The organism is Niabella digestorum (genome assembly GCF_036409055.1).
Taxonomy (GTDB): Bacteria; Bacteroidota; Bacteroidia; order Chitinophagales; family Chitinophagaceae; genus Niabella; species Niabella composti.
This window is the reverse complement of sequence record NZ_JAZGLY010000006.1, coordinates 1-115,343: the sequence shown is the minus strand read 5'-3', so window position 1 is coordinate 115,343 and position 115,343 is coordinate 1. Positions and strand designations below refer to the sequence as shown.

The following is a 115,343-nucleotide window of genomic DNA, read 5'->3' as shown; positions in this document are numbered from 1 at the left end:
TACAATGGTATGAATATACTGGCACATCAGGTGGGAGCTTGTGGGTATTGATAAGTAATGTATTGGTATATCATATCATTAAATTATACCAATCCGAAGGGAGAACCACTAAATACTTTAAATATGCAATCATTTGGATTGCCCTTTTATTTATCCCAATTCTATTTTCCTTCTTCATAAAAAACAAGTTGACCTTACAACACAACAAGTACAACGTCGTAGTAGTACAACCCAATATTGACCCTTATCAGAAGTTTGACATCAGTACCCAGCATGATCAACTAAAAAAACTGATTACCCTTTCTGAAAAAGCCATAGACAACAACACCGCACTCATCGTATGGCCCGAAACAGCTATCCCTTTTCAAACCGATGAACGTCAGATACGTGAAAGTGCTTTCTTGGAGCCGCTCTGGGAATTTCTCAAAAAATATCCAAGCATCAACCTCTTAACCGGATTAGAAGGAGTACAAACTTTCAATACAAAAGTAAGTAGGTACACACGCGCTACATTCGACAATCAAATATATTATGAAATGTACAACAGCGCTGTATTATTGAACAGCCAGAACATTCAGATATACCACAAGTCAAAGCTGGTGCCGGGTGTGGAAGTACTCCCCTCGTTTTTAAGCTTCATGGCACCGCTATTTGAGAAATTCGGCGGAACTGCAGGCGGGTATGCGCGCGATAGCGCTACTCATGTTTTTAGTACCCTTCATCATTTATTTCAAATTACTCCAGCTATTTGTTATGAGAGCATTTATGGAGATTATCTAGCCGAATTCAACCGCAAAAATGCCAATCTAATTTGTGTGATTACAAATGACGGTTGGTGGGGGGATACACCGGGATACAAACAACACATGAATTATGCCCGACTTCGTGCTATTGAGAGTAGAAAATGGATTGCACGTAGCGCTAATACCGGCATTAGTTGCTTTATTGACCCCTTCGGAAATATAATTCAACAGCTAAACTGGGATACTGAAGGCACATTAAAACAAACAGTAGCCGCATACACTACAGAAACCTTTTATACAAAATATGGAGACATACTTTCCCAAATAGCAAGCTTTGCAGCTGCGGCATTATTGTTGTACACTATCATTTGGAAGTTTAAAAAAAGGAACTAAAACAATATGGCTGCGAAGTATCGTTTTAATAATAGAAATTTAGCCTAACGAAATCTATCGCTAAAAAAGCATTACTATGGAAAGAAAATCGATAAGTATTGATAGCAAAATCATCAGTTATTATACAGCCGGGGACGGGAAAGCGCTGGTATTACTGCATGGATTCGGTGCAGACAGTACCATATGGGAAGAACAAATTAGTTATCTGAGTAAAAATTATCAGGTAATCGCTCCCGACCTACCGGGCATCAGTAATTCCGAACTTATCAGTGATGTGAGTATGGAAGGACTGGCCAGCATGGTCAAAACAATTATCGAAGAGGAAGAAATCGAAAACATTGTTCTTATCGGACACAGCATGGGCGGTTATACCACCCTGGCCTTTGCAGAAAAATATCCCGAGTTACTACAAGCCTTCGGACTATTTCATTCCACGGCTACAGCCGACAATGAAGAAAAAATTGCGGGGCGAAGGAAAGGTATCGAGTTTACCCGAAAACACGGAGCCAAAGCGTTCTTAGAATCCACTGCCCCTAAAATGTTTGGTGCTGCAACAAAACAAGAACAACCCCAATTGTACGAAAGCTTCATTAAGAATCTGCCCGAAATGAGCAATGAATCGGTAATCAATTATTATGAAGCTATGATGCAAAGACCCGACCGTACCGAAGTATTAAAGAATACTAAAGTTCCGGTATTGTTCATTTATGGTGAGCAAGACGAAATTATTGATGTGCACAAAACTATCGGGCAAGCTTCCCTACCGTCAACAGCATCGGTACACATATTGAAAAAGTCAGGACATTTGGGTATGATTGAAGAGCCGCAAGAAAGCAATAAGATTTTGGAAGCCTTCTTATCAGATTTGAATATTTATTAAAACCATAAACTGAGATATGAAAAAAATCGTCTTAATAACAGGAGCCACTTCAGGTTTTGGAGAAGCCTGTGCATATAAATTTGCTTCAGAAGGTTATGATGTAATCATAACCGGCCGCAGGAAAGAAAGACTGGATAAATTGGAAGAGCTTTTATCCGCTCAATATGGCATACGCGTGTTGCCATTAGTATTGGATGTACGCGACAGAAAAGCCGTGGAAACAAGCATCAACACCATCCCCAAAGACTGGCAACAAATCAGCATTCTCATTAACAATGCCGGACTCGCTGTCGGTCGTGATAATTTCGATGAAGCTTCTTTGGACGATTGGGATATAATGGTAGATACCAATCTCAAAGGACTGGCCTACGTAACCAAAAGCGTACTACCCTATCTTCTGAAAACAGAAAATGCACATATCTTCAATATCGGCTCCATCTCAGGCAAAGAAGTGTACGCCCAGGGCAATATGTATTGCGCTACTAAACATGCTGTAGTTGCTTTGAGCGAAGCTATGCGTATCGATTTATTAAAATATGGTATAAAAGTTACGGCTATTAATCCGGGAGCAGCACAAACAGAATTTTCCAACGTCAGATTTAAGGGCGATGCGGATAAAGCCGCTCAGGTATACGAAGGCATCAAACCACTAGTTGCAGCAGATATTGCCGACATTATCTTTTATTGCACTACTTTACCGGCACATGTATGTATTAATGATTTGGTGGTCACCTGTACACAACAAGCGAACAGCTTCTATTCATTTAAGACAAATCAATAATTAGTAAAACACTAGCTGGTAAAGTTTTTTGTCGGAATTAATAAATACTTTTGGCATTTCTACTTTACATGGCAAGCAATATATATCCATGAGCGTAAAATTTGGGGTAATAGGAAGTGGCAGTTGGGGCACTGCGTTGGTAAAGATTCTTACAGATAATGGCAACCCAATTAGTTGGTGGGTAAGAAATCCGGCGAATGTTCAATATATCCTTCAAAGAGGGCACAATCCTCATTACCTCACATCTGCAAATTTAAAAACGGATTTATTAGCGATCAGCACCGATGTGAGGCAAGTTATAACCACATCCAATATTATTGTCATTGCAGCTCCATCAGCTTATATCACCGATATTCTATCGTCGCTTAGTCCGGAGGACTTGAAAAACAAAAAAATTCTTTCCGCCGTAAAAGGCATGATACCTCAAGAAAACATTTTACTCAATACTTATCTGGAAAAATATTTCAACGTACCATTAAGTGATTATTTTGCAGTACTGGGACCTTGTCACGCCGAAGAAGTAGCCTCAGAAAAATTATCCTATCTCACCTTCTCGGGTATTGACACAGCGTACACACAAAGCATCGCCAATTATTTCGCATCAAGCGCTATTAATACAGTTGTGAATAACGATATTTTCGGCGTACAATATGCAGCTATTCTTAAAAACATTTATGCACTGGGCGCCGGTATTGCACACGGCCTAGATTACGGTGATAACTTCCTAAGTGTATACATTGCCAACAGCGCGGATGAAATGGCCAGCTTTCTCAAAAAATTCGGAGCACAGCATATTGTTGTAGGCGAACATGAATCCGATAATGAAGGGCATAAGTCCGCAAACTATGCGGCCTCTGTATACCTTGGAGATTTATTGGTGACGTGTTATTCGCTCCACAGTCGCAACCGTATGTTTGGTAATATGATTGGGAAAGGCTACTCTGTACAGGCTGCCAAGCTGGAGCTCAACATGGTTGCAGAGGGTTACAATGCAGCCAAATGCATTTACAACCTTAACCAACAAGTCAACGCCGAAATGCCTATTGCCGAAAGCATTTATAAAATTCTATGGGAACAGGTACCGCCCGCTCATGGCTTTGCAGCAATAGAAAAAGTATTGATTTAATTTTTTATGATGTGGCCGACTGTAGTGCGTGACCCAGCGTATTTGTGTCACTCACTGCATCGTCCCGTTTATAGCTCATCCAAAAACAAATCAGCGGCGATACCGTCTGCATACAACTTTCCCTCACGGGTAAGCACTAGGATGTTTTCATTAAAAGACAACAAATGTTGCTGCAAATATTTCTGAGCGTTTTTAAGTATGGTTGCTTTTTCATACTCCTGCAAACGACTTAAATCAAGCCCATCACAGGTTCTTAAAGCAATCATGATGTACTCATTGAGTTTTTGTATAGGAGAAAGCTCTTCTTTTTCAAAAGGCAACTCTCCTCTTTGGATGGCGTCAATGTATTTTTGATTATTAGCAACATTCCATCTTCTTTCCTTACCATCGAAAGAATGCGCAGACGGACCTATGCCTATATAGGGTTTACCTTGCCAGTACGAAGAGTTGTGCCGACTTCTACAACCCGGCTTGGCAAAGTTGGATATTTCATAATGCTCATAACCCGCAGCATCCAGCCAATCCATCAGTAATAAAAACTGGTCAGCCTGCATATCCGGATTCACATCATCTTTTTTATGCTGCCGTATGAGTTTTTCTAAAGGCGTTTTAGGTTCTACTGTGAGTGCATAACAAGATAAATGCGGTATACCGTAACCAATAGCAGCTTCTACATTATACTTCCACTTCGCATCGGTAAGTCCCGGCGTTCCATATATCAAATCAATGGTAATATTATCAAAATATTGCAAAGCCAGCTCTAGTGCTTTTTTGGCCTGTTCCGCATTATGAGTGCGATTCATCCACTGCAAATCTTCTTCAAAGAAAGACTGTATGCCTATGCTCAGACGGTTGATGCCTATCTCCTTCCAGCCGGCTAACTTTTCGATAGTAATATCATCCGGATTGGCTTCTAGTGTAATTTCGGCATCTGAATCTATCGTATAAATGGTGGTGATCGTTTTCAAAATAGCGGCAATATCTTCTATAGGTAATATACTAGGCGTGCCGCCTCCAAAATAAACCGTATGCAGCACACGAGACGCAGTGGTAGCAGAAAGAATTATTTCCTGCTGCAGTGCTCCTACCAATGCATCTTTCTTAAGCAATGATGTTGCAAAATGGAAATTGCAATAATGGCAGGCCTGTTTACAAAACGGAATATGTATATAAATACCACTCATACAGGCACTAAACCTCTTTCGAGTTTAACATTAATAATCTATTTTTACTCTTGTTGAAACCTGCAAATATACGATACCTGCTCACAGTAATACTGTATTTCTGCATAACACAAGTATATGCACAGGGCAACTTCAGCCTTCGCATTATAGCCGTAGACAAGGATAGTATTTTTATACACAAGGTTCTGCAACCTCAAAAGCAGTTTATTGGCAAAGAAGATTGCTATGCGTATATTGAACAGATTGTACCCACCTTACAGGCAAAAGGATATATCAGTGCCTCTATTGATACTTTATATGAAGACACTACTGCCGCCACCATAGAGCTTTATACTGGTGAAATTTACAAATGGGTAGCTGTTACTGCAGACAGTGCTTCGCAGCGTTGGCTATCTCACATCGGATGGCATGCCGATAAATTTGCTCAACAAATCTATAACCCCGATCAACTAGCCGAAATTCAGCACCGCATGCTGCAATATTTTGAAAACAACGGCTATCCTTTTTCAAAAATTTACATGGACAGCCTGCATATTAGCGGCAATGAAGTATCGGGTCGCATCAATGTACACTCAGGGCCCATTTATTATATCGATAGTATTAGGGTCTCAGGCAATGCCAAAATCAGCAACGATTATCTGCATCAGTTTCTGGATATCAAAAGAGGTTCGATATACAGCAAGCGAAAACTTCAGGCAATAAGCAATCAATTAAAAAAACTCAACTATATCGAAGAAAAATTTCCTCCCCAGATAATTTGGGGCAGTACAGGCTGTACGATAGAAGTCTTTATTGATCAGAAAAAAAGCAGTCAGGTCAACCTCATCATCGGTTTCATACCTAACAGCAATCCGAATACGCCCAACAAATTATTAATCACAGGTGAAGGGTTGTTGAACCTTAAAAATGCATTTGGTGGCGGAGAAATTATCGGTCTATTGTGGCAAAGATTGCAGGTAGCATCGCAACAACTGCGATTCAATTATCAACAGCCGTATTTATTTAAGTCTCCATTTGGAGTGGATATAGGTTTCAATATGCAGAAGCGCGACTCCACATTTTTAAATCTTGATGGGAAACTAGGTGTACAACTGGCGCTGAACACACAACAACAAGCACAGTTGTATGTACAACGGTTTAGTAGTTTTCTGAGTATAGTAGACACGGCTCGGGTTATTGCGTTGAAAAGACTTCCCGACGAAGGCGATGTGCGTCTCACCAATATTGGAATCGAATACCGACTGAACAACACCAATTACATATTCAATCCGGTTAGAGGTTTTGACATTATATTTAACACTTCGGTGGGTAATAAGGTACTCAAACGCAACGATGAAATCCTTTCGTTGAAAGATCCTGCTAACCCTGATTTTGATTTTGCCAGCTTATACGACACCGTAAAAACTAAATCTTATCAACTACGCTCTACATTGAGTGTTGCCAAATATTTTCCGTTAGGCAAAGGCAGAAGCACTATTAAAACTGCTATCAATGGAGGATATATTGCCGGCAGTCAAATATTCCGAAATGAACTCTTTCAAATTGGAGGCTATCATCTGCTCCGCGGTTTTGACGAACAAAGCCAGTTCTTATCGCAATATGGCATTGGAACCTTAGAGTACCGGTATCTCGTAGGCGAAAACTCGTACTTTAATGTATTTACAGAAGGAGGTTGGGGCAAAGATGATAGTAGAGGCAAAGCCAAAAGCCTCAGTTATTCCTATATTGCTGGAGGGATGGGATTATTATTTGAAACCAAAGTAGGATTATTTACGCTCACATGGGCTACAGGTAAACGTAACGATACCTCCTTCAATCTGCGGCAATCCAAAATTCACTTCGGGTTTATCAACTACTTTTAGGCTTTATAAGGCTAAATTGTATTTTTGCCAACAAAAATCATTATCCAGTTGAGGAGGCTCGTATTCATCATTTTCTTTTGTTTTATCTCTGGCATCATCTGGGGACAAAATACCGATAGCGCAAGAAAGCCGTCTTCCCTTGCAAAAGACGATTCTGTAAATCCTCGTAGAGAAAGCCGCGATACTGTGCCACAAAGCATTACAACCCCTCAACGCACGCAGCAAAATGCACAGCGTTCGGCACAGGACAGTACGGCTGCAACTTCTCGCAAACCCTCCAATGCCCCACTTCAAACCACTTCTCAAAAAGATAGTTCCGTAAAGGAGCCTTCTATTGCAACAACAACGACAGCATCGAAACAACAAACAATACCTGACAGTATTCAGCCTACTGTATCAGTAGTGCACCCCATTTCGCCGTTGACCCCAAAAGAACATTTGGAACTTACGCAAAGGATATTAGGCAAGCATCCCTTTTTTAATTTTGCTGCAAAGGCTGCGCCCCCTCCTTATACTCCAAAAGTCAATCCGCCCGGTAAAGAATACTATTTCTACACTCTTGCAGCATTGCTCCTCATCTTTGCTATATTGAAAACAGGTTTCGACAAATATTACTCCAACCTGATACAGCTTTTCTTCAAAAGAAGTTTAAAACAAAGGCAAATTAAACAGCAGCTTATTCAAAATTCTCTTCCCTCCCTGCTTTTTAATTTATTTTTTATCATTGCTGCAGGGTTTTATCTCACATTGATTGTTCACACGTTTGCGCCCTCCATCACGTATCCTTTCTGGAAAATACTTGCCGGAAGTTGCATTATACTGGGAGGTGTTTATCTGGCTAAATTTCTCTTCCTAAAGTTTATGGGCTGGGTATTCCAGATAACCTCGCTTACTGATAATTATATTTTTCTTATTTTTCTTATTAATAAAATTCTTATACTTGTAATACTCCCATTAACGCTTATTATAGCACTAAGCGATAAAGGTTTAGCAACCATCGGCTGGACATTGAGTTGGGTATTGATTGGAGGACTGATTTTATACCGATATATATCAGCACTGAATCTTATCAGAAAAGAAAAAGCTATCAGTTTCTTCCATTTCCTGATATATGTAGCAGCATTGGAAATTGTTCCAACGATGGTGCTCTACAAAGGAATATTATCAATTTTAAAATAATACTGTAAATTTGCAGCCAATTCAGAAGTACGCGAATGAATAATGAAGTGAAAAAAACGGGTATGAGGTCTTCAGTAAGCAAGATCAAAAACATTTTAATTACACAACCAAAACCGTCAAGCGAAAAATCTCCTTTTTTCGAACTCGAAAGAAAATATGGCGTAAAGCTTGACTTTGAACCCCTGATAAGTATCGTACCAATATCCGGAAAAGACTTCAGAAAACAGAAAATCAATATATCCCGTTTTAACGGCGTTATTTTCACTAGTCGCAATGCTATCGATCACTTTTTTCGCACATGTGAAGAAAATAAAGTCACCGTTTCCCAAGACACCAAGTATTTCTGCATCACCGAAGCGGTAGCATTATATCTGCAAAAATTTATTCTGTACAGAAAACGCAAAGTATTTTACGGTACCGACGGTACTAATAAAAGCCTGTTCGATGTCATGAGCAAGCATAAGGACAATATCAGCTTCCTGTATGTATGCTCAGAAAACCAACAAGATAACAATATTGTAAACTGGCTGAAAAGCAATAATTGTGATTTCGAGTTGGCATTCATGTACCGCTCAGAAACCAACGATATCAAAAAAACAGTGGGAGACAAACACTACGACGTGGTTTGCTTCTTCACCCCATCTGGTATCAGAAGCTGGTTTGATAATTTCCCAAAATTCAAACAAAACGGAATGGTAGTAGGTACGTTTGGGGAAAATACTAGGGCTGAAGCCATAAAATCCGGTTTAAATCCGGAAATCATCGCTCCCCAGCCTAAATCACCCAGTATGATTACCGCCTTGGATCATTATTTGGCAGAGCATAATAAGAACCAGAAATAAGGAACTGAAAATCAACATTTTACTAACAATTTTATTGAAACCAATTCTTTATCAAAAAGTTAACGCTTTCAGTGGTAGAGAGCTCATATTTTTTAGCAATTTTTGCCATAATATGGTTAACTTTGCGAACTTTATGAGATTTCTATTAGCGTTTCTTTTTATTTGTGGCTTAGTGTCCTGCAAACCAGGAATGAATAAAATATTAAAGAGCAAGGACGCTGCTTATAAACTGAAAATGGCCGAAGCTTTCTATGAGCAGAAAAAATGGGGGAAAGCAATGACCATTTATGAGGATGTTTTACCCTATTACAAAACCACTCCTCAGTTTCAGGATATCTATTACAAATATGCTTACACAGCCTATAATCAGAAAGACTACACTAACGCTGAAAATCTCTTTAAAACTTTCCTAGAAAGTTTTCCCAATAGCCCCCGCAGTGAGGAGATGGAATATATGCGTGCATATACCTTCTACAAGCAATCTCCCAAGGCAGAGCTAGATCAAACCAATACCTATAAAGCTATCAGTTATTTCCAAACATTCATCAATACCCATCCTCAATCTGTAAGAGTAAATGAGGCAATGCGCTTGGTGGATGAACTGCGAAAAAAACTGGAAGTAAAAGAATATAAATCAGCCATGCTCTATTACAATTTGGGCGAGTTTAGAGCAGCCGGTGTAAGCTTCAGCACATTACTGGACAATTACCCGGAGTCCAACTCGGCCGATCAGTACAAATTCATGGCTATAAAATCGTTCTACCGCTTTGCAGAGCTTAGTATCGCTAGCAAAAAGGCGGAGCGCTTTAGAGAAGTTATCGAACACGCAAATAACTTCATTGAGCGTTTTCCCGAGAGTAAATACCGCAAAGAGGTAGAGGATTATATCACTTCATCGAATTCAGAAATTCAAAAATTCAGCAATAATGAGCAAGTTAAGACGACAACTTAGCGCCGGAATTTCCAATAGTATTGAAACCCGCGACGTAAATGCTATCAGAGAAAAAACCGGTAATATCTACGAATCTATCACCATTATCGCTAAAAGAGCGAATCAGGTGAATATTGCTATAAAAGAGGAGCTGCACAGCAAACTAGAAGAGTTTGCCAGCCACACCGATACGTTGGAAGAAATACATGAAAACAAAGAGCAGATAGAAATCTCTAGAGCTTACGAAAGAATGCCTAACCCTGCTCTGTTAGCCACTCATGAATTTCTGGAAGACAAACTTTATTTCAGAAAAGCAGAAGACGAGCTTTTCCGTTAATCAAAGCTCTTAAAAAGACATTCAGAACCACAGCCTGTTTAAAACAGGTTGTGGTTTTTGTGTTTTAAATATTTTTGTAAAAACTGTTCAGGTGCTTTTTATTATTGTACCAGCCATGAACACTGGTAGTTTTAATAATGAATCTACAAGGCAGAAAAATATTATTAGGCATTACGGGAAGTATCGCTGCATATAAATGTGTGCATCTGGTACGATTGCTTACAAAGCAAGGAGCATCCGTAAAAGTAGTACTTACGCCTGCTGCAAAAGACTTTGTATCCCCTCTAGCACTCTCTACTCTTTCCAAAAACGAAGTGCTCATAGACCTATTTGAAGAAAATACATGGGCCAATCACGTACAACTCGGACGCTGGGCCGATGTGATGCTCATTGCCCCGTTGAGCTGCAATACACTGGTAAAGATGGCGCATGGGCATTGCGATAATCTGCTACTATCGGTATACCTTTCTGCTACATGCCCTGTTGTAGTGGCTCCTGCAATGGATGAAGACATGTGGCATCATCCCACCACGCAGCGGAATATAGCCACGCTCCACCAAGATGGAGTAACCATTATCCCTCCCACAAGAGGAGAACTAGCCAGCGGATTGTTTGGCGATGGGCGTATGGCCGAGCCGGAAGATATCGTAAACTTCCTCAATGAATTCTTTACAAAACATAAAGACCTTTCGGGGAAAAAGGTTCTGATAACAGCAGGCCCTACTCATGAAGCCCTCGACCCTGTACGCTTTATTGGCAATCATTCTTCGGGTAAGATGGGAATTGCACTTGCCAAAGAGTGTCATGAAAGAGGTGCTGCTGTAACACTAGTATTGGGCCCAGTACCATTGCCTCAAGTTTACGATGGTATTACAGTAATAAAAGTAACTTCGGCCGATGAGATGTATCAGGCATGTCATGAACATTTTTCTAACGCAGCAATAGCTATCATGGCCGCCGCTGTAGCCGACTATAAACCGGAAATCGTAAGCCCGAAGAAGATAAAGAAAACGGATGACGACGTTCCTGAGATCAAACTTGTGAAAACTAAAGATATTCTGAAGAGCTTAGGAGCGATAAAACAGGAAAACCAAATCCTTGTAGGATTCGCGCTGGAAACAGACAATGAAAAAAATAATGCATTAGAAAAATTAAAAACCAAGAATGCGGATTTCATTGTATTAAACTCTATGAACGATGCTACACCATTCGGAAGTGATTATAATAAAATCACCATCTATGCAAAAGATGGCCGAGAAATTGCTTTTTCACCCAAGCCTAAAACTGAAGTAGCCAAGGATATTATCAATACCATTCTCAATAACCACCAAACAGAAACTGTGTAGTATGATGCAACGAGGATTGATTATATTGCTTTTGACCGGGATAATATTAGCCTGTGGTAAAGGTACCCCATCAGGAGTGCTACCAAGAGAAAAGATGGAAAAAATTTTATGGGATGTAACTCGAGGCAGTGAGTTTCTGAATGGTTATGTATATTCTCGCCACCCTTATTTAAATCGAGCAGCCGTCAATAACGAGATGCTGGAGCGCATATTGAAAATTCACAAAGTATCTAAAAAGGAATTTGATAAAAGCTTGGCCTACTATCGAGATCATCCTAAACAATTGGCACAGGTACTCGACTCCATTATTGCCCAACAAAAACGATTGGCAGGGGACACAACAACAGAAAACAGTACGGAAGACCCTCTGAGACCACAATATATGATTAGATAAACTATCAACCCATTATCTCACACGATGCCTCATATATGCTATAACGGAAACTTTGTCGATGCACAACACCCCGTACTGCTGGCCGATAATCGAAGTTACCGCTATGGCGATGGTTTTTTTGAAACCATAAGAATCTTTCGAGGCAATATTGTACTGGAAGCTTATCATCGGAAACGTATTGAAACAACTCTAAAACTTTTACAATACAAGCTATCTCCTCTCACCACCATAGATACCATTTTTAAAAACATACTTGAACTTTGCCGATATAATCACTGCGAAGATTCAGCACGAGTTCGGCTCTCCTTTTCCAATGGCAACGGCGCAATTTTCGACACGCATCAACATTTAGATTATATCATAGAAGCTTGGCCATTAAACACCTCCAATGCACTTAATAAAGAAGGATTAAAAGTGGGGATATTTACAGATATGAAAAAAAGCTGTGATACCTATGCACAGCTGAAAACAGCCTCCGCACTTATATATAGTGTAGCAGCTCGTACTGCTACGATAAATAGTTGGGACGACAGTTTAATCTTAAATCAGCATGATCGCATTTGCGAGAGTAGTATTGCCAATATTTTCTGGATAAAAGACAAAAAAATTTACACAACTCCATTAACGGAAGGTTGTATCAATGGAGTAATGCGCACCCATCTTATGCAGTCAGTATCCATAACAGAAAGCATTTGCACGCAAGAACAATTGAAACAAGCTGATGAAGTTTTTCTTACCAATGCTATCAAAGGAATGGTGTGGGTACAATCTATCGAATCAATTACTCAGTACTCCAACTTTATAATCCAAGAGTTGTACTGCGATTGTATCCAACCCCTATTTGCTTAGAACAATACATTTATTTTTTAGATACACGCCAAGGTATGATAGCCCCTATCATAATTAAAATTGCAATAACTAGCACTAAACCTTTGGAATGAGGTGTAATTAAAGACAATACTAAAAGCAGCAGCCCGGTAAATAAAAGAGAAAATGCAATCATGCGCAATCCAAACTTGTTTTGAGTACGTATTATTGCCATTTCCTTTGCATCCATTTGCATAGCTACTACTTTCTTTTCCGACTTATAGTTGAGATATAACTGATAATCCTCACTAGTCGACTGTTTTCTGGCAAAAATGAAATCATAAATCAATAGTAATATCAGTGGTAACAATACCCCTAGCAGCATTTCAATTTCACTGCCTCTGGATAACTTATATCCATTAATGGCAGGCAATATCAACTTAAAAAATATATTTACTGCCAATGACACTAAAGTAATATTGATAGTGGCTTTACCAGTCAGACGTTTGGAAAATAAAGCCCAGATGGGGGGCAGTAGTAGAGGTCCGTCCGTAATAGCACCTAAGCTTATCGTAAATTCTACTACTCCTCCAAGATAAGGCACTGCAAGTGCTATGAGTATCATAAAAATTCCAAAACACCAGGGGGAGGCTCGCGCCACCGACATTAACTTTTTCTCACTGGCATTGGGATTAATAGCGCCTTTATAAATATCATTTGTAAACACTGCAGATACCACATTTAGAGTTGTATTTGCAGATGCAGAAGTTGAAAAATACATTCCAGTCAACATCAATCCTAGTAACCCTACCGGTAAGATCTGTCTGCAAGCCATTATATAAGCATTTTCTGTATCCAATTTTACATTAAAAGAAATCTTCGCAACGTTTTTACCTACTTTTTTACTCATAATATGATTCATCCAATTCTATTTTAGTCCCCATTGTATACAAAATTTCTTTACTATAAATTCGATTTATAAAAATTTTCTATTTAAAATTTGTTTGTATATTAAAGTGCATTATCTTAGCGCAATAAATATCTAATGTGATGCGATCATTAGATGTGGTGGGAGTTTGAAAACTTTAAAACTAACTCAATAAAGTCCTAATCAACTAAAACGACACAAATAGGTCCGTCATTGGGTTTCATGAAGACACATTATAATTAAATGCAATATACTTTTATCATAGGTATATTGACAGGAAACTTATTGTCAAATCATGAAAGAAAACATATTTCAATTATTAAATATATCTGCTCATGATGAATGTTACCTCGGGAAAGTTTGCTTATAAAGCATTGACTTTCTTTTTATTTCTATTTTTTATTTTGGTTAACCCCAAGACACCCTTCGCACAAAATGAAGAGAAAAAAATTCAAGGTGTAGTAGTTGATGAAGAAAGAAACCCTTTGATCGGAGCTACCATTATTAATCTTAGAACTAGTAGTGGTGTTAATAGCGATTCAAAAGGTAACTTTTCTATTCAAAAGGTAACTTTTCTATTAGTGTTAAAGAAGGTGATAAGCTGGAAGCCTCTTATGTGGGTTTAAACTCGCAGACAATCACCTATTCCGGCCAGGCAAGCTTGCAGTTTGTATTAACCGGAGAGGATAAAGGCAGATTGGAAGAAGTGCTAGTTTCCACAGGTTACAACAGCATTAAAAAGAAAAACTTCACAGGAGCTGCTACCTCCTTAAGCGCCGAAGCACTAGAAAGAGCCGGAGTTCCGGACATATCCAAAATGTTGGAGGGACAATTTGCAGGAGTTTCCTTACAGAATGTATCCGGAACATTTGGAGCTGCACCCAAATTGAGAATAAGAGGAGCCACTTCTCTATCTGGAGACAACAAACCCCTATGGGTAATAGATGGAGTAATATTGGAAGATGTAGTGAATATCTCAAATGAAGCCCTATCAACAGGAGATATGAATACACTTCTAGGCTCTTCAGTTGCGGGCCTCAACCCCGATGATATCGCTGATATCACCATTCTTAGAGATGCCGCTGCTACTGCTTTGTACGGTGCAAGGGCAATGAATGGTGTAATAGTAGTTTCTACCAAAAAAGGTCGCCCCACTGCAGGTCAAGCCAAGGTTTCCTATTCGGGTAATTTTTCAAGATATATCAAGCCCAATTATTCACAGTTTGATGTCCTCAATTCTGCTGACCACATGGCAGTTTTGGTGGAAATGATGAATAAAGGATATTTTGAAATGCCGGGCATGATCAACGGAAGCTCGGGTGGTCCCATAGCGAAAATGTACAGCCAGCTGTATAATTACGATCCTGTTACTAATACCTATGCACTAAAAAATACTCCCGAAGAACGTAATGCATTTCTGGAAAGATATGCGAATTCAAATACAGACTGGTTTGATGTTCTTTTTAAAAACTCTCTAATACAAGAACATTCTTTAAGTATAACATCAGGTACAGATCGTACACAAAATTATGCCTCGGTTTCGTATTTAAAAGACGAAGGAGTTACCATTGGTAATAGTGTAGAACGTATTACCGGTAACTACAGGTTAAACTTCAAAATGGGTAAAAAAATATCCGCTGAATTATTAACGAGTGGGTCCGTACGTAATCAACGTGCACCCGGAACAAAAGACACGGAAGCTGATGTAGTATATGGATCCAACTTCCGCAATTTTGATATCAATCCTTACAATTACGCACTAAAAACCAGTCGGATTTTAACACCTTATGACGAAAACGGTAATTTGGAATATTTCCGCTTGAATTATGCTCCATTTAATATCATTAATGAGCTCAATAGCAACTACCTAAAACTGAACGTTGTTGATTATAAAGTTCAGGGAAGAATAGACTATAAAATCATACCGGAATTAACCTATTCGGCTACCGGATCATATAGGTATACTAAATCTCATGGCCAAGTACATATACTGGAAAGCTCCAATCTTGTTAAAGCTTACAAGGCAGCACAAGACCCCACTGTTGTGGACAATAACCCTTTCCTGTATAGTGATCCTGATGCGCCATACGATTATCCAATGGTGGTATTACCAAGCGGTGGTTTTTACAACATTACAACCAATAGTTTAACTACCTACTACTTCCGTCAGGAACTGAACTATAGTCAGGACTTTGGAAGCGATCATCACTTAACCGCTTATGCCGCAATGGAAGGTCGCGATGCCAGACGTCAATATGAATATTTTGATGGAGTAGGATACCAATATGAGAATGGAGGATTGGTTAGTCCTTACTATATGTATTTCAAACAAGCTCAAGAGTCGGTAGATCCCTATTTCGGCATGAACACAGGGGTTGACAGATATTTAGCTTATTTCATGCAATTGCAATATTCTTATAAAGATAAATACACTTTAATACCTACTATCCGATACGATGGATCCAATAAAATGGGGAGAAGCAAAACAGCAAGATGGCTCCCAACTTGGAGCATCTCAGGTAACTGGAACATCCATCGTGAAGACTTCTGGACTAAAAACGAGATTCTCAACTCAGCTGTTTTAAGAGGATCGTATGGATTGGTCGCCAACGTAAACGGTGCTACTAACTCTGCCGCTACCTTTTATAACCAGATATCTCGAAGACCTTATGTAAAAGATCAGGAAACTCAAATCTTCATATCCAGCTTGGAAAACTCAGAACTCACATGGGAAAAATCTAAAGACCTTAACATAGGACTTGAGCTAGGGTTTTTAAAAGGCAACAGAATATTATTTGTCGTAGACTACTACGATCGTAAAATAAAAGATTTGATAGGTCCTTTGAATACATCAGGTATCGGTGGCCAGTTCGTTAAAAGAGGAAATTACGGAACTATGAAAGCCAACGGTATTGAATTTACATTGAATGGCAGAGTAATTCAGAGCAATAAATTTAACTGGACATCACGCGTCAATATAGCTTTCAATAAAAGTAAAATTACAAGACTGGATAATCAACCTCAGGTGTGGACAGCCATCAATGCTAACGGAGCTGCAGTTAAAGGATATCCGCAAAGAGGGTTGTTCTCCATTAAGTTTGCCGGCCTAGATCATAACTACGGATACCCTACTTTCATCAGCCCAGCCGATGCCAACATCAGAACTACTCAAATTTCATTTCAAGGTACTGTATTGGACAATCTAGTATATAATGGTCCGATAGATCCTACCACTGCTGGTGGATAGTACAACCAATTTAGATATGGCAGCTTTGTAGTATCCGGCCTCTTCAAATTTGCCTTTGGAAATGTGGTAAGAAAGAACCCTACGGTATCAGCTGTTTATGGTGATATGACTGCACTTACTAAAGACGTATTGAACAGATGGGTACTTCCGGGTGATGAGCAATACACAACAGTTCCTGCTATCCTAGATATGTTATCGCTGAGACAAGTAGTTACCAATACCGGTACAGCTGTTGATGCACGCTATCCATACAATGCCTATAACTACTCAGATGTACGTGTAGCTAAAGGAGATTATATTAAGCTATCCAATATTAGTATAGGTTATAATCTTTCAAAAAACCTATGTCAGAAACTAAGAGTAGACAATGCATCGCTGGCATTGGTAGCCAACAATATAGCAGTACTATATGCAGATAAAAACTTAAACGGACAAGATCCGGAGTTCATTAACTCGGGCGGTGTTGCGCTCCCCGTTTCAAGACAAGTAACCTTATCTCTAAAATTAGGCTTATAAAATAACTCGAAATATGAAACTTAAATTCAATAATAAAGCATCTATCATTCTCCTGACAAGCGTACTAACTATAGTATCGTGTAAAAAAGGATTTTTAGATGTAGATCCGGATATGCGCACCTATATTGACAGTCCGGAAAAACTAGGGCAACTACTTTCTACCGCTTACCCTAGAAATGAATATATCACCTTTGCAGAAACAGCATCTGATAACGTAGAGGACAAAGGGCCCGGTATAGGAGCTAATGATGCGCTATTAACTGCGTATTACAACTGGCAAGACTGGCCCGGTAGTGAGCGCAACTCAGCTACTGCTTACTGGAACAGTTGTTATGCCGCCATAGCTGCTGCTAATCAGGCTTTGGAGGCCATAGAAACTCGCAATATGGGGCCTGAGGCACTCCCTTACAAAGGTGAAGCATTGGTAGCACGAGCCTATGCCCATCATATGCTAGCTATCTTTTTTGCTACCCCTTACAAAAAAGGAGCCCCTAATGACGCGCCAGGCATACCCTATGTTACAGAACCTGAAAAGGTATTATTAGTAAAATACGATAGAGGAACCGTACAATCAGTGTACGAGAAAATCGAAAGAGATCTCGTAGAAGGCATTAATTTAATTGACGACTCTAAATATCAGGTACCTAAATATCATTTTACAAGAGCCGCAGCTCATGCCTTTGCAGCACGTTTCTATTTATTTAAAGGCGAATGGCAAAAGGTAATTGAACACGCCAATGCTGTAGTAACAGGTGGAGACTTCACATCGAGATTACGTCCTTGGAATACCACATTTGCACAAATGGGACGCGATCAATACCGTATCGAGTTTTCCAAACCGGAAAACCCGTCTACCCTACTGCTTACTTCAGCCAACTCTACTTATCAGCGTATGGCCAACACCTATCATTATGGTATGGGCTTGAAGGGGCGTCAAACATATGCTGCCTCCAATAACATTATAGGTAAAGCTCTATCTAACTATTTAACCACTTACACCGACGGGGTAAGTGCTTCTACCACCAAATGGCTAGAATACTTCTTTTACACTACCCCCGATACTGGTTACCCGTATATCCAACAGATACTGCTAAGTACCGATGAAACTCTTATGAATCGGGCTGAAGCCTATACCCAATTAGGTCTTATCGAATTAGCATTAAAAGATCTTAACACATTCTATAGTACTAGAGTTAATGGATACTCTCCTTCGACTGACCTGCTCACTGCAGAACGTGTTATGAACTATTTTGAAAAAAGTGATATTAAGGAAGCTATGATAGATGCCATACTTGCTGCTAAAAAAGCCGAATTTATGCAGGAAGGATTACGCTGGCTGGATATTGTACGTCATGATATCACTGTAGTGAAAAATCTTTACATAGGTGAAGACGAAACTATTATAAAATTAGAACCCGGCGATCCAAGACGCTTATTTCAAATACCAGAAGAAGCGAAACTCGCTGGCATAGAACTGAACCCCAGATAATAATGAAATTAATCTCATTTAAATAAAAAGATCCATGATTTCAAAATTCTTTTTTAAACCTATTGTTTACTCGGGATTGCTCATCATTCTACTAAATTCCTGTAGAAAGGATGATAAGTTTACCCCGATTAATATGAACGATCTAAATCCGGACGTTCCTTATAATGCCAATACTGAACTAGATCAGTGGCTAAAGGCTAACCTGTTAGACGTTTACAACTCGGAGGTTATATATCGCTATAGCAGATACCACCACGAGTACGATCGCAATATCACACCTATCGATGTCGATCGGGTACAACCTTTTATGGAAACTGTAATAGGAGGCTTTGCCAACCCCTATGTCTCTGTTGCAGGCATGCCCTTCATGAAGGTAAACATGCCCAAACAGTGGGTACTATACGGATCGTCGTCCTACAGCTCTACTACGGTTTACTGGGGTAGTGCCGTGGGTGGCGTAAGAGTAAACATTTTTGATTTAAATAATTTCTCTAAATCCAATACTTCTTTGGTGCGTGACAGACTAGGAACTATTCACCACGAGTTTACCCATATCCTTAATCAACGTGTAATCATTCCTGCTGAATTTAGAGAAATTAGCAAGAGCGAATATACCGGGGACTGGCAAAACATGACAGACGCTCAAGCTCAAAATTTAGGATTTATGAGAGCGTATTCGGCACAAAATCCCATGGAAGACTTTGCCGACATGGTAAAATATCCTGTGGTATGGGGCCCCTCCTGGTTCGAAAATCTTATCAGAACCAGAACATCCGCTGCAGGTGCTGCCGCATTACGTGCAAAAGAGCAAAGCGTACTGCAATACTTTAACTCAGGTCTTCAGATTGATTTTAGAGAACTTCAAAAGAAAGTACAACTATATCTGAAAGACACTATTAAGGATCCGGAAGTAACATTTCCCTATTGGATTAATCAGGGCCTATATAGAACTGTTACAATAGCACCTGATGATCAGATGTACCAAGATTATGGGAGCTCAGACGTATTTAATACGGTATATAATAATATGAAAACATATATGGCCGGATTGGGTCGCACACTATTAAATATGCAATTAAGATTTAACACACCCAATTCACTCACAGTACGTCTCAACTACCTTTCAGGTACATCTGCTTTTGCCGCTGATTATGATTTCGCATTTGCAACAAATGCCAACACCGGCATAACTACTTTTACAAAAGTGGCACAAAGTGGAACAACCGGAAGTTATTCCAATGCACAAATATTTGTAAGCGGTTTCGAAACAACCATCCAGGCCTACCTAACATCAGGAACATTTATTGCCGACTGGATACCTCTAAGCGCACCCGCATCGGTGTACGCTAAAATCGCCGGATTTACAAAATCCGGAGAACCGGGAAATTATTTTTATGGAACCTTAGGACAAACCTTATAAGAAAATGAAAACAATCAAACATATTATTGCAGTATTCACCGCCATTATATTATTGGCAAGCTGCGAAAAGAAATCATATGTACCTGTATTTGATGAGCTACCGCAAGCACGCGTCGCCAAGCAGATAGACTCCGTAAAATCTATTCTTACCGGCGCTGAATATGGCTGGATAGGCATCCTCTCTACCGGTACCGGAGGTGGCTTCGGATTCTTTATGGAATTCGATGATCAGGAAAATGTAAAGATGATGGCTGATTTAACGAACACATCGGCTGTAGAAGTAAAATCCTCTCGCTACCGTATCAGACAGGATGCCGGGGTTGCATTAACCTTTGACACATACAACTACATTTCCTTATTGAACGCTCCTAACCCCAACATGTATGGAGGCGCTATAAGGGATGGATTCAGAAGCGATATAGATTTTATTTACGATCATGCTACTGCAGACAGCATCATATTCGTGGGAAAACGCTATCGTCAACAATTTAAACTGGTAAAAGCTACCGCTGCTCAAAAAGCCGCCTACTATGAAGGAAAGTACTTAGTTAATATTAACGGCTTCAGAAACTTTTTTTCTACTAAATTCAACAACTATATAGAACTAGGTAGTGATAAAATTGCAGTAGGCGCAGTTACCGATAGCAGCCTAGCTACCGGCAAGCGTATTACTTTTACCAGAACAGAAGATGGCTCTGCTGTAGCAGTAACACAAAAATTTGGATATACTGTAGATAAAATGGTTATGACAGATGCCGGTGCCGCAGTTCTGGATAAGCGATTCACACATGCAGCGTTAAAAGACGCCAATACCATGGCCATATATGACGCAGGAGGAACGGAATATCTAGTAAAACAAAATCCTGTTCCACTTATTGACTTCTTAAGTGTATATGCTTACAATAAAGCCTATAACTCCATTTTCGTGCCTAACGGAACATCATTGCCCCCGGGAGTTACCTCTGACTTTAATACGGTGTATAATGATCTGGTAAATAGATTTGCAGCATCAGGAAGAACTATCAGAGATTTTGAAATAAAACTCAACAATAGCAATACGTTTGCGATACGTATCAACTACTATGCTAATTCGGCGCCGACAACAGTATACCTTGCAGAAGCCTTAAGCAGCTACACCTTTGAAGACGGTATTATTAAGCTTACAGGCAACCTATCTATAAACGGAAACTGGAATACACGCGCCGCCCAAATCGGAGACTTCGGAACATCTTTCTTCCAAGGCAAGTCTTTCCGCCCCGACTGGGTATCGAGTACCGTTCCGGGGCTAAACTTGGGAGGTCTGTATAGAGTAGATCAACCTACCGCATTTGTGTATGGAGTAATGAGAAGATCTTAAAGAGTAAAAGATTATCCTATTGATAGCCTGCTTTTAAAAAGCAGGCTATTTTTTTGTATCAGGAGGAAAAATTAAGCAACTGAACACCAGCACATAACCACTATTATCCCCTCCACACTGAATCGAGTCGTTATACTATTATATTCTTTAACACCTATGATTTGCATTGCATATTGCAACCGCCCCCAAATCATAAATAATATTAACAGTAATTGGCAGGCATTTTGAACTACTAGCATGAAAAGACACATCATGGCAAAATATTCTAAAAAAGCCGGAGAAAAAGTGGCGGAGGCTGTGCACGAAATGAAGCGGGACAAACTCAAAACCAGTAGTGGCAAAAAAGTTACCAGCCGTAAACAGGCCATCGCCATCGGCCTCTCTGAAGCCCGGGAAGCTGGAGCAAAGGTTCCTAAAAAGGCTCCTGCAAAAAAGAAAACCTCTAAACGATAGCCCCCTCCCTGCCGCTCACAAAATCATTACATCATTCCTTCACCAACAAAATTTTAAAATCATGGCACCATCAAGAAAGAAAACAGCTAATCTAGACGCTGATATGAAAAACAGCGAATTTCATCAATTTTTCGTCGATGAATTAAAAGACATTTATTGGGCAGAAAAGCATCTAACCAAGGCGCTTCCTAAGATGCAAAAAGCAAGCACCAGCGAAGAGCTCGCTGCAGCTTTTGAAAAACATCAGGAAGAAACCGCAGTACATGTAGAAACCCTCGAAAAAATCTTTGAATTACTGGAAGAAAAACCAGTGGCTAAAAAATGTGAGGCCATGGCCGGACTTACGGAGGAAGCCGAAGAAATTATTGCCGACACCGAAAGCGAATCCTTTACGCGTGATGCCGGCCTGATCCTTGCTGCACAAAAAGTGGAGCACTATGAAATAGCCACTTATGGTACGCTTTACGCATTTGCACAACAAATGGGCCACACCGAAGTAGCAGAACTATTGCATCAGACATTGGAAAACGAAAAAGCAACAGACGTAGCCCTCACCGAAATTGCCGAAAGTTTTATCAACGAACAGGCAATTACTGAATAAATAGCAGTACACAATCACTCCTCCAATATAAAAAAGAAGTCATGATAATAGCATGGCTTCTTTTTGTATATTTTGTATACCTGTGATACTTACTCTGCTAAATACAATACAGATTATGGAGAAAAACTTATTATGATAAATAGAAATCCTATTAACTAAAAATTACTTACCTAAATCCTCGCAGCTTAATACATGCCATAAAAAAACGTTCGGGAACTGTACAGCTCCCGAACGTTTCAAGTTTTGCGGTGAGGGCGGGATTCGAACCCGCGGTACGGCTTTGAGGCCGTACGACGGTTTAGCAAACCGTTGATTTCAGCCACTCATCCACCTCACCAAAAGGGGTGGCAAATATAGTGGAAAAGTTTGAAGATTAAAACAATCTTGCCACAAGTTTTTTAGATAATCCCAAAAAAATTCATCGGATTACATAGCTGCTAACTGAACCTTCTGGTGAAGCTCCAATACATTTTCTCTGAAAATGGCATCGGTATCCATCAGATCCTTAACAGTCTGACAAGAATGTATCACAGTAGTATGGTCGCGTCCGCCAAAATGCTCGCCAATCGTTTTCAGACTGTTCTTGGTAAACATCTTGGCCAGATACATAGTAATTTGACGCGCCTGTACGATTTCCCGCTTGCGGGTTTTTTGTAAAAGCTTGTCGTAAGCTACATTAAAGTAATCGCACACCATTCGCTGAATGGCATCGATTGTAATTTCTTTGCTTGAAGTTTTTATAAAGTTGCGTAATACTTTCTTGGCCAACTCTAGGTCAATCTCTTTACGGTTAAGCGAAGACTGCGCTAGGAGCGAGATCAAAGCCCCCTCCAGTTCACGCACATTGCTGTTGATATTATAAGCAATGTACTTCACTACCTCTTTCGGCATTTCTAGGCCATCGGCTTTCATCTTTCTTTCCAGAATTTCGATACGGGTTTCATAATCCGGTATCTGCAAGTCGGCACTTAATCCCCAACGGAACCGGCTGAGTAAACGTTCCTGTACTCCATCCAAGTCTTTTGGCGATTTGTCAGAAGTGAGGACCAATTGTTTTCCAGATTGATGCAGATGGTTAAAAATGGCGAAAAAGGCATCCTGTGATTTTTCGGCTTTGTTGAAAAATTGTACATCGTCTACAATCAGCACATCTATCAGTTGATAGAAATGAATAAAGTCGTTAATCGCTCCATTGCGACTGTGATCCATAAACTGGTTGATAAATTTTTCGGAGCTGACGTATAGTACGATTTTATTAGGATGCAGTCTTTTTACTTCGTTACCGATTGCCTGCACCAAGTGGGTTTTTCCCAATCCTACGCCGCCATAAATTACTAATGGGTTGAAGGAGTTGGCACCTGGTTTATCGGCTACGGTTTTTCCCGCACGACGTGCCACCCGGTTACAATCGCCTTCAATATAAGAATCGAATGTATAATTCGGATTCAATTGAGGATCGATCTGCATTTTCTTAATACCGGGTATAACAAAAGGATTTTTTACAGAATTATTAATCACGAGCGGGAAATCCATTTCGTTATTGGAATAAGTTTTATACCCGTGTCCTGCTACATCCATGGTAAGCGGTTTATTGCCATTATTACCGCTATCCACCATTATACGATACTCTAGTCGGGCATCTTTGCCAAGCTCACGCTTGAGTGTTTTAGCCAGTAAGTTCACATAATGCTCTTCCAAATACTCATAGAAGAACTGACTGGGCACTTGTATTACAAGTACGTTATCCTTTAAAGAAATTGCCTTTATAGGTTCGAACCAAGTTTTATAATGCTGCCATTCAACTATATCCTTTATAATCTTTAAACAATTGGACCAAACTTTTTCGGCACTTTTCTCCATTGAAACAATAAAATTTATGGGTCAAAAATTTTAATTTATCTATAAACTATCAGCGCTTTATCCCACCAGCTTATACGATAAAAAAAAATACGGCGGACAGCGAATATCCACATTTATTCAACATAAAAAAAATAATCCACGATAATTTTTTTTAGTTTGAACAAAATCAACTTTGCCTGAATACAGGTTTTGAAAAATTTCAAAATTCGATAGCAAAATTTACAAAAAGAATGCCTATAAACTTTGCTATTTTTTGATGAAAATTCCTTATACTAAAAGGGAACAGCAATCACCCACTGTTCGATCAAAACCTTACCCACAAAGGATTTCAGCCCACACAACCTCAATTATTAGTAATATCGGCAAATATTCAATCGTTGCTGTTCTACTCTTTACACTTATATCAAAAACACTGTTTATTTTTTTGTTTTTGTTAATGATTTAGAGTTCGTTTTAACCTTCGACTTAGTTTTTGGTTTAGTTGATTTTTTTGTTTCTTTCAAAGCGGCCTCAATTGCTGCTGCAAGGGAAGCATAGGTAGCTTTACCCTTTATCATTTGATCATTTACAAAAAACGTCGGCACTTCTTTTACGCCTCTGTCAATACCCTCTTTCAGATCATCCTGAACATGCCAGCCGTAAACACCGTTTACTAAATCTTCGAGAAAGTTTTTATTATTTACACCCGCATCTTTTGAGTGCAATTTTAAGCTAGTCGTACCTAAGTTACGACGATTTTGGAATAATACATTATGCATTTCCCAAAATTTACCTTCCTGCGCTGCAGCAATAGCTGCCTCTGCGGCTTTCAAACTACGCTGATGTATTCTTGTCTGGGGAAAATGACGAAAATTAAACTTCACCTTACCCTCATAATCCTGTAAAATCTGCTTGACAATCTCGTTAGCCTTGGCACATTCTTCACTCTCATATTCTCCAAACTCCATTAAAACAACAGGGGCATCTTTTTTCCCAACAAAAATTTCGCGGGGAGCCAATATTCCATCGTCGTCTCTTTTTACGCTCATAAGTATTATAATTTATTATGGCAAATGGTATTTTTCATACTACAATGTACCCCATAAATGCCACAATCTAAAAAGCGGTTGAAGATAATTTTTTTTTTGAACTCGCCAACATTTTCTTTACAACTACTCCCTAATATTAGGGAGCCTCTTTACTGAGGGGGACATCAAGTTCTTCAACATTTAGAGGGCGCTGTAAGTTTTCTCACCTTCAAATATTGCTTTTTAAAATAAACCTTAAGCTCTATAAAGCTACATAAAAAAAGAAAGCCTATTGCTAGGCTTTCTTTACTTCTTTGGATTCTTCATTTCGAAAAACTACAGTATTATCGAAAACATCCACTAATATCGGATGTCCTTTGTCAATATCACCCTGCAGTATGCGCTTGCTCAGCTGGTTTACAATTTCCTTCTGAATAAGCCTTTTCAATGGGCGCGCTCCAAACTGTGGATCAAAGCCCTGCTCAGCAAGGAATTCTACGGTATAATCTGTAAAATCGAGCGCAATGCCACTATTTTGCCATACCAGCTGCTTTAACGCCTCAAGTTGTATCCTGATAATTCCTAATATATCCTTCTTCAATAAAGGATGGAACATAATAATTTCATCTACACGGTTCAGGAACTCAGGACGCACTGTTTCCCGCAGCAACTGCATTACATCCTGTTTAGCTTTTTCGGCAGCCTCTTCAATATCCCTTTCTGATACATTCTCGAAAGCTTCCTGAATCAAATGACTACCGATATTGCTGGTCATGATAATGATGGTGTTTTTGAAGTTCACCACCCTGCCTTTATTGTCGGTAAGACGGCCATCATCCAATACCTGCAAAAGAATATTCCATACATCCGGATGTGCTTTTTCAATTTCATCCAGCAACACTACACTATAAGGCTTACGTCTTACAGCCTCGGTAAGCTGACCTCCCTCGTCATAACCCACATATCCGGGAGGAGCACCTACCAGTCTGCTAATGGAATGTTTTTCCTGGTATTCGCTCATGTCAATGCGGGTCATCATACTTTCGTCGTCAAACAAGTACTCCGCCAATGCCCGCGCCAGCTCGGTTTTACCCACACCGGTAGTTCCCAAGAAAATGAAGGAACCAATAGGCCTTTTAGGGTCGTTCAATCCGGCACGACTTCTACGAATGGCATCCGCTACAGCGGTAATGGCCTCGTCCTGCCCTACCACACGACGGTGCAAGTGCTCTTCCAGACGCAACAACTTTTCCCTATCGCTCTGTAACATCTTGCTTAAAGGGATACCGGTAGCTTTTGCAACGCTTTCGGCAATATCTTCAGCATCTACTTCTTCTTTCAACAACCGCTTTTCGGTATCGGTATCCAACTGTTTGGTAAGATGAGTAATTTTATTTTCTTCTTCTTTAATCTTACCATAGCGGATCTCTGCCACCTTACCATAATCGCCGTTACGTTCGGCCTGCTCGGCTTCTACTTTTAAATTCTCGATATTGGCTTTCGCAGTCTGAATTTGTTCCACCAGTTCTTTCTCTTCGGACCACTTCGCTTTCAAAGTATCGCGTTCCACGGAAAGATTGGCTATTTCGGTATTCAGCTGCTTCAGCTTTTCCTCATCGTTTTCGCGTTTGATCGCCTCACGTTCGATCTCTAATTGACGAATTTGACGCTCCAGTTTATCCAGCTCTTCGGGCATGGAGTTCATTTCCAAGCGTAACTTAGCCGCACTTTCATCAATCAAGTCGATGGCTTTGTCAGGTAAGAAACGATCGGTAATATAGCGGTTAGATAACTCTACCGCAGCAATGATGGCGTCGTCCTTAATCCGCACATGATGGTGGGTTTCGTATTTATCCTTCAGGCCACGGAGGATAGAAATTGCATCCTCCACCGAAGGTTCATCAATCATCACCTTCTGGAAACGACGTTCCAATGCCTTATCCTTTTCGAAATACTTTTGATATTCATTCAAAGTGGTGGCACCGATAGCTCTCAGCTCGCCACGTGCCAGAGCCGGCTTAAGAATATTGGCTGCATCCATCGCTCCCTCACCTCCACCGGCACCCACCAGGGTGTGTATTTCATCAATGAAAAGGATAATCTCCCCTTCGCTGTTCTGCACCTCTTTTACCACGCCTTTCAACCGCTCTTCAAATTCACCTTTATACTTGGCTCCGGCTATTAGCAAGCCCATATCCAATGCATAAATGGTCTTAGTCTTTAGATTCTCTGGTACATCTCCATTGATGATACGATGAGCAATGCCTTCTACAATGGCTGTTTTACCCACACCGGGCTCACCTACCAACATGGGATTGTTTTTAGTACGGCGCGACAGAATATGAAGCGTACGTCTAATTTCTTCATCTCGACCAATTACCGGATCCAACTTTCCTTCACGAGCCAGATCATTTAGGTTCTTAGCGTACTTATTCAGGGTATTAAATTCCTGTGATTCGGTTTGGGATGACACACTACCCGTTCCCTTACGCAGTTCTTTAATGGCAATGATCAGGCCTTGGGCAGTAAGTCCGGCATCTTTTAAAATATTGGCTGTATTGTCATTTCCCTGCACAATGGCCAGCAACAGCAGCTCAGGAGTAACAAACTCATCGTTGAACTGCTTCAGCTCGGCACCTGCACGTAGGACAACGTTATTCACCTCCCTACTGATTTGCTGAGCCGGATCGCCTCCGGATATTTTGGGAAGCCTACTAATAAGCTCCTCCAGCTTGTTCTCAAGCAGGTTAATGGTAACGTTGTTCTTTTTAAGAAGATATTCTACAGGAGTATCTTTCTGCTCCAGCAGCGCCTTTAACAGGTGTTCTGTTTCAATATTGGGGTTTCGCGCATTAAATGCGATTTGTTGCGCTTGCTGAAAGACCTCCGCAGCTTTTATAGTAAAGTTTCCTAAATTCATAATTAAGTTGTCCTTTTTGATTTGCAAATGCTCTGGTACTGTTTACCGGAACACCCTCTTTTAATTGGGTGACACCCATACCTATCAAATCAAAATCCAGACCAACTTTTTATGTAATGATGTCATATTCAATCAATTAAATATGACTAAACTGCAGTTTTTGCACAATTTTCATGCTATTTTTTCAGCCACAGCTCAATAAATACATTACAAGGTCTTTACGGGAGCTAATGTGATATTTCTGATATCATTCAACCGCATCAATGTTTCGTTAAGCCGATTTTTAGGTATCCCAATTTTGATATTACAAAATAATTGTAGCTCTTGTTTAATGACTTCGCAATCGAAATGTTTTACCACCGTCATTACTTCGTTCATCTGCGTATAATCAAACTGAATCTGATAGGGAATTAAGACGGGCTTGCGCACTAATGGCGTCACTTGTAATACCAACGAAGCTGCGGTCTTATAGGCATTAATTAAACCCGGCACCCCTAATAAAGTACCGCCAAAATAACGCACGACAATAATGATAATATCCGTAACGTTTTTGCTATCTATTTGCCCCAATATAGGCCTTCCGGCTGTGCCCGAAGGCTCGCCGTCATCACTTACCCTAAACTGATTATTATCCAAGCCTAAGCGATAGGCAAAGCAATAGTGCCTTGCCTTGGGATATTCTTTTTTTATATCAGCTATTCTTTGTTTACAATCTGCAACAGTCTTTACTGGATAAGCTATCGCAATAAACCGGCTTCCTCTATCTTTAAACTCTGCCGTACCAACTTTCTCAATCGTATTGTAATAATCAGGCAACTCCATGAACAAAAAGATTATTGCTGTTTTTATAATAACTGATTTCGTCGTTAGCCAAGTACACTGTCTTTAATGGCTGCTGACCTGAAAGTACAGGCGCCGCAACACCGCTTCTAATAATAGCATTTTTGTTTACAATTACTCTTGCTTCATCCCACAAGCCCGCATCAATAAATAATTGCAACAATTGTCGCCCTCCTTCTATCAATACACTTTGTATCTGCCAATCATATAGCCTTTGCAATACATCGCGTATCATCTCATTGTCATTTACCTGCAGATAGTGAATATTTCCTTCTACGGCCTCTTTTTGCCTATTAAAGACAAGCGTCTCATCCTGCTGGGCAAACAAACGCAGATCTTTAGGAACACGCAAATGCGGGTCCCACAAAATTTTCTTCGGGCTTTTACCCATCCACAGACGATTATTCAATATCGGATTGTCTTTAATCGCCGTATGAGCACCCACCATGATGGCTACAGTCTCGCTACGCCACTGATGTACCAGCCTGTTGGTGTATTCGTTACTAATCAACAATCGCTCCTCCCCTACCGAATCAATAAATCCGTCTGCAGTTTGTGCCCATTTTAAAATAATGTACGGGCGTTTATGTGTATGATATGTAAGGAAAGCTTTGTTCAGTCCAATGGCTTGCTGTTCTAGAACTCCCACTGTTACCGACACTCCTGCAGCCTGCAATTTCTGCACACCTTTACCGTTCACCTCTTGAAAGATATCGCTACAACCAATTACCACGCGGGGTATCTGATGTTTTATAATCAAATCCGCGCAGGGTGGTGTTTTGCCGTAATGTGCACAGGGCTCCAATGAAACATACAAAGTGGAAGAGATAATTTTATCTTTGTGTTGTTTCAATGCATCTTCAATGCAATGGACCTCAGCGTGAGGACCTCCATATTGCTGATGATAGCCTTCGCCGATAATCTCACCTTCGTGCACTAATACCGCCCCCACCATAGGATTAGGAGCTACATAGCCACATCCTAATCGGGCTAACTGAAAACAGCGTTGCATGTATTGCTGATGCATAACGTTTTGCATTTTGCAAATGTAAATGATTAAGTTTGCACTATGTCTCTTCGCAAGCTTCAGGATGAATTTATAGCAGCGCTAAATCCCCTATACGATCCCGGCGAGGCAGCAAACATTTGGTATCTGGTTATTGAATCGCTTACGGAAATTAATTTGCGCACCCATCCGCAAACAATTTTCACGCCTGATGGCTGTTTCATAAAAAGCATTCATGATATCATACGGCGATTACAAAACTACGAGCCTATACAATACATTCTCAACGAGGCCTGGTTTTATGATATTCCTTTCTTCGTAAACCATCATGTACTCATTCCTCGACCCGAAACAGAAGAGTTAGTAGATTGGATCATTAGAGAAAATACGAAAGCCATCATTCATGTTCTCGACATTGGCACGGGCAGTGGCTGCATTCCTGTTATATTAAAAAGAAAAATACCTCTGGCCTATATCTGGAGTTGCGATATCAGTGAACAGGCTTTAAAAGTAGCTCAGAAAAACGCTACCCAATACAAAACCCCAATAAACTTTCTGCATCTGGATTTCTTAAATGAACAAAACTGGTCGAAGCTTCCCAAGGTGGATATTATGGTAAGTAATCCTCCTTATATCCCTCAAAAAGATAAAGCCGGCATGCATCGCAATGTGGTACAATACGAACCTCATACGGCTCTATTTGTCACCGATGAAAATCCTTTAATTTTCTACGATGCGATTGCTCGTGCAGGCAGGCAACTTTTACAACCCGACGGAAAAATTTATGTAGAAATACATGAAGCCTTGGGTACCGACACCGTTGCTGTATTTACACAATATGGCTATTCGGCAACATTAAAAAAAGACATGCAGGGAAAAGACCGCTTTGTAAAAGCCGTGTATGCTTAATGCTTCGTTTTAGCCACGCTATTTTAGGATGCCGCGACTGATGACGATGCGCTGTACTTCACTGGTACCTTCATAAATCTGCGTAATCTTGGCATCACGCATCAGCCGCTCCACATGATATTCCTTTACATATCCGTATCCGCCGTGCACCTGTACCGCTTCTATAGCTGTCCACATGGCCACTTCCGATGCATACAGCTTAGCCATGGAAGAGCTAATCGTATAATCCTTATGATGGTCCTTTTCCCAGGCCGCTTTGTAACATAACAAGCGGGCGGCTTCTATTTTCGTATGCATATCGGCCAACTTAAAAGCAATAGCCTGGTGATTCATAATCTCTGTACCAAAAGCCTTGCGCGTTTTAGCATATTCCTTCGCCAGCTCATATGCGCCTGCCGCAATACCCAATGCCTGTGCAGCAATGCCTATACGACCGCCAGCCAGTGTTTTCATAGCGAATGTAAATCCGAAACCATCATCACCAATACGATTTGCTTTAGGCACTTTTACATCGTTGAACATTACCGTATGTGTATCGCTACCGCGAATACCCATTTTGTTTTCTTTTTTTGCTACCGTCACACCTTCCCAGTCTTTTTCAACAATTAATGCATTAATCCCCTTTGCCCCCTTGGTAGCATCCGTTTGGGCCATTACTAGGTATACAGATGCGCTACTGCCGTTGGTAATCCAGTTTTTCGTACCGTTCAGCAGGTAATAATCTCCCATATCTATAGCAGTAGTTCGTTGAGAAGTAGCATCACTTCCGGCTTCGGGCTCACTTAGCATAAAAGCACCGATATACAATTTGCCATCTTTCTTACCTTGCGCCAAAGGTGTAAGGTATCGCTGCTTTTGCTCTTCTGTTCCAAAGGCCTCCAATCCGTAACAAACCAGGCTATTGTTGACACTCATGCACACACTCACACTGGCATCCACTTTAGATATCTCTTCCATGGCCAGCACATAACTTAAAGTATCGAGGCCGGCCCCGCCGTATTTTTCGGGCACCATCATTCCCATAAAACCTAGGTCTGCCAATTGGGATACCTGCTCAACAGGAAACAGCTGTTGCTCATCTCTTTCGATAACTCCGGGCAAACATTCGTTCTGAGCAAAGTCCCGGGCAGCTTTCTGTATCATCAGGTGTTCTTCGGTCAGTTCAAAGTTCATATAGCACGTTTGTATAAATTTATAGAAAATTTATACACGCAGGGGCGATACATTTTAAAATTTGATACCCACAAAAAAAATCGCCTTTCGGCGATTTGATATCATACATTTTGTTTATTGATTTTAAGCAGAACGTCGTCCTTTACCTCTACCTCCACCACTATCCGCGTCGTTCATACGAATCTTGCGTCCACGATAATTTTTACCATCCAAAGCACGAATCATCTTTTTGGCAGCCTGAGGTTCTATTTCGATCCAGCTGTTCATTTCTTTCATGTCGATGCGTCCCAATACGCTTTTATCTAGCCCACTCATGTCTAAAATAAACTGTAAGAAACTGGCTTTATAAAAACCATCCTTAGTTCCTAGGTTCACAAACAGGCGCTGATAATTACCAGCCGATCTTCTGCCTATGGTTTTTTCCCTTGTACCGCGAGGTTCTCGCTCTTGTGCTCGTATGTTCAGGTCGGCGGCATTTTCGTAATATCTAAGGAATCTGTCAAACTCCAGTGCTGCTACGCGCTGAAGAATCTCCTCCTTCTCCATGTCGGCAAATTTTTCGCGCAGTGCCGGCAGGTAAGCTTCATACTCCCCGCTACTGATATCAGCACTTAGCAAACGCTCAATGAAGTAGAAGAACTGCTTGCGACATACATCTTTTCCCGAAGGGATATCCATTCTGGAAAAGCGGGTATTTACTAGTTTTTCAATCTGCCGTAATCTATAAAGCTCCTTAGGTGTTACAATGGAAATCGATACACCACTTCTGCCTGCGCGTCCGGTACGACCACTACGGTGGGTATATACTTCGGTGTCCTCAGGCAACTCGTAGTTGATAACATGAGTAATTCCCTGCACATCAATACCACGGGCAGCCACATCAGTAGCAATCAGCAGTTGCAACGATTTTTCTCTAAAACGCGCCATCACCTTATCGCGCTGCGCCTGGGTTAGATCGCCATGTAGCGCGTCGATATCGTACCCTTCGCGAATCAACTGCTCAGTAATATGCTGCGCATCGGCCTTAGTGCGGGTGAAGATAATCCCGTAAATGCCCGGGTTAAAATCGATAATCCGTTTCAGAGTTTCGTAACGATTGACATGTTGTGTCAAGAAATACTGGTGATCGATATTAACATTGGTGGAATTTACTTTTCCTACAGCAATTTCTACGGGTTTATCCATATAGCGCTTACTTACCTGCCTGATTTCAGGCGGCATAGTAGCACTGAAAAGCCACATACTGTGACGATTTATGGTTTCCTTAAGAATGAATTCTATGTCATCCTTAAAACCCATGTTTAGCATTTCATCAGCCTCATCCAGTACTACATAATGAATGTTTTCCAGATGAATGGCTTTACGCTCTATAAGATCAATCAGGCGGCCGGGTGTGGCTACTACTATATGCACCCCTTTCCTCAGCTGCTGAATTTGCTGCGTAATGGATGTGCCTCCGTATACAGCGGCTACATGTACCTTCTTCTTTGCCGGACTGAATCTTTCTAAGTCGGCCGAGATCTGTAAACACAATTCCCGTGTAGGGCATATCACCAGCGCTTGCGGCGAACGCTGTTCTTTATTAATAAGTTGTAATAATGGTATACCAAAAGCTGCAGTTTTTCCAGTCCCGGTCTGTGCCAGTCCCACAAAATCTTTTGTTCCTTGTAATAAAACTGGGATGGCTTTTTCCTGTATAGGAGTGGGAGTAACGAAACCGATGGTTTCAAGAGACTGGAGCAGATCTGCTTCAAGTCCTAACGATTCAAATGTTGTCATAAAAAGAGTGCAAAGGTACGTAAAGTTTCCGGTTTAAAGGTAATATTAGGAAAATACATACCAATTATTAATAAAAAACCATCCCGCACAAAGCGGAATGGCTCCTCTATATTGCTTGCCGAATAATAAACTAAGGGTTAATAAGTAACTGTATCTGTATTCGTACTATCAATGTTAGTAGCTGTAGAGTCTAATGCTCCTTCTGTTACCGGATCGGTTACTGTAGAATCAGGAGGCAATACGTTTGCATCCACATTTTCACTATTATTGTTATCTGCACTATTACAAGCCGCAAATACTAACATACTGATTCCCAGCACATATAATAACTTTTTCATAAAATATTCATTTTTATTGTAAAAGAATTGATACCCTTTTCAGGAAAAAGTAACCCGTTATAAATATTTTTTTCTAATTTTTTTTCTGGCTGAAAAAGGGTTACTATTTTTAAAATTGCGTATTAAAAACTACACAGGTTGAAAGATTCTATACTAGAACAGGAACTAGGTTTACTGAAAGGATTAGCAAACAACGATAAAAAGTCGATTGAAATCATCTATAGTCAAAATTACAACCTGATACAGGCATTAATTCTGAACAATAGTGGTACTACTGATGATGCCAAAGATATTTTTCAGGAGGCTATGATGGTTCTATTCGACAAAGCTCGTTCCGGCAATTTTGAACTAAGCTGTCAAATACGCACTTATCTCTACTCGGTTGCCCGGAGATTATGGCTTAAAAAACTGAATCAAACGCATAGATATACGGCAGATTTGGATGATACGCAGGAAACCCGTGTTGTTGTAGACGATGATGTGAATGAACACGAGGAGAAAGATGCAGAGTTTGAAATGATGTATACCTCTATCAATCACTTGGGAGAACCCTGTAAGAGCTTGTTAGAAGCCTTTTATTTCAAAAATAAAAGCATGCAGGAGATCGCAGAAGATTTTGGGTATACCAATGCAGAAAATGCCAAAACTCAGAAATACAAATGTCTAATGAGGTTGAAAAAAATATTCTTTTCTCAATATAAAAAACTGTGATTGGTGATGAATGACCTGAACAAAGAAAGAGATATTATCTTACTGGACGCCGTGGAAAGGTATGTTATGGGTAATATGACTCCTGACGAACGGCTGCAGTTTGAACAACTGCGGAAGGAAGATAGTGATGTAGATCAAATGGTGGTCGAGCACACACTTTTTCTGCAAAAGCTGAACCGTTTCAACCAATGGAAAAAATTTCAGACTTCATTAAATGAAATTCATAACCATCTGTCTGTTCAGGGGAAAATAAATGCTCCTTCCGGAAAAGGAAAGCTTGTATATCTATTTAATCGTTTCAAAAAAACAGCAGTTATTGCCGCTTCTATAGCCGGTATTACTACCCTTATTATAAGCGGTATTATAGGCTCCGTTACTACTAAAACTCCGAAAGATCAATTCGAAATACTGAAAAAGGATATTCACACACTGGCTAAAAAATCAGAAAGACAGGACCAAGAAATTAATAACCTGAAACAAAGCGGTATTACCGCTCAAACTCCTGAGATACCCTATACCAATAGCGGCACGGGATTTATTATCGATAGCAAAGGCTTTTTGGTAACCAATAATCATGTAGTAGAAAAAGCGCAGAATGTGGCCGTACAAAATAGAGATGGTAAAGAATTTATAGCAAAAGTGGTTTACCGCAATCCGGCTTCCGACATCGCTATTTTAAAAATTGAAGATCCCGATTTTAAACCGCTGCCTGCACCTCCTTACGGGTTTACGAAAAAATCAACCGACCTGGCAGAACCTATATTTACATTGGGCTATCCAAGAGAAGATATTGTATATGGTCAAGGTTACCTTAGCTCTAAAACAGGTTATAATGGAGATACCTTGAGCTGCCAGATCGATATCAGAGCCGAAAGAGGTAACAGCGGCAGCCCCGTATTCAATAGCAATGGTGAAGTAATCGGAATTCTCAATGCAAGACAAAGAGATGCCGGCGGTGTAGCGTTTGCGGTACAAAGCAGAAACATCTTTAATGCACTAAGCGATCTTAAGGAGAAGTCCCCCTCCGATTCTATTTTAAAAAATATTAAGCTGAATACTAAAAGTTCACTGATTGGGTTAAAACCATCCCAACAAACTAAAAAAATTCAGGATTATATCTATATGGTAAAGGTGAACTAATAAAAGATAAACCTATCCCACAAAGAGCGCCGCATGTATTATGCAGCGCTTTTTATTTTAAATAAACAGAAAGCCGCAGATAGTACACTACCTGCGGCTTTTATATTACAGCGTTTCAGGGCTTACCCCCAAAGATTGGGACTATATACTCCCTGATTAATCAGATCGTTAAGTTGCTTTTGCACAGCCGGTGCATCTTCTTTATAGGTGACACCAAACCATTGAGCAGAAGTAGTGATCACCTTTACAGCACCACCCTCCTTAATGAAGTTATCCACCACTGCAGGAATCAGAAACTCAGCCTTCGGTACTGTGATATTGTCCTTAATAAAGGTTTTGAAATCTCTTTCGTACAAATCAAAAACAGACGGATGGAAACACCAAAAGTTCATAGACACCACTGTATCTTTCGAAAGTTCAGCAGGCTGCAGTCCGTCCTCTACCAGCACTTTACCGTCTTTCACACCAATACCAATGCGCTCCACTACAGTTGCCAGATTGCCTTGAGCATCCAATCCGCATACTCCTCTATTAACAGTTCCATGCTCAGACAAAGTATTAACTAGTGGATAACCGATAACGGCATATGTTTTTTCGTTACACTCAGTAGTAAGAAATTGAGCAGCTCTTTCAAAAGCATCGTATCCGTAAAAATCATCGGCGTTAATAACAGCAAAAGGCGTTTTCACCACATCCCTTGTACAAAGAACGGCATGCCCCGTACCCCAAGGTTTGGTTCTTTCGGCAGGTACTTCGGATCCATCCAGAAACATATCCAGCTCTTGAAAGGCAAATTCATAATCTACCTTGCCATCAAGTTTGGATGCAAACAGCTTGTGAAAGTTTTCTTCAAACTGTTTACGTATCAAGAAAACAACTTTCCCGAAACCCGCTTTTATGGCGTCGGAAATGGAATAATCCATAATGGTTTCACCGTTGGGCCCGAAAGCCTCAACCTGTTTCATACTACCATAACGGGACGCCATACCGGCGGCCAATATCACTAATGTCGGTTTCATGCGCGTAAAATCTATAATAATTGATGTTAAACAAATAAACGGTATCAAAAATAAGGTAATTTAGCTAACGACTCTGTCAGGAATGAAGATAATTGACGAAGATTTGATCACAACCGATCCTATTGCGTTTCTGAGCAATGAAGATGTAGAAGTATCCGTACTTCGGCTGGATAAAATACATCCCGTTGTGAGTGGTAACAAATGGTTTAAACTCCGGTATTACATTCAGGAAGCCCTTGAGCAACAGAAACGTACTATTGTTACTTATGGTGGGGCTTACTCTAATCATATTGTGGCTACTGCAGCTGCATGTCGCATCCATGGGCTGAAAAGCAAAGGCATCATTAGAGGTGAAGCACCCAAGCAATACGGTCATACTCTACAAGAAGCTGCATCATATGGCATGGAGTTCTGTTTTCTACCTCGCAGCGATTTTAAAATGAAAAAGCTTCCCGAAAATTTTATCACCGCTGAAGATTATCTCATCAACGAAGGCGGTTACGGTGACAAAGGCGCAGCCGGGGCAGGCTCCATCGCTTACGATAAGGACAAATTTGATATTGTATGTTGTGCCGCAGGTACAGGTACTATGATGGCAGGATTAATCAACTCCAAAAGGACGCACACCAAAATTTTGGGATTTAGTGTATTAAAAAACAACTTCAGCATTGAGAACGAAATAAGATCCCTACTTCTGAATCCCTTGGAGGATATTAATATTTATCACGATTTCCACTTTGGCGGGTATGCCAAACGCTCGCCGGAGTTAATCGATTTTATGAACATGTTTTATTCCGTCACCCGCATACCTACCGATTTCGTATATACAGGTAAATTATTCTTTGGATTATACCAACTGCTTAAAAGCAGACAGTTTAAAGCCGGCTCAAGAATACTGGTTATTCATTCCGGCGGACTTCAAGGGAATTTGTCATTGCCCAAAGGAACGTTAATTTATTAATTCCTATTTATACACTCTCTTATCTTTGTCAGATATCTCGAAAGGAAGTATTTTATGAAGAAGATTATTATTTTTCTGATTGCAGGTATTACAGGGGGCTTTCATGCACAGGCGCAGGATGTATTGCCTGATTTTTCAGCATTCAAAATAGGTGGAGGTCGTGTAGTTTTGTCTTGGACGCACAATTACAATTCGTCCATAAAACAAATCAGTATTCAGCGTTCTACCGATAGTCTCTATTATTTTAAAACGATAGCCAGCATGCCGGACCCTACCCTTAAGGAGAATGGCTTTGCCGATACAAAGCCTCCGCACGACAGCATGTTCTACCGGCTTTATATCCAGTTTGATGGAGGGCAATATATCACAACAAAGTCTAAACGCCCCGTCATTGATACAATAGGCTATACCGATGCATTTTACAGTGGTACGCCTACCGAGGCCAACCTCTCTCCTAACTTTTTACCCCCGGGATTTGTTCCTTCAAAATATGTTTATACATCATCCGACAGATATGTGCGGGTAGAATTGCCTTTTGACAGAAGAAAGTACGACCTGAAGTTTTTTAATGAGGCAGGTAAGCTGCTGTTTGAAATGAATGATATCAAAGAAAGAAGGTTCAAACTAGACCGCTCCAACTTCTACACAGCAGGATATGTAAACTTTGAGTTATACGCAGACGGCAAGATACTGGAAAAATACAAAGTTTTTATTCCCAAAGAATTTTAGAGTAAAAGTCATTTTATAAATTATAAAATTTAATAGCATTAGCGCCGTAGAAAGCCTTTTTCTCTGCATCCGAGAAGGATTTGAAGTACTGATCCACTATACCCTTCATTCTTTTGTACGATGCAGCTACGAGGCATACCGGCCAGTCGCTACCATACATAATACGCTTTGTACCGAATGCTTCCACCACTACATCTAGATAAGGTATAAAATCTTTCGGCTTCCATTGTTTCCAGTCGGCCTCGGTTACCATTCCACTGATCTTACAAAAGACATTGGGCAGTTGGGCTATGGCTTGCATATCTTGCTTCCAGCCATCAATTCGGCCATCCTTGATATAAGGCTTGGCAATATGATCGATAACAAACTTTTGATTGGGGAAACGTGCGGCCAGCTTATATGCGTATTTGAGCTGATCGGGATAAATCAATATATCGTAGGTAAATCCATATTTCTCAAGATGGCTGATACCGTTTAAAAACTTTTTCTTTAGCATCAATGCCCGATCTTTTTCATCCTGTAATACATGACGAAATCCCTTGAGCTTTTTGTAATAGCGCCAGTGTGCCAGCCGCTCGTCGATGTCTTTCGCTTGCAAATCTACCCAACCTACTACACCTCTTACAAAATCATGTTGCATGGCATTAGTAAGCTGAAATAGATTTTCCACTTCGGACTGGCTGCTTTGTACTACTACACAACCATCTATGCCGTTAGCATCCAGTACGGGCCTTAAATCTTCAGGTAAAAAGTCGCGGCGTATTTTCTTCATGGCATCGTTAATCCATGAATCCCTTACCGGATCAAACTTCCAAAAGTGCTGATGGGCATCAATCGTAGTATACATAACGCAAGCGAATAAATAAAACGTTCTTCTAGTAAAATTTATTTACTCCAAGCCACACAGGTTTGGGAGGCCGTTCCTAATCCATCAATACCTAGCTCCACCACATCGCCCGGCTTTAAATAAACCTGTGGATTAAAACCCATTCCCACACCGGCCGGGGTTCCAGTAGAAATAACATCGCCAGGCAGCAAAGTCATAAACTGACTTACATAAGCTATTACATGTGGAATATTGAAGATGAAGTTGGCGGTGGTGCCATCCTGCATGATCTTTCCGTTTACCTTCAGCCATAGGCGCAAGTTGTGCGGATCTGAAATTTCATCTTTTGTAACCAAGAATGGCCCCATAGGTGCAAATGTATCACATCCTTTTCCTTTATCCCAGGTACCACCACGCTCCAATTGAAACTCACGTTCACTTACATCGTTGTGCAATACATAACCAGCTACGTAATCCATCGCTTCAGTCTCTTCTACATAACTGGCTTTCTTGCCAATCACTACAGCCAATTCCACCTCCCAGTCGGTTTTTGTAGAATTTCTGGGAATTACAATATTATCATTCGGACCACAAAGAGATGTAGTAGATTTCATGAAGATAACAGGCTCCTTGGGTATGGCGGCTCCGGTTTCCTTGGCATGATCGGCATAGTTCAATCCGATGCACACTATCTTAGAAGGACGAGCAATAGGGCTGTCAAGCCGTATATCATCGCTTATTTTAGTAAGCTGGTCTTTATTGTTTCTAACAAATTGTTCCAGACGGTTTAATCCATCTGTCTCGAAAAATGTTTCGTTATAATCTTCTCCAAATGCAGAAGTATCATATTTAACATTATCAATAATAACACCGGTCTTAATATTTCCCGGCATACCATAACGTATCAGTTTCATGTTTAATCTAATAGCTTATATTATCTGTTAAAATTAGCGTGATTAGTTATTTAGTTTGATAAAACCACCGTCAATAGGATAGTCGCAGCCGGTGATAAAAGCAGCTTCATCGCTACATAAGTACAGAATAAGTGCTGCAATCTCTTCGGGTTTGGCCATACGCCCTATGGGTTGGGTTTGCGAGAGCTTAGCAAACATTTCAGCTTCCTTGCCCGGATAGTTTTTTGCCAAAAAACCATCTACAAAAGGAGTATGCACCCGTGCAGGAGAAATACAATTACAACGAATATTATGCTTCACATAATCTTTAGCCACCGATAAAGTCATTGCCAGTACGGCCCCTTTACTCATGCTATATGCAAAACGATCTGGGATGCCCACACTGGACGCAATGGAAGCCAAATTGAGAATTACACCGCCTCCGTTTTTCTTCATCAAAGGTATGGCAGCGTACATACTGTTATACACACCTTTCACATTTACGGAATATACCCGGTCGAAATCTGCAGCATCCGTTGTTTCCAGCGTACCGATATGCGATATGCCGGCGCTGTTTACCAAAATATCAATTTTTTCAATAGCCTGATAAGCGGACACCACTTCCTCCTGATTCACTACATTTATCGCTATCGCTTCGGCCATTCCTCCTGAAGCGTTGATTTCAGCGACGGTTGTATTAGCAGCCTCCTTATTCACATCTACAACTTTCACGCTGGCTCCACGCTGGGCAAATAATAAGCATACGGCCTTACCAATACCGCTTCCTCCTCCCGTTACTACGGCTGTTTTATTCGTCAACTGGAACATTCGTTAGATTTTTGAGCGGCCAAGATACTATTAATAGCCTAGAATTTAAAACATCAACCTCAAATAAATCCCCGCAAACAAAGGCCTATAATAAAAAATCGGGCTTGATAAGCCCGATTACATAAGTATGGTATAAAAACGAAATGCTAGTTAAACAAATCCTTGATTTTTTCGAAAAAGCTTTTGTCTCCCTTTTCGGGCTGTGGTTTCATGTTAGGTGATTTGGCCAGTTTTTCCAGTATTGCTTTTTCCTCATCGTTTAGATGCTGAGGCGTCCATACACTAACATGTATAAGCTGGTCACCTTTTTCATAACTGGAGTGTACATTAGGGAAGCCTTTGCCTTTCAATCTGAAAATCTTTCCACTTTGTGTTCCTGCCGGTATTTTTATTTTGGCCCTACCATCTATAGTAGGCACTTCTACCGTGGTACCGAACACAGCATCGGTAAAGGATATATGCAGGTCATATACCACATTCAGTCCTTCTCTCTGCAATTCAGAATGAGATTCTTCTTCGATGAGTACAATAAGATCACCGGGAGGTCCACCCCGCTCACCCGCATTACCTCTGCCGCTTACATTGAGCTGCATACCTGCCTGCACACCAGCCGGCACATCAATAGTGATGGTTTCTTCGCCATATACCCGTCCACTACCTTTACATTGATTACATTTAGATGTAATGGTAGTACCCTCTCCGTGACATTCCGGACAAGTAGTAACGGTTTGCATTTGTCCTAAGAAGGTATTTTGTACCCGACGTATTTGCCCGGTACCATGACAGGTGCGACAGGTTTGCACGCTCCCCTTATCCCTAGCACCGTTACCGCCACAAGTATTACAAACAATATACTTTTTAACCTTTATGTTTTTGGTAACACCCTTGGAAATTTCCTCATAGTTTAATTTGAGCTTTACCCGAAGATTACTTCCGCGTACGCCCCGCATTCTTTGCCCGCCTCTTGATCTTCCTCCGCCAAAGAAACTTCCGAATATGTCATCTCCAAAAACATCACCGAACTGACTGAAAATATCCTCCATGCTCATGCCGCCACCAAATCCACCTCCGCGACCGGCAGCGCCTCCCAAACCAGCATGCCCAAATCGATCATACTGGGCGCGTTTATCAGGATCGCTAAGCACTTCGTATGCCTCGGCCGCCTCCTTAAACTTTTCCTCGGCCTCTTTATCGCCCGGATTACGATCCGGGTGATATTGCATGGCTATTTTACGATAAGCTTTTTTGATTTCCTCGGGAGTCGCACTTCTGGATACATTCAGTACCTCGTAATAATCTCTTTTTGACATATGCTACTTTCCTACCACCACTTTTGCATGGCGTATTATTTTGTCATTCAAATAATATCCTTTAATAACCTCATCTACAACTTTACCTTTTTTGCTTTCATCATTCACCTCAATCTGCGTTACGGCTTCATGCAGCTCAGGATCAAAGTCGGTGCCTACCGCTTCCATCACTTTTAGCCCTCTAGCCTGTAAGATATTCCTAAACTTATTAAAGATAAGGCTCACCCCCTGACTTAATGACTTATCGGCAGAAGCTTCCAACTCCTTGGTAGCCCTGTCGATATCATCCAGAACATCCAATAAATCCACAATAACTTCCTTTCCGGCAGTCTGCAGCAGTTCGATTCGTTCCCTTGCGGTACGCTTTCTGAAATTATCAAACTCAGCTGCTAGGCGCAGATACTTATCTTTACTTTCATTCAGCTCGGCTTCCAGCGCACTCAAGGGACTTTCCTCTACAGGCTCATTCAAATGTTCAGTACCACTTACATTGTCGTCCACATTAATATTCAATCCCTCCTGCTCGTTGGTATTTTCATTAACATTCATTCCCTCCTGCTCGGTAAAGTTATCGCTGTTCTGATTCATTCCTATTAGTTTTTTATTTTTTAATTTGAAAAAGCAAAAATATAATTCTTTATAACTAATTGAAGTTGTATTTTCTAAAAACCACAATTATGTATGTCACCTGAAGTATGGCAATAATATTGCCAATGCCTGATAAGGCGACAAAATGTCTGTTTTTACTGCTTCATTTTAATAGAAAATTAAACCCTAGCAATCTTATTCAGTCATTTTATAGTAATTTCACTTTACACACTTTGTTTGTATGAAAAAACTTACTCCCCCTATTTTTCTGCTCATTGCATTTTTTTTTAGTAATTATTCGTATTGTCAGAACATTGATGAAAAAGTAATAAAATGGGCCGAACTGAATCCCATTGAAAAACTCTACCTACATATAGATAGAGAATCGTATTATGCGGGACAAACCATATGGTTTAAGGGATATTTTATGTCTGATTTTATCCCTTCCGATAAAAGCACTACGGTATATACAGAGCTGGTGAATGAGCAGTCTGCAATAGTAGTACGAAATGTTTTTCCGGCTTACATGGGTGTAAGTGTAGGACAGCTCGACATCCCCGAAAACACGCCTGCCGGTGTGTACCAATTGAGGGCTTACTCTCCATTAATGCTGAATCAACCCGAGTATGTTTTTAATAAACGCATCCGCATTTATGGGAGCAATGCCCAGAAAGATAATAAAACCCCACTTGCATCCGAAGTGCAGCTAACATTTTTCGCTGAAGGGGGCAACCTTATCACGAATCTTTTAAATATTGTAGCCTTTAAGGCTACCGACAAAAAGGGAATGCCGGTAAATGTGGAAGGAGAAATCAGAAGTGAGACGAATGAACTCGTCACCTCCTTCAAAAGCTTACACGACGGAATGGGGTCTTTTGCCATCTTTCCATTACCGAATGGGCGTTACTATGCTACCCTCAAAGGATCTAGTAAAAAATATCCTTTGCCAGAACATACTACTAACGGCGTATTGTTCAGTGTTAGACATTCCTCTAAAGGAAAAATGTTTCGCATTGTTCCGGGGAATGACGACCCCGCTTTTCAGCCTGCCTATATGATTGGGCAAATGGAAAACGAAATATTATTTAAACAGCCCTTTGGTGGTAACAGAAAAGAAATTTCGGGCATTATTCCTACCGACAGCATCTATTCCGGCATCTTACAACTTACCGTATTTAATAATGACGGAATGCCACTTGCCGAACGCCTAGTGTTCATCAATAACAAGGAATATATTTTACCCGCAAAACTGAATATTGATACACTCAATGTGGGGAACAGACAGCGGAATCGTTTTTCTATTGCGCTAAAAGATTCCGTAGTGGGGAACTTCTCGGTATCCATCACCGATGCAGACTACGAAAGCAGCCCCACTCGTCCGTTGAACATTTATTCCTGGATGCTGCTAGGTTCACACATAAGAGGTTACGTACATAATCCGGCTTATTACTTCAGCTCCGATAACGATTCGGTAAGAGAGGCCTTGGATTTGGTAATGATGACCAACGGGTGGACCCGATTTAAATGGATAGATGTGGCCCAGAATAAGCTTCCACAACCCAAATACAAAGACCCCGGGTACATCAACCTCAGCAATACGGTATATATCGAAGGAAGAAAGAAAGTACTACCCAACACGGATATTCTGGTAATGATTTCGCCCGATGATACCACCCAAAAACGCAGAGGAACCTCAAGCATTATGCAAACCGATTCACTAGGGCAATTACGAATTGATTCCGCTATTTTCTTCGGCAAAATGAAAATTTTATTTTCTGAAGTGCGCGGTAAGAAAAGCAAATTTATTAATGTAAAACTGCATAATGACTCATTACGCCGTACCTACCCGATAGAATGGTCGCCGGCTCCTTTTACAGATAGCACTGCACCGTTGCTCGAAGAAAAAATGATTACTGCCTTTAACGATTATCTTAAAGCCGAAGGTAAAACACTAGAAGCTGTAACCGTTCGCTCCTATCGCAAATCAGAAACAGAAAAACTCGATGAAGAGTATGCCAGCCCGTTATTTTCAGGAAACATGAACAGTCGCATATTGGATTTACGTGAAGAAACTTATGCTGGAGACATCTTCCAATACCTACAAGGTCGTCTACCGGGCTTAAGCATTACAGGTAGTGCCGGGGAATATACCATTCAATACAGAGGAGGCGGATTAGAGGGCAGCAATGTTACCCTTTTCTTAGACGAGATGCGTACGGATGCCCTCATGATCGAAAGCATACCTGTGAATCAGATCGCTATGGTTAAACTCATCCCTACTTCAATTGCTACGCCTGGAGGAGGTACAGCACTGGCTATTTATACGAAAAGAGGTGCTGGACTAAATGCCGCGATTGATTCTCCTACAGACATTATTACTTATAACGGATATACAATTATAAAAGAGTTTTACAATCCTGATTATGAGGCTCAGCCGGATAATGATAAAGTAGACAATAGGCTTACCTTGAGCTGGACACCCGACATTTATGTAGCTCAAAGGAATCCAACAATTCCTATTATCTTCTATAATAACGATCGAACCAAACGCTTCAAAGTCGTAGTAGAGGGGATTACATATGACGGTAAAATGCTGATGGTGGAACAAATCATCGAACCGGGCGGCGATTAATATTCGCAGGTGGTTTTATGCAAATGCATTGTTAAATGCATCCTATTATAAGATGTAGAAGGGATATCTCTTGCTTATTTTTTTGTAACTTAACAATGCACTATGAACATGCAAAGGAATATATTATTCGCCTGTTTGTTTCTGCTCTATTTTGTAAGCCTGAAAGCACAGACACCGGACGAAAAATTAGAAGCGTGGCATCAAGAAAACCCGATTGAAAAAGTATATCTGCATCTCGACAGGCAAGATTATTTTGCCGGACAAACCTGCTGGTTCAAAAGTTATTTTATTTCCGATTTTCAACCTTCGGCAAGAAACTCTACATTATTCGTAGAATTGCTGAACACCACCGGAGAATTGATTAATAAAAAAGTTCTCCCGGTTTTCAACGGTATTACTTACGGACAAATTGATCTGCCGGATACACTGAGCACCGGCACTTATCAATTGCGTGCCTACTCACCTTTAATGCTAAATCATGATAAAGATTTTCTTTACAGTACCGCCATAAGACTATATGGCAAATCCTCTAAGAACAAGCCAACCGTTGCTGGCAATGTACAACTTCGCTTCTTCCCAGAAGGAGGTATTTTATTAACTGGAGTTGAAAATACAGTAGCCTTCAAAGCTACAAACACATCAGGGCTGCCGGTAAACTTCAAGGCCCTTATCAAAGATGATAGTGGCAATACTATTACCCCTATAAAAAGTATGCACGATGGCATGGGCAAGTTCGCCTTTACGCCTATCGAGGGCAGGACGTATGTAGCGTTGCTAGATGGCCGCGAATTTCCACTACCAGAAGCCTCCCGAGAAGGCGTTGCCCTGCAAATTTCGCAGAATGAAAAGGGCTTTTTATATCAACTGCAATCAGCAGGAGGCGATCGTTTTCGTCCAGTTTATGTAATAGGCCAAATGCAACATAAAGTGGTTTTCAAACAGGCTATTGATGCTTCCTTAAAAGGGAGTATTGCTACAGATAAGCTTCCCTCCGGAGTGCTTCAATGTACTTTCTTTAATAAAGACGGTATACCACTGGCCGAACGCCTTGTATTTATAGATAATCAAGAATACCTTGTAAAAGCCTCATTACAGAAAGAAAAGATTGACCTCCGCCCCAGAAGAAAAAACGAGTTATCTATTCATTTTGCCGAACCGGTTGAAGGGAACTTTTCGGTAGCAGTAACGGATAATGATTTTAACGAGCCGGGTCTCCGGAAGGAAAATATCATATCCTCATTGCTATTAACTAGCGATATCCCCGGATATGTGCACCATCCTGCATTTTATTTTAGTAATCACCCCGCAGCAAAAGATGCGTTGGATCTAGTAATGTTAACCAACGGCTGGCGCCGTTTTACCTGGAAGCAGGTTGCTGATAACAACTTACCGAAACCTCAATATAACGACCCCGGCTATATATCTCTATCCGGTAAAGTAAACGTACGTGGCTCGAAAAAAAGTTTTGCAGACAGAGACCTGCTGGTATGGGTGGCCACATCCGATTCGGGGCGAGCCCTGCAAATGGTGAAAACTGATGCCGAAGGCCGGTTTAAAATGGACTCAGTTGTATTCTTTGATAAAGCCAAAATACTATTTACCGATGTAATGGGTAAAAAAAGTCAGTTTATCACTGTTCAACTTAATACAGATTCTCTGTATCAGTCTTACAACTTACCTCTACTACAAAGACCACCTGCCGTTAACACTAACACATCACTTATCAACAATATGCAACAAGCTTTCAATAGCTATACACGTGGCAGCGGCACATTGTTGGACAACGTCTATATTGAAGGGCGCCGCCTAACATTAGAAGAGCTGGAAAAGAAATACATGAGTGCCTTGTTTGCAGGAAACCTCAATGCGCGTACCATTAATCTGACTGGCCAATTTATACCACAGTTCAACATCTTCGAATGGCTAATGGGTAGAGTACCCAATCTTATTGTACAACGTAACGGTCAGTTTATGGATAATTACCGCCTGTTCTTCCGTCGGCAGCCCGTACAGTTGTTTCTTGATGAAATGCCAATGCAGGATGCTTCTATTATATCCACAATTCCAGCTAACCAGATTGCACTCATCAAAATTTTTCCACAGTTTATCGGTGCTCGAGGCAATGGTCCTGCAGTAGCTATCTATACCAAACGCGGTGAAGACTTGAATGAGGCCATAGAAAGTACTGGGGATATTGTGGATTACGACGGGTACAGTATTATTAAAGAATTCTACAGCCCCGATTATTCCACACCTCCCGAGGTTAACTATGTTGACCACCGCCTTACACTTACCTGGATGCCGGAAGTAGGCATCGGTGGCGCATCCTCATCCATTCCTATTCATTTTTATAATACCGATCGTACGAAAAAACTGAAAGTAGTAGCTGAAGGTGTGACCCATGATGGTAAATTGCTCATGCTCGAAGAAACTATTGAATAACTTCTGCAGGAGACATTATCTTTCGTATAAGATATTTTTCGTATAAGATATTTATGGTAAAAGCTGCTAGAGGATGCTATATTCGTAGCATAAATTTGTAGATTGCAGAACTTAAACGCGGAGTGGGCACATGGTTATAAAAGACATTATAGGATATCTAGAATCAATAGCACATCCCTCGCTACAAGAGCACTATGATAATGCCGGGTTGATTACCGGCGATGCCAACTGGGAATGTACTGGAGTACTTTGCTGTTTGGATACTATCGAAGCTGTAGTTGATGAAGCTATCACCAAAGGCTGTAATCTTATTGTAGCACATCATCCTATTATTTTCGGAGGACTGAAAAAGATTACCGGAAACAGTTACGTAGAGCGTACCATTATCAAAGCCATTAAACACGATATTGCTATTTATGCTATCCATACCAATCTGGACAATGTTTTATCCGGAGTAAACGGTATGATTGCTCAAAAGTTAGGCTTAAAAAACCTCTCCATTCTTGCTCCGAAAAAGGAGCAACTTAGCAAACTTTACTTCTACATACCGGCAGCTCATGCAGAAAATGTCATGAGCGCCTTGTTTCAAGCCGGTGCAGGACATATCGGCAATTATAGCGAATGCAGTTTTAGTGTAAAAGGAATCGGTACTTTTAAACCGAATGAAGCAGCGAATCCTTTTATTGGTGAAAAAGGGCAAAGACATAGTGATGAAGAGCTGAAAATCGAAATGCTTTTTCCCGCTCACCTAGAACATCGGCTTATCCACACCCTCAAGACCCATCACCCCTATGAAGAAGTAGCTTATGAAGTCATACGACTCACTAATCTACATCAGGAAATCGGGGCAGGAGTTACAGGAGAATGGGATGACGCCATCAGCGAAAAAGAATTTCTACAGCGCCTTAAGGACATTTTTAACCTTTCTATAGTAAAACATACGGTGCTTCAAGGCAAAAGCATCAAAAAAGTCAGCATTTGCGGCGGTGCAGGCATTTTTTTACTAAAAAATGCAATAAATTCAAAATCAGACGCTTATATAACATCTGATATTAAATACCATGAATTTTTTGATGCGGATAACCGCATTCTCTTGGTAGATATAGGCCATTATGAAAGTGAACAATATACTATTGAATTATTGGCTAATATTTTAGAGCAAAAATTCCCTAACTTTGCCGTCCTTAAAACAGGTGTAAATACCAATCCTGTTTATTATTTTTAGAATCCTCTTTTTTAAGAAAGGCGGATTTTAAAAAGACTTAATATCTTATAAAAATATGGCACAACTAAAAGAATTCTCCGTTGAAGAAAAATTAAGTTCATTAATCCATCTGCAAAAGATAGATAGCAAGCTGGATGAAATTAAAACCCTCAAAGGCGAGCTGCCTATGGAAGTTGCCGACTTGGAAGATGAACTGCAAGGTTTACGTGCAAGACAAACCCGTATTGAAGAAGAAATAAATGGTGTTACCGAGTTCATTGATGAGCGTAAAGCCGCCATTAAGGAAAGTGAAGCCTTGATTAAGAAATACGAGAAAGACAGCGAAAACGTAAAAAATAACCGCGAGTTTGAGGCCATCAATAAGGAAATTGAAATGCAGCAGCTGGAAATAAAGCTGGCCGAAAAACACATTAAAGACGCAAATGAGGAAATCGCTGAGAAGGTTGTACAACTGGAAAAAGTTAAAAAGAATATTGCATTAAAAGAGGGTGCGCTTGAAGCAAAGAAGACTGAGCTGGAAAAAATCATTGCTGCCAACGAAAAAGATGAGAAACTTTATCTCAAATTATCAGAGGAGGCAAAAAGTGCTGTAGAGCCTAGACTGTTGGCTAGCTATGAGAAAATCCGCAACAATTTCCGTAACGGGCTAGCGGTAGTACCCGTATTAAGAGATGCTTGTGGTGGTTGCTTCTACGCTATTCCTCCGCAAAAGCAAAGCGAAATTAAACAGCATAAAAAAATCATCGCATGCGAGAACTGCGGTCGTATTTTGGTAGACGAAGAGTTGCATGATAGTGTAGAGTTAAAGAAATAAAAAACCTTTTTACCATACTTCAGCTCTAATCTCTAAAAGATTGGAGCTTTTTTTATGTCTTAATCTTCGCGAAGTGTTTTACCGGTAAGATGCAAGAATACATCCTCCAGATTTGCTTTCTTTACCTCCTTAGGACGTTCAAACCCCGAAGCCACTAATTGGTCTATGAGATGGTCGGGAGTATCCAATGCAATAATTTTTCCCGAATCGATAATGGCAATGCGGTCGCACAGATACTCCGCCTCGTCCATATAATGAGTGGTAATAATTACAGTAATACCACTGGCCTTAATGCTTTTAATTAGCTCCCACAAATTACGTCTTGCCTGAGGGTCAAGACCCGTAGTGGGTTCATCCAGAAAAATCACCTTAGGCTTATTTATGAGAGTAGTAGCCACCGAAAATCGTTGCTTCTGCCCTCCACTTAATTCTTTGTATTTTGATTTAGCTTTTTCTTCTAGGTTTACAGACCTCAGTAAAGCCATAGCATCTACTTCCTGATTGTACAAGCCCGCAAAGAGTTCTATCAACTGCAATAAATTTAATCCCGGATAGTAACCACTAGCTTGCAATTGCACTCCTATAAGACCTTTAATGGTATCTGGCTCCTTATCCAAGTCATAACCCGCTACAGTAACCTTGCCGCTCGTCTTTCTGCGCAGTGTCTCTATAATTTCCAGTGTGGTAGACTTGCCTGCACCATTAGGACCTAGGAGTCCGAAAATCTCATTTTCATACACATCAAAAGAAATCCCCCTCACAGCACTAAAGTCACCATAATTCTTCACCAAATCCCTTACAGAAATAATAACATCAGCCATGCGATAAAGCTACAACTATTTTCAAGTATCCCTGAAATTTTTGGGTAAGCTTCTTTTCTTCTCTGAGCCTACGAAATATCCTTTTTTGAATATAATCTACAATTCGATACACCAAAGCGTCATAATTGCTGCTGAACTACGATATTTGCTAACAAGAGCATAAAAAACAATGATCCAAGTTTTTAAATTCGGAGGAGCCTCCGTAAATAGTGTAGAGCGGATTCAGAATATAGCCAGCATATTGCGCCGTTACGAAAATGAAAAAATCCTGATCGTCATTTCCGCAATGGGAAAAACAACCAATGCGCTTGAAAAAGTTGCAGAAGTCTACTATAACAATAAACAAGATGAGGCACTTCGTTTGTTTGAACAAATCAAACATCAACACCTCAATACTGCCAAATATTTGCTCGTAACACATTATTTAGCTTGTGAATCGCAACTAAAAGACTTCTTTACTGAAATCGAATGGCTATTATACGATAAGCCGGTAAGAGATTTTTCATATTACTACGATCAAATAGTATGTATTGGAGAACTCTTGTCTACCAGTATTATTAGCCATTATCTTAACGAGGTAGGCTTTTCAAATCAATGGTTTGATGTAAGGGATATTATTAAGACCGATGCCAACTTCAGAGATGCCAACATTAATATCCCCAGCACTCAACAAAATATCATCGAACAGGTACTACCTGTTCTTGAAAACAACAAACTAGTGCTGACACAGGGATTTATTGCCTCCACTGATGAAAATGAAAGCACCACTCTAGGTCGTGAAGGCAGCGATTACAGTGCGGCAATCTTTGCCAATCTGCTAAATGCAGAGAGCCTCACTATCTGGAAAGATGTGGAAAGTATTATGAATGCCGATCCTAAGGAAGTTCCTCATGCACACCCCTTGCATGAACTAAGTTATACCGAAGTAATAGAGATGGCTTACTACGGCGCTCAGGTTATACATCCCAAAACCATAAAACCTTTACAAAACAAAAGCATTCCGCTGTATGTAAAGTGCTTTCTAAATCCGGACTTGCAAGGCACCGTCATTCATAATAAAAGCACTAAAAATCTTCCTCCGATAATTGTGATAAAACGCAATCAGGTAATGATTGAGTTAAAATCAAAAGATTTTTCTTTTATTGGAGAACACACTACGGAAGTATTATATGAACTTCTAGAACAAATGTTTCTTACCCCTACCCTTACACAAAATGGAGCCATTAGTATCATCTATACCTTCGATCACAAAGAAGAAAAGATTGCTGCTTTTGCCGCAGAAGCTGCCCAATATTTCGATGTACAAGTAACTCCGGGGCTCACCCTGCTCACTATCCGACATTACAATAGTGACGTGCTGGAGCAATATACTGCCAATAAAAGATTTTTAGTACGACAACAGACAACGGACACTATCAGCCTATTATATCAGGAATAATACTACAGAAAGGTGCGCCAAATCATAGGATGCAACCAACGCTCGGCATTTTTCCATTCCCTAGCGCGTGATTTGCTGATATCTGTAAGGATCTTCATCATTTCGTCATAAGATTTCTGCTTACCCTTTGTAGGAGGTTTTATATCAGGAGTAGAAAGTGTTACAGAAGTTGCAACCCAGCTGGTATAAAGCCGTGGGATGGTTACACCTAATATCATGCCCGGAAGTCCGTGCAAACCCATGGGCCCACCACTAATTTTTATTTCATCAGTATAAAAAGCAAAGACATATACACTGTCAAACAAAATGGTGCTGGCACGACGACATTGAAATCCTGCTATATTAGTCTGATCATTAGGATAAATTCTCCATTGGATGTTTGGCAGATCACCAGAGATGATATAATTATCATCGATAGATTTCAGATTTATAAACTTATTATTGGTATAGTCATTATACCAATAATCATCCTCGCTCACCCTGCCCAAAAACATCATGCCTGCATTTCTTTTATCTGCCGAACGGTCAAATCTAAACACCCCTTTATTATCATTAAACTCATACTTATAATAAGTGACATTGAACTGAGGCAGGGAAGCTACAATACTCTCCCAAAAAGAGCTTTCCTCATCCTCCAATAAGGCTTTCATCATACGGTGCACATTCGTTTTTACTTCAAACTCTATGGAACCGTGGGTAATAAACTTTTGAGCGTATAACACTCCAGATTGCATTAACAATATGATGACGATGATGTTTCTCATTTTCATACTAATTTCTAGTAGAAGTATTATTTTTACTAATATTCCAAACAAAAGAAATCAACCAGAATCTTTGTAGTGTCATGCGATAAGTTTCTCGAAAGCTATAACTATCAAAGTTTCGGTTATACCCTCTTTTCTGATTAAGAATATCATAAACGGACAACCTTGCTTCAAACTGATTCTTATAAATACGCTTAGTAAGATAGCCGTTCCATATGGTATAATTGTTATTTGTCGGAAAACGCGGATCTTTTTGGATAAATATAGAATTGAGATCGGTTCTAATTTCAAAATTCAATGGCAGTTGTACATTTCCCCACAGATTCAATTCTCCACTCCAGTATTTAGCATTTGCTGTAGTATTAACCGTAGCCTTTGTATTATTATACGACACTTGCGGATACAAACCAATATCAAACTTCTGGCTCAGATTCTTGTTGATATTCATCGAAAGGCTGTAAACATTTCGTTTGGTGATATTCTTAACCGCCATACCATTATTGGAATTAAAATTAGCTACATAATCCACATTTCTAATAAAATCATATCTTCCCATTACACCTAATCTAATTCCAGGACCTTTCCATTTGAAATCATAATTCAAATAAGATGAAACATTCGCCATACCGTTCGTATTTACGGTATAATACCTACGAATCCCCTGCACAAATTCACTAAACTGCACAAAAGCATTCTGGGTAAAATTATAGTTTACAGCCGCCCACATGCCTCTTTCTTTCAAGGTTTTATATGTACTGTAGGAAAGCGAAAATCTATGATTGAAAGACGGCTTCAACAGTGGATTACCTACGTAAATATTTAGAGGATCTGTATTATTGGGAATAGGCTGCAACTGGTTTAATGAAGGAGCATTGCTATTTCCGTTATAGTTAAACCTGATTGATTCACTGTTTTTGATTTTATAAATAAAGTTAAGTCTTGGTGAATGGTTTACGAAATGATAACTACGATCTGTGCCGTTGGTTAAATCTTTCTGCATATAATTGGTAAATGCTGCAGCAGTTCCGAAAGACAAGTTTACCTTTTTTCTATTAAAGCGAAAACTTATACCCGGCGCATTGCTCACGTTATTAAACTCATAATTATTGCTCAAAGAATCGATAAACTGCGAATAATTGCCTATTCCATCGTTGGCATAAATACGCCTATCGTTTTTATTACGATTTAGCGTGAAACCATAACTCAGTTCCAGATAGAAATCTTGCATTAACGGTTCTGTATAGGTGAGGCGAGTATTAAAATTATTGGAAACATTATGCGATAATGTCTGCTGATCGATAATATGCGAACTATCTACACTTCCGTTTTCATAAAAATCCAGTTTTGAATATAATAAAGCATCCCCATTGGAGGTTATATGATTTAGGTTTGCGTTAATAGAAAGTGTTCTATATTGTTTTTTGAACTTGTGCATCCACAGCAGATTCGTATTGAAATTCTTATTATCGTTTTTACTACTGCCTACCCTATCATTCTGGTTAATCAAGGCGCTGTCAACTGTACGGTTCTCACTATAATATCTGTAATCCGATTCCGTAACATTTGTATTATACTGTGTTGTCAACTTAAGGGTATTCATTGAATCAAGCTTCGTCTCATAAATGAGATTTGCACCCTGTTTGATATTTGAGCTGAAAGCCGCATTATCGGTATATGATAGCCATGTAGAGTCTGGAAGAAAATTTCTAGAATAGGTCTTTGTTTCAGAAGGTGCATTAATTTTCGTGATCCTATATCCAGCATTAATACTGTGTTTGTCCTCATTGAACTTATTATTATAATGTACACCGCCGTTCCAGTTAGTAGGGATACCCTCGCTTTGATTGTAGTTATCGTTATTCATTGTTATCGTAACGGATCCTGCATCTCCCACAACGATGTCTCCTCCACCTCCGAATCGCACTCTGTCGTTCCAGTCCAGATTGAGGTATCCGGTATTACTCATAATACCATATGCAGAAAATTTTCGTTTCCCTTTAAAGGCATTAAACATTAAAGCATTACTAAATTTATCCTGATCACTGAGGAGGTTTTTGTTTTTAAGTCCCCCTCCTACTTCGGCCTTACCAAAAAATCCTTTCTTTTTGTCCTCTTTCAACACAACATTCATTGTTTGTTTGCTCTGTCCATCATCAATACCGGTAAAAGCGGCCTGGTCACTCTTCCCTTTATACACTTGCACATCTTTTACCATATCGGCTCTAAGATTTTTGGTAGCGATACCGGGATCACTTCCAAAGAATTCCTCGCCATCTACCAGAAACCTTTCAACTTTTTCACCCAGAGCTGTAATCTCACCATTACGGTCTACCTGTACGCCGGGTAATACTCTCAACAACTCTTCCAGTGTAGCGCCTTCTCTAACCTTAAAACTATCTGCAGTATATATGGTGGTATCTCCTTTGATTCTAATAGGTGCGCCGGTTTTTACAATCACTTCCTCCAGTACTTTACTTTTAGACAACATGTTGATAATGCCCATGTTCAAAGAACCACGATTGGGGCGCAGCGTTTCGCTAAAATCAGCAAAATAAGGATGGGTTACTAATACTATGATCCCCGATGTATCCGGAGCTTGTAATTCAAAGCGACCATTAGCATCCGTCCGAGTATGTGCCAACAGCAATGAATCCTTTTCATGTATGGCCACTACTACAGCATTTTCAAGGCTCCGATGCTCAGCCGAGTCTACTAAAGTGCCTGTAATGCCTGATGTTTGTCCATAGGTTATATTAATGACTAATAAGGTAAAAACCGTTAAGCTAAATCTCATATAAAGCATTAAATAATTGACCAATAGTATGACGTAGTTTTTCCTGACTCTCACAAAGAAACGAAAAATCATCAAAATTACGAATTTTAGCAATTATTACTAAATATTCGTAATAAAACGACACTAACATAAAGCCATAAATATCTAAGGTACTAATACCTTCCAGTAACAAATACCATAATTCGGCAAAAAGCTATATTTCCTCGGTAAACAAAGACTTATAGACATGGATTGTTGCGCTAAGGTGTTTTTTCGTAAATTGCTGCAAAGAGTAACAATGCCTATCAATCTTCAGCAATTACAGGAACAATTCGAAAGAGAGCACTTCATCGACACCACAAAACCTGTGTGGAATTATTCCCTGCTAACTGATGAAGACATTAAAAACTTTCAGAATGGTACACACTATACCCTATATGAAAAATTTGGCTCGCACTCTATTAAAGTGAACGGCATATGGGGTATGTACTTCTGTGTATGGGCCCCCAGTGCCAAATTTGTAAACGTTATAGGCAATTTTAATAATTGGAACAAGCTGGCGCATCCGCTGCATCCGCGTTGGGATAAAAGTGGCATATGGGAAGGCTTCATCCCTCATTTTAAGCTAGGAGAGGTTTACAAATACCATATTGTGGGAGCCAATAATTTTATTGGAGACAAAGGCGACCCTTTTGCACATTTCTGGGAGCTAAAACCCCTTACAGCATCCATCACTTGGGATCTATACTATGCATGGAATGACCAGGAATGGATGCAAAACAGGAAAAAACATAACGCGCTGAACGCGCCATGGAGCGTATATGAAGTACACTTAGCCAGCTGGCAAAGACCAGAGCCCGGCAATGAACATAAATACAATACTTACGATCAGATAAGAGAACGATTGGTACCTTATGTAAAAGAAATGGGCTTTACGCACGTAGAGCTCATGCCCATTGCAGAACACCCTTTTGATGGCAGCTGGGGGTATCAAATTACAGGTTATTATGCTCCCACATCTCGTTTCGGAGATCCTCAGGGGCTCATGCGACTTATCGATGCTTTTCATCAAGAAGGGATCGGTGTCATTCTGGATTGGGTGCCCTCTCATTTCCCTTACGATGCACATGGATTGTACATGTTTGATGGCAACCACACCTACGAATATGCCGATATGCGTAAGGGATTTCATCCAGATTGGAACAGTTATATCTTTAATTATAAAAGAGGAGAAGTAAAGTCCTTTCTTATCAGCAATGCTCGTTTTTGGTTCGATGTATTTCATATCGATGGTATACGTGTAGATGCGGTCAGCTCTATGCTAAAACTGAATTATTCTAGGAAAGAAGGCGAATGGGAACCGAATGAATTTGGAGGCGATGGTAACCTGGAAGCCATACAGTTTATCAAAGACCTCAACGAAATGGTATACCGAGATTTTCCCGATGTACAAACCATTGCCGAAGAAGCTACCGACTGGCCGGGTGTTTCCAAACCCACCTACACGGGAGGACTAGGTTTTGGCATGAAATGGATGATGGGATGGATGCACGACTCTTTAAACTACTTTAAACGCGACCCCATATATAGAGCACATCATCAGAACGACTTTACATTTAGCATGATGTACTACTACGACGAAAACTTCATGCTACCCATCAGTCATGACGAAGTAGTACATGGCAAAAGTCCGCTCATTTTTAAGATGCCGGGAGACCTCTGGCAAAAATTCGCCAACCTCCGGCTATTTTTTACTTATATGTGGACACACCCTGGAGCTAAGTTGCTATTCATGGGCAGTGAATTCGGACAAACCAGCGAATGGAATTATAAAAGTGAATTAGACTGGCATTTATTACAATACCAAAGTCATAGAGGCGCACAGCACTGTTTGAAACAGCTGAATCAACTATTAAAAACCGAGCCCGCCCTACACATCAAACAGTTCACTACCGATGGATTTGAATGGGTAGATTTAAATCATCGTGAAGAATGCGTAATAGTATATAAACGTAAAGGTGAAAATCCAGAAGACGATCTACTGATTGTATTAAATATGACTCCGGAAGTACGAACCGACTGGGTTATAGAAATCACGGGCAAACAGTATACTCAGGAAATTTTCAATTCTGATTTAAAAGAGTATGACGGAACCGGAGATGTGTATAATCCTCAAATTAGATGCGAATGTGTTGATGCAATCGAACAACGATACCGCATTACCATCAATATTCCACCTCTGGCCGGACTGATTTTAAAATAGTATTGCCACCTAAAAAGGGGGTACAAACATGTACCCCCTCAGTTTATCTGCTATAGACATTAGCAAAGTAGCCTTACATACGCTCGGGCACTTTGATACCCAGCAAGCGCATAGCTTCCGCAATGGTATTGGCTGTAAGCTGCGATATTTTTAATCGCAATTGTTTCTTTTCCTCACTTTCAGCATTGCGTATGGAATGTGCTGCATAAAAGCTGTTGTACAGCTTCGCCACATTGAATGCATAAATAGCAATCAATGAAGGGTTAAATTCGGCTGCGGCCTGCTGAAGTGTTATATTGAATTGCTCTAACAAAACAAGCAATTCTTTCTCGAGTTTTAAAAGCTCAGATGTTACCGGCGCATCATTTTTAATCGTTTCATTCCTCAACACAGAACGGATGCGCGCATGTGTGTATTGGATAAATGGCCCGGTAAATCCATGAAAATCGATGCTTTCTTCAGGATTAAAGATCATTCGTTTTTTAGGATCTACACGTAGCAGGAAGAATTTTAGTGCCCCCAGGGCAATTGTTTCGTAAAGCTCATTAAGCTCAGACTCTGTGAAGCCACTCACCTTACCCAATTCCTCTGTTTTTGCTGCTGCCACTTTCACCAGCTCATCCAGTAAATCATCAGCATCCACTACAGTACCCTCACGGGTTTTCATCCGTCCGGTGGGTAGTTCCACCATCCCGTAACTCAGATGATGGATTTTATCAGCATACGGCTTACCTAGCTTTTGCAATATCAGTTTTAGTACTTTCATGTGATAGTTTTGCTCATCAGCTATCACATAAATGCTTTCATCATAAGGGAAGTCTTTGTACTTTTCGTCTGCAAGCCCTAGGTCCTGAGTAATATAAACTGAAGTACCATCCTTACGCTGTACAATTTTCTCATCCAGCCCGTCAGCGGTTAAGTCAATCCATACACTACCATCTTCTTTCTTGTAGAATACCCCTTTCTCCAATCCATCCTGTACAAAAGCTTTTCCCAGGAGGTATGTTTCGCTCTCGTAATAGTTTTTATCAAAATCGGCTCCAATGCGTGTATATGTCTGATTAAATCCTTCGTAAACCCAACCGTTCATTTGCTTCCACAATGCTACCACTTCTGCATTTCCTTGTTCCCAGTCTACCAGCATTTGCTGTGCAGCCTTCATGATGGGAGCATTCTTTTCGGCTTCTTCTTTACTCATGCCCTCCTCCATTAAAGCAGCAACCTGCTTTTTATGTTCTTCACCAAACTTCACGTAATAATCACCCACCAGATGGTCGCCTTTTATACCAGTACTTTCGGGTGTAGCGCCGTTGGCAAACTCTTTCCAAGCAATCATCGACTTACAGATATGAATGCCGCGATCGTTGGAAATACAGCTTTTGAACACCTCATGGCCTTGCGCTTTCAGCATTTCTGACACACTCCACCCCAGAAAGATATTTCTAAGATGCCCCAGGTGTAAGGGCTTATTGGTATTGGGCGAAGAATATTCCAGCATGATCTTTTTAGCAGCACCCGCATGCTCCGTCTTTACGTGTGCGTAATGCTGATCTAGGAACTTCAGCCAGTAAGAATCACTAATTGTAAGATTTAAAAATCCCTTTATAACATTATATGCAGTAAAAAGATGTGGATAGTCGGCAATTAGTTTTTCTCCTATTTCCTTGCCCACCACCTCAGGGTTGCTTTTCAGCTGCTTAATAAATGAAAAAAGTACTAAAGTATAATCTCCTTCAAATTCAGGCTTTGTAAGATTTATAGCAATAGTATCCTCCTTAAAATCCTGATTATAGAGGCTTTTCAATGTTGACACAATTACAGGCTTCAGTTCCGCGACAATGCTCATACCATTAAATTTTGCTGCAAAAATAAGAAACCAACCCTCACAAATAGTTTTAAATACCAATATCTTCGCAATTCCGATGAGACAGCTTTTTTATAGTGCCAGAAAACTGATAATCCCAGTCATCGACTTTTTTTATCCACCATTTAAAAAGCTGATGCCTCTGCAGGCATTCCGATACTTGGTGTGTGGTTCAGCCAATACGCTTTTTGGATTGGCAGTATTCTATGTAGCTTACCATTATATTTTCCGAGAAGAGGATTTCAATTTTCGAATATATGCATTTGAGTCCTATACGGCAGCGCTCATCGTTTCTTTTACCGCCTCTTTTTTATTTGGATTCTTTCTAATGAAGTATATCGTCTTTGACGATAGTAAAATCAAAGGTCATGTACAGTTATTTAGATACCTATTAGTATGCTCTTTCAACTTACTATTAAACTATGTATTACTGAAAGTGGCGGTAGAAGGTTTGCATATTTATCCCACTTTTGCGCAAATAGGCACTACGGCTATTATTATCATAGTAAGTTATCTAGCCCAGCGTCACTTCTCATTCCGAAAAAAGAAAGTATTTCCAGATTATGTAGAAGAGGAAGACCACTCCAAGAGTCTGTAAGATGTAAAAAAACTTTACTTAATAATATCACCCTTTAACCGCAACAGCTCCGTTTCTGCACGTTTTAAATTGTAACGAGCATCAATCAAGCGGTCGTAAGCCTGTGCTAAACTGTTTTGGGCTTCACGAAGCTGTACCAGTGTAGCACCACCAAGTTTGTAAGCTTGGAAAACAATATCTACGTTTTCCTCCGCCAGTAAAATATTCTCTTCTTCAAGCTTTAAGGCGTTTTGCTGCTGTATGTACTCCTTAAAAGCATTTAATACTGCTAGTCTAATAAGAGAACGTTGGTTCTCATACTGGAGTTGCTGCAGAGTAATATTCAGCTTATCCTGTTTTATTTGACGCTTTACTGCAAATTGATTAAAAATAGGAATTCTGGCAGTAAAGCCATAATTATACCCATGAAACTGATTAAATAAGGTAGAAAAATTGTTCAGCACTTTTTTATTCGAAGTACGACTGAAATTGTAGGCCGATCCAAAAGACAAAGTAGGCCAAAGTCCCGCCTTGGTTTCTTTCAGTTCATACTCTGCAATATCAATGGCCGAGCGTGCACGCAGCAGTGTAGGATTGGTACGTTCCAGACCATCCTGCACATCTCCCAAGGTAATGTCAAAATTTAAAGGAATAGTATCTGGGATTGTAAATTCATGTTCTTGAATCTTGCTGTTCATCACCTGAAGTAATTGACTCTTGAGCTGTGTTACCAGCGTCTGCTGGCGCATTTTTAACGCCTTCTGTTCATTCAAGTCCACTTTACTTTGCAATACATCAGGCTTGGTTCCGCTTCCGATATCCAGCTTATATTGTGCTAGGTTGGCTCTTTCTTCGTTTAGCTCAATCTGAACATCCGTAGCTTTAATCAATTGTTGTTGTCTGGCGATATTATAATAGATGTTGATTACTTGCGCAACAGTATTAATCACTTGCTCTTTGGCGCTATAGGCTCCGGATTCCAGTAATGCGGCTACCTTATCGCGTGTAGCAAACATGCGCAACCCATCGAAAAGCACCCAATCCAATCCTAAACTCCCCTGAATATTGTTCGACCTTACATTATTGGATTTCCGCTCGCTACCGTCTGCCAGCGTTTGTCTTTGATTATTATTATTGAATGTAGCACCGGCGTTTATATTTACAGAAGGTAAGAAAACGGCATTTCTGTAACTGTAATCGATGGCCGCCACTAAAGAATCGCCTCTGGCAAGCTGGATATCGTAGTTATTTTGAAGCGCAGTAGCAATGGCCTCTTCCAGTGTCAGCACACGTTGCCCGTTTACTGAAATCCAGAAACAAGCTGACAGTATTGCCGCAATCTTCTTTATGAACGTAACCCTCATTTTTTCGATATAACAAAAACCTATTAAAGCTCTTTATATAAAATTTATGCAGTAACCAATTCTTTTGTCTCAGATAGCTCATCCTCTTCTTTCAGCAGCTCTTCAAACTCCCGGTTTTTCTTATTAGCAGACATATAGCTGTATATGGCCGGCAGTACATATAATGTAAGAATTAAAGAGAAGGTGATACCCCCTACAATTACGATTCCCAAAGGTATGCGACTGGTAGCTGCCGCTCCTAATGACAATGCAATAGGCAAAGCTCCTAAAGCCATCGCCATACTAGTCATCAAAATAGGACGCAAACGCTGGCAGGCAGCAAAAACCACTGCCTGTGGCTTCGACATGCCGCGCCTCCGGCTTTGATTAGCAAACTCCACAATAAGAATACCGTTCTTCGTAACCAAACCGATAAGCATAATCATACCTATCTGTGAGAAGATATTCAGCGTTTGGCCGAATATCCATAAGGATAGTAAGGCACCTGCCAATGCCAATGGCACCGTAATCATAATAATAAACGGATCTATAAAGCTTTCAAACTGGGCGGCAAGCACTAGATAAATGAGCCCTAAAGCTAGCAAAAAGGCAAATGCCGTATTACTACTACTTTCTTCAAAATCTCTTGCCGATCCCGTAAGTGATGTGGTGAAGCTTTCATCCAATACTTGATTGGCAATACGCCTCATTTCCTTAACGCCATCGCCTACCGTATAACCTTCAGCCAAATTAGCCGATATAGTTGCCGATTTATATCTGTTATAGTGATAAATTGTAGGTGGTGTAGTAGACTCTTCCACCGTAGTGATGTTATCCAAACTAATCAATTGTCCGGATTTATTACGTACAAATATTTTCTTGAGATCATCAGGATCATTTCGATCCAACCGATCTACCTGTGCAATTACCTGATACTGCTTTCCACTTCTGGTAAAATATCCCAACCGCTGATTACTGTATGCCGTCTGTAACGCTTGTGAAACATCTGCAACGGATACGCCTAGCTGTGCAGCTTTAAGTCTATCAATACGTACTCTTAGTTCAGGTTTATTGAACTTAAGATCGGCATCTACTTGTTGCAGTATATCGCTCTTATTAGCTTCCTCCAGAAACTTAGGCAGCACTTCGGCCAGTTTATCGAAGTTGTTATTCTGAATTACAAACTGTACAGCCTGCCCCCCACGTCTGTTTACCTGAATAGTCTGATCCTGTATCGCAAATGCCCTAGCCTCTGTAAATTTAGAAACATGGCGGTTCACATATTCTACAATTTCTTTTTGAGAGCGCTCCCGCTCGGTAGGAGGCACCAGCCTTACGCGTACAAACCCAGAATTTGCATTTCCGCTTTGCCTAGACCCTGCCAGAGAAAGTACGATTTCATGTTCAGGAACCGAATCCATTATGAATTTTGACACCTTATCGATATACCGGTCCATAGCATAGAACGAAGTACCTTCCGGCGCCGACAAACTGAGCCTAAACTGACTCTTATCTTCCAGGGGTGCTAGCTCAGACTGAATATTGGTTCCAATAAAGTAAATAATACCAAAACACACTAGTACAATCACCCATGCCATCCACCTCACTTTCATGAACGCTTTCAGCGTACGTTCATAAAGTTTTTCCATACCCAGAAAAAAGGGTTCTGTTTTTCTATAGAACCATGAATGATCATGTACATTTTTCTTCGCAACAAATACATTCAGCACCGGCGTTAGGGTCAAGGATACAAAAGCTGATATTAGTACCGCTCCTGCCACTACAATACCAAATTCACGGAACAGACGTCCCACAAAACCTTGTAGGAACACAATAGGAAGGAACACGATCGCAAGCGTAATAGAAGTAGCAATTACTGCAAAGTAAATTTCTTTGGATCCCTCGAGAGCGGCTCTGCGTTTACTTTTGCCCTGTTCAAGCTTTTTAAAAATATTCTCTGTAACCACAATACCATCATCCACCACCAAACCTGTGGCCAATACAATGGCAAGCAGCGAAAGCACATTAATGGTGTACCCCATTATGTACATGATGAAAAAAGCACCAATAAGCGAAACCGGAATATCCAGTAATGGCCTGATGGATAAAATCCAATCGCGGAAAAACAGATAGATAATAATTATTACCAGGCCAATGGCAATGAATAAAGTTTCTTCTACTTCTTTAATAGATGTCTTAATATAAGTAGTCTGATCGAGGGCAATTTTCAAGGTAATATCCGAAGGTACCTCTTTCTTTATCTCTTCTAGGCGTTTGTAAAACTCATTTGATATGGAAACATAATTCGCTCCTGGCTGAGGAATGACAGCTAATGCAATCATTGGTACGGCACTCTCCTTCAACTGCGACTCTTCATTTTCAGGACCCAGCACTACTTTCGCTACATCCTTAATACGTATGTCTGCACCGTTTTCATTTCTTATGATTACATTCTCGAACTCTTCTTCCGTATCTAAACGTCCAAAGGTTCGTATGCTCAACTCGGTATTTTCTCCTGTAAGTTTTCCAGAAGGCAACTCTACATTTTCACGCTGCAAAGCGGCCTGAATATCTCCTGTAGTTACTTTCAGTGCGGCCATTCTATTAGGATCGAGCCATAACCGCATAGCAAACCGCTTTTCACCCCAGGTATCAATGCTACTTACTCCAGGAATAGTTTGAAGACGATCTACCAACACATTCGTGGCATACTCACTCAGCTCCATAGGGTTTTTGGTATCACTCTGCACAGTCATGGCTAGGATAGGCTCGGCACTGGCATCAGCCTTACTCACTGAAGAAGGAGCTTCTAAATCAGGAGGTAAGCTTCTTTGTGCAGCCGCTACTTTATCGCGCACATCATTAGCGGCAGCTTCCAGATCTACTCCTACTTCAAATTCAACATTGATATTACTGACACCATTACTACTGATAGAAGTGATATTTCTGATACCCGGAATACCGTTGATAGCATCCTCGAGCGGCTCTGTTATCTGAGATTCGATAATATCAGCATTGGCGCCTGCATAAGTAGTACGTACGCTGATATTGGGAGGATCGATAGCAGGATAATCCCGAACTCCCAGAAACTTAAACGAGATGATACCAAATACAATAATGATGATATTCATCACTATTGCCAGAACCGGTCTCTTTAAACTTAATTCAGAAATATTCATTAAAAAATCTCCCGCTTCGGCTATTTACAAATAAAAAAACGATATATGACAAGCTATTGGGGAAACCGCTTTCTGTCGATTCCTCTAATATACAATCCTTCCTATCTCAATCTTCGAGTCAGGCTTGGTGCTCATGACACCAGATACTACAATCGTATCCCCTTCTTTTAGGCCTCTCTCCACAGCCACTCTGGCCGAATCCCGTCCGCTCAGTTCCACTTCGGTAAATACAGCTTTACCCTCACGGTACACAATTACCTGCTTTCCTTTTATCGTAGGAATAACTGCTTGTGATGGCACAAAAATTACATTTCGCGGAGCGAGCTCAATTCTAATTTTAGCAAAAGCGCCCGGTACTAATCCTGCAGTGTTGCCAACTATTTTCGCGCGCACGTCCAGCGTTCTGCTATTCAGTGTTACATTTGCAGATGTTGCATATATCTTTGCCGTATAGGTTTCACTACTTCCCTGAACGGTAAAATGTACCATCTGCCCGTTTTCGATATTACCAATATATTTTTCAGGAATAGAAAAATCGAGCTTTAATTCTTCTACCTGATTGATAGTGGCGATTACCGTGGACGGCGTTACATAAGTACCAGGACTAATATTCTTTAAACCGATTTTTCCACTGAAAGGTGCACGCACTTCTGTTTTCTGAATATCGGTTTTCACTACATCAATATCGGCCTGAATATTATTCAGATTTAACAATACGGCATCATAATCGCTTCGGCTAATAGCCTGAATTTTTAATAATTGTGCAGCCCGTTCTTCATTGGATTGGGCTATTGCCAGCTGCGACTGCAGTTTTTTGAGCTGAGCCTGCAAGTCACCATCATAAATCTTGGCCAGTAAAGTACCTTTCGACACCACTTTACCTTCGGCAATATTGAGTTGCACAATGCGGCCTGAAACCTCCGGATGTATTTCGGTTGCCTCATTGGCGACAATCGTACCCGGCACTTCGATTATTTCCGCATACGGTGCTACTTTAGCAATATAGCCATCCAGTTTTGACGCAGCACGTTTTCCGTTATTATTCCCTCCCTTTGCATTGTTTTGCTTCTGTCCACAAGCAGCAAACAGCAGGCAAACAATTGCTAGTAATATTCCGTTTTTGTTTAAAAAAATCAGTAGCATTCAAAATCGTTAATCTAAATGAATAAGCAGATGATGTTATTATGAGACGTTCAAATCTACAAAACCTTTTGTTTTTACCTGACTTACTCATGGGGAGTTTTGGCAACTACAGATAAATTATGCTTTATCTTATTTGCCTTATGAAGCAAATCGGCCTTTTCTTTACTGATGATGGTTACATGCCCCATCTTTCTACCAGGCTTAGTATTTTTCTTACCATAGATATGAAAAAATGCATTTTCCAACTTTAACATTTCCTCCAACCCCTCATAATGAGCTTCTCCGCTGTGCCCTTCCGCTCCCAATATATTTTGCATGAGCGAAGGCATGATAGCATCGGTACAACCCAACGGATAATCGAGCATAATTCTCCACAGCATATCAAACTGCGAGCTGTAATGTGCCTCGATAGTATGATGGCCGCTGTTATGCACCCGGGGGGCCGTTTCATTTACCAACACATCGCCCGAAGGCGTAACAAACATTTCTACTGCAAAAAGACCGGCAGATTGAAAGTTTTTCACTGTGGTAAGAGCAGTTGCTTCGGCTTTAAAATAAACTTCTTGACTCAGCTCTGCCGGACAAAGCTGATAACTCAACAGGTTTAGCACATCGTCAAAAACCATTTCCACCGGCGGATACATGGTTATTTTTCCATCATTAGCTACCGCCACCATAAGTGCTATTTCTTTTTCGATAGCCACTTTTTTCTCCAATACGCTTTCTGCATCAAACCCCTTCTCTATATCAGATTCATTCTCAATTATTTGAACCCCTCTGCCATCGTACCCTCCTTGCCCCAGTTTGTGTACTGCTGGCAGCAAGTGCACGTGTTGTCTTAATTCTTCCAAATTTTGCGTTACGACAAATTCTGACGTAGGGATGTTATAATCAGCGTAATATTGTTTCTGACGAACTTTATTACAAATAATGCGCAATACCTGAGGTTTCGGAAAAATTCGTTTTCCTTCTTTTTCCAATTGCTCAAGCGCGTCAATGTTTACATTTTCAATCTCTATAGTGAGGGCATCTAAATTTTTTCCAAAATTGTAAACATCATCATACCGGGTGATATCCCCTTTTGTAAAATGATGACATAAATGAGCTGCAGGACATTCAGCATCATTTTCCAATACATATGTTTCAACGGGATAATTGGCTGCCGCCTGTAACAACATTCTGCCTAATTGTCCTCCCCCTAAGATTCCGATTTTTCGCATGTCGCAAAGATAGGTAAGGGTGTCATATGCACCTTTCAGTTTATAACATTTAGTTATGGAAATTTTCAACTCTTATATTCTAAATTTGTATATATTATTCAAAACATTGCATAAAATCGTAAATATTTCATTTTCTTCGCAGTACCACAGGCAACCTTTTTTGATGATGAAAAAGTTTATTTGGACAGTAATCCTTCTGATTGGTTTTGTTTCATTACAAGCTCAGACCTCCACTTTTGACGTCTCCACCTCTTCTTTCTTAACTTATCAACTGGGATTTCAGCGACCACGAGAATCCTTTGCCAGAAAAGAAGCTGCTTTAAAAGCTCTCTTTGCTGCCAAAAACCTAATTTGGCCGGCCAGATATCTGTACATACGTTCGTTTAAGTATGACAGTCAGCTAGAGGTATGGGCTAAAAACAAACTGGAAGAGCCCTATAAGCTTGTTAAGATATACAAGGTGTGTGCTCTTGTAGGAACACTAGGACCTAAAAGATTTGAAGGCGACTATCAGGTTCCGGAAGGATTCTATCATATCAGTGGTTTTAATCCAAACAGCAATTATTACTTATCCCTTCGGTTAAATTATCCTAATGCATCTGACCGTGTATTAAGCGACCCGGTAAGACCTGGAGGCGATATCTATATCCATGGAGGTTGCTCCACTGTGGGTTGTATCCCCATCAAGGATGACCAGATCGGGGAATTGTATGTGATGACCGCCAGCAGTAAAGCTGCAGGACTGGACTTTATCCCAGTACATATTTTTCCTGTGAAATTTGATGTGCAGAAAAGTTACGAATACATCAACACGCTCACTAAAGACAACCCGCAATTAAAAGCATTTGCCTCTAAATTGGAAGATGCTTTTGATTATTTCGAAACATATAAACAGGTGCCGGTGGTGATGATTAGAGACGATGGAGAATATGTTATTAAAGACGCCCTTCCCAAAACACCTAAGTTTCAACCTAAGGTGCGCCCCACCAGTAATCACAAACCTACTGTGCGTAAAATTGACTTCTTACCTACTTCAGTGGCTAAATGGCCTGAGTACCCGGGTGGTGCTGCTGCTTTTTCTAAGTATCTGAAAGAGCTTAGCAAAGAAATGGAAAAAGTACTTCCCGATGATGTTACTAGAGCCTTTGCTCAGGTAGAATTCATTATCGATACTGATGGCTCTGCCGTAAACTTTAAAGTACTGAAAGGAGTGGATGACTACTTCAATGCGGTGTTGGTAGAGAAAATGGAACAAATGCCTAAATGGTCTCCAGCTATTTACCAGGGCAAACCGGCAGCCAAAAAAATGGTACAAAGCATTCAAGTGGGACAGGAATAATAGAAATCTATATGATTCTATTACTGTGCTATTTTCTCGAAAATGCTCCTTAATACCTCAACAGCTTTGTGACCTTCGGGGCCCAAGTTGAGGCTATAATTATTAACGTATAATTCGATGTGCTGACGCATTACTTCCTCACTCATCGTCTGTGCGTGCTGCTTTACATAATCCGAAACTTGAGGATATCTGTCAAACGCATATTGTAGACTCTTATTGATAAGCGTGTTTACTCTTTGACGCAACTCCTCTCCCAACGATTCTTTGATAACAATACCCCCCAAAGGAATGGGCACCCCCATTTTTGTCTCCCAATATTCGCCCAAGTCCATTACTTTATGCAAACCTTTTTGCTGATAAGTAAATCGGTTTTCATGAATAATTACACCTAAATCGGCTTCACCACGCACTACTGCATCTTCGATTTCATGAAACACTTTGAAAGTTTTATGAAGCGCCCCCGGATAGGCAAAGCTGAAAAGCAGATGGGCTGTAGTATTGATACCAGGTAACACAACAGTAGCTTTATTTACATCGTCCGTAGAAAACGGCCTATCGATGCTGCTAATCAGCAATGGTCCAACCCCCTTCCCCAATGCACTACCTGCATCTAACAAACGATACGTAGTAGCTGTTCTGAAATAAGCCGGAAAACTCAGTTTGGTAATATCCAGCTTCCCCTCCAATGCCCACTGATTAAGCGTTTCCACATCTTCTAATACTGGCTCAAACTTTATATCTCCCGTATCTATTTTACCATTTACCAGTGCATCGAAAATAAAAGTATCGTTCGGACAGGGAGAAAAACCTATTGATATTGTCATCTAATTTCAAAATTAAACATGAACAAATACTATATCACTCCATCTTTCAGCACCCCAATAATGCGCACTAACTCCTCATTCAAACGCGCCAAGGACATTTTAAAATCCCATTTTTCCTTGTTACGCTCTCCTACATAATTCGAAACGGCTCGCATTTGCAAAAAGGGGATTTTCTCCAGCTTCGCCACATAATGCAATGCTGCACCCTCCATCGATTCCAGTACAGCACCACGCTCTTTTAACAATGCAATTCTTTTTTTGTTGGTGGATATTTCATTCACCGTCACGGCTGATACTTGTGGCAAACCGCAACTCTTTAAAAGCTTTTTATAAGGATTAAACAAACGGCCGTTTATAAAAGGGGGTTGATTCGCCCTCATGAGCCCCAAATCGAACACCGAGCGCCAATGCTGTTGCTCCATCACACCCAAATCCGCAATCCCATCCTTTGACACCGCCAATACGGCTCCCAATGGAATGTTTTTATCAAAACTCCCCGCCAAACCTGCTTGGATGATATAGCGGGGCTTTTTTTGCCACAAAACCTTGGTTAGTGCATAAGTAGCTGATAGCATGCCAATACCTGTAATCAGCACATCAACTTTATTTTTCCTCAAAAAGGATGTAGAAGCTGCTATTTCAAGCTTTGTAGCAGATAGAACCAGAACATTCATAAAAAAAATGTTGCAGCAAATGTCGGTATTCTTTCTAAATATTACCTTTGCGCGATGGTATATCTGACAAGAAAAGAGCATTTTAATGCCGCCCATCGGCTTTACAATCCGAATTGGGACGAGGAAAGGAATCAGGCGGTTTTTGGCAAATGTGCCAATCCCAACTGGCATGGGCACAACTACGACCTATACGTTACCGTAAAAGCTCGGCCACATACGGAAACAGGGTTTGTATTTGATGTAAAAAGATTGAGCACCATTATCAGGGAACATATTATTGAAAAGCTAGACCATAAAAATCTTAATGAAGATGTGGATTTCATGAAAGGCAAAATGTGTAGTACCGAAAATCTAGCAATCGAAATCTGGAAACAATTGGAACCACACATTCCTGCCGGTGTACAGCTTCACTGCATAAAGCTCTACGAAACTCCCCGCATCTATGTGGAATATTTTGGAGAATAATTTTTTAACCCTGAACGTACGTTCCTGTATATAAAATCGTAAAACAGACTGAATTATTAATGAAAGTATCCGTTTTCAGAGAGGAACATTTTAACGCAGCCCACCGCTTATATAATCCGGAATGGGACGAAGCTACCAATACGCAAATTTTTGGGAAATGCGCTTCTCCCAATTATCATGGACATAATTACGATATTGTGGTCAAAGTAACCGGAGAGATCGACCCGCAGACGGGATTTGTAGTCAATATAGTAGAGTTAAGCAATATCATTAAGAGAGAAGTAGTAAGCCGATTTGACCATAAAAACCTTAATTTAGATACAGAAGAATTTAAAAATCTTAATCCTACAGCAGAAAATATCGTTATCGTTATTTATAACCTTATCCGGCCTCATATAAGTGAGCATCTCGACCTTCAAGTGAGGTTGTATGAAACTCCACGAAACTTTGTAGAATACCCGGCCGGCAGGTAACACCCGTATCACAATTTTAGAAAAGCATGTCCTATAAAAAAACAGAACATTACGATACCCCAATCACGGAGCAACTCATCCGTCATTATAAAGAAATACTCACGCTGTTGGGTGAAGATGCCTCGCGTGAAGGATTACTAAAAACTCCGGAGCGTCAAGCAAAAGCCATGCAGTTCATGACGCAGGGCTACCAGATGGATGCACATGCTATTATCAACTCCGCCAAATTTCATGAAGATGTTAGCGAAATGATTGTGGTGAAAGATATTGAACTGTATAGCATGTGTGAGCACCATCTACTGCCTTTCTTTGGCAAAGCACATGTAGCCTATATTCCTAACGGATGGATTACGGGGTTGAGTAAAATTGCTCGCGTAGTAGATGTATTTAGTAGACGGCTACAAGTACAGGAAAGATTAACGGTACAGATTATGAATGCCATTAAAGAAACCCTCAACCCTCTGGGTGTAGCAGTAGTAATCGAGGCAAAACATCTGTGCATGATGATGCGAGGCGTGCAAAAACAAAACTCGGTTACTACAACTTCTGCTTTTGATGGAGAATTTCAAAAAAATCCCACCCGAAGCGAGTTTTTAAAATTAATCAGTGCAGATTTGCATTAACAATAAAGCTAAAGGGTAGCCGCATTTTGCTGAAACTTTAGCCCGGTTTATAAATAACTATATTTAGAAAAAAAGTCATAACAAGATGAAGCATGCTTTCGTTTTCCCCGGACAAGGTTCTCAGTTTACCGGAATGGGAAAAGATCTTTACGAACAAAGTGTATTTGCCAAAAAGCTGTTTGAACAAGCCAATGAGGTGCTGGGATTCAGAATCTCCGACATTATGTTCAATGGCTCAGATGAGGAATTAAAACAAACCAACGTTACCCAGCCTGCAGTATTTCTGCACTCTATCGTGGCTTATAAATCCATCCAAGAAGCCAAACCCGATATGGTGGCCGGGCATTCATTAGGAGAATTTTCAGCACTGGTGGCCAATGGCACCATTAGCTTTGAAGACGGTCTGAAACTAGTAGCTGTGCGTGCCAGCGCTATGCAAAAAGCATGTGAAATTACACCTTCTACCATGGCAGCCATTATCAACCTGCCCGATGAAAAAGTTGAAGCAATTTGCGCCGAAGTACAAAAAGAAACCGGCGAAGTAGTGGTTCCGGCCAACTACAATTGTCCGGGGCAGCTGGTAATAAGTGGCAGCATCAAGGGCATCGAAGTGGCCTGCGAAAAAATGAAAGCTGCAGGAGCAAAACGCGCGCTGGTACTACCTGTTGGCGGCGCTTTCCACTCTCCTTTAATGGGACCTGCAAGGAAAGAACTTCAAGAAGCCATTGAAAAAACCGATTTCCATACACCTATCTGCCCCATCTATCAAAATGTTACTGCAAAAGCTGTATATGATAAAGATGAAATCAAGCAAAACCTCATTGCGCAGCTTACTGGAGCAGTACGTTGGACACAAACCATCCTATCGATGGTAGAAAATGGAGCTTCCAAATTCACCGAATGTGGTCCCGGAAAAGTTTTACAAGGACTCATTCAGAAAATTGATAAGAATGTAACTGTGGAAGGTGTTAGCTAAAATGATTTTTTAGCTAACTTAGGAAAATGAGAAAAATATTCCTTAGCCTGTGCCATTTTATTGCACTTCCGCTTTTTGCACAAAACATCGAACAACTGATTGCACAAAAAGCAGAAGCTATACAACCCAAGCTCGTAGAATGGCGCAGGCATATTCATCAAAATCCGGAACTCAGCAATCGCGAGTTTAAAACCCAACAATACATCTTAGCCCATCTTAAAAAGCTGGGCATTGAAACCCAAACGATGGCCAAAACCGGCGTCGTGGGTATCCTGCGAGGAGGCAAACCGGGTCCTGTAATAGCCCTTCGCGCCGACATGGATGCACTTCCCGTAGAAGAACGTAATGACCTGCCCTTCAAATCCACTGTAAAAGCCGAATATTTGGGAGAGCAAGTACCTGTAATGCATGCGTGCGGACATGATGCGCATGTGGCTATTCTCATGGGCACTGCGGAAGTGTTGGCTTCGATGAAAAAAGACATTCCCGGAACAGTAAAGTTCATTTTCCAGCCTGCAGAAGAAGGCGCTCCCCCCGGTGAGGAAGGCGGCGCCAGTCTTATGGTAAAGGAAGGTGTGATGGATCATCCGAAAGTGGATGCCATATTCGGTTTGCATATTGAAAGCTGGATTGAAGAAGGCAAAGTATATTACAAACCCGGGCCTTTCATGGCTGCCAGCGACCGATTTACTATTAAGATAAAAGGGAAACCCTCACATGGTTCTCAACCTTGGAAAAGTATAGACCCTATCACCACAGGAGCTCAAATCATCAATGCCATTCAGCAAATTGTAAGCCGACAGGAAGATCTCACCAAAGCTCCAGTGGTAGTTACAGTAGGTAAGATACAAGCTGGAGTTCGTCATAATATTATTCCAGGAGAATTGGAGATGGTAGGTACCATTCGCACTTTTGATACCACCATGCAAAATGATGTACATAGACGTCTCCAACATATCGCCACTCATATTGCAGAAGCCAATAATGCTACAGCAGAAGTGGTCATATACAAAAACAATCCTGTTACTTTCAATGATATTGAACTGACCCATAAAATCGTTCCACTACTACAGAAAACAATCGGAGCAGAAAACGTGCAGGAAACACGATGGGTAACCGGAGCAGAGGATTTCGCCCATTACGGAAGCAAAGCTCCTGCCGTATTTCTTTACTACGGCGGAATGCCTAAGGGTAATGACCCTACCAAAGCCCCGCCTCACCACACTCCTGAATTTATGATTTCAGATGCTATGCTCTATAATGGAGTAAAGGTTTTTTGTAATATAATTTTTCATTTCACTAAATTGTAACATACACTGCATTCGATATCAATTCCCATTTACTATATCTACACCATGAAAAAACTAACGCTAATTCTTTTGCAATGCGCTTGTTGTCTTTTGATTAATGCACAGAAAAAAGTATTAGACCATAGTGTTTATGACAGCTGGCAATCGATAAGCAATATCCTATTAAGCAAAGACGGGAAATGGATTGTATACAACATCAAAGTACAAGAAGGCGATGATGAACTGATTATACAATCTACTGATAACAATTATAAAAAAGTAATTCCGCGCGGTTATGACGCCTCTATTACGGGCGATGATCAATGGCTCATCTTCAAAATCAAGCCGCTTTACAGCGAAATCAGACAGGCAAAGATCAAAAAAAAGCAAGTCGCCGATATGCCCAAAGACAGCTTAGGTATTGCTATGCTGGGAGGAACTCAAATTCTCAAATACCCCAACCTAGTATCGTATAAAACGCCTAAAGAAAAAAACGAGTGGGTGGCAAGTCTATTTCGAGATACTACAATCGCTACTGCTCAAAGGCGTTACAAAGCTGATCCAGCGAAGGATAGTCTGCGACAGATTATCGATTCACTACAGTATCTCATTAGCACTTTAAAACCACAACAAGAAAAAGATAAGCATCCTGATCCCGGAAAAAATAATCATCTACTGCTGATAAATCCCTCCACCGGTTATCAGCACACATTTGCTCATGTAAACGAATATGTATTCAATAAAAAAGGAACACACCTGTTGATTGAACAAACTTTAAATCTTAACGATACCATCAACTCCACCTGCATTATACGCTTTCATCTTACAACACATAAGACAGATACCATCATGCGAGGCGGCAAAGACTTCAAGAATTTAACCCTTTCCGAAGACGGAAATCAAGCCGCCTTTGTATTACAAAGAAAAGGCAGAGCAAAAGAAGTACAGCCTGATTACGAGCTTTGGTATTACGAACAGGGAATGGATAGTGCTATCAAGCTGATTGATACGTTAACACCGCATTTCCCTAAAGGATATAGGGTAAGTGAATTTGCACAGCTACGATTTAGCACTTCCGGCGAACGACTACTATTCGGTACAGCACCAGCAAGACCTTCAAAGGATACCACAATAAAAGACATTGATAAAGTAAATCTGGATATCTGGCATTACAAAGATGATTATCTACAACCTTACCAATTAAAAAATCAAAAAAGAGACCGCGAAAAAAGTTACCTCGCCGTATACGACTTTGTTCAAAAAAGAATGTTTCAGATAGGCAGTCTTTCTTTTCCCAATGTATATGAAGGAGCTTTGGCCGATGCAAAATATTTTGTAGCTATTACCGATACGGGCAGGCGAGTAACATCGCAATGGGCCGGGCGTACTCCAAAGGATATATATTGGATAGATATTGTTACCAACCGTACAATCCCAGTAGTTACAAATCTCGACGGGCATATTAGCGCTTCATGGATAGCTCCTACCGGTAAATATGTGATATGGTATAATCACAAGACTCAACACTATTATTCCTTTGATGGTAGTAAGACTATAAAAATCACATCGGGCATCAAATCACTTTTATGTGATGAGGAAAATGATGTACCCGACTCCCCTGCTCCTTATGGCATTGCAGGTTGGGTTGACGAAGACCAATATGTTCTTATCTATGATAGATATGATATCTGGCAAGTAGACCCATCGGGTAAGGTAGCCCCTGTCAACCTCACACAAAACGGTAGAAAAAACAAAATCACATATCGATATATCTCGGGCGATTCGGATGAAAAATGCATCCATACCTCTCAAATGAATCTGCTGAAACTATTTGATAATACCACCAAAAAAAGCGGACTCGTCATCTTACAACACAATAAGCTGAACCACGATATTCTTACTCCTAGCTTATTTCATAATCAGCCCTATCATTTTAACACCGTACTAAAGGCTAAGAATGCTCCTGTATTTGCTTATAGTAGAGAAAGCTTTGAACAATCTCCTAATGTGTATGTCTATCTAGCAGGTAAGGAAGAACAGCTTTCCTTTATCAATCCACAGCAAAAGGAATACAACTGGGGAACAGCCTCCTTGTTCAAATGGAAAACTTTTTCAGGCAAACCGGCCACAGGAATTTTATATAAACCGGAAAACTTTGACAGCACTCAAAAATATCCAGTAATATTATATTTCTATGAAAAGCTCTCCTACAATCTTTACAAATACCATCCCCCGGCTCCTACGCCCAGCCGCCTAAATATTTCTTTTTTTGTAAGCCGTGGATACATAGTGATGACTCCTGATATTAGCTATACCATCGGTCATCCTGCCAAGAGCGCTTATGATTATATCGTAAGCGGTGCTAAAGCACTTACAAAATTCAGTTGGGTTGATAGCAAACATATGGGATTGCAAGGGCAAAGCTGGGGTGGTATTCAGGTGGCTCAAATTATTACCATGACACCCATGTTTGCTGCTGCATGGGCAGGGGCTCCTGTAGCCAACATGACCAGTGCCTATGGGGGTATAAGATGGTCTTCGGGTCTCAACCGCCAGTTTCAATACGAAAAAACACAAAGTCGCATCGGGGCCACTCTCTGGGAAAGACCCGATTTATATATCGAAAACTCCCCACTGTTTCATCTACCTAAAGTTTCTACTCCACTAGTAATTATGGCTAATGATAATGACGGAGCAGTGCCTTGGTATCAGGGCATTGAGTTATTTACAGGTCTGCGACGTTTAGGGAAACCCGTATGGATGCTCAATTACAACGGAGAAGAACACAATCTCGAAGAACGTAAAAACAGAAAAGATATTCAGATACGTCAACAACAATTCTTCGATTGGCTGCTGAAAGGCGAAAAACCTGCCAAATGGTTAGTAGAAGGGGTACCTGCTGTTAACAAAGGGCTAGACTGGGGACTAGAATTAGTTCCTTGATCTTTTCTCTCTTTAATGCCTTTAAAGCAATAATACTACCCTTATTTATTTGTTAGACTGATCTAATATTTATAGTTTTGCACATGAAACTATAAATATATTTTGATGAAGCTTTCCAAAAGTTTATTTAATGGCATCCTATTTATGGCCTTAACACAGGCATTACAAGCCCAAACAACTATCCTAAAAGGGAAAATAACAGCAGATGGCATACCGATGCCCTCGGTCAACATTCATCTTGATAAAACGACGATAGGAACAGTATCAGACAGCAGCGGCTATTACAAGCTTGAAAATATTCCGGCAGGGAGATACAAACTCATTGCCACGCATCTGAATTATAGCAGATATGAAAAAGAAATCCATCTGGAAACACAACAACCCCTCTTTTTAAACATAGAATTGGAGCCTTTGCGCGATACCACCACTTTACAAGATGTAGTGATATCCGGCACTATGAAAGCAGTGAGTCGGTTAGAAAGCCCCGTAGCAGTAGAAGTATACCATGCTGCTTATTTCAAAAAAAACCCAACACCCAGTATTTTCGATGCCTTACAGCTGGTAAATGGAGTAAGGCCTCAACTCAATTGTAACATTTGTAATACCGGCGACATTCACATCAATGGGCTTGAGGGGCCCTACACCATGGTATTGATAGACGGCATGCCTATCGTAAGTGCTTTAGGTACGGTTTATGGACTATCGGGAATTCCTAGTTCATTAGTTGAAAGAATTGAAGTTATTAAAGGTCCGGCCTCTTCCCTCTACGGAAGTGAAGCAGTGGGAGGACTCATCAATATTATCACAAAGAAGCCCCACAATGCACCTCATATATTTGCCGATGTATTTGCAACATCTTGGGGGGAATACAATACTGATCTAAGCTTTAAAACCAATGTGGGTTCCAATGCCACCATACTGACTGGAGTCAATTATTTTAACTATCAGAACCGAATAGATAAAAACCAAGACAATTTTACGGACGTCACCCTCCAAAACAGAATATCCGTATTTCAAAAATGGAATTTTACACGTAAACAAAGCCGATTGCTAAGTGTAGCAGGCCGATACCTTTATGAAGACCGCTGGGGCGGCGACATACGATGGAACAAATCCTTCCGTGGAGGAGACGAAATTTATGGGGAAAGCATTTATACCAGCCGCGCAGAGTTGCTGGGCAGTTATGAGCTTCCAATAAAGGAAAAACTTTTATTCGCATTCTCATTCATCAGCCATAATCAAGATAGCCGATACGGTACTACCTCCTATATTGCAAATCAAAAGATTGCATACGGACAATTAACCTGGGATAAAACACTAAAAAGCCATGATTTGCTGGCGGGGGCTACGCTTCGCTACACTTATTATGATGATAATACACCTGCAACAAAGCATCACGACGCTACTAACAATCCTGAAAAAATGTGGCTACCGGGTATATTTATACAAGATGAAATTCATATGACTCCTAACCATAAATGGCTGCTGGGATTGCGCTATGATTATAATAATATACATGGTTCTATTTTCACTCCAAGGCTGGCTTACAAATGGTCTATAAATGACAATAATGCTCTAAGATTTAATGCAGGCACTGGTTTTCGTGTGGTAAACCTTTTCACTGAAGATCATGCTGCACTAACTGGAGCGAGGGATGTTGTTATTCTCAATCATTTGAAGCCTGAGAGGTCCTACAATGTCAATCTCAACTATAGTAAAAAAATCTATTTACCTGCAGGAGGTATTATTGGTTTAGATGCCACTGCATTTTATACCTACTTCACTAATAAAATTATCCCGGATTATGAAAGCGATGCCAATAAAATTATATACGATAATCTAAGCGGCCATGCAATAAGCAAAGGTGCCAGCTTAAATAGCGATATCACTCTACGCAATGGGTTAAAATTTATAACAGGCCTCACACTTATGTCTAACACGATTACCGAAGACAACATTACTACACGACAAATGCTCACTGAAAATTTTACAGGTACATGGGCTATATCCTACCAGCTCAAACCCCTATTCCTTACAATAGATTATACTGGCAATGTTTATAGCCCTATGCGTTTGCCTTTGCTTAGTGAATTAGACCCTCGCAAACCTGAATCTCCTTGGTGGAGCATTCAAAACATTCAGTTTACTTATAACGGATGGCACCAATGGGAAGTTTATGCAGGAATCAAAAATTTCTTGAACTGGACTCCCAATAAAGGAAATCCATTTATCATTGCAAGAACGAATGACCCTTTTGACAAAAATGTAGTTTTTGATGAACAAGGTAAAGTAGTCCCTACACCTGACAATCCTTATGCCTTAACCTTCGACCCCACTTATGTATATGCCCCTAATCAGGGCTTGCGCGTATTTGTAGGAATTCGATTCAAACTATAAAAGAAAATATGAACAGGCTGCTTCCATTCATTGTAATAATAGCCCTCTTGATGCCGATAGTATTAAAGGCACAATTAAAATCCTATACATTTGAAGACATAGACAGCCTCCAAAAAACAGAACCAAAACCTATTTTAATATTCATTTATACCGACTGGTGCAATCATTGTAAACACTTGCAATATACAAGCTTAAAAAATAAAGCCGTTTCAGAAATACTGCATCAGTATTTTTATTTCCTCCCATTCAATGCTGAAGAAAAAAGAGATATCGCATTTGCGGGCACTAAATTTTCGTTTCAACCAACAGGCATTCAAACAGGCATTCATGAGCTCGCAATCAAACTGGGTGTTATTAACGGAGTACTATCCTTTCCCACCCTTGTATTGTTAGATAAAGCGTACAAACCTGTATGGCGCTATAGCGGTTATCTAAATGCGAAGGAATTAAAAACTGTCTTAAACCAATTCTCAGCAAAGCAATAAATAAGCACACCATGATATAACAAAAATGAGGCATGAATATAAATTCATACCTCATAGGAATATATAACTATCTCTGAGGATTATTTTTTCAGATCCTCTTTAATTTCTCTAGCCTTGTCGCCTACTTTCTCGGCTCCCTTCTTAATAGCCTGACCCACATCTTGTGCTTTTTCTTTTGTAGCTTCCGCAGCTTTTTCTACTCCACTTTTGGTAGCCTCAGCAGCTTTGTGCAAGCCATCTTTAGTGGCTTCTGCGCCTTTTTTAACGGCATCACCGGTGGCTTCAGCAGCATTGCTTACACCTTGTTTGGTAGCATCCCAAGCATTTTCAACAGCGGCACCTGCTTTATCAAAGAAAGCACCGGCTTTAGAAACGCGATGTCCTTCTTCCAATACTATACGATCTCCCTCAGCATTTACCACTTCGCCATTAGGTTTTACCACCCATCCATTGTCCAAGGTGATATCTTTCTCCACAACTACCCATTCACCATTGGTATAAACAACAATTTTTCCATCTCTGTTAGAAATATCTCCTTCACTGAAAGTTACGGGAGTTTCTTCCACAATGACAACAGTATCGTTAGATTCAGTTGTATTGTTTGCGGAATCATTACAGGCTGTAATCATACCCGCAACAAATAATAATGCTAGAACTTGTTTCATGTTTTTAAGGTTTAGTTATTTAATAATTTTTATAATATAAATTTAAAAAATAAGAGCGGTAAACCCGCTCTTTACTTATCGGAAATGTTGTTTATTTTATTGATTTTTTTTCTTTTCCTTTTTATCCACAATCACCCCTACTCCGGCTCCAGTGGCTGCACCTACTACGCCACCTACTACACCTCCACCCACACGGTCTTTTTTATTCGCTATAGCACCTATTACAGCTCCGGATGCTGCCCCTACTATGGCCCCTTTAGCAGTATGGCTCATACCTTTTTTCTGTTGCTGTGGAGCAGTAGCAGTTCCTGAAGACGCTTCGGAACCTGAGGCATCTGAATAAGTAGGAGCACTGCTTCCACTACTGCTAGTGCCGCTGCTATTATAGGTGGAGTTGCTACGAGAACTAGTACTTTTACTTTTTGAAGTAGAGCTGCTATTCTGTAACGCCGCAGCATTAGCATTCTGTTCATCTTCTATTTCTGCACGAAATTCATTTTCCATTTTCCATCGTTGATATTCCGCCAGTCCTAGTGTATCTTCCACTTGAACCTGCTGTTCAGCATTCTGATCTTTTTTACGACTAGTACATGCGGCCATCACAATAGCCACTACCAAAAACAATGACAATAATTTACACTTATACATACTCATACAATCAATTTTTGAATTACCTAAACACGATTACGGGTATATAGATAAAAAAACATGCCAAAAGCGTTGCGTCAATGTCATAAAAAAAACTTAATTCGATAAATTGCTCACTACAAGTAAGATGTATTAATTAAATAAGGGATAATAATAAGATTGGAGATGAACCTTTTTCTTTACATATACAAAAAACAAAGGCTGTCTTGAGGACAGCCTATTGATAAAAATATGATACCTGTATTGTGAGGATTATTTCATTATTTCTTTAAAACTTCAGCAATGGTTTTTCCGATATCTGCTGGACTACTCACTACATGAATACCACATTCAGCCATAATTTTCATTTTTGCAGCAGCAGTATCATCGGCCCCCCCTACAATAGCACCGGCATGCCCCATTCTACGTCCGGGAGGAGCCGTTTGTCCGGCGATGAAACCCACCACAGGTTTTTTATTCCCGGTTTCTTTAATCCATCTAGCTGCTTCAGCTTCCATTCCGCCACCGATTTCGCCAATCATTACGATAGCATCAGTTTCGGGATCATTCATTAATAACTCTACAGCTTCTTTAGTGGGAGTACCAATAATAGGATCCCCACCGATACCAATTGCAGTGCTGATACCTAATCCAGCTTTAGCAACCTGATCTGCCGCTTCATAGGTAAGCGTACCAGATTTACTCACAATTCCGATGCGTCCTGGCACAAAAACGAAACCGGGCATAATACCCACTTTACATTCGCCAGCTGTTATAACACCCGGACAGTTAGGTCCCACTAATCTGGTTGAAGTACCCTGTAGATAGTTTTTCACTTTTACCATATCCTGTACAGGAATGCCTTCTGTTATACATACTACCAGCTCTACACCTGCATCAGCAGCTTCCATAATGGCATCCGCAGCAAAAGCCGGTGGTACAAAGATGATGCTAACATTTGCACCTGTAGCTTTTACACATTCTGCTACTGTATTAAACACCGGACGGTCTAAATGAGTAGTTCCTCCTTTACCAGGAGTGACACCACCCACCACATTGGTACCATATTCAATCATTTGCGTTGCGTGAAACGTGCCTTCTGTACCGGTGAAACCCTGCACCAAAACTTTTGAATCTTTATTTACTAAAACTGCCATTGTATATTTTTTCTGATTGGTTACAAAAGTAAGGAAAGCAAAACGCTATCCGGGTATTTTTTAATATTTTATGAGTAAAAACGAATGTTTTGAATACTAGTTTTTATCCTATTTTACCATCTCCATCCATATCTGTCTTAAATTTTTCTTCCAAAGCTTCCTTTACATCATCACTTACATCCTTAGGTATGGTACCGGTTTCCTGGATGGTACGCATATTTTTAGCATCACGCAAAAACTCCGACGCAAAAATAAACTCATTCAATTTCTCGTTATCACTATAAATAATTTCCTTATTGGTTCCCTCCCACTCTTTCTCCCCTTTATGCATATACACGATATGATCTCCTATTTCCATCACACTATTCATGTCATGGGTATTCATAATGGTGGTGGTATTATATTCCTGAGTGATCTCCTGTATCAGCTTATCAATAACAATTGAAGTTTGGGGATCCAGACCTGAGTTAGGCTCATCGCAGAAAAGATATTTTGGATTCAGTACAATAGCTCTAGCGAGTGCTACACGTTTCTGCATACCTCCGCTTATTTCCGAGGGGAATTTTTTATAGGCATCTTCCGCCAGATTTACCCTATCTAATACTTCCTTTACGCGCGCCCTCTTAACGGAATATTTATCGTTGGTAAACATATCCAACGGGAAAATGACATTTTGCTCCACTGTCTGGCTATCAAATAAAGCTGATCCTTGAAACAACATGCCGATTTCTTTACGGATAGCTTTCTTCTCTTCGAGAGACATAGTTAGGTAGTTTTTACCGTCGTATAATACCTCTCCTTCTGTAGGTTGCATCAATCCCACAATACATTTCATCAGCACCGTCTTACCGCTCCCACTCGATCCGATTATCAGATTACATTTTCCGGGTTCCATTACAGCACTGACATCTTTCAGTACTACCTTATCCCCAAAACTCTTCTTAAGATTTTTTATTTCGATCATCGGACTGTATTTGAAGATGCAATAACTTATAACAATAAAGCTGATAAAACGTAGTCTGCCAGCAGTAACAATACGCAGGATACCACAACGGCACGGGTACTGGAGTGCCCTATTTCCAAAGCACCGCCTCTTACATTATACCCGTAAAACGACGGTACGCTGGTAATAATAAAAGCAAAAACGAAACTTTTAGTAAGTGAGAAAAACACATTGTAGCCGTTAAAATCCATCCGCAAACCGTTATCATAAATGGCGGGGTCTATAATACCTGCCATAGAACCGGCCAAACGCCCACCCCATATTCCCAGTATCATAGCAATTACAATCAGCAATGGGATCGTGAGGACTCCGGCCAAAATTTTGGGTAGTATTAGATAAGCTTTAGTATTAATACCCATAATCTCCAACGCATCAATCTGCTCTGTTACCCGCATATTTCCCAACTCACTGGCAATTTTACTACCCACTACACCGGCAAGTACAATGCAGCTCAACGTAGGAGCGAATTCCAGTATCACAGTATCTCTTACTACCTGAGCAATAGTAGATTTTGGTATAATGGGCGATACCAGCTGATAGGCTGTCTGTACGGTGGATACAGCGCCGATGAATACGGATATGATGCTGATGATTCCCAATGACCCCACCCCTATATCATTACACTGAAGCATGAACTGCTTCCAATACATGGCTTTATTCTCGGGCATACGAAACATGCCGCGAAACATACCGAGATACTGTCCGAATTCCTTTAATATCCTCAACTATAAAATGTATTTTGTAGTTAATCGAATATACCTATTTGGCTTTTTTCTTCTTTCCGGATTGCTTGGACTCACATTTCAGCTGCGCATCGATAACAGCAATCAGAGCCATATTTACGATACTGTTTACGGTACTGCCCAATTGCAACAGATGCACAGGCTTCTTCAGCCCCAGCAGAATGGGTCCGATAGCATCGGTAGAACTAATCGCCTTTAGAATATTATAGGCGATATTGCCGGACGCTAAGTTAGGGAAGATTAACGTGTTTACCTCTTTTCCAACCAATTCGCTGAATGGATACATTTCTTTTAACAGTTCGTTATTTAATGCCACATTGGCCTGCATCTCACCATCTACTACCAGCGAGGGGTATTTTTCCTTCACCAATCTTCTGGCTTCAGCTACTAATTTGGCTTCCGGAGTATTGCTACTTCCGAAATTGGAGTAACTGAGCATGGCAATGCGCGGTGTGATATTAAACGCTGCCACTTCTCGGGCAGTAAGTAATACTATTTCTGCCAGCTCTTCTGCTGTAGGATTAATATTAACAGTAGTATCGGCTAGAAACAGAGGACCGCGAGCCGTCATAATCAGATACATTCCTGCTACCTTCTTTACCCCCTCCTCTGTACCGATAATCTGCAATGCAGGACGGATAGCGTCGGAGTATCTTTTGGTTTGTCCGGATATCATACAATCCGCATCGCACATCTCCACCATCATACAACCGAAATGGTTGCGGTCTTGCATTAGCTTAGCAGCTTCGTTAAAGGTATAGCCTTTACGTGCTCTTTTTTCATAGAATATTTTTACATACTCTGCTCTGCGGGCAGCCACTTCTTCACTGCGCGGGTCAATAATGGGAATACCTGATAAGTCAATCTTATTCTCAATAGCGATCTGTTCAATCTGTTTTTTATTTCCTAATAAAGTGGGATAGCCTATTCCTTCATCCAATACAATCTGTGCTGCTTTTAGGATATTCAGGTTCTCTCCTTCCGCAAATACAATACGTTTGGGATTGCTACGGGCTTTAGCACCCAGTACACGCAATACATGATTATCGAGTCCCAGACGCTTGTTGAGTTCTTGTGCATACTGATCCCAATTTTCGATCGTTTTTCTAGCCACTCCACTTTTTATGGCGGCCTTGGCTACTGCAGGTGCTACGGTCGATAACAGTCGGGGATCAAGAGGTTTGGGAATGATATAGTCCGGACCGAAATGCAGGTTTTTCTGATTATAAGCTAGGTTTACGATATCAGGAACAGGTGTTTTAGCCAGTTCAGCTAGCGCTTTTACAGCAGCTAGTTGCATTTCGGTATTTATTTGTGTAGCTCTTACGTCTAATGCTCCTCTGAAGATATAAGGGAAGCCCAATACATTATTTACCTGATTGGGATAATCGCTGCGCCCGGTAGCCATAATCACATCCTTGCGAGCAGTGGTTGCATCCTCCCAGGATATTTCGGGATCGGGATTTGCCATAGCAAACACGATAGGATTTTTTGCCATGCTTTTTACCATAGCCTTGGTTAGCACATTACCGGTGCTTAGTCCTATAAACACATCAGCCCCTTTCATGGCTTCGGCCAGCGAAATATCTTTTTTAGCGGTAGCAAACGGTGCTTTGATTTCGTCCAAGTCTGTGCGCCCTTTATGCAAAGCACCCTTACTATCGAACATTATAAAGTTCTCAGGCTTGGCTCCCATTTGCTGATACAGTAGCACACAGGCCATGGCCGCAGCACCGGCACCATTTACTACAAACTTTACCTTCTCGATTTTTTTCTTCTGCAGTTCTAGTGCATTGAGCAAAGCAGCGGCACTAATAATAGCTGTACCATGCTGATCATCATGCATCACCGGAATTTTCAAGCGTTTCTTCAGCTCACGCTCTATGTAAAAACATCCCGGCGCTTTAATATCTTCAAGATTGATACCTCCGAAGGTGGGTTCAAGAGCCTGAACGATTTCAACAAATTTTTCAGGGTCCTTTTCATTAATTTCAATATCGAATACATCGATATCGGCAAAAATTTTAAACAGCACCCCCTTGCCTTCCATTACTGGTTTTCCGGCTTCGGGGCCGATATCGCCTAACCCTAATACAGCTGTACCATTGCTGATAACAGCCACAAGGTTTCCTTTCGCAGTGTATTTATATACATTTTCCTTATCCGCGGCAATCTCCAGACAGGGTATCGCTACTCCTGGAGAATAGGCGAGTGATAAATCTCTCTGTGTCTTGGCTTTCTTGGTAGGGATTACTTCTATTTTTCCCGGCCTTCCGTTAGCGTGGTATTCTAGGGCTAATTCTTTTCTGAGATTATTTTTTGACATAAATCTTCTATTAAAATGGGCGAAAAGTAAAGCAAATTCAATAAATGCCGGTATAGATTAATTTCTGAATATGCAACAAAATAGCAATATTTGTATAAGATTTTTATGAATATAAGAACAAAAATAAAAGCAATTCATTTTTTCGTGAAAAAACATCCCTAGTATGAAAAATTTGCTCTTTGTCCTAACCCTGATCACCTTATTTACTGCCTGTAAAAAAGACACCGTATCCAATACATACCAGGTATATAAAACCCCTCCCGCAAATTCAGACAGAGAGTTGATTGCCGATTCCACCTTCTTGTATGCTAGAGAAATTTATTTATGGAATGATAAACTGGGAGAATACAATACGTTTAATCCACGAAAGTTTTTAGGTGCTGATGAACTTAAGACAGCGCAAAACGTGATGGACGCTATCAAAGCTCGAGAGGTAAGCGACCTTTTCAGCTACGCTACTACCATAGAAGATTCTGAGCAGGGACAAACCGGCAATGGAGAGGACTGGGGGTTCTTTGTCAAGGCTGGATATGCCAATGCTAACGATATTAAATGGTTTATCACTTACGTTTATGCAGCATCCGATGCAGGCCAAAAAGGTGTTAGAAGAGGATGGTATATCGAAAAGCTAAACGGCGTAACCTTAGGTTATGATAACGCGAGTGTAGCAAAGCTGAATGATTTGCTTTTTGGCAGTGCCACTACAGCCGAAATCACTTTTGGTAGACTCGGGCTACCCGATACGACATTTACAGTTAACAAAACCACATTCCAGGCTAATTCTGTATTATTTGCGCGTATATACACTCACACTTCTGGTAAAAGGATAGGATACTTTGTATTCAATCAATTTTTTAATGAAGTATCACGAATAGAACTGGTAAACGTATTTGATTTTTTCCAAAATCAAGGTATCGACGAACTGGTGGTGGATCTGCGCAATAATCTGGGTGGGTCTACCGCTACACAAGATTTGCTTGCCAATCTTATTGCACCCTACAGTGCCAATGGCAAAACCATGTATTACTATGAGTTCAACTCATTACTACAAGAAGATAGGTTTATTCTACTACGAAACAAAGCCAAATTTCCTTGGGTCCAGTTAGACCGAGGCTATTTCTCCAAAGAGGCCAATAAGCTTCCGTTTCGAAAAGTGGGAAGCATTAACTTAAATAGAGTATTCTTTATCGTCTCTAACAATTCAGCTTCAGCAAGTGAGTTACTGATTAATAATCTGAAACCCGTGATGGATGTGCAGCTTATAGGAGATAGTACCCGAGGCAAGTCTGTAGGCTTCTTTCCGGTAAATTTATTAGAAAAGGTTGCGCTATATCCGGTATCATTTCGCACTGTAAACTCTGAGGGAGCAGCGGTGCCACACACAGGCTTCGCACCCAACAAAGTGTCACCCGATGGCGTGCAGTACGATTGGGGAGATACATATGAGCCCTGTTTATATAATGCACTGAGCTATATTATAAATGGAAGCTACCCCACTACCCTTTCCTCAAACGCTACTATAGGACGCTCTGTTGTGGGAGACAAACTGGTAGAGTTGAAACAAATAGAACCAAGGCCAAAAGTGCCGGGATTGTATATCGAGAATAAATTCTGACAATGTTGAAAACAGCATATAATGCCAGAGGCTTCCTACACCGAGGAAGCCTCTTTTTGTATACTCCAGTTATGAATAGCACTATTTTATTAGATACTACTCTCAAAGAGCAGCACTATTGAAACAACATAGAAAATTATTCAATCCACACTTTCTTTCCAGATAATACACTGAGCGAATCTTTAATTCGTGTAGTATCAATATGGGTATCCTGGTACTCTATATACAATTTATAATTCACCGAATCTTTTGTTTCAATATTGACCGGCCAATTAAGACTCTTCAATTGATTGTATCGCTTAGATGCGCGTGGCTCTTGTGCAACTTCCAAGATAAATCTGTACCCTTGCGAAGTTGCAACAGCAGGTGTTGAAGATTGTACGAGCGAATCCTGTGATGGCAGAATCGTCACTACCTCATCCCCAGTATTCTTTCCATTAAAAGATGCTTCTTCCAAATTACTGCGGCTTTCTTCAGTTGATTTTAGATAAAACCATACCGTAGCAGCTACCGCTAATAGACACAATATGACAATAACTATAGCTGGTTTTTTATTTCTGGGTTTTCTTGTCTCGTCAATGTATGCCTGCGGAATATAATGGCGCTCGGTAATAGGGATATTTTTTTTCCTCTCATTATGTTGATGTTTTGCCTGATGGAATTCAAAAGTTCCATCGAGTCGTTTGGTGATTGTCCCGATACCTTCTATATAATAAGGCTTACCTGTATTCAGAAAAGTAATAATAGCATCCAACTCTGAAGCTAAATCCGATTCAGCCAAAACGCGCATTTTACCTGTTTGCTGAGAAATAAAATCGATTAGCTCGCTATCAAAAGCAGTAACGGTTGCCTGTTCAAAACTAATATTTAGCAAAGAAGTGCCTTTCTTGCTATAATCGACATCAGGATCATAGGTACTATCAGCATGGAAAATTCCCAAACCGGGCAAGCGCAAAGTTTTATTCTCGGTTAAGTACTTAATTAGCAACGGAGCAAGTCTCATCCTTATAATTATTTATGTCCACTTAGAATTTTTCCTCTTGGACGGTTTTCGATTAACAGATGAAGAGCTGTAAGTAATAACATTACCTCATATTATCATGCCCTATTACACCTACAGACTATTTGAAAACGGCAGAAATACGGAATATTCTACCGTTAACATTGGCAAAGGGCTCGACTTATCTCTTAAATAATTGATAATGACGATATCGCAATATAATAGATTTTTTGCGTGATGCCAAAATCAGATAATGCAGAAGCATATATATTAAATATGAAGATATTTTATTTAAAATATTCAATCAAATAAGTTTATAACTTTGAACTTACATGGACTCGAAAACCATATATACGAAAGAAGAAGAACAGTTTATCAAATACTGGGAACAGAATCGACTGAAAAAGAAGAAGTTATTGAAAACAATGCTATGGGGGCTCCCTTCAGGACTTATTCTGTTTGTAGCCATTTTACTAAACTTTTTCAGCGGATGGTATAAACGGGCTAGCATGGTGGCCAATGCCGATCCTTCTTTATTAGTAATTTTATTAATTGCTGGAATAATAATTGTTGCATTTACCGTGATATTCTCGTCTTCCCATAAATGGGATCGTAACGAAGCTTATTATCAAGAATTAATAAATAGAAAAATAAACCTTTAATCATTTAAAAAAACATTTTGATGAAAAAAGCGATTTGGACACCTGCGATTGCAATCATGTCGGCGATAACTCTTGCCGCCTGCTTTAAAAGTAATGATGTACCTCCATGTACGCCTTACACACTAGAACAAGATAGACATATTATCGATTCATTCATCGATGTCCAAGAGCTGCATTATATGTCTTTCAACACTGACTTTAACATGTACACCGGCATAGTGAGTATGGGCGATGGACAAATTCCTAGTGACGATGCCAAGATAGCTTTTAAATACACTATAAAACTGATGAATGGATCTACAATATTTACATCAGATAGCTTGTATTTAAATCCTCAAACAGGAGGCAAACTCACCCCTGCCGACTTTAAGTCCACAAACTCCACCCCTACACTTGAATATTACTTCCTCAAGAGAGTAGGAAAAGGAGGCGTAATGAAGGTTATTGTTCCTTCCCGCATAGGTGCCGATTGTAGAGACCAAAAACTGCAAAACGGTAACACTCTTCCAGCACATGCACAATTGATTTATGATTTTACTTTAACAGGTGTAGACCAAGGAACAGTAACCCCATAAGAATATGAGAAGATATTTAATGTTATTGGTCCTAACTGCGGCCATTATCGGAAGCTGTTCTAAAAAGGAGAAACCCTGTGTTTCAAAATCGGTGGAAGAAGAATTACCGGCCATGAAAAAATATGCCGAGGACAATTCCATCAACTACCAACAGCATGAATCCGGTATTCTTTATGAAATTATTGAACCCGGAACTGGAGCGCAGCCTACCAGTTCAAGCACTGTAAAAGCGAAGTATGAAGGAAGATTTTTAAATGGCCAAAAGTTTGATGAAAGTACTGACGGTGTGTCTTTCAATCTTTCACAAGTAATCCCTGGCTGGACAACCATTGTGCCTTTACTCAAAGAAGGAGGGAAAATGAAAGTGATTATCCCCTCTTCTCTGGCCTATGATTGCCATCCTTACTATCCGGCCTTTCATAACAAACCTTTATACTTCTCGATCGAGCTATTAGAAGTGGAATAAATATAGGACTGCATTACATTTGTTTTTAAAGCCCGATGAATTTCGGGCTTTTTTATTTTAAAGCTTAAGAACTGCAGGGCTTTCGCTTAAATTTGCCGCAGAAACCACACTTATGCATTACGAGCCTATATCGGTATTCGACATGTTGAAGATTGGCGTAGGACCGTCTAGTTCTCACACACTGGGTCCTTGGCGTGCAGCTGAAAGGTTTGTGGAAGAATTAGAATTACAGGCTCCGCTGCAGCAGGTGCTACGTGTACAGATTTTCTTATATGGCTCGCTGGCTAAAACAGCTATTGGTCACGGAACAGATATTGCTGTACAACTGGGGCTTTCAGGATTTGACCCGGTAACTTTTGATGTAGCACAAATCACTGCTACCATTCAACATATCGCCGATCAAAAGCAATTGATATTACACGGAACGCACCGCATACAATTTAATCCAACGGAAGATATTGTTTTCTTGTATCAGGAGACACTGCCGTATCATTCCAATGGATTGCGTTTTACTGCCACACTTGAAAATGGGAACACCATAACCGAAACCTATTACTCCATCGGAGGCGGCTTCGTCAAAAAGGAAGGAGAAGTAATTTCCGCTAAAAAAACTACACCTCCTTTCCCTATTAATGATGCAGAAGACCTTTTGAAGTGGTGCATCAAAACCGGACTAGCCATTCATGAAATCGTTTATGAAAACGAGCAAGCATGGCGCACTGAAGAAACTATTCGTACAGACATTCTTAAAATATGGCAGGTAATGAAGGACTGTGTCTACCGCGGATGCCATACTAGCGGCGTGTTGCCGGGAGGCTTGAATGTGCGTAGACGGGCTGCCGACCTAAATAAGAGATTGCTTCAGGGAGCCGTGTATAACAATTACGATGAATGGGTACAAAATATTCGCAAAGGTGGCAATCATTTTCAATACACACTGGACTGGGTAAGTTGTTTTGCACTTGCCGTAAATGAGGAAAATGCTTCCTTTGGCCGCGTAGTCACTGCTCCTACCAATGGATCAGCCGGCGTCATCCCTGCTGTTTTACACTATTACATTATCTTCTGCCATCAGGACAATACAATTCCGGAAGAAGATAAGGTTATGCACTTTCTGATGACTGCTGCGGAAATCGGAAGTATCTTTAAAAAGGAAGCTACCATTTCTGCCGCTATGGGAGGTTGCCAGGCCGAGATAGGCGTATCCTCATCCATGGCTGCAGCCGCGCTTACCGAAGCATTGGGTGGCACCCAAAAACAGGCTTTAATGGCTGCGGAAATTGCGATGGAACATCATCTAGGAATGACCTGCGATCCTGTACGTGGTTTGGTACAGGTCCCCTGTATTGAGCGCAATACCATGGGAGCAATAAAAGCCATTACCGCCAGTCAGCTGGCCTTGCAAAGCACTCCCGACTTTGCACGTGTATCGCTGGATGATGTTATCAAAACCATGTGGGAGACCGCAAAAGACATGAACTTTAAATACAAGGAAACAGCTGACGGAGGGCTTGCCGTAAACGTTCCCATAAGCCATCCGGAATGCTGATATTCGCAATTCAAAAACGAATTTTAATAATGACAAGAAACGAACTTCTTCAGCAGATTCAAACAAAAAGATCTTATTTGTGTGTAGGATTAGATACGGATATCAATAAAATTCCTGCTCATTTAAGAAATCATCCCGACGCAATATTTGAATTTAATAAAGCCATTATCGATGCTACACGCGATTTGTGTGTATCGTATAAAATCAACACTGCATTTTATGAAGCATATGGAGTAAGGGGTTGGCAAGCGCTGGAAAAAACGGTGCATTATATCGGTAATGAACATTTTAAAATTGCCGATGCCAAACGCGGCGACATTGGTAATACATCCGATCAGTATGCGAAAGCTTTTTTTGAAAATCTACCTTTCGATGCGGTTACTGTAGCTCCTTACATGGGAAGCGACAGTGTACAGCCCTTTCTGAAATACGAAGGGAAATGGGCTATAGTATTAGGGTTAACCTCTAATAAAGGTGCAGCCGATTTTGAACTGCAGTCTTGCGGAGATGAACTCCTATACGAAAAAGTATTGAAAACCGTTTCGCAATGGGGTACGCCCGAAAATTTGATGTTTGTAGTAGGTGCCACACAATCCGATTCCTTTATCAATATCAGAAAACTCATCCCTGATCATTTTTTGCTGGTTCCCGGTGTAGGCGCACAAGGCGGAAGCCTTCAGGAGATTTCTGAGAAAGCTATGAATGCAAGCTGTGGACTACTGGTAAATGTAAGTAGAGATATTATTTATGCCGGATCTGAAGAAAATTTTGCTGTTGCCGCCCGAAATAAGGCAATAAATTATCAAAAAGAGATGCACAAATATTTGAAATAGTTTCAAATTCTCTATATTTGCGCCTCTGTAACACTTTCCATTTATGGAAAGTAACGAATGAAACTAAAGAGTTATTCATTCGGTTGGTCCGGTAGCTCAGCTGGATAGAGCAACTGCCTTCTAAGCAGTAGGTCATTGGTTCGAATCCAATCCGGATCACAAAATTTTCCAAGCCGCTTCGATAAGCGGCTTTTATTTTATATCTCTTCTCTTTCCATGCATTTCACTCCTATCCAACTTTTATTTAGGTCAATACAAAAAATTTATCCATAAAAAAAACAGGTGAAGGAACTGAGACTTACAATTCATTCACCTGTTTCATCTATGAAATGTGGAGGATATCGGAGTCGAACCGACGACCTCTTGCATGCCATGCAAGCGCTCTAGCCAGCTGAGCTAATCCCCCATAAAGAGCTAAAGCCGTCTCTTTAAACGGTGAGCGAAATTAAAGGAATCGAACAATTTATCCAACAAAAAAATTCAGCAGCTCTCTATTTTTTTGTTATGGAAGATGGAATTTCTGTCTCACGAATAGAGGCGGCGGCTTTTCTTAACAGAGCGGCCAATTTCTTATCTATTTTGCGGCCAACCATTCTTGTGGTAGCTTCTCGCACTACAAAAGGCACTACCAGTCTAGGTAACCATCCGGCACGTTTCAACAATACTTTGCCTATAAAAAATTCCACCGATCTTTTAATACCGAATTTCACAAGCGGATTAGTGGTATTTCCCTTCAAAGTGTTGCGGGCAATACCCCCAATGGCAGCAAACGGATTCAACTCATCTTTTAACGCATTAAAAGAGGCTCCAATTTTAGCTTTGCTCATTTGCAGGCGGACTTTTAATCGTTCCTTTTCCTGCAACAACTCTTCATAATTATTAATATCTGGTTTACCCATAAATAGCTTTTATTATGACGTTTCTGATAAATGGGTGCAGCAATTTTTTCGTCAACAATAATACAAGCAGTAGCAATACAAAAAGCCCTCCGGCTACTATAAAAAATCCTAGTGTTGGATTACCTAATTTTTGTCCTATCCACCAACTTACACCCATGCATACAAAAAACATTGCGAAAAATAATAAAGCAGCTACGAAAAATGTAATCAGCAGTGAGGCAGCCAAGCTACTCCCTTTATCTGCAATTCGTATAACGGAAAGCCGATAGTAAGTTTTGGCTATTTCCTCTACATTGCTGGCAATGTCTTCTACCTTATCTTTTATTTCAAACATAGGACTGGTTTTTATAGATCATTAAACAAAAAAGGCTGTCCGTACAACAGATCATAAGCCCATTTGCCATGATTGATGCTACTGACAACCTTTCCGAGCTATTTAATTAGCCCAGTTTATTTGCAAATTCATCTGCTTGGCCTGTAAACTCTCCGGCTTTCTCCTTAGCTTTATTAAGACCAGATTTTGCCTTAGTGATGGCTTTTTGGGACAAGTCTGCAAGACTTTCTTTGCCCGACTCATACAGGCTACCTAGAGAATCAGCCCATTCTGACGCGGTATTTTTAATTTTTCTCCTAGCCTTTTTGCCTTCTTCGGTATAATATAATAAACCAATGGCTACCCCGGCAAGTGCAGCCCCTACGATGCCCAGCAAAATTTTATCCCTGTTTTTCATAATAGTTCATTTTAGAATGAAGTAATAGTTTTCTATAATGAAGTCTAAAAATCGTACCAAAAAAACTTTTATGTAAATATTTGATACAAAATATCTTAAAAGCCTCTTAAAAACTTTTAATCACCTAGATTTTCTACTTCTTTGTTTAGCCAACGCTTCACCGCTGCTGTAGTAACCGACTTGGGTCGTTCGATAGGCATACCCAGCGCTCTATCCCAACATAGGCTGGATAGTACGCCCAAGGCACGGCTTACAGCAAAGAGCACAGTATAGTATTCATACTCTACCAATCCATAATGCACTAAAAGAGCACCACTATGTGCATCTACATTTGGCCATGGATTTTTTACTTTACCTAATGATTGTAGGATGGGCGGCACGGTTTCATAAATACGCCATACCGTATTTACCAGCGGATCATCAGGCATGTGCTTTTTACCAAACTCCATCTGAGCAATGAAGCGAGGATCGGTTTTTCTAAGTACAGCATGGCCATAACCCGGTACGACCTTACCCTCGGCAAGGGTTTTTTCTACGTATTGTTTGATTTGTTCTGATGTGGGCGATTCGGTTTTCAACTCTCGCTGCATCTCAAAAATCCATTTTATCACTTCCTGATTAGCTAGGCCATGTAACGGCCCTGCCAAACCATTCATACCGGCAGCATAGCTGAGGTAAGGATCGCTGAGGGCAGATCCTACGAGGTGTGTAGTGTGTGCTGAAACATTTCCGCCTTCATGATCGGCATGGATAACCATGTATAGGCGCATTAATTCTTTGAACTCTTCATCATCGTATCCTAGCATGTGGGCAAAGTTTCCAGCCCAATCTAATAAGCCATCGGGATGTAATATTTTACCTTCCTTGTATTTTCTACGATATACATAAGCAGCAATATGCGGGATGCGAGCAATCAAGTCTAACGTGTCTTCAAAAGTGGCTTCCCAGTAATCCTTTTTACTCATGCCGGCTGCATATCTTTTTGCAAATACACTCTCGGCCTGCAAAGCCATAATACCTACCACAAACATGGTCATGGGATGCGTCTCGGTAGGCAATGCTTTCATGGTTTCATAAACATACATAGGCACGTGACTACGGCGCTGCAAAATAGCACTCAGCGTATCCACTTCCTCCTTAGTAGGAATTTCTCCTACCAGCATCAGATAAAATAAGGCTTCGGGTAATGGCTCCCCGCCTTCCTTAGCTTTGGGAAGTTTTTGTCTTAATTCGTCTATGGTATGCCTTCTAAATCGTATTCCATCCTGCGCATCTAGTAAAGAAGTTTCACTAATCAATGCGATCATGCCCCGCATTCCCTGGTATATCTGAGACAGTTTTATTTCACCGATAACGGTATCACCATGTTCTTTCAGTATTTGTTTTATTTCCTCGCCCAGCTTATCAGCCTGTGCTTTAAACTTTTGTTTCAGCATTTCCATAACACATTATTATTTTATACGGTAAGCGTTCGCCCTAAAGATAATTAATGACAAATGGTTCAACAAATTATATAATAATTTATTTAACAAGAAAACCGCGCAAACGTTTACGCAAGATGTAAAAACTATGATGAAATATCCCCTTTTATATCGTATCTGCCTTTACCTAAGTTAGGCTTATTTAGGGGTATCTCTATATAGCTTTAAAGACACAAAAAAGAAGATTATATTGGGCAGCCAGGCGGCCACTAAGGGCGGAAAATTTCCTTTAACAGAAAATACAGTAGAAAACTGGTCGGCAATGATAAATGCAGCAGCAATTACAATTCCTAATGCCAAGTGCAATCCACTTCCGCCGCGTGTTTTTCGGCTGGCCACCACGGCACCTATAAAGGTAAGCAATAGTACAGTGATCGGTGTAGCCGTACGCTTGTATCTCTCCACTTTCAAGGAGTTCAACCCCTCCGTACCTCTCAGCTCTTCTTTTTCGATATACTTTACCAACTGAGGTGTTGTGAGTTTGTCTTTTAGATACTCATCCCGTACCAGCTCGGTGGGCAAAATGCTGAGTTGGATTGTTTTTTCAGTATACCGCTTTTCCCTTTCTCCGAGACTGTCCACATACCGTTCTACTACATTCTTCCCAATCCATTTGCCCTTGCCACCGGTAGTATCCCATCGTATAGACTCTGCACGCAGGTTATACACTACTTTTCCATTTCGCACGCGGTTCATAAAAAAGGTGCCGCTGGTTCGTGTTTGGGCATTGTAGTTTTTCACACCCATGTAGGCTGTACTGTCAATCCGCTTAAAGAAACAGTTGTAACAACTCGTTTCCTGACGGTTTTTCAAGGGATTGTTCTTATCCAGCTTTTCCTGCATGAAAGTAGTATAGAGTACATTGGCTTTCGGTATAAAATAAAAACGTCCTACAAAAAGAATAAGCGCTAGAAATACGCCCCCAATAATATAAGGACGTAGAAACCGATTGAAAGAAATACCACTTGCAAGAATGGCGATAACCTCACTACGCATCGCCATTTTACTGGTAAAGAATATAACAGCTATAAAAACGAAAAGCGGGAATAATAAACTCCAGATATAGGGAATAAATCCTACATAGTATTGTGTAAATATTTCCCAGTTACTGAGACCCGTTTTTACAAAATCGTCCGTCTTCTCACTACTATCTACCGCTACCGCGATAACGGTAAACAGCAACATGCAGAACACAAACGTGACCAGCAGACGTTTTAATATAAACCAGTCTAACTTCTTCATTCAGCTGCCAAAAATATATGAAATCCGACACTTGTAATGACGGATTTTATGCTTTATAATGGATTTATATAATTTTTAGTCTTTGAAATAGCTTTCCGTCTGATTCGCTACCCCTCAACGCCATCTATAACCTTGTTTTTAGCTTAATAATCATTTCATTTTTCCAGGTAGCATAGTCGCCTGCAATAATATGCTTACGGGCCTCACCTACCAGCCACAAATAAAAACATAGATTGTGTACACTTGCGATGGTTAGTGCCAGTATTTCGCCTGCTTTAAATAGATGTCTCAGGTAGGCTTTACTGTAATAACGGCTCATCTCGCAGGGCAACTCTTCATCGATGGGGGAAAAGTCGTACTCCCATTTCTTATTATCAATATTGATGACACCTTGAGTGGTAAAAAGCATGGCGTTCCGCCCGTTACGCGTGGGCATTACACAGTCGAACATATCCACGCCCATTCCGATACACTCCAGTATATTCCATGGTGTACCAACCCCCATCAGATAACGGGGTTTATCCTTAGGTAATAACTGACAGCACCAGTCACAAATTTCGTACATTACCGGCTCGGGCTCTCCCACACTCAGTCCCCCAATAGCGTTCCCTGGAGCATCCTTGGAGGCAATATATTCACAAGATTGCTTACGCAAATCCTTATAGGTGGCCCCCTGTACTATGGGGAATAGATTTTGCGTATAACCATACTTATCAGGCGTGGCGTTGAATTGGGCTACACATCTGTCTAGCCAACGATGAGTAAGCTCCATGCTCTTACGGGCATAACCATATTCACTTCCTCCAGGGGGACATTCATCAAATGCCATGATGATGTCTCCGCCAATACTGCGTTGTATATCCATCACCCTCTCAGGCGTAAACAAATGCTTACTCCCATCAATATGTGACTGAAAAGTCACACCTTCTTCTTTAATTTTTCGGGTTCCAGCCAAAGAAAATACCTGATACCCACCACTATCCGTTAAAATAGGCCGCTCCCAATGATTAAATCGGTGCAAACCTCCTGCTTGCTCCAAAACATCTGTACCGGGTCTTAAATACAAGTGGTAAGTATTGCCTAAGATAATTTGGGCCTTCACGTCATTCAGCAATTGTTGCTGCGCAACGGCCTTTACACTACCCACCGTACCTACCGGCATAAATATTGGGGTTTCGATCTGACCGTGATCCGTGGTTATAACGCCGGCTCTGGCCGACGTAGTGCTATCCGTATGCTGTACTTGAAAACTTAATCTTGCCATTTGTGGCAAAAGTAAACAGTTAGATTATATATTTGCTTGTATGCTATTTTCTACTGCTTATATAATTTTTCTATTATTAGCATTTTTCAGTTTTTGTCTGATCTTTTATTACCTTTTTTTCTTTGCCCGCTTAGCTTTTTACAAAACTCCTACTTCTGAAGTGGCTCCCCCCCCTGCTCCCTACTCAATAATAGTTTGTGCCAGAAACGAACAATATAATCTGGAGAAAAACATACCCCACCTTTTGCAACAGCAATACACCAATGAATACGAAGTACTGGTGGTAAACGATAATTCGGAAGATAACACCAAACATGTGATGCAATGGCTGTCGCGCAATTATTCCAGATTACGGGTTATTAATCTTGAAAGACAACACAAAGAAAGCGTAGGTAAAAAATATCCGCTATCCATTGGCATTCGCGAGGCCCGAAACGAGCATTTATTGCTTACCGATGCCGATTGTGTGCCCGCATCTCCATTATGGGCAGCTCACATGCAAAGCGCTTATTACAAATCCGAAATTGAAATTGTACTGGGTTATGGCGCTTATGAAAAACATCCGGGACTGCTCAATAAAATCATCCGTTGGGAAACCTTTCACTCCGCATTGCAATATCTTTCATATGCATTGGCCGGCGTTCCCTACATGGGTGTAGGCCGAAATCTAAGCTATAAAAAAACTTTATTTAATAAACATAAAGGGTTTGCAAGTATTAATTATATACCCGGCGGTGACGATGATTTATTTATAAGTAAAGCCGCCACGCGTCGCAATACAGCTATTATGATTGAACCCCAGGCCCACACTATCAGTGTTCCCAAGAAAAAATGGAAAGAATGGCGCCATCAAAAGACCAGGCATTATAGCACTTCAAAGTATTACAAATTCAAGCATAAGTTGTTATTGGGACTATATAGTCTATCGCATTTTTTATTCTATCCGTTACTTATTGCCACGGCGCTACTTTATAACTGGCAAGTAGCATTAGGTATATTGATTGTAAAATCGGCCGTACAATATTTTATCTTTTCTAAAGCCATGAAAAAACTGAATGAAATAGATTTGCAGGGTTGGATTTTACTGATGGATGTATGGATGTTCTTTTACTACCTCTTTTTCGCTCCTACACTCTGGAAAAAAGAAAAAAAGACTTGGTAAAACATAAAAATGCCAACAGCATAATGCTACCGATATCCACTTGATATTAATACTTTTGCTTTTCATGGAGATTATTTTAAAATACTTCGCTGATTTTACCGATACTCAGCTAAAGCAGCTGGAGGCCTTGGATGCTTTGTACAAAGACTGGAATGAAAAAATTAACGTTATCAGTCGCAAAGACATTGGTAGTTTGTATGAAAAGCATGTTCTTCATTCTTTAAGCATTGCTGCTGCCTATAACTTCGATGCAGGCAATACCGTGTTGGATTTGGGCTGTGGAGGGGGATTCCCCGGGATTCCTCTGGCTATATTTTTCCCCGAGGTACAGTTTCATATGGTAGACAGCATTGCCAAAAAACTGAAAGTAGTTGAGGAAGTAGCTAATGCTATCGGCCTGAAAAATATAACCACCCAGCATACCAGAGTAGAGGCCATAAAGGATAAAAAATTCGATTATGTAGTGTCGCGAGCGGTAGCTCCACTTAAAGATTTGTGGCGATGGAGCAAACCCATTATTAGCAAAAACAATGCTCAACGTAGTGAGGATACCCCTGCTCCTGGCCTTATTTGTTTAAAAGGTGGAGATTTGGCGCTGGAAATACAACAGAGCGGTACCCGGCCTTATATCACCTCTATTATAGACCTTTTTCCTGAACCTTATTTTGAAGAAAAATACATCCTGTATGTGCCCAAGTAAGCACCTACAGGCCGCCAATTGGCGAAGTGCGGACTTGAATTGAGCAAAAGTTCAATTCAGAACCGAACGAATCCCAAGCTGTCAGCCTTTTTGTAAATTTACTAAAAAACAAAAGCGACCAGCCATATGCGGATAGGGAAGTAGAATTTCAATTTAGCAATTAACCCCGCATTTCACCAAGCTGATGTGCTTGTTGCACAACTATACAAAGTTATAAACAATGATGTGGAAATAGAGTAATTAGGTATAGTATTTGCATTCTTGTAGATATGCAAGGACGTAAACATTTTTCACCTCAATTGTTTTATCAGACCAGCTTAGAGCTACTGGTTCCTCAAGATAATTTTTATAGAATACTCCAAAAAGAACTAAATCTTCATTTTTTATACAAAGCCACTTCTGCATTTTATGGCAAAGAAGGACAAGAAAGTATAGATCCTGTTGTGTTTTTTAAGATACTGCTGGTTGGTTATCTCAACAATATCAACAGCGATAGAGCCTTATTGCGCTACTGTGCAGACAGCTTAAGTATAAGATTGTTTTTGGGGTATGATTTAGATGAAGAATTACCTTGGCATTCGACCATCTCACGGACGCGTCAACTGTATGGCGAAGAAGTATTTTTAAGTTTATTTCAAGACATCTTACGCAAATGCGTTCAAAAAGGAATGGTACGCGGAAAGCGTCAATGTGTGGACAGTGCTTTTATCAAAGCCAATGCAAGTATGGATAGTTTGGTGGAAAAAGAAATCATAGCCGATGCAAAGGTTTATACAGAAGAATTAAACACGCACTCTGACTATCAAGTTACCCCGCAAAAGCAGAAGGAAGTCGAACAACATCACGCTTGGAAACAAGAAGCATATAAGGATATGCCAGGATCACGCAAAACACTTCAAATAGATGAAGATGGAGAAGAAATCCGTCCCAAGTTTTTTCTTCTGTCGGATTAGTCCAATTCCCAATGTCAAAAGTCCAAAAGTCAGTATTGCAATACCAACATACAAAATGAAAATTAGTCCTGTCGGTTCGGTAATTTGTCTGCCGATAGCTGCCGCAAAGAAGCCTAAGCTAATTGTAATGGCTGAAATCGGGAATGAAAGTCGGGCAAACCATTTCCAACGATTGGACAAAGAAGCGTGGTCTGCGAAGAGTTGAGCAACTAACGCAAGAATGACCAAAACACCTGCGTGGGCGTGTCCTGCACGGAACATTGATTTTTGGAAGTCCGTTAATTGCAAATGTTCCTGTTGTCCGCTTAAAACGGTGAGCAAAAAATACCCACCGTAAATGATTGTCGGAACGGAAAGCAAAATGTAACCGCTTATTTTTCTTGCTTCGTTTGTCATAGCTGTTAGTGTTTAAAGGTTGTTGGTGCTTTGTCCAATTTACTTTTAATAAAAATCAAAGCGGTTTCTTCGTTCTTCATAAACGGAATTTCTTTGCCGCCTTTTTCTTTGATGAGTTCAACAGTTTCGGTCAGCACACCTTCTTCGTAGTTGTAGTTTTGCGTAATTCTAAACTTGTTATACGGCATAAACTTACTTGCATTTGGAACATACATTATCAAAACGGATTTACGAAATTCTGCGTCTGTTGTTCCCGTTCCGTTGCCAAGCGATGAATTGATAGTTGCTTGCACTTTTCCGTCAATCAGATTTTGGTAAGCAACTTCAAAATACATTGTCTGGTCTCTGTTACCCGCTTTGCCGTCATAGTCGGGGTGAATACGGTGAAGCGATTTAACGGACTTCCAATGATTGTCGTAGCGTTTTTGAACAACGTCAAATTGGTAATCATAACTTTCTGCTCGCAACCATTGTCCGTTTTCGTATCGGTATGCTTTGCTGACACCGTTCCAAATAATTGTGTAGGTGTCGTCCAACTCAACGGAACGGTTAAGTGGAATGATTACTTGTTTTGAAGTGCTGCAACTCGCCAAAATCATAAAAGCAATTGCAGTAGCGGAAAAAATTATCTTTTTCATTCTGAAACTTTTTTAGTGAAACATTAAATTTTACACTGCAAAAGTCTCAAAGGTGAATAAAGAAGAAATTGACAAATGTTACAATCGCTACTTGTAAGCAATTTTTTTCCGTAGTCGGCTCAAGCTTTCCCGTTCAAGACCTAAGTAGGAAGCAATATGATATAACGGTATTCTGTCAAGAATGTGAGGTTGGTTTTCAAGTAAGTCAAGGTAACGTTGCTCTCCGTCTAAAAACAAAAAGCTCTCAACACGTTGGGTTGTCAGCTTGTAAGATTGTTCGGCTATCATTCTGCCAAAGCGTTCCCAATTTTGCGATTGGTTGTAGGCATTTTGTAAAGCGGATAAATTGAATGTTACAATTTCAGCGTCTTCCAATGCCTGAATGAAGTAGCGGCTTGGTTTACTTTGTAAAAAGCTGTCATAGTCCGTTACAAATTCATTTTCAAATGCAAAATGCGTGTTGATTTCCTTTCCGTCTGCAAGGTAATAAGTTCTGAAACAGCCTTGATTGATAAAGCCGATTTCGTGACAAATTTTTCCTTCGGTCAAAAAGTAGTCTTTCGCTTTAAGTTGTTTTGTCTTTAAAAAGGGTTCAAAAAGCGAACAGTCCTTTTCTGTCAGAAAGGAAACTTGTGTCAGCCAATTTTTAAAGATTTTAAATTCGTCCATTGTCTGTTTGTTGTCCTTGCGGGTTGTCGTCTAAGGTTGCCCATAACGAAAAAGTATTTGCGAAGTGCGGGTTGAATTTAACTGGAAGTTCAATTCAGACAGAGCGGAGCAAAATGCTTTTTCAGATTGTTAAATTACAAATAAAATCAAGATGAAAAGCATTTTTGCGTGTAAATTGTTGATGCTTTTCAACTTTGATTTAAACCCCGCATTTTGCAAATACACTGTTAGCTGTAGTGCAAATTATCTGTTAAGAATTTCTTGTTTCTTTAGTTTCTTTTGAAAGTTTTCCAATAACCATTGGAATTATTATTGCAAAAATACCAGCAATTGTAAGATAATTTTTTTCCGGTAAAAAATTCCAAATGATTAAAAATAAACCACAAACTGTTAATATAATTCTGTTTAATTTATTCTCTAAACTAAAACTAAAAATCAAGTATGAAATTCCAATTAAAGTAAACATTAAAGAATTTATTATACTATTTGTAGTATCAGAAAAATTAAGAAACCAATTTAAAATTTTTGCAGATAAAATAATTAATGCGAAAAACGGAATTGTTTTTAAAAAGATTTTTTTCATTGAATTCTAATTTAGGTTGTATTTTGATTGCATTACAGCTAACGTTCCGCAGGTTGTTGTCAGTGCGGATTAAAAGAACGAAAAGATTATTAAAAGATAAAATTAAATAAAATGGAAAATGTAGCACATAGCACCGAAACCTCATTGCAACAACCTGTTGTTATGAGAAGTGTTTTGGCAGATTTACGAAACCAACTCGAAAGAAGTAGGCAATTAACACAGTCATTTGATGAAGGTGAAGCACGTTGGAGAGATGGAATGGAAAGCGGATTAGAAACCGCAATGGAATTATTGGAGGATGCTCTGAAAAAACATTTCTCATAACGGTTCGCGGCTTGGCGTAGTGGGGGCTTTTCAGCACAAAACTTCATACGAAGTCGAAAGTTCAAATTTACGAAAAACTGTCATACGAAGAACGTCCGCCCCCATTACGCCAAACCGCTGTTAGCTGCTGGCGTTCTGTCCACCGTCTTAGTAAACCATTTGTCTGTATGTCGTCCAAGTGTCGCTGTCGGGTTGTGCGTTCGGGTATTTTTTCTTTTCAGAAGGGCAGGAAATTTTTTATTCAATTTTTTTAGGGAACAAGCACACTCTTTTTGCAGCTTTGGTTTGCGTGTCGGCTTGTAGCGGCTACAAAATGTGTGTGCTTGTGTGCGTTGGCTTTTTACTTCGCTAATTGTAATATTCTGTATGCTCCTCTTGCAACAATTATAAAAACGATTGCTCCAATAATCAAGTCGGGATAACCTGAATTAAGCCAATTAACCAAAAGTCCTGCAACGATAACACCCGAATTAATAATTACGTCATTGGAAGTGAAAATCATACTTGCTTGCATATGAGCTTCTTTGCTTTTACCCTTTTGTAATAAGTAAAGACAAATTACATTAGCGATAAGAGCCAAAACAGAAACGATAATCATTGTTTGAAAATCAGGCATTTTCTCAACTCCTATAAATCGTCTGACTACTTCTACAAAACCAATTACAGCAAGAAGTATTTGAAAATATCCTGCAAATTTTGCGATATTGTTTTTTCTCGTTATTGTTCCACCTACCGCAAATAATGCCAATCCGTAAACAATACTGTCTGCGAGCATATCCAAACTGTCTGCCACTAATCCCATTGAGTTGGAAAAAATTCCAAACAGCATTTCCAAGCCGAAAAACAGAAAATTGATAATAAGAACCGTCCATAACAATTTCCGTTGTTTATTGCTTGTGTCCGTTTCAATTTCTACTCTGCTTTCTTCCGTTGAAACCAAAGAGGTATCAAGGTTCAGCGTATTTAAAGCCAAGTGTATCGGCTCTGGTTTTCCATTATGATGAACTGCTAATTTTCGGTTTGGAATGTCAAAGTCCAATGATTTTATTTCATCAAACTTTTGCAGTTTCATCCGTATTAATTGCTCCTCACTTGGGCAATCCATTTTTGTAATGTTAAATATTGTCTTTTGCATAATTGCTACAATTTTAGTTTTATACCACCATTAATTAAAAAACCGTCAAGCGGTGCGTAAATATCCCTGAAAACAGGATTAGTTACTGTGCCTGTATAAATAGTGTCAAATCGGGTTTGCCTTGCGTCAAGGAAATTTTCAAAGTTGATGTAAACCGAAAATTTCTCCCATAGCTTTTCAACCATAAAACCACAAAGCACATATTGTTTTCCTGTTGCACCGTCACTCAATTTTTGAGGACTGAAATAATACGCTTCCAAACCTACTTTCCATTTGTCCTCTACTTCATACATTAAAACTGAATTTATCCTGTGCTTTGGCGTAAGCGGTGTATTTGTCAAAATTCCGTTTTGATGCAAGCGGGTATCGGTAAATGTATAACCCAAAAACAATTTAAAATCATCATACCCGATTTTGATATTGGTTTCCGTTCCTCTTGTATCAATGTGTCCTGTCGAATTGATAAATTGGTATAATCCGCCTGTTTGAGATTCAAGCAACAAAGGGTTATTCAAATAGGTATAGAAAAAAAGTTGGTTGATACTGAACGTTACTTTTTCGCCAAATACGGTGCGATAATTAAAATCAAAATTTCCTCCGTAACTGCGTTCCAATTTGTTGATGTTTTTATCAATGGGCATTACATTTTGGTATTGTATGCGTTCGCTTTCCTCTGTAAATATGGTTGGCGTTTTATAGCCAAAGCCACCGCCAAGCCGTGAAGAAAATTTGTCGGTTATTTTGAATAATGCTGAAACTCTTGGCAGCAAGGCAATACCATAATCAATAACATAGTCGGCTCTGAAACCTGTTTCAAGATTGAGCCACTTGGTTGCTTTCCACGAATTTTGAGCAAATGCACCAAAAGTAATTTGGTCGTAATTTCTCAACGGAAAAGTGTCTGTCTGCTTTTCCTGAAAGTTATCCGACCAAAGATTTACACCTGCAACCCATTCTGTTTTTTCCCGAACATTGGTATAGCTTGCTTCGCTGAATGTGGCTGTTTGTGTGCCGTCAAAACTGTAATTTGGAATATTGATTATCCTGTTAAAATAACTCACACTGTTCTTGAAATTGAAGAAACTTTTGTCATTAAATTTATGGTCAAAAGACAATTGCGTGGAATAGCGTTGTGTTTTGTTTTCTTCAAAATAACTGTGGATAGTGTCGCCTTTTCCTTGTATAAAATGTATGTCGCCACCGATACGGTTTTCAATAGCTGTGTTTATTCCAACATTCAGTTTTGTTTTGTCGCTGAAATAAACAAATAACTTAGGATTGAAAACATACCTGTCAAATTTTGGAATAGCTGAAAAATCACCCGATGGGGTATAAGCCCAATTGCGGTTATGTGCAGCAAAAATAGTTGTCCCGATTTTGTTAAATCGCTGTCCGTAAAAACCGTTAATGTCAAAACCTCTGCCCGAACTTCCGTTTAAATGAAAACGTAATTCTTTTTCATCTGTCGGTGTTTTGGAAATAAGGTTTACCAATCCTGCTATTGCTCCGCCTCCGTAAAGTGTAGATGAAGAACCTTTAATAATTTCTACTTGCTTTAAGTCAAGCGGTGGCGTTTGCAAAAGTCCTAAACCGCTTGCTGCTCCTGCATATAGCGGAAATCCGTCTTTAAGAATTTGTGTATATCGTCCGTCAAGTCCCTGAATACGAATAGAAGCATTGGCAGACGTTGCGGAAGTTTGCTGCGTTTGTATGCCTGTGCTTTCACTTAAAAGCATACGAATATCGCCTGCTTTCATATTTCCTTTTTCTTCTAATTCTTCCCCTGCAATAAATTCAATTCTTGTCGGAATGTCCTTTATGGTTCTGGAACTTCGGGTAGATGAAATCACAATTTCGTCCAATTCGTCTGCATTTGATTTGAGAAAAATCTCTATCAGGTTTGATGTTGTCAACGGAAAATCAAACGTGTCTTTTCTTGTTTCATAACCGATGTAACGAAATTCAATTATCTGCTTTCCGTTTGGGATATTGGTTAAGGTTATCATTCCGTTAATGTCTGCGGTTGCTCCTGTTGCCGTTTCTGATAAAATAGCTGTCGCACCGATTAACGGCTCTTTTGTTTCGCTGTCTTTTATGACCGCTTTAAATGTATTCTGTCCGAATACGGTATTTATGTTGAATGCTACCATTAGCAGCAAAATGATTTTAAACTTCATTGCCTAAATGATTATTAATGTTTGAAAAATAAGAATTGGCGGTGCGTAGCACCGCAATTTGTTATTGTGCCGAAGGCACGGAAACATTAACTAATCTTGGGCGGTTGCCAAATGGAAGAGAAAAAGTCAGACGTTGTATTTTCCTTGTAAATAGAAACTTTTTTGTCTGAATAAGTGAGGATAGAGTGTATTGAAAATTTTGCTATTGGAAAAGTAAAACCCAAACAGGTATTGCAACTCATAAATGGTGAACAACAATCGCTACAATCTTTGTCACTTTGATTGTCTTGTGATTGTTCGGTTGTTTGCTCCTGAAAACAATTGTCCTCCACCAAGTTTGGTGCTGCTGTCAGCAACAAAACATAAAGGGCTAATATGAAGGAGAAATATTTCACGCTGCAAAGTTAGTATAATTCATTATTTTATTGTCCAATCGTCATTATCATTTTCATTAACGGTTATCTTACTGATAACAGCGTTTGCCCCTGAGTCTGTGTAAGTTCCATACCCATTGACAAATACGCCTTTAGCTCCGTCTTTTTGATTTGTCATTGCGTATAAAATGGCTTCGTCTTCCAAGTCGTTTTGTCCTGTAAAACGATATATTTTGTCAATAACGATGTCGTTCAAATCAACTTTTTCGCCTCCTTTTTTGTAAGATATGTTTTCTTCCAACAAGTTAAAGTCTTCTGTATAACCACGTTGTCTTAGTATTTCTATTACTTCTGATAATGTTTTCTCTGTTGATAGCATAGTGTTCTCTATATAGATGTTTATAAATGCAAAGTTAAAAAAGCGTTGGGAAAAATGGCTCTTTGGATTTTGCCGAAGCGTGGGCTTTTGTGTGTCGGGGCAAAAGCCAATGTGCCATTGTGCGGTGGCAAAAAATTGAATAAAAAAATGTGCGGTAGGGAAAAGAAAAAATACAGAAGGGTCGGCAAGGTGTGTCGGCTTAGTTCTTGTCCGTTTGTAATATGGTCTGTATGTCTTTGTTTATCTGTCAAAATGGTTTACGCTTCTCTTGTTTGTCTGTCCGTTACTGTCAGGGTTGCACGGTCTTTTTACGCTTGCTGCTAACGGTCGCGGGTATGAAACGTGCCGGATTTCGGAGCTGCGTCTGTATCCCACGATACAAAACTTGATGCGGGACGAGACGCTTGAAAACCCACTAAAACCGGCATGTTTTATGACCCGTTGTTGTAGCCAGTTATTTTTTTCAAATATTCCATTCTTGATTTTGTCATCTTAAAACTCTGTTTCAATCTTACCTCAAAATCAATAATTGTATCTGTCGTATTATTTTTTGAACCCCTAAAGCCCAATGTCATATAGTTAAGCATTATGGCTCTTATTATTTTAAAAATTATCAGGCTTACTTATTGATTTTAAATGGTTTTATTGAACTTGTGAACTGTATGGTTTGAGGAATGGTTTGATATTTATTAATCACCCCAATAGCCGTGCATCCTACCCCGGTAGTTTGATAGTCGAAATTGAATGTTACACCATCCGATTTGTTCAATTGATAGGTGTATTTTGCCTTTGACAAATTTTCCGTGCTGTAATTATAGCAATTAAAATTAAATGGTTGTGTTGCCGAGAACTCGATACCGATTCCTTCATCATTTGTTATTCTTACATATTGGTTATCTGTTCGCAAACCACAATCTTGAGGTATTAAATAGGGCTCAAACATATTATCCACTGTTGACTGATAAAGCCCAATACGGTATCCGGTTTTGCGATCGGGATAATTCTCCTGTGGCCCGCGACCAAGCCATTCTACATTTTGCATCTGGCTATTTAATACCCATTTTGTTCCAATGCGTGGCAAGTACATGGGCATGTTTCCATTCGGATGAATTGTGTGCTGTAAAATAATATCACCGTCGGGCGAGATCGTATAAATCATTTCATTCTCAAAGCCTGCCCTGTCTTCATTTCCAAAGAGAGCAATTTCACTAATACTGACAATTATATTCTCATCTTTCTTTTCAACCCGAAATGATTCAAGTTTTGACTTCATTTTATCCAGACCGGTAGAATACCATGCAGTGGCAATCATTCTTCCGTAGCCCTCAGTTCTGGGATATACATTAACCGAATAAGTAGTCCAGTCGTCCAGTTCGTTCGCCAAAGGGGCACGCCAAACATTGAGTTGGGCTCCCTGTTTCAGCAATTCTGTACCCATGTATTTCATGGAGTACAATTGCCCATCGGCTTTATCAAATGTATAATCAAAGTTTTTTCCGGATACAATTAAATGTTGTTCACTATCTGTAATTTTTAAAGGATTGGTCAGATGCTTTACCAATTTTTTATCAGCAGGAACAAACCATGGTAATTCCAATTGATCCCAACACAGTTCAAACCCCTTCGGTGCCCATTGTGTAGCTTCCTTCAAATGAAAACTAACTGTTACCAAATAGGTTGAACCGGCTTTTAGCTGAGGCTTTGGGATAGGAAGAACGTAGATTCCTTCTGCTTCCGGTTCGACATCCACTTCCAAGTTTCCTGAAGCTATAGATGTTCCATTTTCCTCCAGACTCCAACGTGCATCAAAGACATTTGTATTGGTAAAGAAGTGTCGATTCTGTACTTCAATTTCCATTTTTTCGGCATTGCTCCACTTTACAGAAATAGGTTGAGCCGACTTCTTTATTTGCCACATTTCAGGTTGCGGAACCCGATTGGGCCAGATACTTCCATAAGTACGCGCTCCAATTCCATAGCTGAAAAACTCGCCTTCCTTTTCCTCCTGTTCAAAATCGAGCCACAAAGCTGCATGTTTTTTCAAGTCGGGTTTTGATGCATATAAATCATTTATTTCAATCGCTTTGGGGAAAACACCCACCTGATCGATAATGGCATCGCACAAATAAACGGAGGTATGCTGACCATGTGTCTCGGCATTCCTACCCACATTAATAGGAAAAGGAAAATTGGTTATGTTTCTGGTGACCGGTTTTTCAGCAACCTTTTTGTTGTTGATAAATAGTGACATCGTTTTCCCGTCATAAATGCCTGCTACATGATGCCAGTTTTCTATCCAATTTTCGGGTAATTCAGCCCGTATGAATTCTTTTTTATTGGTATAAATATAAAATTCAAGTTGATCGGCACCGATTTGCTGCAAGCCAAATTGATAGTTTCCTTTGGTGAGTATTGTTCCGCCCATATTCATTAACTCACGTGGAAAAATCCAAAGCGAAACCGTTAATTCATTGCCCGAAATTTCGATGTTTTTATCCTGGTAAACTTCCACCCATTGGTCGTGACCATTCAGATCAATGCCTTTTCCATCGTGTCCGGCAACCAGTTTTGCGCGTCCCATGATGTGAGTTGCGACCTTGTTTGGTGAAGAATCTGTCAATTTACGAACTGGCTCGCGCAAGCCTGGACTCACAAAATCCCAGATTGCTCCACCCATGATGCGTGGATACTGGTAAATGACATCCCAATATTCATCAAGTCCACCACCGGCATTCCCGGCCACCGAAAGGTATTCGTCCATAAACGATGGTCGCGCATCAACACTTTCAGGAACCATTCCCACCTGTGTTTTGAGATCAAAAGGAGTAGCATAACGTGGACCAATAATCTCTTCACAAGGGTGAGAAAAAGCATTCCCTCCATACATCCAGTATCGTGTACTGTCATATTTCCGTCCTTCATCAATTACAGCACATATATTTTCCCCTTCCCCAGCCTCGTTGCCTGCACTCCAGAAAAGAATGGAAGGATGATTGCGGTCGCGCAATACCATTTTGCGAACCCGCTCTCGATACATGGGCTCCCACTCAGCCCTATAGGACAAATATTCAGTAGCATGAGCTTCAACTCCTGCTTCGTCAATAATATAGAATCCATATTCGTCGGCCAGTTCTAAATAGCGTGATACAGGTGGATAGTGTGATATGCGCACACAATTTATATTGAATTGTTTAAACAGTTCAAAATCTTTCCGAATGGTGGCTTCGTCCATGGTATGCCCCAAATCGGGGTGTTGCATGTGCGTATTGATACCGTTAAGTTTTATGGCCTTGCCATTGAGGTAGAAAACCTGATTGCGGATTTCGGTTTCTTTAAAACCAATACGACCAGTAATTACTTCTTCGGTTTTTCCTTCATTGTTTATTAATTCCATTGTTAACCGATAGAGATTGGGTGTTTCGGCAGTCCACTTTTTAGGATTTAATACTTCTGATGAAACATTTATAATTTGCTTATCATCTGCACTAATTTGAACTGCATCAGAAGTAAAATCCTGAACCAATGTATTGCTTGCATCAAACAGCGAAGTGCGAACTTTGTAGTTCTGTTTGTCGGTTGTCGATTGGTTATTTACAGTAATCTGCAAATTTAGTTTTGCATTTACATAGTTTTCGTCCAGGTCGGTGGTGGCATACCAGTCGAAGATATGCACATCCTTTTTTGCATACAACCAGACATCGTCGAATATACCAGCAAGGCGCCAATAGTCCTGACTCTCGAGATACACACCATCTGAATATTTAATTACGTTGACGGCAATAGTATTTTCCCCTGGTTTCAGGTAATTGGTAATATCATATTCTGCTGGCTCTTGGGCCCCTTGGTTGTAACCCACTTCCTGTCCGTTGATCCAGACAAACGATGCCGAGGCAGTTTTCTCCATGCGCAAAAAAATGCGTTTGCCATTCCAATCTGGCGGCAGGGTAAATGCTTTGCGATACGAGCCTGTAGGGTTGTATTCGCGAGGAACATAAGGTGGATTGGATTGAAAAGGATGTGCTACATTGCGAAACTGGGGATCGCCAAAGCCCTGCATTTCCCAGTTGGAGGGAACTATAATTTCAGACCATTCCTGATCGTTAAAATTTGATGTAAAAAAGTCGGTGGGTGTACCTTCCGGAGTATGGGCAAAATGGAACTTCCACTTTCCATTTAACGAAAGCACATTCTCTGAATCCGATTTCTTAAGATTTAATGCTTCTTCAATCGACTCCCAAGGAATACAAACCGTGTGTCCTTCAGTCTGGTTGACTTCAAATACCGCTGGATTTTCGATGTAAGGATAAACGTCTGTAAATTTTGGTTGCTGTGCTGAGATTGTAAAAGTTACCAGCGTGATAACTAAACCAACTATTAAACTAACTATTTTTTTCATGCTCGATTACGTTTTTATCTTGATTGAATACTATATTTTTCTCGAAGATAGACTATATGACATTGCCCTAAAGCCAATTACACCAATAAGATCGTCCTTTGGCTTTTTCGTAAATTTCAATTGTGAATCGGAGAACATAAATCCCTTCTTTTTGAGCTTTTCTTTCATAAAATTTATTTACAGCTTCTATTAGTAATTCTTTGGGTTTCATGTCAATATTTAATCTTTGTGTGCTCAGTCTGTATAATTGGCTACAACGTTTCGGGGCTTTGCGATGGTGGGGCAATCGAAGCACAAATCTTTTTTTTTGTACAAAAGTTCAATCGAAGAACTACCGTTGAACTTTGCAGTTTCGCCCCACTATCGCAAAACCCTTGTTACCTGCTGGTTTTTTTGCACTTGTTGTTATTCGTCCGTGTATGTTTCTAAAGAATTGCTAAACCGAAATCTCAAAAAGTTTTTCTTCTGATAATCTATATAATGGTCAAGTGAGTATTCCACTCCGCTTCCGTCTTTCAAATCATATACAGTTGAAGGGCCAGATTTGTCAGTCCACTGTTTTATTATGGAGAGGTCTTTAAGAGTCTTATTATTAGCGTCACAAACCAAAACCTTTTTGTCCGATATTTTTATGATAAAATTTTCTGCTTTCTCTTGTCGTGAATTTTTGTCTAATGCAAATTGCGTTGCTTTTCTACTTTTTGTTGAATAAGGTTTGGTTGCATTTGCAGTTACTAATTTGTTAGTTTTTATAATTGTATAACCAGAGTCAATATTTACAGAATTTTTTGTCGTTTCAGTTTCTTTGGTGTCAACTATTTTATTGTCCGATTGGTGGCAACCATACATTGTAATTGTCAGCAATAGTGCTATATAAAATTTATTCATATTATCATTTTTAATTGTCAAGAGTAACAAGGTTGTTTAAGCTTGCAGGTAACGTTGGCGCATTGGCTGTGCAGTTGCGGATTTTGGCTAAAGCTATTAATTACAAACTGAACTAACAAACGCCCAATGCGGTTTTATAAATTTATGAAATAAATTGAAACCGCATGAGCGTTTGTAAATTGAAAACCTAACGTTGGGAAAGATGCCGCAATTGCGCCAATGCGATGTTAGCGGCTGGTTTTAGTTGTCAATAGTTTTTATTCTTTATATTGACTAACGGATTTCAACTTACCATTGATAAATTCAATGGTAAATTCATCTATATATTTATTTGACCCTTTGTACTTCCACGTTTCGTGAACCTCGTCATTATATCCATAATTATTTATATTAGTTGATTGTGGACGCCCCATAAGAATCTTAACAGAGTCTTTTGACATATATGTATGCAATTTAACTATACCTTTTTTTGTGGTGAGTTCAAATGATTGGATATTTCTTTGTCCGTTTTCATCTATATCAGAATCGCCAAAAGATTGATTAAGTTTTTTTAACGCTTTCATTCTGATTTCTTCACGTAATCTATTTTCTTCTGTGTTTTGTGTTGCTGCGATAATGTATAATACACCAATTGTACAAACTACTCCAAGTACAAACCCTAACGAAATTTTCAAAAACGTATTCATATTGCAATAATTTTGTGACCTTTCAATGTTTATTTTTTGTGTGGTGATGTCCGTAAACTTGCCGCTAACGTTTTCGGGCTTTGCGTTCGGGCGGGTTTCGGAGCACAAAACTGTCAACCAGCACTGAACTTAAATAGAAGCACAAAGCTCCAAGTTTGCACGTCACCCCGCCTGACGCAAAACCCGTGTGCCTGTTGCACAACTCAAATCAAATATAATTATTTTTTGTAACTTGCTATATGCAAGGACGAAAAGATTTTACACCCAAATTGTTTTACGAGCTGAGCTTAGACTGTTTAGTTCCTCAAGAGGATTTCTATCGAAAAGTAAATCAACATTTAGAGCTACACTTTCTCTATAAAGCTACCGCCCCATACTACGGCAGAGAAGGACAACAGAGCATTGA

100 protein-coding genes and 3 tRNA genes (1 of these 103 running past the window's edge) are annotated in these 115,343 nt (G+C 40.2%); 52 read left to right on the top strand and 51 right to left on the bottom strand.

Features of this window, described 5'->3' with window-relative positions:
* The 4 genes from lnt to V2H41_RS11105 form a co-directional block, all read left to right on the top strand.
* Positions 1-1,136, top strand: the 3' portion of a protein-coding gene (lnt, locus tag V2H41_RS11120) for an apolipoprotein N-acyltransferase (protein ID WP_330975229.1). 436 nt of this gene lie to the left of the window's left edge; only the last 1,136 of its 1,572 coding nucleotides appear in the window; its start codon lies beyond the left edge, outside the window; it ends in the stop codon at positions 1,134-1,136.
* Between the two features lie 76 nt (positions 1,137-1,212).
* Complete coding sequence (locus V2H41_RS11115; RefSeq protein WP_330975228.1) at positions 1,213-2,016, top strand: alpha/beta fold hydrolase; 804 nt, start codon at positions 1,213-1,215, stop codon at positions 2,014-2,016.
* Positions 2,017-2,032: 16 nt separating this feature from the next.
* Positions 2,033-2,797, top strand: coding sequence for an SDR family NAD(P)-dependent oxidoreductase (locus V2H41_RS11110; protein ID WP_330975227.1), 765 nt, complete (start codon positions 2,033-2,035; stop codon positions 2,795-2,797).
* An 88-nt stretch (positions 2,798-2,885) separates the two neighbouring features.
* Entirely contained in the window at positions 2,886-3,923 is a 1,038-nt protein-coding gene (locus V2H41_RS11105; RefSeq protein ID WP_330975226.1) for an NAD(P)H-dependent glycerol-3-phosphate dehydrogenase, read from the top strand.
* Between the two features lie 68 nt (positions 3,924-3,991).
* Here V2H41_RS11105 and hemW read toward each other — a convergent pair whose 3' ends face one another.
* Positions 3,992-5,107, bottom strand: coding sequence for a radical SAM family heme chaperone HemW (gene hemW, locus V2H41_RS11100; RefSeq protein WP_330975225.1), 1,116 nt, complete (start codon positions 5,105-5,107; stop codon positions 3,992-3,994).
* A 50-nt stretch (positions 5,108-5,157) separates the two neighbouring features.
* On the opposite strand from hemW, the gene V2H41_RS11095 reads away from it, so the two are divergent.
* The 8 genes from V2H41_RS11095 (at position 5,158) to V2H41_RS11060 (ending at position 12,847) form a co-directional block, all read left to right on the top strand.
* Positions 5,158-6,969: a POTRA domain-containing protein gene (locus tag V2H41_RS11095; protein ID WP_330975224.1), complete on the top strand. Its 1,812-nt coding sequence runs from the start codon at positions 5,158-5,160 to the stop codon at positions 6,967-6,969.
* 48 nt (positions 6,970-7,017) lie between these two features.
* Positions 7,018-8,148 carry a DUF4271 domain-containing protein gene (locus V2H41_RS11090; protein WP_330975223.1) on the top strand — a complete coding sequence of 377 codons (1,131 nt, stop codon included), beginning with the start codon at positions 7,018-7,020 and terminating at the stop codon, positions 8,146-8,148.
* 62 nt (positions 8,149-8,210) lie between these two features.
* A complete protein-coding gene (locus V2H41_RS11085; RefSeq protein WP_330975222.1) occupies positions 8,211-8,990 on the top strand; it encodes a uroporphyrinogen-III synthase in 780 nt (259 codons plus the stop codon).
* A gap of 112 nt (positions 8,991-9,102) precedes the next feature.
* Positions 9,103-9,942: an outer membrane protein assembly factor BamD gene (locus V2H41_RS11080; protein ID WP_330975221.1), complete on the top strand. Its 840-nt coding sequence runs from the start codon at positions 9,103-9,105 to the stop codon at positions 9,940-9,942.
* Entirely contained in the window at positions 9,917-10,258 is a 342-nt protein-coding gene (locus V2H41_RS11075; RefSeq protein ID WP_330975220.1) for a DNA-directed RNA polymerase subunit omega, read from the top strand. Before V2H41_RS11080 ends, V2H41_RS11075 begins: the two co-directional genes overlap by 26 nt.
* A 137-nt stretch (positions 10,259-10,395) precedes the next feature.
* Positions 10,396-11,604, top strand: a complete 1,209-nt coding sequence (gene coaBC / locus V2H41_RS11070) for a bifunctional phosphopantothenoylcysteine decarboxylase/phosphopantothenate--cysteine ligase CoaBC (protein WP_330975219.1) — start codon at positions 10,396-10,398, stop codon at positions 11,602-11,604.
* Between the two features lies 1 nt (position 11,605).
* Complete coding sequence (locus V2H41_RS11065) at positions 11,606-11,998, top strand: DUF4296 domain-containing protein (protein ID WP_330975218.1); 393 nt, start codon at positions 11,606-11,608, stop codon at positions 11,996-11,998.
* 24 nt (positions 11,999-12,022) lie between these two features.
* On the top strand, positions 12,023-12,847 hold the full coding sequence (locus V2H41_RS11060) for an aminotransferase class IV (RefSeq protein ID WP_330975217.1): 825 nt from the start codon (positions 12,023-12,025) through the stop codon (positions 12,845-12,847).
* A gap of 10 nt (positions 12,848-12,857) precedes the next feature.
* On the opposite strand, the gene V2H41_RS11055 is transcribed toward V2H41_RS11060, so the two are convergent.
* On the bottom strand, positions 12,858-13,727 hold the full coding sequence (locus tag V2H41_RS11055; protein WP_330975216.1) for a sodium:solute symporter family transporter: 870 nt from the start codon (positions 13,725-13,727) through the stop codon (positions 12,858-12,860).
* A 341-nt stretch (positions 13,728-14,068) separates the two neighbouring features.
* Between V2H41_RS11055 and V2H41_RS11050 the strand changes: the two genes are divergently transcribed.
* From V2H41_RS11050 to V2H41_RS11015, 8 genes are all read left to right on the top strand, one after another.
* Entirely contained in the window at positions 14,069-14,359 is a 291-nt protein-coding gene (locus V2H41_RS11050) for a carboxypeptidase-like regulatory domain-containing protein (RefSeq protein WP_330975215.1), read from the top strand.
* Entirely contained in the window at positions 14,350-16,980 is a 2,631-nt protein-coding gene (locus V2H41_RS11045) for a SusC/RagA family TonB-linked outer membrane protein (protein WP_330975214.1), read from the top strand. Before V2H41_RS11050 ends, V2H41_RS11045 begins: the two co-directional genes overlap by 10 nt.
* A 63-nt stretch (positions 16,981-17,043) precedes the next feature.
* On the top strand, positions 17,044-17,496 hold the full coding sequence (locus tag V2H41_RS11040; RefSeq protein ID WP_330975213.1) for a hypothetical protein: 453 nt from the start codon (positions 17,044-17,046) through the stop codon (positions 17,494-17,496).
* A gap of 13 nt (positions 17,497-17,509) precedes the next feature.
* Entirely contained in the window at positions 17,510-18,985 is a 1,476-nt protein-coding gene (locus tag V2H41_RS11035) for a RagB/SusD family nutrient uptake outer membrane protein (protein ID WP_330975212.1), read from the top strand.
* A gap of 34 nt (positions 18,986-19,019) precedes the next feature.
* On the top strand, positions 19,020-20,405 hold the full coding sequence (locus V2H41_RS11030; RefSeq protein ID WP_330975211.1) for a substrate import-associated zinc metallohydrolase lipoprotein: 1,386 nt from the start codon (positions 19,020-19,022) through the stop codon (positions 20,403-20,405).
* 4 nt (positions 20,406-20,409) lie between these two features.
* Positions 20,410-21,762 carry a DUF4302 domain-containing protein gene (locus V2H41_RS11025; protein WP_330975210.1) on the top strand — a complete coding sequence of 451 codons (1,353 nt, stop codon included), beginning with the start codon at positions 20,410-20,412 and terminating at the stop codon, positions 21,760-21,762.
* 252 nt (positions 21,763-22,014) lie between these two features.
* Complete coding sequence (locus V2H41_RS11020; protein ID WP_330975209.1) at positions 22,015-22,215, top strand: DUF6496 domain-containing protein; 201 nt, start codon at positions 22,015-22,017, stop codon at positions 22,213-22,215.
* Positions 22,216-22,276: 61 nt separating this feature from the next.
* Complete coding sequence (locus tag V2H41_RS11015; protein WP_330975208.1) at positions 22,277-22,816, top strand: YciE/YciF ferroxidase family protein; 540 nt, start codon at positions 22,277-22,279, stop codon at positions 22,814-22,816.
* 246 nt (positions 22,817-23,062) lie between these two features.
* Here the strand turns inward: V2H41_RS11015 and V2H41_RS11010 are convergent.
* The 6 genes from V2H41_RS11010 to ribD form a co-directional block, all read right to left on the bottom strand.
* A tRNA-Ser gene (locus V2H41_RS11010) sits at positions 23,063-23,153 on the bottom strand.
* 89 nt (positions 23,154-23,242) lie between these two features.
* On the bottom strand, positions 23,243-24,676 hold the full coding sequence (dnaA, locus tag V2H41_RS11005; RefSeq protein WP_330975207.1) for a chromosomal replication initiator protein DnaA: 1,434 nt from the start codon (positions 24,674-24,676) through the stop codon (positions 23,243-23,245).
* A gap of 416 nt (positions 24,677-25,092) precedes the next feature.
* On the bottom strand, positions 25,093-25,704 hold the full coding sequence (locus V2H41_RS11000) for a DsbA family protein (protein ID WP_330975206.1): 612 nt from the start codon (positions 25,702-25,704) through the stop codon (positions 25,093-25,095).
* A 274-nt stretch (positions 25,705-25,978) separates the two neighbouring features.
* Positions 25,979-28,603, bottom strand: a complete 2,625-nt coding sequence (gene clpB, locus V2H41_RS10995; RefSeq protein ID WP_330975205.1) for an ATP-dependent chaperone ClpB — start codon at positions 28,601-28,603, stop codon at positions 25,979-25,981.
* Positions 28,604-28,810: 207 nt separating this feature from the next.
* On the bottom strand, positions 28,811-29,425 hold the full coding sequence (locus tag V2H41_RS10990) for an IMPACT family protein (protein ID WP_330975204.1): 615 nt from the start codon (positions 29,423-29,425) through the stop codon (positions 28,811-28,813).
* Positions 29,412-30,482 (bottom strand): bifunctional diaminohydroxyphosphoribosylaminopyrimidine deaminase/5-amino-6-(5-phosphoribosylamino)uracil reductase RibD, encoded by a 1,071-nt coding sequence (gene ribD, locus V2H41_RS10985; RefSeq protein ID WP_330975203.1) that lies wholly within the window; start codon positions 30,480-30,482, stop codon positions 29,412-29,414. The genes V2H41_RS10990 and ribD overlap by 14 nt, the downstream gene beginning before the upstream one ends.
* A gap of 30 nt (positions 30,483-30,512) precedes the next feature.
* Between ribD and prmC the strand changes: the two genes are divergently transcribed.
* Complete coding sequence (gene prmC, locus V2H41_RS10980; RefSeq protein ID WP_330975202.1) at positions 30,513-31,358, top strand: peptide chain release factor N(5)-glutamine methyltransferase; 846 nt, start codon at positions 30,513-30,515, stop codon at positions 31,356-31,358.
* A gap of 18 nt (positions 31,359-31,376) precedes the next feature.
* On the opposite strand, the gene V2H41_RS10975 is transcribed toward prmC, so the two are convergent.
* From V2H41_RS10975 to V2H41_RS10965, 3 genes are all read right to left on the bottom strand, one after another.
* A complete protein-coding gene (locus V2H41_RS10975) occupies positions 31,377-32,531 on the bottom strand; it encodes an acyl-CoA dehydrogenase family protein (RefSeq protein WP_330975201.1) in 1,155 nt (384 codons plus the stop codon).
* 123 nt (positions 32,532-32,654) lie between these two features.
* Entirely contained in the window at positions 32,655-34,310 is a 1,656-nt protein-coding gene (locus V2H41_RS10970) for a DEAD/DEAH box helicase (protein WP_330975200.1), read from the bottom strand.
* A gap of 137 nt (positions 34,311-34,447) precedes the next feature.
* Complete coding sequence (locus tag V2H41_RS10965; protein ID WP_330975199.1) at positions 34,448-34,648, bottom strand: hypothetical protein; 201 nt, start codon at positions 34,646-34,648, stop codon at positions 34,448-34,450.
* Positions 34,649-34,786: 138 nt separating this feature from the next.
* On the opposite strand from V2H41_RS10965, the gene V2H41_RS10960 reads away from it, so the two are divergent.
* On the top strand, positions 34,787-35,359 hold the full coding sequence (locus V2H41_RS10960; RefSeq protein WP_330975198.1) for an RNA polymerase sigma factor: 573 nt from the start codon (positions 34,787-34,789) through the stop codon (positions 35,357-35,359).
* 6 nt (positions 35,360-35,365) lie between these two features.
* Entirely contained in the window at positions 35,366-36,499 is a 1,134-nt protein-coding gene (locus V2H41_RS10955) for a S1C family serine protease (RefSeq protein ID WP_330975197.1), read from the top strand.
* Positions 36,500-36,621: 122 nt separating this feature from the next.
* Here V2H41_RS10955 and V2H41_RS10950 read toward each other — a convergent pair whose 3' ends face one another.
* Positions 36,622-37,518 carry a nucleotidyltransferase family protein gene (locus tag V2H41_RS10950; RefSeq protein WP_330975196.1) on the bottom strand — a complete coding sequence of 299 codons (897 nt, stop codon included), beginning with the start codon at positions 37,516-37,518 and terminating at the stop codon, positions 36,622-36,624.
* Positions 37,519-37,600: 82 nt separating this feature from the next.
* Here V2H41_RS10950 and V2H41_RS10945 point away from each other — a divergent pair, with 82 nt between their 5' ends.
* Together V2H41_RS10945 and V2H41_RS10940 are read left to right on the top strand one after the other, a co-directional pair.
* A complete protein-coding gene (locus tag V2H41_RS10945) occupies positions 37,601-38,479 on the top strand; it encodes a 1-aminocyclopropane-1-carboxylate deaminase/D-cysteine desulfhydrase (RefSeq protein ID WP_330975195.1) in 879 nt (292 codons plus the stop codon).
* Positions 38,480-38,533: 54 nt separating this feature from the next.
* Positions 38,534-39,208 carry a hypothetical protein gene (locus V2H41_RS10940; RefSeq protein ID WP_330975194.1) on the top strand — a complete coding sequence of 225 codons (675 nt, stop codon included), beginning with the start codon at positions 38,534-38,536 and terminating at the stop codon, positions 39,206-39,208.
* A gap of 13 nt (positions 39,209-39,221) precedes the next feature.
* Here the strand turns inward: V2H41_RS10940 and V2H41_RS10935 are convergent, their stop codons facing one another.
* From V2H41_RS10935 to V2H41_RS10915, 5 genes are all read right to left on the bottom strand, one after another.
* On the bottom strand, positions 39,222-40,055 hold the full coding sequence (locus V2H41_RS10935; protein WP_330975193.1) for an amidohydrolase family protein: 834 nt from the start codon (positions 40,053-40,055) through the stop codon (positions 39,222-39,224).
* Positions 40,056-40,093: 38 nt separating this feature from the next.
* The gene (locus tag V2H41_RS10930; protein WP_330975192.1) at positions 40,094-40,948 is read right to left on the bottom strand and encodes a fumarylacetoacetate hydrolase family protein; all 855 of its coding nucleotides are present in this window, start codon (positions 40,946-40,948) and stop codon (positions 40,094-40,096) included.
* A 42-nt stretch (positions 40,949-40,990) separates the two neighbouring features.
* The gene (locus tag V2H41_RS10925; RefSeq protein ID WP_330975191.1) at positions 40,991-41,755 is read right to left on the bottom strand and encodes an SDR family NAD(P)-dependent oxidoreductase; all 765 of its coding nucleotides are present in this window, start codon (positions 41,753-41,755) and stop codon (positions 40,991-40,993) included.
* 146 nt (positions 41,756-41,901) lie between these two features.
* The gene (gene dnaJ / locus V2H41_RS10920; protein WP_330975190.1) at positions 41,902-43,065 is read right to left on the bottom strand and encodes a molecular chaperone DnaJ; all 1,164 of its coding nucleotides are present in this window, start codon (positions 43,063-43,065) and stop codon (positions 41,902-41,904) included.
* A gap of 3 nt (positions 43,066-43,068) precedes the next feature.
* On the bottom strand, positions 43,069-43,653 hold the full coding sequence (locus V2H41_RS10915; RefSeq protein ID WP_330975189.1) for a nucleotide exchange factor GrpE: 585 nt from the start codon (positions 43,651-43,653) through the stop codon (positions 43,069-43,071).
* A gap of 241 nt (positions 43,654-43,894) precedes the next feature.
* On the opposite strand from V2H41_RS10915, the gene V2H41_RS10910 reads away from it, so the two are divergent.
* The 4 genes from V2H41_RS10910 (at position 43,895) to V2H41_RS10895 (ending at position 50,766) form a co-directional block, all read left to right on the top strand.
* Positions 43,895-46,285 (top strand): hypothetical protein, encoded by a 2,391-nt coding sequence (locus tag V2H41_RS10910; RefSeq protein ID WP_330975188.1) that lies wholly within the window; start codon positions 43,895-43,897, stop codon positions 46,283-46,285.
* A gap of 108 nt (positions 46,286-46,393) precedes the next feature.
* Positions 46,394-48,727, top strand: a complete 2,334-nt coding sequence (locus tag V2H41_RS10905) for a hypothetical protein (protein WP_330975187.1) — start codon at positions 46,394-46,396, stop codon at positions 48,725-48,727.
* Positions 48,728-48,857: 130 nt separating this feature from the next.
* Positions 48,858-49,952 carry a Nif3-like dinuclear metal center hexameric protein gene (locus V2H41_RS10900; protein WP_330975186.1) on the top strand — a complete coding sequence of 365 codons (1,095 nt, stop codon included), beginning with the start codon at positions 48,858-48,860 and terminating at the stop codon, positions 49,950-49,952.
* A 55-nt stretch (positions 49,953-50,007) separates the two neighbouring features.
* Complete coding sequence (locus V2H41_RS10895; RefSeq protein ID WP_330975185.1) at positions 50,008-50,766, top strand: zinc ribbon domain-containing protein; 759 nt, start codon at positions 50,008-50,010, stop codon at positions 50,764-50,766.
* Positions 50,767-50,825: 59 nt separating this feature from the next.
* On the opposite strand, the gene V2H41_RS10890 is transcribed toward V2H41_RS10895, so the two are convergent.
* Complete coding sequence (locus V2H41_RS10890) at positions 50,826-51,587, bottom strand: ABC transporter ATP-binding protein (protein WP_330975184.1); 762 nt, start codon at positions 51,585-51,587, stop codon at positions 50,826-50,828.
* Between the two features lie 169 nt (positions 51,588-51,756).
* Here V2H41_RS10890 and V2H41_RS10885 point away from each other — a divergent pair, with 169 nt between their 5' ends.
* Positions 51,757-53,025 carry an aspartate kinase gene (locus V2H41_RS10885; protein WP_330975183.1) on the top strand — a complete coding sequence of 423 codons (1,269 nt, stop codon included), beginning with the start codon at positions 51,757-51,759 and terminating at the stop codon, positions 53,023-53,025.
* Positions 53,026-53,027: 2 nt separating this feature from the next.
* Here V2H41_RS10885 and V2H41_RS10880 read toward each other — a convergent pair whose 3' ends face one another.
* On the bottom strand, positions 53,028-53,789 hold the full coding sequence (locus V2H41_RS10880; protein WP_330975182.1) for a GLPGLI family protein: 762 nt from the start codon (positions 53,787-53,789) through the stop codon (positions 53,028-53,030).
* A gap of 7 nt (positions 53,790-53,796) precedes the next feature.
* Positions 53,797-56,583 carry an outer membrane beta-barrel family protein gene (locus V2H41_RS10875; RefSeq protein ID WP_330975181.1) on the bottom strand — a complete coding sequence of 929 codons (2,787 nt, stop codon included), beginning with the start codon at positions 56,581-56,583 and terminating at the stop codon, positions 53,797-53,799.
* Between the two features lie 277 nt (positions 56,584-56,860).
* On the opposite strand from V2H41_RS10875, the gene glgB reads away from it, so the two are divergent.
* Positions 56,861-58,825: a 1,4-alpha-glucan branching protein GlgB gene (gene glgB, locus V2H41_RS10870; protein WP_330975180.1), complete on the top strand. Its 1,965-nt coding sequence runs from the start codon at positions 56,861-56,863 to the stop codon at positions 58,823-58,825.
* Between the two features lie 73 nt (positions 58,826-58,898).
* On the opposite strand, the gene argS is transcribed toward glgB, so the two are convergent.
* A complete protein-coding gene (gene argS, locus V2H41_RS10865; RefSeq protein WP_330975179.1) occupies positions 58,899-60,671 on the bottom strand; it encodes an arginine--tRNA ligase in 1,773 nt (590 codons plus the stop codon).
* Positions 60,672-60,747: 76 nt separating this feature from the next.
* Between argS and V2H41_RS10860 the strand changes: the two genes are divergently transcribed.
* Positions 60,748-61,287: a GtrA family protein gene (locus tag V2H41_RS10860; RefSeq protein WP_330975178.1), complete on the top strand. Its 540-nt coding sequence runs from the start codon at positions 60,748-60,750 to the stop codon at positions 61,285-61,287.
* Between the two features lie 14 nt (positions 61,288-61,301).
* On the opposite strand, the gene V2H41_RS10855 is transcribed toward V2H41_RS10860, so the two are convergent.
* The 4 genes from V2H41_RS10855 to V2H41_RS10840 form a co-directional block, all read right to left on the bottom strand.
* The gene (locus tag V2H41_RS10855) at positions 61,302-62,630 is read right to left on the bottom strand and encodes a TolC family protein (protein ID WP_330975177.1); all 1,329 of its coding nucleotides are present in this window, start codon (positions 62,628-62,630) and stop codon (positions 61,302-61,304) included.
* Between the two features lie 44 nt (positions 62,631-62,674).
* Positions 62,675-65,788 (bottom strand): efflux RND transporter permease subunit, encoded by a 3,114-nt coding sequence (locus V2H41_RS10850; RefSeq protein WP_330975176.1) that lies wholly within the window; start codon positions 65,786-65,788, stop codon positions 62,675-62,677.
* Positions 65,789-65,872: 84 nt separating this feature from the next.
* On the bottom strand, positions 65,873-66,931 hold the full coding sequence (locus V2H41_RS10845) for an efflux RND transporter periplasmic adaptor subunit (RefSeq protein ID WP_330975175.1): 1,059 nt from the start codon (positions 66,929-66,931) through the stop codon (positions 65,873-65,875).
* An 83-nt stretch (positions 66,932-67,014) separates the two neighbouring features.
* The gene (locus V2H41_RS10840) at positions 67,015-68,151 is read right to left on the bottom strand and encodes a 5-(carboxyamino)imidazole ribonucleotide synthase (protein ID WP_330975174.1); all 1,137 of its coding nucleotides are present in this window, start codon (positions 68,149-68,151) and stop codon (positions 67,015-67,017) included.
* 163 nt (positions 68,152-68,314) lie between these two features.
* Between V2H41_RS10840 and V2H41_RS10835 the strand changes: the two genes are divergently transcribed.
* On the top strand, positions 68,315-69,490 hold the full coding sequence (locus tag V2H41_RS10835; protein WP_330975173.1) for a L,D-transpeptidase family protein: 1,176 nt from the start codon (positions 68,315-68,317) through the stop codon (positions 69,488-69,490).
* A 20-nt stretch (positions 69,491-69,510) separates the two neighbouring features.
* On the opposite strand, the gene V2H41_RS10830 is transcribed toward V2H41_RS10835, so the two are convergent.
* Both V2H41_RS10830 and mqnB read right to left on the bottom strand, forming a co-directional pair.
* Entirely contained in the window at positions 69,511-70,314 is an 804-nt protein-coding gene (locus V2H41_RS10830; protein WP_330975172.1) for a 1,4-dihydroxy-6-naphtoate synthase, read from the bottom strand.
* Positions 70,315-70,343: 29 nt separating this feature from the next.
* Positions 70,344-70,988, bottom strand: a complete 645-nt coding sequence (gene mqnB, locus V2H41_RS10825; protein WP_330975171.1) for a futalosine hydrolase — start codon at positions 70,986-70,988, stop codon at positions 70,344-70,346.
* A 54-nt stretch (positions 70,989-71,042) separates the two neighbouring features.
* Here mqnB and V2H41_RS10820 point away from each other — a divergent pair, with 54 nt between their 5' ends.
* The 8 genes from V2H41_RS10820 to V2H41_RS10785 all read left to right on the top strand — a co-directional run bounded on the left by V2H41_RS10820 (position 71,043) and on the right by V2H41_RS10785 (position 80,639).
* Positions 71,043-71,453, top strand: coding sequence for a 6-pyruvoyl trahydropterin synthase family protein (locus tag V2H41_RS10820; protein ID WP_330975170.1), 411 nt, complete (start codon positions 71,043-71,045; stop codon positions 71,451-71,453).
* A gap of 59 nt (positions 71,454-71,512) precedes the next feature.
* Positions 71,513-71,926, top strand: coding sequence for a 6-pyruvoyl trahydropterin synthase family protein (locus tag V2H41_RS10815; protein WP_330975169.1), 414 nt, complete (start codon positions 71,513-71,515; stop codon positions 71,924-71,926).
* A gap of 26 nt (positions 71,927-71,952) precedes the next feature.
* Complete coding sequence (gene folE / locus V2H41_RS10810; protein ID WP_330975168.1) at positions 71,953-72,549, top strand: GTP cyclohydrolase I FolE; 597 nt, start codon at positions 71,953-71,955, stop codon at positions 72,547-72,549.
* A gap of 85 nt (positions 72,550-72,634) precedes the next feature.
* Positions 72,635-73,525, top strand: coding sequence for an ACP S-malonyltransferase (gene fabD / locus V2H41_RS10805; protein ID WP_330975167.1), 891 nt, complete (start codon positions 72,635-72,637; stop codon positions 73,523-73,525).
* 26 nt (positions 73,526-73,551) lie between these two features.
* The gene (locus V2H41_RS10800) at positions 73,552-74,835 is read left to right on the top strand and encodes an amidohydrolase (RefSeq protein ID WP_330975166.1); all 1,284 of its coding nucleotides are present in this window, start codon (positions 73,552-73,554) and stop codon (positions 74,833-74,835) included.
* Between the two features lie 45 nt (positions 74,836-74,880).
* On the top strand, positions 74,881-77,757 hold the full coding sequence (locus tag V2H41_RS10795) for an alpha/beta hydrolase family protein (RefSeq protein ID WP_330975165.1): 2,877 nt from the start codon (positions 74,881-74,883) through the stop codon (positions 77,755-77,757).
* Between the two features lie 105 nt (positions 77,758-77,862).
* Positions 77,863-80,154 carry a TonB-dependent receptor gene (locus V2H41_RS10790; protein ID WP_330975164.1) on the top strand — a complete coding sequence of 764 codons (2,292 nt, stop codon included), beginning with the start codon at positions 77,863-77,865 and terminating at the stop codon, positions 80,152-80,154.
* Positions 80,155-80,162: 8 nt separating this feature from the next.
* Positions 80,163-80,639, top strand: coding sequence for a thioredoxin family protein (locus tag V2H41_RS10785; protein ID WP_330975163.1), 477 nt, complete (start codon positions 80,163-80,165; stop codon positions 80,637-80,639).
* A gap of 80 nt (positions 80,640-80,719) precedes the next feature.
* Here the strand turns inward: V2H41_RS10785 and V2H41_RS10780 are convergent, their stop codons facing one another.
* The 6 genes from V2H41_RS10780 to V2H41_RS10755 form a co-directional block, all read right to left on the bottom strand.
* A complete protein-coding gene (locus V2H41_RS10780; protein WP_330975162.1) occupies positions 80,720-81,304 on the bottom strand; it encodes a DUF6799 domain-containing protein in 585 nt (194 codons plus the stop codon).
* Positions 81,305-81,400: 96 nt separating this feature from the next.
* Positions 81,401-81,958: a YMGG-like glycine zipper-containing protein gene (locus tag V2H41_RS10775; protein ID WP_330975161.1), complete on the bottom strand. Its 558-nt coding sequence runs from the start codon at positions 81,956-81,958 to the stop codon at positions 81,401-81,403.
* Positions 81,959-82,212: 254 nt separating this feature from the next.
* A complete protein-coding gene (gene sucD / locus V2H41_RS10770) occupies positions 82,213-83,088 on the bottom strand; it encodes a succinate--CoA ligase subunit alpha (RefSeq protein ID WP_330975160.1) in 876 nt (291 codons plus the stop codon).
* 103 nt (positions 83,089-83,191) lie between these two features.
* A complete protein-coding gene (locus V2H41_RS10765; RefSeq protein WP_330975159.1) occupies positions 83,192-84,052 on the bottom strand; it encodes an ABC transporter ATP-binding protein in 861 nt (286 codons plus the stop codon).
* 26 nt (positions 84,053-84,078) lie between these two features.
* Positions 84,079-84,816, bottom strand: coding sequence for an MlaE family ABC transporter permease (locus V2H41_RS10760; RefSeq protein WP_330975158.1), 738 nt, complete (start codon positions 84,814-84,816; stop codon positions 84,079-84,081).
* 34 nt (positions 84,817-84,850) lie between these two features.
* On the bottom strand, positions 84,851-87,160 hold the full coding sequence (locus V2H41_RS10755; protein WP_330975157.1) for an NADP-dependent malic enzyme: 2,310 nt from the start codon (positions 87,158-87,160) through the stop codon (positions 84,851-84,853).
* A gap of 163 nt (positions 87,161-87,323) precedes the next feature.
* Between V2H41_RS10755 and V2H41_RS10750 the strand changes: the two genes are divergently transcribed.
* The gene (locus V2H41_RS10750) at positions 87,324-88,775 is read left to right on the top strand and encodes a S41 family peptidase (RefSeq protein ID WP_330975156.1); all 1,452 of its coding nucleotides are present in this window, start codon (positions 87,324-87,326) and stop codon (positions 88,773-88,775) included.
* 136 nt (positions 88,776-88,911) lie between these two features.
* On the opposite strand, the gene V2H41_RS10745 is transcribed toward V2H41_RS10750, so the two are convergent.
* Positions 88,912-89,778 (bottom strand): hypothetical protein, encoded by an 867-nt coding sequence (locus V2H41_RS10745; protein ID WP_330975155.1) that lies wholly within the window; start codon positions 89,776-89,778, stop codon positions 88,912-88,914.
* 329 nt (positions 89,779-90,107) lie between these two features.
* On the opposite strand from V2H41_RS10745, the gene V2H41_RS10740 reads away from it, so the two are divergent.
* The 6 genes from V2H41_RS10740 to V2H41_RS10715 all read left to right on the top strand — a co-directional run bounded on the left by V2H41_RS10740 (position 90,108) and on the right by V2H41_RS10715 (position 94,019).
* Complete coding sequence (locus V2H41_RS10740) at positions 90,108-90,437, top strand: hypothetical protein (protein ID WP_330975154.1); 330 nt, start codon at positions 90,108-90,110, stop codon at positions 90,435-90,437.
* 20 nt (positions 90,438-90,457) lie between these two features.
* Positions 90,458-91,012, top strand: coding sequence for an FKBP-type peptidyl-prolyl cis-trans isomerase (locus V2H41_RS10735; protein WP_330975153.1), 555 nt, complete (start codon positions 90,458-90,460; stop codon positions 91,010-91,012).
* 4 nt (positions 91,013-91,016) lie between these two features.
* Positions 91,017-91,478, top strand: coding sequence for an FKBP-type peptidyl-prolyl cis-trans isomerase (locus tag V2H41_RS10730; RefSeq protein WP_330975152.1), 462 nt, complete (start codon positions 91,017-91,019; stop codon positions 91,476-91,478).
* 112 nt (positions 91,479-91,590) lie between these two features.
* Positions 91,591-93,027 carry an L-serine ammonia-lyase gene (locus tag V2H41_RS10725; protein WP_330975151.1) on the top strand — a complete coding sequence of 479 codons (1,437 nt, stop codon included), beginning with the start codon at positions 91,591-91,593 and terminating at the stop codon, positions 93,025-93,027.
* Positions 93,028-93,056: 29 nt separating this feature from the next.
* A complete protein-coding gene (pyrF, locus tag V2H41_RS10720) occupies positions 93,057-93,860 on the top strand; it encodes an orotidine-5'-phosphate decarboxylase (protein WP_330975150.1) in 804 nt (267 codons plus the stop codon).
* Positions 93,861-93,945: 85 nt separating this feature from the next.
* Positions 93,946-94,019: transfer RNA gene (locus V2H41_RS10715), tRNA-Arg, on the top strand.
* Between the two features lie 173 nt (positions 94,020-94,192).
* On the opposite strand, the gene V2H41_RS10710 is transcribed toward V2H41_RS10715, so the two are convergent.
* From V2H41_RS10710 to tgt, 7 genes are all read right to left on the bottom strand, one after another.
* Positions 94,193-94,266, bottom strand: a tRNA-Ala gene (locus V2H41_RS10710).
* Positions 94,267-94,351: 85 nt separating this feature from the next.
* Positions 94,352-94,759, bottom strand: a complete 408-nt coding sequence (locus tag V2H41_RS10705; RefSeq protein WP_330975149.1) for a hypothetical protein — start codon at positions 94,757-94,759, stop codon at positions 94,352-94,354.
* Entirely contained in the window at positions 94,752-95,093 is a 342-nt protein-coding gene (locus V2H41_RS10700; RefSeq protein WP_330975148.1) for a phage holin family protein, read from the bottom strand. Before V2H41_RS10700 ends, V2H41_RS10705 begins: the two co-directional genes overlap by 8 nt.
* 106 nt (positions 95,094-95,199) lie before the next feature.
* On the bottom strand, positions 95,200-95,490 hold the full coding sequence (locus V2H41_RS10695) for a YtxH domain-containing protein (RefSeq protein ID WP_330975147.1): 291 nt from the start codon (positions 95,488-95,490) through the stop codon (positions 95,200-95,202).
* A gap of 116 nt (positions 95,491-95,606) precedes the next feature.
* The gene (locus V2H41_RS10690) at positions 95,607-96,932 is read right to left on the bottom strand and encodes a citrate (Si)-synthase, eukaryotic (protein ID WP_330975146.1); all 1,326 of its coding nucleotides are present in this window, start codon (positions 96,930-96,932) and stop codon (positions 95,607-95,609) included.
* 177 nt (positions 96,933-97,109) lie between these two features.
* Complete coding sequence (locus tag V2H41_RS10685; protein WP_330975145.1) at positions 97,110-98,213, bottom strand: LptF/LptG family permease; 1,104 nt, start codon at positions 98,211-98,213, stop codon at positions 97,110-97,112.
* A 124-nt stretch (positions 98,214-98,337) separates the two neighbouring features.
* Positions 98,338-99,477, bottom strand: a complete 1,140-nt coding sequence (gene tgt / locus V2H41_RS10680) for a tRNA guanosine(34) transglycosylase Tgt (protein WP_330975144.1) — start codon at positions 99,475-99,477, stop codon at positions 98,338-98,340.
* Positions 99,478-99,637: 160 nt separating this feature from the next.
* Between tgt and V2H41_RS10675 the strand changes: the two genes are divergently transcribed.
* From V2H41_RS10675 to V2H41_RS10665, 3 genes are all read left to right on the top strand, one after another.
* The gene (locus V2H41_RS10675) at positions 99,638-100,639 is read left to right on the top strand and encodes a glycosyltransferase (RefSeq protein WP_330975143.1); all 1,002 of its coding nucleotides are present in this window, start codon (positions 99,638-99,640) and stop codon (positions 100,637-100,639) included.
* Positions 100,640-100,703: 64 nt separating this feature from the next.
* Positions 100,704-101,339, top strand: coding sequence for a 16S rRNA (guanine(527)-N(7))-methyltransferase RsmG (rsmG, locus tag V2H41_RS10670; RefSeq protein ID WP_330975142.1), 636 nt, complete (start codon positions 100,704-100,706; stop codon positions 101,337-101,339).
* Positions 101,340-101,608: 269 nt separating this feature from the next.
* The gene (locus tag V2H41_RS10665; RefSeq protein WP_330975141.1) at positions 101,609-102,292 is read left to right on the top strand and encodes a transposase; all 684 of its coding nucleotides are present in this window, start codon (positions 101,609-101,611) and stop codon (positions 102,290-102,292) included.
* Here the strand turns inward: V2H41_RS10665 and V2H41_RS10660 are convergent.
* The 4 genes from V2H41_RS10660 to V2H41_RS10645 all read right to left on the bottom strand — a co-directional run bounded on the left by V2H41_RS10660 (position 102,221) and on the right by V2H41_RS10645 (position 104,578).
* Positions 102,221-102,688 carry a hypothetical protein gene (locus V2H41_RS10660; RefSeq protein WP_330975140.1) on the bottom strand — a complete coding sequence of 156 codons (468 nt, stop codon included), beginning with the start codon at positions 102,686-102,688 and terminating at the stop codon, positions 102,221-102,223. The two genes, V2H41_RS10665 and V2H41_RS10660, sit on opposite strands and share 72 nt — an antisense overlap.
* Before the next feature lie 5 nt (positions 102,689-102,693).
* The gene (locus tag V2H41_RS10655; protein ID WP_330975139.1) at positions 102,694-103,326 is read right to left on the bottom strand and encodes a hypothetical protein; all 633 of its coding nucleotides are present in this window, start codon (positions 103,324-103,326) and stop codon (positions 102,694-102,696) included.
* Positions 103,327-103,413: 87 nt separating this feature from the next.
* Positions 103,414-103,995: a Crp/Fnr family transcriptional regulator gene (locus tag V2H41_RS10650; protein WP_330975138.1), complete on the bottom strand. Its 582-nt coding sequence runs from the start codon at positions 103,993-103,995 to the stop codon at positions 103,414-103,416.
* Positions 103,996-104,245: 250 nt separating this feature from the next.
* Positions 104,246-104,578 (bottom strand): hypothetical protein, encoded by a 333-nt coding sequence (locus V2H41_RS10645; RefSeq protein ID WP_330975137.1) that lies wholly within the window; start codon positions 104,576-104,578, stop codon positions 104,246-104,248.
* 111 nt (positions 104,579-104,689) lie between these two features.
* On the opposite strand from V2H41_RS10645, the gene V2H41_RS10640 reads away from it, so the two are divergent.
* On the top strand, positions 104,690-104,902 hold the full coding sequence (locus V2H41_RS10640; RefSeq protein ID WP_330975136.1) for a hypothetical protein: 213 nt from the start codon (positions 104,690-104,692) through the stop codon (positions 104,900-104,902).
* Positions 104,903-105,242: 340 nt separating this feature from the next.
* Here V2H41_RS10640 and V2H41_RS10635 read toward each other — a convergent pair whose 3' ends face one another.
* The 6 genes from V2H41_RS10635 to V2H41_RS10610 all read right to left on the bottom strand — a co-directional run bounded on the left by V2H41_RS10635 (position 105,243) and on the right by V2H41_RS10610 (position 114,937).
* Positions 105,243-106,037 carry a cation efflux transmembrane domain-containing protein gene (locus V2H41_RS10635; protein WP_330975135.1) on the bottom strand — a complete coding sequence of 265 codons (795 nt, stop codon included), beginning with the start codon at positions 106,035-106,037 and terminating at the stop codon, positions 105,243-105,245.
* Between the two features lie 5 nt (positions 106,038-106,042).
* Complete coding sequence (locus V2H41_RS10630) at positions 106,043-108,214, bottom strand: TonB-dependent receptor (protein ID WP_330975134.1); 2,172 nt, start codon at positions 108,212-108,214, stop codon at positions 106,043-106,045.
* A gap of 417 nt (positions 108,215-108,631) precedes the next feature.
* Entirely contained in the window at positions 108,632-108,967 is a 336-nt protein-coding gene (locus V2H41_RS10625) for a hypothetical protein (RefSeq protein ID WP_042344763.1), read from the bottom strand.
* A 619-nt stretch (positions 108,968-109,586) separates the two neighbouring features.
* Positions 109,587-113,363: a beta-galactosidase small subunit-related protein gene (locus tag V2H41_RS10620; protein ID WP_330975133.1), complete on the bottom strand. Its 3,777-nt coding sequence runs from the start codon at positions 113,361-113,363 to the stop codon at positions 109,587-109,589.
* Between the two features lie 405 nt (positions 113,364-113,768).
* Positions 113,769-114,251, bottom strand: a complete 483-nt coding sequence (locus V2H41_RS10615) for a hypothetical protein (RefSeq protein ID WP_330975132.1) — start codon at positions 114,249-114,251, stop codon at positions 113,769-113,771.
* Positions 114,252-114,508: 257 nt separating this feature from the next.
* Complete coding sequence (locus V2H41_RS10610; RefSeq protein WP_330975131.1) at positions 114,509-114,937, bottom strand: hypothetical protein; 429 nt, start codon at positions 114,935-114,937, stop codon at positions 114,509-114,511.
* Positions 114,938-115,343: the final 406 nt, after the last annotated feature.

Coding starts and splice junctions, on each gene's coding strand:
- V2H41_RS10965 (WP_330975199.1), bottom strand. CDS start 34,648: ATGAAAAAGTTATTATATGTGCTGGGAATCAGTATGTTAGTATTTGCG.
- argS (WP_330975179.1), bottom strand. CDS start 60,671: ATGAGCATTGTCGCGGAACTGAAGCCTGTAATTGTGTCAACATTGAAA.
- tgt (WP_330975144.1), bottom strand. CDS start 99,477: ATGGCAAGATTAAGTTTTCAAGTACAGCATACGGATAGCACTACGTCG.
- ribD (WP_330975203.1), bottom strand. CDS start 30,482: ATGCAAAACGTTATGCATCAGCAATACATGCAACGCTGTTTTCAGTTA.
- V2H41_RS10705 (WP_330975149.1), bottom strand. CDS start 94,759: ATGGGTAAACCAGATATTAATAATTATGAAGAGTTGTTGCAGGAAAAG.
- hemW (WP_330975225.1), bottom strand. CDS start 5,107: ATGAGTGGTATTTATATACATATTCCGTTTTGTAAACAGGCCTGCCAT.
- V2H41_RS10835 (WP_330975173.1), top strand. CDS start 68,315: ATGATGAAAAAGTTTATTTGGACAGTAATCCTTCTGATTGGTTTTGTT.
- V2H41_RS10915 (WP_330975189.1), bottom strand. CDS start 43,653: ATGAATCAGAACAGCGATAACTTTACCGAGCAGGAGGGAATGAATGTT.
- sucD (WP_330975160.1), bottom strand. CDS start 83,088: ATGGCAGTTTTAGTAAATAAAGATTCAAAAGTTTTGGTGCAGGGTTTC.
- V2H41_RS10610 (WP_330975131.1), bottom strand. CDS start 114,937: ATGAATACGTTTTTGAAAATTTCGTTAGGGTTTGTACTTGGAGTAGTT.
- V2H41_RS10635 (WP_330975135.1), bottom strand. CDS start 106,037: ATGCAAAAGACAATATTTAACATTACAAAAATGGATTGCCCAAGTGAG.
- rsmG (WP_330975142.1), top strand. CDS start 100,704: ATGGAGATTATTTTAAAATACTTCGCTGATTTTACCGATACTCAGCTA.
- V2H41_RS11020 (WP_330975209.1), top strand. CDS start 22,015: ATGGCAAAATATTCTAAAAAAGCCGGAGAAAAAGTGGCGGAGGCTGTG.
- V2H41_RS11025 (WP_330975210.1), top strand. CDS start 20,410: ATGAAAACAATCAAACATATTATTGCAGTATTCACCGCCATTATATTA.
- V2H41_RS10795 (WP_330975165.1), top strand. CDS start 74,881: ATGAAAAAACTAACGCTAATTCTTTTGCAATGCGCTTGTTGTCTTTTG.
- pyrF (WP_330975150.1), top strand. CDS start 93,057: ATGACAAGAAACGAACTTCTTCAGCAGATTCAAACAAAAAGATCTTAT.
- dnaJ (WP_330975190.1), bottom strand. CDS start 43,065: ATGTCAAAAAGAGATTATTACGAGGTACTGAATGTATCCAGAAGTGCG.
- V2H41_RS10930 (WP_330975192.1), bottom strand. CDS start 40,948: ATGAAACTGATACGTTATGGTATGCCGGGAAATATTAAGACCGGTGTT.
- V2H41_RS10765 (WP_330975159.1), bottom strand. CDS start 84,052: ATGATCGAAATAAAAAATCTTAAGAAGAGTTTTGGGGATAAGGTAGTA.
- V2H41_RS10855 (WP_330975177.1), bottom strand. CDS start 62,630: ATGAGGGTTACGTTCATAAAGAAGATTGCGGCAATACTGTCAGCTTGT.
- V2H41_RS10640 (WP_330975136.1), top strand. CDS start 104,690: ATGGAAAATGTAGCACATAGCACCGAAACCTCATTGCAACAACCTGTT.
- V2H41_RS10730 (WP_330975152.1), top strand. CDS start 91,017: ATGAGAAGATATTTAATGTTATTGGTCCTAACTGCGGCCATTATCGGA.
- V2H41_RS10975 (WP_330975201.1), bottom strand. CDS start 32,531: ATGAACTTTGAACTGACCGAAGAACACCTGATGATACAGAAAGCTGCC.
- mqnB (WP_330975171.1), bottom strand. CDS start 70,988: ATGAATGTTCTGGTTCTATCTGCTACAAAGCTTGAAATAGCAGCTTCT.
- V2H41_RS10685 (WP_330975145.1), bottom strand. CDS start 98,213: ATGAAGAAGTTAGACTGGTTTATATTAAAACGTCTGCTGGTCACGTTT.
- V2H41_RS10660 (WP_330975140.1), bottom strand. CDS start 102,688: ATGACAAACGAAGCAAGAAAAATAAGCGGTTACATTTTGCTTTCCGTT.
- V2H41_RS10815 (WP_330975169.1), top strand. CDS start 71,513: ATGAAAGTATCCGTTTTCAGAGAGGAACATTTTAACGCAGCCCACCGC.
- V2H41_RS10780 (WP_330975162.1), bottom strand. CDS start 81,304: ATGAAACAAGTTCTAGCATTATTATTTGTTGCGGGTATGATTACAGCC.
- V2H41_RS10910 (WP_330975188.1), top strand. CDS start 43,895: ATGAAAAAACTTACTCCCCCTATTTTTCTGCTCATTGCATTTTTTTTT.
- V2H41_RS10950 (WP_330975196.1), bottom strand. CDS start 37,518: ATGAAACCGACATTAGTGATATTGGCCGCCGGTATGGCGTCCCGTTAT.
- V2H41_RS10690 (WP_330975146.1), bottom strand. CDS start 96,932: ATGGAAATGCTGAAACAAAAGTTTAAAGCACAGGCTGATAAGCTGGGC.
- V2H41_RS10755 (WP_330975157.1), bottom strand. CDS start 87,160: ATGTCAAAAAATAATCTCAGAAAAGAATTAGCCCTAGAATACCACGCT.
- V2H41_RS10800 (WP_330975166.1), top strand. CDS start 73,552: ATGAGAAAAATATTCCTTAGCCTGTGCCATTTTATTGCACTTCCGCTT.
- V2H41_RS10630 (WP_330975134.1), bottom strand. CDS start 108,214: ATGAAGTTTAAAATCATTTTGCTGCTAATGGTAGCATTCAACATAAAT.
- V2H41_RS10850 (WP_330975176.1), bottom strand. CDS start 65,788: ATGAATATTTCTGAATTAAGTTTAAAGAGACCGGTTCTGGCAATAGTG.
- V2H41_RS10665 (WP_330975141.1), top strand. CDS start 101,609: ATGCAAGGACGTAAACATTTTTCACCTCAATTGTTTTATCAGACCAGC.
- V2H41_RS10885 (WP_330975183.1), top strand. CDS start 51,757: ATGATCCAAGTTTTTAAATTCGGAGGAGCCTCCGTAAATAGTGTAGAG.
- V2H41_RS11000 (WP_330975206.1), bottom strand. CDS start 25,704: ATGAGCGTAAAAAGAGACGACGATGGAATATTGGCTCCCCGCGAAATT.
- V2H41_RS10900 (WP_330975186.1), top strand. CDS start 48,858: ATGGTTATAAAAGACATTATAGGATATCTAGAATCAATAGCACATCCC.
- V2H41_RS10695 (WP_330975147.1), bottom strand. CDS start 95,490: ATGAAAAACAGGGATAAAATTTTGCTGGGCATCGTAGGGGCTGCACTT.
- V2H41_RS10725 (WP_330975151.1), top strand. CDS start 91,591: ATGCATTACGAGCCTATATCGGTATTCGACATGTTGAAGATTGGCGTA.
- V2H41_RS10700 (WP_330975148.1), bottom strand. CDS start 95,093: ATGTTTGAAATAAAAGATAAGGTAGAAGACATTGCCAGCAATGTAGAG.
- V2H41_RS11050 (WP_330975215.1), top strand. CDS start 14,069: ATGATGAATGTTACCTCGGGAAAGTTTGCTTATAAAGCATTGACTTTC.
- V2H41_RS11110 (WP_330975227.1), top strand. CDS start 2,033: ATGAAAAAAATCGTCTTAATAACAGGAGCCACTTCAGGTTTTGGAGAA.
- V2H41_RS10785 (WP_330975163.1), top strand. CDS start 80,163: ATGAACAGGCTGCTTCCATTCATTGTAATAATAGCCCTCTTGATGCCG.
- V2H41_RS10970 (WP_330975200.1), bottom strand. CDS start 34,310: ATGACAACATTTGAATCGTTAGGACTTGAAGCAGATCTGCTCCAGTCT.
- folE (WP_330975168.1), top strand. CDS start 71,953: ATGTCCTATAAAAAAACAGAACATTACGATACCCCAATCACGGAGCAA.
- V2H41_RS11015 (WP_330975208.1), top strand. CDS start 22,277: ATGGCACCATCAAGAAAGAAAACAGCTAATCTAGACGCTGATATGAAA.
- V2H41_RS10895 (WP_330975185.1), top strand. CDS start 50,008: ATGGCACAACTAAAAGAATTCTCCGTTGAAGAAAAATTAAGTTCATTA.
- V2H41_RS11075 (WP_330975220.1), top strand. CDS start 9,917: ATGAGCAAGTTAAGACGACAACTTAGCGCCGGAATTTCCAATAGTATT.
- V2H41_RS10615 (WP_330975132.1), bottom strand. CDS start 114,251: ATGAATAAATTTTATATAGCACTATTGCTGACAATTACAATGTATGGT.
- V2H41_RS10925 (WP_330975191.1), bottom strand. CDS start 41,755: ATGTTCCAGTTGACGAATAAAACAGCCGTAGTAACGGGAGGAGGAAGC.
- prmC (WP_330975202.1), top strand. CDS start 30,513: ATGTCTCTTCGCAAGCTTCAGGATGAATTTATAGCAGCGCTAAATCCC.
- V2H41_RS10820 (WP_330975170.1), top strand. CDS start 71,043: ATGGTATATCTGACAAGAAAAGAGCATTTTAATGCCGCCCATCGGCTT.
- V2H41_RS11030 (WP_330975211.1), top strand. CDS start 19,020: ATGATTTCAAAATTCTTTTTTAAACCTATTGTTTACTCGGGATTGCTC.
- coaBC (WP_330975219.1), top strand. CDS start 10,396: ATGAATCTACAAGGCAGAAAAATATTATTAGGCATTACGGGAAGTATC.
- V2H41_RS10740 (WP_330975154.1), top strand. CDS start 90,108: ATGGACTCGAAAACCATATATACGAAAGAAGAAGAACAGTTTATCAAA.
- V2H41_RS11105 (WP_330975226.1), top strand. CDS start 2,886: ATGAGCGTAAAATTTGGGGTAATAGGAAGTGGCAGTTGGGGCACTGCG.
- V2H41_RS10655 (WP_330975139.1), bottom strand. CDS start 103,326: ATGAAAAAGATAATTTTTTCCGCTACTGCAATTGCTTTTATGATTTTG.
- V2H41_RS11055 (WP_330975216.1), bottom strand. CDS start 13,727: ATGAATCATATTATGAGTAAAAAAGTAGGTAAAAACGTTGCGAAGATT.
- V2H41_RS10940 (WP_330975194.1), top strand. CDS start 38,534: ATGAAGAAGATTATTATTTTTCTGATTGCAGGTATTACAGGGGGCTTT.
- V2H41_RS10830 (WP_330975172.1), bottom strand. CDS start 70,314: ATGACAATATCAATAGGTTTTTCTCCCTGTCCGAACGATACTTTTATT.
- V2H41_RS10945 (WP_330975195.1), top strand. CDS start 37,601: ATGAAGATAATTGACGAAGATTTGATCACAACCGATCCTATTGCGTTT.
- glgB (WP_330975180.1), top strand. CDS start 56,861: ATGCCTATCAATCTTCAGCAATTACAGGAACAATTCGAAAGAGAGCAC.
- V2H41_RS10990 (WP_330975204.1), bottom strand. CDS start 29,425: ATGGAGTTGCCTGATTATTACAATACGATTGAGAAAGTTGGTACGGCA.
- V2H41_RS10750 (WP_330975156.1), top strand. CDS start 87,324: ATGAAAAATTTGCTCTTTGTCCTAACCCTGATCACCTTATTTACTGCC.
- V2H41_RS10880 (WP_330975182.1), bottom strand. CDS start 53,789: ATGAGAAACATCATCGTCATCATATTGTTAATGCAATCTGGAGTGTTA.
- V2H41_RS10650 (WP_330975138.1), bottom strand. CDS start 103,995: ATGGACGAATTTAAAATCTTTAAAAATTGGCTGACACAAGTTTCCTTT.
- V2H41_RS10735 (WP_330975153.1), top strand. CDS start 90,458: ATGAAAAAAGCGATTTGGACACCTGCGATTGCAATCATGTCGGCGATA.
- V2H41_RS11060 (WP_330975217.1), top strand. CDS start 12,023: ATGCCTCATATATGCTATAACGGAAACTTTGTCGATGCACAACACCCC.
- V2H41_RS11065 (WP_330975218.1), top strand. CDS start 11,606: ATGATGCAACGAGGATTGATTATATTGCTTTTGACCGGGATAATATTA.
- V2H41_RS10875 (WP_330975181.1), bottom strand. CDS start 56,583: ATGAGATTTAGCTTAACGGTTTTTACCTTATTAGTCATTAATATAACC.
- V2H41_RS10745 (WP_330975155.1), bottom strand. CDS start 89,778: ATGAGACTTGCTCCGTTGCTAATTAAGTACTTAACCGAGAATAAAACT.
- V2H41_RS10955 (WP_330975197.1), top strand. CDS start 35,366: ATGAATGACCTGAACAAAGAAAGAGATATTATCTTACTGGACGCCGTG.
- clpB (WP_330975205.1), bottom strand. CDS start 28,603: ATGAATTTAGGAAACTTTACTATAAAAGCTGCGGAGGTCTTTCAGCAA.
- V2H41_RS10905 (WP_330975187.1), top strand. CDS start 46,394: ATGCAAAGGAATATATTATTCGCCTGTTTGTTTCTGCTCTATTTTGTA.
- V2H41_RS10845 (WP_330975175.1), bottom strand. CDS start 66,931: ATGCTACTGATTTTTTTAAACAAAAACGGAATATTACTAGCAATTGTT.
- V2H41_RS11035 (WP_330975212.1), top strand. CDS start 17,510: ATGAAACTTAAATTCAATAATAAAGCATCTATCATTCTCCTGACAAGC.
- V2H41_RS10840 (WP_330975174.1), bottom strand. CDS start 68,151: ATGCGAAAAATCGGAATCTTAGGGGGAGGACAATTAGGCAGAATGTTG.
- V2H41_RS11080 (WP_330975221.1), top strand. CDS start 9,103: ATGGTTAACTTTGCGAACTTTATGAGATTTCTATTAGCGTTTCTTTTT.
- V2H41_RS10645 (WP_330975137.1), bottom strand. CDS start 104,578: ATGAAAAAAATCTTTTTAAAAACAATTCCGTTTTTCGCATTAATTATT.
- V2H41_RS10775 (WP_330975161.1), bottom strand. CDS start 81,958: ATGAGTATGTATAAGTGTAAATTATTGTCATTGTTTTTGGTAGTGGCT.
- V2H41_RS10890 (WP_330975184.1), bottom strand. CDS start 51,587: ATGGCTGATGTTATTATTTCTGTAAGGGATTTGGTGAAGAATTATGGT.
- fabD (WP_330975167.1), top strand. CDS start 72,635: ATGAAGCATGCTTTCGTTTTCCCCGGACAAGGTTCTCAGTTTACCGGA.
- V2H41_RS10935 (WP_330975193.1), bottom strand. CDS start 40,055: ATGTATACTACGATTGATGCCCATCAGCACTTTTGGAAGTTTGATCCG.
- V2H41_RS10790 (WP_330975164.1), top strand. CDS start 77,863: ATGAAGCTTTCCAAAAGTTTATTTAATGGCATCCTATTTATGGCCTTA.
- dnaA (WP_330975207.1), bottom strand. CDS start 24,676: ATGGAGAAAAGTGCCGAAAAAGTTTGGTCCAATTGTTTAAAGATTATA.
- V2H41_RS11085 (WP_330975222.1), top strand. CDS start 8,211: ATGAGGTCTTCAGTAAGCAAGATCAAAAACATTTTAATTACACAACCA.
- V2H41_RS10860 (WP_330975178.1), top strand. CDS start 60,748: ATGAGACAGCTTTTTTATAGTGCCAGAAAACTGATAATCCCAGTCATC.
- V2H41_RS10625 (WP_042344763.1), bottom strand. CDS start 108,967: ATGCTATCAACAGAGAAAACATTATCAGAAGTAATAGAAATACTAAGA.
- V2H41_RS11115 (WP_330975228.1), top strand. CDS start 1,213: ATGGAAAGAAAATCGATAAGTATTGATAGCAAAATCATCAGTTATTAT.
- V2H41_RS10620 (WP_330975133.1), bottom strand. CDS start 113,363: ATGAAAAAAATAGTTAGTTTAATAGTTGGTTTAGTTATCACGCTGGTA.